At 58.2% G+C, this 92,972-nt stretch carries 94 protein-coding genes, 3 tRNA genes, 1 pseudogene and 1 other annotated feature; of the genes and pseudogenes, 41 read left to right on the top strand and 57 right to left on the bottom strand.

What is annotated here, in order from left to right:
- The first annotated feature begins 98 nt into the window (after window positions 1–98).
- Window positions 99–1,301 carry an ISL3-like element ISAeme19 family transposase gene (locus AB5Y97_RS02815; RefSeq protein WP_368157222.1) on the top strand — a complete coding sequence of 401 codons (1,203 nt, stop codon included), beginning with the start codon at window positions 99–101 and terminating at the stop codon, window positions 1,299–1,301.
- Window positions 1,302–1,318: 17 nt separating this feature from the next.
- On the opposite strand, the gene AB5Y97_RS02820 is transcribed toward AB5Y97_RS02815, so the two are convergent.
- Together AB5Y97_RS02820 and dinB are read right to left on the bottom strand one after the other, a co-directional pair.
- Window positions 1,319–3,460 carry a methyl-accepting chemotaxis protein gene (locus tag AB5Y97_RS02820; protein ID WP_201945710.1) on the bottom strand — a complete coding sequence of 714 codons (2,142 nt, stop codon included), beginning with the start codon at window positions 3,458–3,460 and terminating at the stop codon, window positions 1,319–1,321.
- 66 nt (window positions 3,461–3,526) lie between these two features.
- Entirely contained in the window at window positions 3,527–4,582 is a 1,056-nt protein-coding gene (gene dinB / locus AB5Y97_RS02825; RefSeq protein ID WP_368157242.1) for a DNA polymerase IV, read from the bottom strand.
- Between the two features lie 131 nt (window positions 4,583–4,713).
- Between dinB and AB5Y97_RS02830 the strand changes: the two genes are divergently transcribed.
- Window positions 4,714–4,920 (top strand): hypothetical protein, encoded by a 207-nt coding sequence (locus AB5Y97_RS02830; RefSeq protein ID WP_019445898.1) that lies wholly within the window; start codon window positions 4,714–4,716, stop codon window positions 4,918–4,920.
- A gap of 111 nt (window positions 4,921–5,031) precedes the next feature.
- Here AB5Y97_RS02830 and AB5Y97_RS02835 read toward each other — a convergent pair whose 3' ends face one another.
- Together AB5Y97_RS02835 and AB5Y97_RS02840 are read right to left on the bottom strand one after the other, a co-directional pair.
- On the bottom strand, window positions 5,032–5,592 hold the full coding sequence (locus tag AB5Y97_RS02835; protein WP_335820495.1) for a DJ-1 family glyoxalase III: 561 nt from the start codon (window positions 5,590–5,592) through the stop codon (window positions 5,032–5,034).
- A gap of 37 nt (window positions 5,593–5,629) precedes the next feature.
- Window positions 5,630–6,583 (bottom strand): ketopantoate reductase family protein, encoded by a 954-nt coding sequence (locus AB5Y97_RS02840; RefSeq protein WP_159163042.1) that lies wholly within the window; start codon window positions 6,581–6,583, stop codon window positions 5,630–5,632.
- 200 nt (window positions 6,584–6,783) lie between these two features.
- On the opposite strand from AB5Y97_RS02840, the gene AB5Y97_RS02845 reads away from it, so the two are divergent.
- The gene (locus AB5Y97_RS02845) at window positions 6,784–7,266 is read left to right on the top strand and encodes a YajQ family cyclic di-GMP-binding protein (RefSeq protein ID WP_005338634.1); all 483 of its coding nucleotides are present in this window, start codon (window positions 6,784–6,786) and stop codon (window positions 7,264–7,266) included.
- Window positions 7,267–7,373: 107 nt separating this feature from the next.
- Here AB5Y97_RS02845 and AB5Y97_RS02850 read toward each other — a convergent pair whose 3' ends face one another.
- The 5 genes from AB5Y97_RS02850 to AB5Y97_RS02870 all read right to left on the bottom strand — a co-directional run bounded on the left by AB5Y97_RS02850 (window position 7,374) and on the right by AB5Y97_RS02870 (window position 12,232).
- On the bottom strand, window positions 7,374–8,198 hold the full coding sequence (locus tag AB5Y97_RS02850; RefSeq protein ID WP_040068509.1) for an outer membrane protein OmpK: 825 nt from the start codon (window positions 8,196–8,198) through the stop codon (window positions 7,374–7,376).
- 156 nt (window positions 8,199–8,354) lie between these two features.
- Window positions 8,355–9,734 carry an MFS transporter gene (locus AB5Y97_RS02855; RefSeq protein WP_201945713.1) on the bottom strand — a complete coding sequence of 460 codons (1,380 nt, stop codon included), beginning with the start codon at window positions 9,732–9,734 and terminating at the stop codon, window positions 8,355–8,357.
- Window positions 9,735–9,906: 172 nt separating this feature from the next.
- Window positions 9,907–10,494, bottom strand: a complete 588-nt coding sequence (locus AB5Y97_RS02860; protein ID WP_042053243.1) for a peptidylprolyl isomerase — start codon at window positions 10,492–10,494, stop codon at window positions 9,907–9,909.
- Window positions 10,495–10,496: 2 nt separating this feature from the next.
- A complete protein-coding gene (locus tag AB5Y97_RS02865) occupies window positions 10,497–11,081 on the bottom strand; it encodes a YajG family lipoprotein (protein ID WP_005349692.1) in 585 nt (194 codons plus the stop codon).
- A gap of 17 nt (window positions 11,082–11,098) precedes the next feature.
- Entirely contained in the window at window positions 11,099–12,232 is a 1,134-nt protein-coding gene (locus tag AB5Y97_RS02870; RefSeq protein WP_201945715.1) for a methyltransferase, read from the bottom strand.
- Window positions 12,233–12,436: 204 nt separating this feature from the next.
- Between AB5Y97_RS02870 and AB5Y97_RS02875 the strand changes: the two genes are divergently transcribed.
- The 9 genes from AB5Y97_RS02875 (at window position 12,437) to nqrM (ending at window position 20,296) form a co-directional block, all read left to right on the top strand.
- Complete coding sequence (locus tag AB5Y97_RS02875; RefSeq protein ID WP_201945716.1) at window positions 12,437–12,751, top strand: BolA family transcriptional regulator; 315 nt, start codon at window positions 12,437–12,439, stop codon at window positions 12,749–12,751.
- Window positions 12,752–13,185: 434 nt separating this feature from the next.
- Window positions 13,186–14,529: a Na(+)-translocating NADH-quinone reductase subunit A gene (locus AB5Y97_RS02880; protein WP_005349684.1), complete on the top strand. Its 1,344-nt coding sequence runs from the start codon at window positions 13,186–13,188 to the stop codon at window positions 14,527–14,529.
- 3 nt (window positions 14,530–14,532) lie between these two features.
- Complete coding sequence (locus AB5Y97_RS02885) at window positions 14,533–15,762, top strand: NADH:ubiquinone reductase (Na(+)-transporting) subunit B (protein WP_005338642.1); 1,230 nt, start codon at window positions 14,533–14,535, stop codon at window positions 15,760–15,762.
- Window positions 15,752–16,540: a Na(+)-translocating NADH-quinone reductase subunit C gene (locus AB5Y97_RS02890; RefSeq protein ID WP_005338643.1), complete on the top strand. Its 789-nt coding sequence runs from the start codon at window positions 15,752–15,754 to the stop codon at window positions 16,538–16,540. Before AB5Y97_RS02885 ends, AB5Y97_RS02890 begins: the two co-directional genes overlap by 11 nt.
- The gene (locus AB5Y97_RS02895) at window positions 16,533–17,165 is read left to right on the top strand and encodes an NADH:ubiquinone reductase (Na(+)-transporting) subunit D (RefSeq protein ID WP_005338644.1); all 633 of its coding nucleotides are present in this window, start codon (window positions 16,533–16,535) and stop codon (window positions 17,163–17,165) included. The genes AB5Y97_RS02890 and AB5Y97_RS02895 overlap by 8 nt, the downstream gene beginning before the upstream one ends.
- A gap of 3 nt (window positions 17,166–17,168) precedes the next feature.
- The gene (gene nqrE / locus AB5Y97_RS02900; protein WP_005338645.1) at window positions 17,169–17,765 is read left to right on the top strand and encodes an NADH:ubiquinone reductase (Na(+)-transporting) subunit E; all 597 of its coding nucleotides are present in this window, start codon (window positions 17,169–17,171) and stop codon (window positions 17,763–17,765) included.
- A 32-nt stretch (window positions 17,766–17,797) separates the two neighbouring features.
- Window positions 17,798–19,021, top strand: coding sequence for an NADH:ubiquinone reductase (Na(+)-transporting) subunit F (gene nqrF / locus AB5Y97_RS02905; protein WP_005338656.1), 1,224 nt, complete (start codon window positions 17,798–17,800; stop codon window positions 19,019–19,021).
- 3 nt (window positions 19,022–19,024) lie between these two features.
- The gene (locus tag AB5Y97_RS02910) at window positions 19,025–20,062 is read left to right on the top strand and encodes an FAD:protein FMN transferase ApbE (protein ID WP_005338666.1); all 1,038 of its coding nucleotides are present in this window, start codon (window positions 19,025–19,027) and stop codon (window positions 20,060–20,062) included.
- A gap of 9 nt (window positions 20,063–20,071) precedes the next feature.
- Window positions 20,072–20,296, top strand: coding sequence for a (Na+)-NQR maturation NqrM (gene nqrM, locus AB5Y97_RS02915; protein WP_005338668.1), 225 nt, complete (start codon window positions 20,072–20,074; stop codon window positions 20,294–20,296).
- Between the two features lie 73 nt (window positions 20,297–20,369).
- On the opposite strand, the gene AB5Y97_RS02920 is transcribed toward nqrM, so the two are convergent.
- The 17 genes and pseudogenes from AB5Y97_RS02920 to AB5Y97_RS03000 all read right to left on the bottom strand — a co-directional run bounded on the left by AB5Y97_RS02920 (window position 20,370) and on the right by AB5Y97_RS03000 (window position 33,398).
- Window positions 20,370–20,909 (bottom strand): DUF3833 domain-containing protein, encoded by a 540-nt coding sequence (locus AB5Y97_RS02920; protein WP_368157226.1) that lies wholly within the window; start codon window positions 20,907–20,909, stop codon window positions 20,370–20,372.
- A 14-nt stretch (window positions 20,910–20,923) separates the two neighbouring features.
- The gene (locus AB5Y97_RS02925; RefSeq protein ID WP_368157227.1) at window positions 20,924–21,466 is read right to left on the bottom strand and encodes a chalcone isomerase family protein; all 543 of its coding nucleotides are present in this window, start codon (window positions 21,464–21,466) and stop codon (window positions 20,924–20,926) included.
- Window positions 21,423–21,644, bottom strand: a complete 222-nt coding sequence (locus AB5Y97_RS02930; protein WP_019445887.1) for a TIGR02450 family Trp-rich protein — start codon at window positions 21,642–21,644, stop codon at window positions 21,423–21,425. Before AB5Y97_RS02930 ends, AB5Y97_RS02925 begins: the two co-directional genes overlap by 44 nt.
- Window positions 21,641–22,117 (bottom strand): DUF2878 domain-containing protein, encoded by a 477-nt coding sequence (locus tag AB5Y97_RS02935; RefSeq protein ID WP_368157228.1) that lies wholly within the window; start codon window positions 22,115–22,117, stop codon window positions 21,641–21,643. Before AB5Y97_RS02935 ends, AB5Y97_RS02930 begins: the two co-directional genes overlap by 4 nt.
- A 2-nt stretch (window positions 22,118–22,119) precedes the next feature.
- Window positions 22,120–23,376 carry a class I SAM-dependent methyltransferase gene (locus tag AB5Y97_RS02940; protein ID WP_368157229.1) on the bottom strand — a complete coding sequence of 419 codons (1,257 nt, stop codon included), beginning with the start codon at window positions 23,374–23,376 and terminating at the stop codon, window positions 22,120–22,122.
- Window positions 23,376–24,113 (bottom strand): DUF1365 domain-containing protein, encoded by a 738-nt coding sequence (locus AB5Y97_RS02945; protein ID WP_368157243.1) that lies wholly within the window; start codon window positions 24,111–24,113, stop codon window positions 23,376–23,378. The genes AB5Y97_RS02940 and AB5Y97_RS02945 overlap by 1 nt, the downstream gene beginning before the upstream one ends.
- Before the next feature lie 39 nt (window positions 24,114–24,152).
- Window positions 24,153–25,403, bottom strand: a pseudogene (locus AB5Y97_RS02950) (NAD(P)/FAD-dependent oxidoreductase); the annotation flags it as partial.
- On the bottom strand, window positions 25,400–26,134 hold the full coding sequence (locus AB5Y97_RS02955) for an SDR family NAD(P)-dependent oxidoreductase (RefSeq protein ID WP_368157230.1): 735 nt from the start codon (window positions 26,132–26,134) through the stop codon (window positions 25,400–25,402). The gene AB5Y97_RS02955 and the pseudogene AB5Y97_RS02950, both read right to left, overlap by 4 nt.
- Window positions 26,131–26,559 (bottom strand): nuclear transport factor 2 family protein, encoded by a 429-nt coding sequence (locus AB5Y97_RS02960; RefSeq protein ID WP_139410959.1) that lies wholly within the window; start codon window positions 26,557–26,559, stop codon window positions 26,131–26,133. The genes AB5Y97_RS02955 and AB5Y97_RS02960 overlap by 4 nt, the downstream gene beginning before the upstream one ends.
- A gap of 1 nt (window position 26,560) precedes the next feature.
- Window positions 26,561–27,982 carry a deoxyribodipyrimidine photo-lyase gene (gene phrB / locus AB5Y97_RS02965; RefSeq protein ID WP_201945730.1) on the bottom strand — a complete coding sequence of 474 codons (1,422 nt, stop codon included), beginning with the start codon at window positions 27,980–27,982 and terminating at the stop codon, window positions 26,561–26,563.
- On the bottom strand, window positions 27,979–28,866 hold the full coding sequence (locus tag AB5Y97_RS02970; RefSeq protein WP_201945731.1) for a MerR family transcriptional regulator: 888 nt from the start codon (window positions 28,864–28,866) through the stop codon (window positions 27,979–27,981). Before AB5Y97_RS02970 ends, phrB begins: the two co-directional genes overlap by 4 nt.
- Before the next feature lie 69 nt (window positions 28,867–28,935).
- On the bottom strand, window positions 28,936–29,883 hold the full coding sequence (locus AB5Y97_RS02975) for a DUF523 and DUF1722 domain-containing protein (RefSeq protein ID WP_040096502.1): 948 nt from the start codon (window positions 29,881–29,883) through the stop codon (window positions 28,936–28,938).
- A 180-nt stretch (window positions 29,884–30,063) separates the two neighbouring features.
- Window positions 30,064–30,705, bottom strand: coding sequence for an autotransporter (locus AB5Y97_RS02980; protein ID WP_110303325.1), 642 nt, complete (start codon window positions 30,703–30,705; stop codon window positions 30,064–30,066).
- Window positions 30,706–30,894: 189 nt separating this feature from the next.
- Window positions 30,895–31,467 carry a DUF3157 family protein gene (locus AB5Y97_RS02985; protein WP_107682474.1) on the bottom strand — a complete coding sequence of 191 codons (573 nt, stop codon included), beginning with the start codon at window positions 31,465–31,467 and terminating at the stop codon, window positions 30,895–30,897.
- 106 nt (window positions 31,468–31,573) lie between these two features.
- Entirely contained in the window at window positions 31,574–32,410 is an 837-nt protein-coding gene (locus AB5Y97_RS02990) for a hypothetical protein (RefSeq protein ID WP_201945732.1), read from the bottom strand.
- 79 nt (window positions 32,411–32,489) lie between these two features.
- Complete coding sequence (locus tag AB5Y97_RS02995; RefSeq protein ID WP_005338699.1) at window positions 32,490–32,768, bottom strand: DUF6482 family protein; 279 nt, start codon at window positions 32,766–32,768, stop codon at window positions 32,490–32,492.
- An 18-nt stretch (window positions 32,769–32,786) separates the two neighbouring features.
- Complete coding sequence (locus tag AB5Y97_RS03000) at window positions 32,787–33,398, bottom strand: HAD family phosphatase (protein WP_201945733.1); 612 nt, start codon at window positions 33,396–33,398, stop codon at window positions 32,787–32,789.
- A 170-nt stretch (window positions 33,399–33,568) separates the two neighbouring features.
- Window positions 33,569–33,690 (top strand) — a sequence feature (Phe leader region).
- Window positions 33,691–33,728: 38 nt separating this feature from the next.
- Between AB5Y97_RS03000 and pheA the strand changes: the two genes are divergently transcribed.
- Window positions 33,729–34,901: a prephenate dehydratase gene (gene pheA, locus AB5Y97_RS03005; protein ID WP_005343631.1), complete on the top strand. Its 1,173-nt coding sequence runs from the start codon at window positions 33,729–33,731 to the stop codon at window positions 34,899–34,901.
- 77 nt (window positions 34,902–34,978) lie between these two features.
- Here the strand turns inward: pheA and AB5Y97_RS03010 are convergent, their stop codons facing one another.
- Both AB5Y97_RS03010 and AB5Y97_RS03015 read right to left on the bottom strand, forming a co-directional pair.
- Window positions 34,979–35,404, bottom strand: coding sequence for an LPP20 family lipoprotein (locus AB5Y97_RS03010; protein ID WP_005349622.1), 426 nt, complete (start codon window positions 35,402–35,404; stop codon window positions 34,979–34,981).
- Between the two features lie 10 nt (window positions 35,405–35,414).
- Complete coding sequence (locus tag AB5Y97_RS03015; RefSeq protein WP_201945735.1) at window positions 35,415–36,035, bottom strand: FlgO family outer membrane protein; 621 nt, start codon at window positions 36,033–36,035, stop codon at window positions 35,415–35,417.
- A 218-nt stretch (window positions 36,036–36,253) separates the two neighbouring features.
- Here AB5Y97_RS03015 and AB5Y97_RS03020 point away from each other — a divergent pair, with 218 nt between their 5' ends.
- The 6 genes from AB5Y97_RS03020 to AB5Y97_RS03045 all read left to right on the top strand — a co-directional run bounded on the left by AB5Y97_RS03020 (window position 36,254) and on the right by AB5Y97_RS03045 (window position 43,603).
- Window positions 36,254–37,408 carry a flagella assembly protein FlgT gene (locus tag AB5Y97_RS03020; RefSeq protein WP_201945738.1) on the top strand — a complete coding sequence of 385 codons (1,155 nt, stop codon included), beginning with the start codon at window positions 36,254–36,256 and terminating at the stop codon, window positions 37,406–37,408.
- Between the two features lie 50 nt (window positions 37,409–37,458).
- A tRNA-Arg gene (locus AB5Y97_RS03025) sits at window positions 37,459–37,535 on the top strand.
- 189 nt (window positions 37,536–37,724) lie between these two features.
- Entirely contained in the window at window positions 37,725–38,609 is an 885-nt protein-coding gene (locus AB5Y97_RS03030) for a DMT family transporter (protein WP_201945739.1), read from the top strand.
- A 105-nt stretch (window positions 38,610–38,714) separates the two neighbouring features.
- On the top strand, window positions 38,715–40,652 hold the full coding sequence (locus AB5Y97_RS03035) for a methyl-accepting chemotaxis protein (protein WP_368157231.1): 1,938 nt from the start codon (window positions 38,715–38,717) through the stop codon (window positions 40,650–40,652).
- 501 nt (window positions 40,653–41,153) lie between these two features.
- Window positions 41,154–42,647, top strand: coding sequence for an OprD family outer membrane porin (locus AB5Y97_RS03040; protein ID WP_182962977.1), 1,494 nt, complete (start codon window positions 41,154–41,156; stop codon window positions 42,645–42,647).
- Between the two features lie 128 nt (window positions 42,648–42,775).
- Window positions 42,776–43,603 (top strand): SDR family oxidoreductase, encoded by an 828-nt coding sequence (locus AB5Y97_RS03045; protein WP_368157232.1) that lies wholly within the window; start codon window positions 42,776–42,778, stop codon window positions 43,601–43,603.
- 91 nt (window positions 43,604–43,694) lie between these two features.
- On the opposite strand, the gene AB5Y97_RS03050 is transcribed toward AB5Y97_RS03045, so the two are convergent.
- Entirely contained in the window at window positions 43,695–44,027 is a 333-nt protein-coding gene (locus tag AB5Y97_RS03050; protein WP_159157514.1) for a DUF1904 family protein, read from the bottom strand.
- A gap of 88 nt (window positions 44,028–44,115) precedes the next feature.
- On the opposite strand from AB5Y97_RS03050, the gene AB5Y97_RS03055 reads away from it, so the two are divergent.
- The 4 genes from AB5Y97_RS03055 to AB5Y97_RS03070 all read left to right on the top strand — a co-directional run bounded on the left by AB5Y97_RS03055 (window position 44,116) and on the right by AB5Y97_RS03070 (window position 47,706).
- On the top strand, window positions 44,116–45,018 hold the full coding sequence (locus tag AB5Y97_RS03055) for a TraB/GumN family protein (protein WP_110303364.1): 903 nt from the start codon (window positions 44,116–44,118) through the stop codon (window positions 45,016–45,018).
- Window positions 45,019–45,139: 121 nt separating this feature from the next.
- The gene (locus tag AB5Y97_RS03060) at window positions 45,140–45,319 is read left to right on the top strand and encodes a DUF3149 domain-containing protein (protein WP_005338733.1); all 180 of its coding nucleotides are present in this window, start codon (window positions 45,140–45,142) and stop codon (window positions 45,317–45,319) included.
- A 188-nt stretch (window positions 45,320–45,507) separates the two neighbouring features.
- Complete coding sequence (smrA, locus tag AB5Y97_RS03065; RefSeq protein WP_005338734.1) at window positions 45,508–46,089, top strand: DNA endonuclease SmrA; 582 nt, start codon at window positions 45,508–45,510, stop codon at window positions 46,087–46,089.
- Window positions 46,090–46,227: 138 nt separating this feature from the next.
- Window positions 46,228–47,706: a carboxypeptidase M32 gene (locus tag AB5Y97_RS03070; RefSeq protein WP_368157233.1), complete on the top strand. Its 1,479-nt coding sequence runs from the start codon at window positions 46,228–46,230 to the stop codon at window positions 47,704–47,706.
- Window positions 47,707–47,810: 104 nt separating this feature from the next.
- On the opposite strand, the gene AB5Y97_RS03075 is transcribed toward AB5Y97_RS03070, so the two are convergent.
- The 6 genes from AB5Y97_RS03075 to AB5Y97_RS03100 form a co-directional block, all read right to left on the bottom strand.
- Window positions 47,811–48,212, bottom strand: coding sequence for a VOC family protein (locus tag AB5Y97_RS03075; protein ID WP_005358538.1), 402 nt, complete (start codon window positions 48,210–48,212; stop codon window positions 47,811–47,813).
- A gap of 94 nt (window positions 48,213–48,306) precedes the next feature.
- Window positions 48,307–49,926, bottom strand: coding sequence for a hypothetical protein (locus AB5Y97_RS03080; RefSeq protein WP_368157234.1), 1,620 nt, complete (start codon window positions 49,924–49,926; stop codon window positions 48,307–48,309).
- Entirely contained in the window at window positions 49,923–50,483 is a 561-nt protein-coding gene (locus tag AB5Y97_RS03085) for a PilW family protein (protein WP_064337178.1), read from the bottom strand. Before AB5Y97_RS03085 ends, AB5Y97_RS03080 begins: the two co-directional genes overlap by 4 nt.
- Window positions 50,477–50,869, bottom strand: a complete 393-nt coding sequence (locus AB5Y97_RS03090) for a prepilin-type N-terminal cleavage/methylation domain-containing protein (RefSeq protein WP_005338749.1) — start codon at window positions 50,867–50,869, stop codon at window positions 50,477–50,479. Before AB5Y97_RS03090 ends, AB5Y97_RS03085 begins: the two co-directional genes overlap by 7 nt.
- Window positions 50,866–51,285, bottom strand: coding sequence for a GspH/FimT family pseudopilin (locus AB5Y97_RS03095; RefSeq protein ID WP_005349592.1), 420 nt, complete (start codon window positions 51,283–51,285; stop codon window positions 50,866–50,868). Before AB5Y97_RS03095 ends, AB5Y97_RS03090 begins: the two co-directional genes overlap by 4 nt.
- Window position 51,286: 1 nt before the next feature.
- Window positions 51,287–51,676, bottom strand: a complete 390-nt coding sequence (locus AB5Y97_RS03100) for a type IV pilin protein (protein WP_335813015.1) — start codon at window positions 51,674–51,676, stop codon at window positions 51,287–51,289.
- 411 nt (window positions 51,677–52,087) lie between these two features.
- Between AB5Y97_RS03100 and AB5Y97_RS03105 the strand changes: the two genes are divergently transcribed.
- Window positions 52,088–53,632, top strand: coding sequence for an AlkA N-terminal domain-containing protein (locus AB5Y97_RS03105; protein ID WP_335813014.1), 1,545 nt, complete (start codon window positions 52,088–52,090; stop codon window positions 53,630–53,632).
- The gene (locus AB5Y97_RS03110; RefSeq protein WP_368157235.1) at window positions 53,629–54,102 is read left to right on the top strand and encodes a methylated-DNA--[protein]-cysteine S-methyltransferase; all 474 of its coding nucleotides are present in this window, start codon (window positions 53,629–53,631) and stop codon (window positions 54,100–54,102) included. The genes AB5Y97_RS03105 and AB5Y97_RS03110 overlap by 4 nt, the downstream gene beginning before the upstream one ends.
- 67 nt (window positions 54,103–54,169) lie before the next feature.
- Here the strand turns inward: AB5Y97_RS03110 and AB5Y97_RS03115 are convergent, their stop codons facing one another.
- From AB5Y97_RS03115 to AB5Y97_RS03125, 3 genes are all read right to left on the bottom strand, one after another.
- Window positions 54,170–56,029 (bottom strand): U32 family peptidase, encoded by a 1,860-nt coding sequence (locus AB5Y97_RS03115; protein ID WP_368157236.1) that lies wholly within the window; start codon window positions 56,027–56,029, stop codon window positions 54,170–54,172.
- Between the two features lie 97 nt (window positions 56,030–56,126).
- A complete protein-coding gene (locus tag AB5Y97_RS03120) occupies window positions 56,127–56,735 on the bottom strand; it encodes a LysE family translocator (RefSeq protein WP_041207998.1) in 609 nt (202 codons plus the stop codon).
- A gap of 128 nt (window positions 56,736–56,863) precedes the next feature.
- Window positions 56,864–57,805: a LysR family transcriptional regulator gene (locus tag AB5Y97_RS03125; protein WP_368157237.1), complete on the bottom strand. Its 942-nt coding sequence runs from the start codon at window positions 57,803–57,805 to the stop codon at window positions 56,864–56,866.
- A gap of 226 nt (window positions 57,806–58,031) precedes the next feature.
- Here AB5Y97_RS03125 and AB5Y97_RS03130 point away from each other — a divergent pair, with 226 nt between their 5' ends.
- The 11 genes from AB5Y97_RS03130 to AB5Y97_RS03180 all read left to right on the top strand — a co-directional run bounded on the left by AB5Y97_RS03130 (window position 58,032) and on the right by AB5Y97_RS03180 (window position 70,266).
- Complete coding sequence (locus tag AB5Y97_RS03130) at window positions 58,032–59,120, top strand: ketoacyl-ACP synthase III (RefSeq protein ID WP_021230362.1); 1,089 nt, start codon at window positions 58,032–58,034, stop codon at window positions 59,118–59,120.
- A gap of 784 nt (window positions 59,121–59,904) precedes the next feature.
- Window positions 59,905–60,588 carry a methyl-accepting chemotaxis protein gene (locus tag AB5Y97_RS03135; RefSeq protein WP_224970223.1) on the top strand — a complete coding sequence of 228 codons (684 nt, stop codon included), beginning with the start codon at window positions 59,905–59,907 and terminating at the stop codon, window positions 60,586–60,588.
- Window positions 60,589–60,597: 9 nt separating this feature from the next.
- On the top strand, window positions 60,598–60,966 hold the full coding sequence (locus AB5Y97_RS03140) for a response regulator (RefSeq protein ID WP_005338778.1): 369 nt from the start codon (window positions 60,598–60,600) through the stop codon (window positions 60,964–60,966).
- A 13-nt stretch (window positions 60,967–60,979) separates the two neighbouring features.
- Window positions 60,980–61,306 (top strand): STAS domain-containing protein, encoded by a 327-nt coding sequence (locus AB5Y97_RS03145; RefSeq protein WP_201945753.1) that lies wholly within the window; start codon window positions 60,980–60,982, stop codon window positions 61,304–61,306.
- A gap of 22 nt (window positions 61,307–61,328) precedes the next feature.
- Window positions 61,329–63,539, top strand: coding sequence for a chemotaxis protein CheA (locus tag AB5Y97_RS03150; RefSeq protein WP_368157238.1), 2,211 nt, complete (start codon window positions 61,329–61,331; stop codon window positions 63,537–63,539).
- A gap of 10 nt (window positions 63,540–63,549) precedes the next feature.
- The gene (locus AB5Y97_RS03155) at window positions 63,550–65,475 is read left to right on the top strand and encodes a methyl-accepting chemotaxis protein (RefSeq protein ID WP_058057307.1); all 1,926 of its coding nucleotides are present in this window, start codon (window positions 63,550–63,552) and stop codon (window positions 65,473–65,475) included.
- Between the two features lie 12 nt (window positions 65,476–65,487).
- Window positions 65,488–66,057, top strand: a complete 570-nt coding sequence (locus tag AB5Y97_RS03160) for a chemotaxis protein CheW (protein WP_043822812.1) — start codon at window positions 65,488–65,490, stop codon at window positions 66,055–66,057.
- A gap of 43 nt (window positions 66,058–66,100) precedes the next feature.
- Window positions 66,101–67,855, top strand: coding sequence for a methyl-accepting chemotaxis protein (locus AB5Y97_RS03165; protein ID WP_139461886.1), 1,755 nt, complete (start codon window positions 66,101–66,103; stop codon window positions 67,853–67,855).
- Between the two features lie 57 nt (window positions 67,856–67,912).
- On the top strand, window positions 67,913–68,716 hold the full coding sequence (locus AB5Y97_RS03170) for a protein-glutamate O-methyltransferase CheR (RefSeq protein WP_040068586.1): 804 nt from the start codon (window positions 67,913–67,915) through the stop codon (window positions 68,714–68,716).
- A 3-nt stretch (window positions 68,717–68,719) separates the two neighbouring features.
- Window positions 68,720–69,211 (top strand): chemoreceptor glutamine deamidase CheD, encoded by a 492-nt coding sequence (cheD, locus tag AB5Y97_RS03175; RefSeq protein WP_005349556.1) that lies wholly within the window; start codon window positions 68,720–68,722, stop codon window positions 69,209–69,211.
- On the top strand, window positions 69,208–70,266 hold the full coding sequence (locus tag AB5Y97_RS03180) for a chemotaxis response regulator protein-glutamate methylesterase (RefSeq protein WP_005349555.1): 1,059 nt from the start codon (window positions 69,208–69,210) through the stop codon (window positions 70,264–70,266). Before cheD ends, AB5Y97_RS03180 begins: the two co-directional genes overlap by 4 nt.
- Window positions 70,267–70,364: 98 nt before the next feature.
- On the opposite strand, the gene pnp is transcribed toward AB5Y97_RS03180, so the two are convergent.
- The 15 genes from pnp to rlmE all read right to left on the bottom strand — a co-directional run bounded on the left by pnp (window position 70,365) and on the right by rlmE (window position 85,755).
- Window positions 70,365–72,512, bottom strand: coding sequence for a polyribonucleotide nucleotidyltransferase (pnp, locus tag AB5Y97_RS03185; RefSeq protein ID WP_005338796.1), 2,148 nt, complete (start codon window positions 72,510–72,512; stop codon window positions 70,365–70,367).
- 167 nt (window positions 72,513–72,679) lie between these two features.
- Window positions 72,680–72,949, bottom strand: a complete 270-nt coding sequence (gene rpsO / locus AB5Y97_RS03190) for a 30S ribosomal protein S15 (protein ID WP_005338797.1) — start codon at window positions 72,947–72,949, stop codon at window positions 72,680–72,682.
- A 144-nt stretch (window positions 72,950–73,093) separates the two neighbouring features.
- Complete coding sequence (gene truB / locus AB5Y97_RS03195) at window positions 73,094–74,044, bottom strand: tRNA pseudouridine(55) synthase TruB (protein ID WP_005338798.1); 951 nt, start codon at window positions 74,042–74,044, stop codon at window positions 73,094–73,096.
- Between the two features lies 1 nt (window position 74,045).
- Window positions 74,046–74,483 carry a 30S ribosome-binding factor RbfA gene (gene rbfA, locus AB5Y97_RS03200; RefSeq protein ID WP_005338799.1) on the bottom strand — a complete coding sequence of 146 codons (438 nt, stop codon included), beginning with the start codon at window positions 74,481–74,483 and terminating at the stop codon, window positions 74,046–74,048.
- A gap of 55 nt (window positions 74,484–74,538) precedes the next feature.
- Window positions 74,539–77,232 (bottom strand): translation initiation factor IF-2, encoded by a 2,694-nt coding sequence (infB, locus tag AB5Y97_RS03205; protein ID WP_005338806.1) that lies wholly within the window; start codon window positions 77,230–77,232, stop codon window positions 74,539–74,541.
- 20 nt (window positions 77,233–77,252) lie between these two features.
- Window positions 77,253–78,755 (bottom strand): transcription termination factor NusA, encoded by a 1,503-nt coding sequence (nusA, locus tag AB5Y97_RS03210; RefSeq protein WP_115544343.1) that lies wholly within the window; start codon window positions 78,753–78,755, stop codon window positions 77,253–77,255.
- Window positions 78,756–78,769: 14 nt separating this feature from the next.
- Complete coding sequence (gene rimP, locus AB5Y97_RS03215) at window positions 78,770–79,228, bottom strand: ribosome maturation factor RimP (RefSeq protein WP_005338809.1); 459 nt, start codon at window positions 79,226–79,228, stop codon at window positions 78,770–78,772.
- Window positions 79,229–79,394: 166 nt separating this feature from the next.
- A tRNA-Met gene (locus tag AB5Y97_RS03220) sits at window positions 79,395–79,471 on the bottom strand.
- A gap of 92 nt (window positions 79,472–79,563) precedes the next feature.
- Window positions 79,564–79,648 (bottom strand) — tRNA-Leu (locus AB5Y97_RS03225).
- A 7-nt stretch (window positions 79,649–79,655) separates the two neighbouring features.
- Entirely contained in the window at window positions 79,656–79,982 is a 327-nt protein-coding gene (secG, locus tag AB5Y97_RS03230) for a preprotein translocase subunit SecG (protein ID WP_201945758.1), read from the bottom strand.
- Window positions 79,983–80,747 (bottom strand): triose-phosphate isomerase, encoded by a 765-nt coding sequence (gene tpiA, locus AB5Y97_RS03235; RefSeq protein ID WP_201945759.1) that lies wholly within the window; start codon window positions 80,745–80,747, stop codon window positions 79,983–79,985.
- Between the two features lie 131 nt (window positions 80,748–80,878).
- Window positions 80,879–82,213 carry a phosphoglucosamine mutase gene (gene glmM, locus AB5Y97_RS03240; protein WP_005338823.1) on the bottom strand — a complete coding sequence of 445 codons (1,335 nt, stop codon included), beginning with the start codon at window positions 82,211–82,213 and terminating at the stop codon, window positions 80,879–80,881.
- Window positions 82,214–82,228: 15 nt separating this feature from the next.
- Complete coding sequence (gene folP / locus AB5Y97_RS03245; RefSeq protein WP_201945760.1) at window positions 82,229–83,074, bottom strand: dihydropteroate synthase; 846 nt, start codon at window positions 83,072–83,074, stop codon at window positions 82,229–82,231.
- Between the two features lie 59 nt (window positions 83,075–83,133).
- Window positions 83,134–85,080 (bottom strand): ATP-dependent zinc metalloprotease FtsH, encoded by a 1,947-nt coding sequence (gene ftsH, locus AB5Y97_RS03250; RefSeq protein ID WP_005343537.1) that lies wholly within the window; start codon window positions 85,078–85,080, stop codon window positions 83,134–83,136.
- Between the two features lie 45 nt (window positions 85,081–85,125).
- Window positions 85,126–85,755, bottom strand: a complete 630-nt coding sequence (rlmE, locus tag AB5Y97_RS03255) for a 23S rRNA (uridine(2552)-2'-O)-methyltransferase RlmE (RefSeq protein WP_201945761.1) — start codon at window positions 85,753–85,755, stop codon at window positions 85,126–85,128.
- A gap of 97 nt (window positions 85,756–85,852) precedes the next feature.
- Here rlmE and yhbY point away from each other — a divergent pair, with 97 nt between their 5' ends.
- Both yhbY and AB5Y97_RS03265 read left to right on the top strand, forming a co-directional pair.
- Window positions 85,853–86,149 carry a ribosome assembly RNA-binding protein YhbY gene (gene yhbY / locus AB5Y97_RS03260; RefSeq protein ID WP_005338829.1) on the top strand — a complete coding sequence of 99 codons (297 nt, stop codon included), beginning with the start codon at window positions 85,853–85,855 and terminating at the stop codon, window positions 86,147–86,149.
- A gap of 103 nt (window positions 86,150–86,252) precedes the next feature.
- Entirely contained in the window at window positions 86,253–86,834 is a 582-nt protein-coding gene (locus tag AB5Y97_RS03265; RefSeq protein ID WP_201945762.1) for a PilZ domain-containing protein, read from the top strand.
- A gap of 76 nt (window positions 86,835–86,910) precedes the next feature.
- Here the strand turns inward: AB5Y97_RS03265 and greA are convergent, their stop codons facing one another.
- The 3 genes from greA to pomA form a co-directional block, all read right to left on the bottom strand.
- On the bottom strand, window positions 86,911–87,387 hold the full coding sequence (gene greA / locus AB5Y97_RS03270) for a transcription elongation factor GreA (protein WP_005338833.1): 477 nt from the start codon (window positions 87,385–87,387) through the stop codon (window positions 86,911–86,913).
- A 155-nt stretch (window positions 87,388–87,542) separates the two neighbouring features.
- Window positions 87,543–88,436 (bottom strand): flagellar motor protein MotB, encoded by an 894-nt coding sequence (locus tag AB5Y97_RS03275; RefSeq protein WP_031227624.1) that lies wholly within the window; start codon window positions 88,434–88,436, stop codon window positions 87,543–87,545.
- A gap of 5 nt (window positions 88,437–88,441) precedes the next feature.
- A complete protein-coding gene (gene pomA, locus AB5Y97_RS03280; RefSeq protein ID WP_005338837.1) occupies window positions 88,442–89,200 on the bottom strand; it encodes a flagellar motor protein PomA in 759 nt (252 codons plus the stop codon).
- A gap of 211 nt (window positions 89,201–89,411) precedes the next feature.
- Here pomA and xseB point away from each other — a divergent pair, with 211 nt between their 5' ends.
- Genes xseB through dxs form a run of 3 tightly spaced genes read left to right on the top strand, consistent with a single transcriptional unit; the run spans window position 89,412 to window position 92,444 of the window.
- Complete coding sequence (gene xseB, locus AB5Y97_RS03285; RefSeq protein WP_005338838.1) at window positions 89,412–89,663, top strand: exodeoxyribonuclease VII small subunit; 252 nt, start codon at window positions 89,412–89,414, stop codon at window positions 89,661–89,663.
- Window positions 89,664–90,554, top strand: a complete 891-nt coding sequence (gene ispA, locus AB5Y97_RS03290; protein ID WP_368157239.1) for a (2E,6E)-farnesyl diphosphate synthase — start codon at window positions 89,664–89,666, stop codon at window positions 90,552–90,554.
- Between the two features lie 21 nt (window positions 90,555–90,575).
- A complete protein-coding gene (gene dxs / locus AB5Y97_RS03295; RefSeq protein ID WP_368157240.1) occupies window positions 90,576–92,444 on the top strand; it encodes a 1-deoxy-D-xylulose-5-phosphate synthase in 1,869 nt (622 codons plus the stop codon).
- A 95-nt stretch (window positions 92,445–92,539) separates the two neighbouring features.
- Here dxs and AB5Y97_RS03300 read toward each other — a convergent pair.
- Window positions 92,540–92,972: IS1 family transposase (locus tag AB5Y97_RS03300; RefSeq protein WP_368157241.1), on the bottom strand; the 433-nt coding region annotated here is incomplete at its 5' end.

The raw sequence follows: 92,972 nt of genomic DNA on the forward strand, positions 1-92,972 counted from the left end.
GGTTCTTCGCGGGATCTTGGGGAAGTGGAAGTTGACAGACAGGGTGCTGGTAAACTGGCTGTCTCCAAACACACCACCACCATCACCCTGCTGTCGCCGTGCATCATATTGATATTGCCTCCTTCTGGCCAGGTTATACCGTCATCGCCCAAGCGCTTTCTGCCAACCATCACACCCTGTTTACCCTTGAGCCTCGCGCCGACCTGTTGCCCCGTTGTCGCCGATGCCTGCAACCCACGCCATTGATCCACGACCAACGTATCCGCCGGGTGCGTGAGCGAGACCTATTTGACCGACAAGTCTGGTTACAACTGCCTGTTCGCCGCGTCGACTGTCTGCGCTGTGGTCGCGTCAGTGAACATATCGACTGGCTCCCCTCTGGCTCCCGCCTCACCCGGCGCATGCAGTGCTGGATTGAAGCGCTCGTTCAGTACCTCCCCATCCGCCATGTCAGCCAGCTCACCGGGGTCGGTTGGCACACCATCAAGGAGATCGACAAGCGCCGTTTGCAGACCAGTGTGGGCACCATCGAACTTGGGGAGGTGCGGCGGCTGGTGATGGATGAGTTTGCCCTGCACAAGGGACACCGCTATGCCACCGTGATCATGGATGCCGAGCGAATCCGCGTCCTGTGGGTGGGGCACGGCAACAGCCGGGCCGCTATCCGTCCCTTCTTCGAGCAGCTCGGCGAGCGATGCCAGCAGATTGAAGCGGTGGCGATGGACATGAACACGGCGTTCGACCTGGAGGTGAAGCAACACTGCCCGCAGGCGGAGGTGGTCTACGACCTGTTCCACGTGGTGGCTCGCTATGGCCGAGAGGTGGTGGACCGGGTGCGAGTGGAGCAGGCGAATGCACTGAAAAGCGATAAACCGGCGCGAAAAGTGGTCAAAAGTGCGCGTTGGTTGCTGCTACGTAATCGGGCGAAGTTGAGTGAAAAACAGGATGTGAAGTTGCAGGAGCTGTTGGCGGCGAATCAACCGCTGGCGATGGTGTACGTGCTGAAAGAGGGGTTGAAGGGCATCTGGTATGCGCCGAGCGTGTGGGAAGGATGGCGACGATGGCGGAGCTGGATGCGGCAGGTGAAGGAAAGCGGGCTAGCGCCGCTGCAACGATTTGGTCGAAATTTATCGAAATATATGCGGGGGATCCTGGCGAGTGCAAACTACCCGATGCACACGAGTGTGCTGGAAGGGGTGAACAACAAGATCAAAGTGATAAAGCGCATGGCATATGGATTTAGGGACTCAGAATACTTTTTTCTGAAAATCAAGGCGGCCTTCCCCGGAAAGCCGCGATGAACCTTTTTTCATCCCTTCTATACCTTGAACTGCCCCACCAGCTGCTGCTGTTTATCCGCCAGCGCAGATAGCTCGCGACCATTTTCGGCGGAGGTCGCCGCCTCGGCCCGGATGGTATGGCTCACATCGCGAATGTTGCTGACGTTGCGGTTGATCTCATCCGCCACCCGGCTCTGCTCCTGCGCCGCCCGGGCAATCTGCTCGTTCATCTGATGGATGGTGGAGACCGACTGGATAATCTGCTCCAGCACCTGCACCGAGAGATCCACCTTGGCGAGCGTCTCGTCAGCCTGTCCATGACCATCGCGGATCGCCTTGACCACGGCGCCGGTACCGGATTGCAGTTGGCTGATCAGGGTCTGGATCTCGACGATGGCATTCTGGGTGCGACCGGCCAGATTGCGCACCTCATCGGCCACCACGGCAAAGCCACGGCCCTGCTCACCGGCACGCGCCGCTTCAATAGCCGCATTCAGCGCCAGCAAGTTGGTCTGCTCGGCAATTCCCTGGATCACGGTGAGAATATCGTTGATGTTGTCGCTGTTGGCGGAGAGTCGCTCCACCACCGGCTGGGCATCGTTGATGATGGTCATCAGCTTGCGCATCGCCTCCTGGGTGTCGGCAACGACATATTTGCCCTCTTGCGCCGCGGCATCAGTGGTGTTGGCAGCCGCCACCGCCGAGCCGGCATTACCGGAGACCTGCAACGCCGTGGCGCTCAGCTCTTCAAATGCCGTCGCCACCAGATCGATCTCCTGATACTGGGCCTGCATGCCACTGCTGGTGCGCTCGGCCACCTGCGCGGCTCGCTCGGCACTGTTGCGCGTACCGGAGACGGTATCAATCACCTGACTGATGGTGGATTGCAACTTGTTGAGGAAGCTGTTGAACCACTTGGCCAGCTCGCCGATCTCGTCTTGCCGCTGGATCTCGATACGCTGGGTCAAATCCCCCTCACCACTGGCGATATCCTTGAGGCGGGCAACTACAGCGCGGATGGGCGCCACAATCTGGCGCGCCATCAACCAGATAAAACTCAGGGCCACCAGCGAGATCAGCACCCCGATCGACAGTTGCGAGACCACGCTGCGATTGGCCTCACTGGCCAGCTCATCTTGCAGTTGCTGGGCCGATGCCAGCACTACGGCCCGTGGCAATTCAATGTAGATGCCCCATTTACGGTCGGTGCCACGCATGGATACCGGGACAAAGGTCTGCAACAAGGTGCCATCGCTGCTCCAGCGAGTCAGCTCCTGCCCCTGACTGAGCCAGCCTTTCAGCTCGCTGGCCAGCCCCTGATACTTCTGATCCAACCCGCGCCCCATGGTCACATCGAACTCATCGGCTCCCGCCACGCGCCCCTCGTGGCTAACCAGCAAGATTCTGCCCTTGCCGTCATAGAGCTCTTTGTCCATGGTACTGACCAGACTCTGCAAAGTGGCCAGCGAGATATCGACCCCGACCATCCCCAGCAAGGTCTCCTGCTCCAGTAGTGGGACCGTCACCGAGGTCATCAATATCTGTTTATCGCCCACATCGTCCAGATAGGGCTCCAGCAGGCAGAGGGCACGGGTGCGAATACTGCAGCGATACCACTCGTTTTCGATTCCACCAGCCTCGGTCGGGCTCTCATCGGCCAGTACATCCTCATTCTGCACGTCCGGCTCAATCTTGCCGTTGTCATAGGCCCAGTAACTGGAAAAACGCCCCTTGTCGTTGGAACCCAGCGCCGTTGAGCCCTGATAGTTGCTGTCTTCCCCATCCAGCTGATCAGGCTCGAACACGGCGTAGACACCAAGCAGATTGGTCGATGAGGCAACGGCATCGTGCAGTTGCTGATTGACGGCGCTGCGCAGCGCCTCCGAATGGACAAAGTTCTCGGCCGCATTCTTGCGCTGGAACAACACGCTCTCCGCCAGCAAACTGGCGCGGAAATAGGCCTCATCGAGATAGCTGGTCACCTTGGCCGCCTGCTCCGAGCCCATCGCCTTCATCCAGTTCTCGGCCGACTGCTGCGCCTCATGCATGGTGGCTTGCCGCACCTGCTGTTGCATCTTGTTCGCGTTGTAAATCGAAGAGGCAACCAGAGCGGCGGCTGTCACCAACAGACAGCAACCGGCGATCAGGGTAATCCGACCCTGGACAGAAAGAGCGCTCATGCCAATATTCCTACGTCATACAGATATGGATAGATTATCGACTTTATAAACAAAAAATTAACTCTCTCACAGCAAATCCAGCGAGAGTTGATTAACTTCACCCTCTTTTGGCAAACCCACCACCAAGCCCAGCAGGCGAACCGAACGCCCTTGCGCCCGCTGTAGCCCCTCTTTGAGCAGGGGAACAAACAAGGCTGGCTGATAGCCACCCTGACTGCGATAGACAGTGGTCTGGTGGAAATCGGCAAACTTGAGCTTGATTCCTTGCCCCATCACCTGCTCGGCAGGGCACGCCAGCTGAAATCGCCGCTCAAGCTCCGGCAGCAGTTGCTGCAATACCGTCAAACAGGCGGGTTCGTCACAAACATCGCTCGCCAGGGTGGTCTCCACCCCGATGGTTTTGCGGATCCGGTGCGCCTGCACCGGCTGTTCATCCAGCCCCCAGATCCGGGTCGTCAGCATCTCCCCCAGCTTGCCAAAACGGCTGCACAGCTCTTGTGCCGACAAGGCCCGCGCATCCTCACAGGTGTAGAGCCCCTGAGCCTCCAGCCGCTCGGCAGTCTTGCGCCCCACCCCGGGCAGTTTGCCGAGGGGCAACTGGCAAACAAATTCGGCCACTTCGTCGGGACGAATGACAAACAGACCATCAGGCTTGCGCTGCTCCGAGGCGAGCTTGGCGAGAAACTTGTTGGGTGCCACTCCGGCCGAGGCGGTCAACCCCAGTTCGGTGACAATGGCTTGCCGGATCTCTTGCGCCATCAGGGTGGCGCTACCGCCACAACAGCGACTGTGGGTCACGTCGAGGTAAGCCTCGTCCAGTGACAGCGGTTCAACCTGATCGGTATAGCGCAGGAAAATTGCCCTGAGCTGACGGGAGATATCCTTGTATACCGCCATTCGCCCAGGGATCAGTACCAGCGGCGGGCAGAGTTTTTTCGCCAGTGCGCTCGGCATGGCGGAGCGCACCCCGAACCGGCGCGCCACATAGTTGCAGGTCGAGATGACGCCGCGCCGCTCGGAGGCCCCACCGATGGCGAGCGGCACCTCCCGCAACGCCGGATTGTCCCGCATCTCCACCGCGGCAAAAAAGCAGTCCATGTCGATATGGATGATCTTGCGCATACCACTGTATAAATAAACAGACATGGCATCATCTTACCCCAAGGATAACCGCAGCTCTATCTCTCTCGTTGCGGCTAAAATAGTAGACTCCAAGGAGACCTTTACCACCACAATGACAAGGAGCGTTCGGGATGAAATATCTTTGGCTGGGACTCTGTTTGCTGCCGTTGACCGGCATCGGCAAGAACAACCCGACGGCAGAGTGCCGCTGGTTGTACGACCGGATTGAGATACTGGAACAGGCCATCAAGAAAGGAGACACGCTCGGCACAGAACAAGAGTTGTCACGCTGGCGTGAAGAGTTTCGCAAGAAGAAGTGCAAACAGTACGACTACTGAGCCGGACAAGATGGCGTGACCTACAACGGCAGATAACAAACGGGCCCCGATCAAGATGACCGGGGCCCGTTTTTCAAAGCATGGCCAGCTGGATTGAGCAACAGAGTGCGCTCAAGGCAGCACCATAGGGCCAGCGACAGTGGCCGCCACTTCATCCCCACGCAGCACCCGGACCAGTTCAAGCGCAAACTCGATGGCGCTGCCCGGCCCCTGACTGGTGATAAGGCGATGAGCCTCATCTCTGACTACCCGCTCATGTGACAGCTGCGATGTCGGTAGTCGGGGCTGAAAGCCGGGATGACAGGTGACGATGGCACCATCCAGCAGAGCGTGAGGTTGCAACACCAACACAGGGGCGGCGCAGATGGCAGCGCGCCAGCGGCCAAGAGCGGCCTGCTCTTTGAGCAGATCAATGGCCAGCGGGGTATCGCGGATCACTTCGCTGCCGGGCAAGCCGCCGGGTACCACGATGGCTTCAAAATCCCGACGGGTCAGTTCGTCGATATGACAATCGGCCACCAGCTGTACCCCGCGCGATGCCTTCACCTGCCGGGATCCAGTTGGGCAACAAGAGGCCAGCACCACCTCGATGCTGGCGCGCACCAGGGTATCGACAATGGCGACCGTCTCTATCTCTTCCGACCCGGGGGCCACCAGCACCAGTACACTCACGTTCGCCTCCTTGCTGCTTGCTCTGCCATGTAAAAGATCAGACGGCCTGGCTCTTCTCTTTGATCGCCTGATAGAGACCCTGATTGACCGGTACGGCAATGCCATGCCGGGCAGCCTTGGCCAACAGGAAGCCGGTGATGGCCTCAATCTCGGTCTCGCGTCCCAGCTCCATATCCTGATGCATGGAGGAGTAATTGTCAGCGGTCAGTTCTACCACTGTCATCACCCGACGCTGCAACTCTTCGGCCGTGGTTGCAATCCCTTCGGCACACATCACATCCGCCACTTCCACGCAGATTTGCTGCAGGGCATCGGCAAAACGGGGACCAGCCAGCTCGCCATTTTTCAGCTTGTAGAGAGCCGTCAGGGGATTGATGGCACAGTTGATAGCCAGCTTTTGCCACTGGCGCGTCAATACCTGCTCATCCCAACCAGCCTGACCCAGTGCCAGCGCCAGCTCGTCCGCGAGCGCAGCATGGGCCTTGGCGGCGTCGTTGATCGGGCCAAGCCAGGTTTCACCCTTGCCAGTATGACGGAAGACAAAATGGCCGCACTGCATGGCGCCATGGCTGGTGACACCGGCAATCACCGGATTGTTCGGGAACATCTCGACCACCTGCTCGGCAATGCCCATCCCGTTGTGCAGCAAGACGATCGGCACACCGGCATCCAGCTTACCCACCAGCGGCGTCAGTGCGGCAATCACCTGACTGGCCTTGGTCATCACCAGCAGACGCTGGATCTTGCCGGGTTTGCTGACAAACCCGCGCTCGATATTGAGCAGCTGGACATGCCCCTCCAGCGAGGTGAAATCGATCCCCGGATGGAGCGTGGACTTATGATGTTCACGCAACAAGACACGGGTAGATTGACCACTCTGGGTCAGCAGGGAGGCAAAAACGCCGCCGAGGGCGCCACAACCCAACAGTGACCACTTCGGAGTAACGGGTGGAATAACGGGCTGTCGGGAATTTTTTAATCCGCTTGGCATGGTGTGACTCTGTCAGGGTAAGGGTTGCAATCCTCTCAACCTGTTACCGGGGATAAGTGAAGATGTCGCTGGTGGACACTAACGGGTCCACCCGTCCTGTGCGCAGGGGATTCTAGCAGAGCAACCCCATCAAAATCAGCAAATTTGCCCGTTTTCTGGTAGATTTGCCCCCCGATAACGCAACATGAGGAGCTCCGGCTATGCCGTCATTCGATATTGTCTCTGAAGTCAAAATGAACGAGGTGTTGAACGCAGTCGACAACGCCAATCGTGAACTGGCCACCCGTTTCGATTTTCGTGGGGTAGAAGCCAGCTTCGAGTTGAACAAGGAAGAGGTAAAACTGGAAGCCGATGCCGATTTCCAGCTCAAGCAGATGGTTGAAATTCTGCGCGGCGCCCTGCTCAAGCGCAACATCGAAAACAGCTCCATGGAAGTGGGTGACTCCGTTCACTCCGGCAAGCGTTTCCACCTGACCGTCAAATTCAAGCAGGGGATCGAGAAAGAGATCGCCAAGAAGCTGGTCAAGCTGATCAAGGACTCCAAGATCAAGGTACAGGTCGCCATCCAGGGTGATGAAGTACGTGTCACCGGCAAGAAGCGTGACGATCTGCAAGAGACCATGGCACTGGTCCGTGGCGCCGAACTGGGTCAACCGATGCAGTTCCAGAACTTCCGCGACTGATTTATCCACTCAGCCGTGGCGCACTTGATGACTCGCGCCACGCTATCTAAATCGCGGCCATAAAAAAACCGGAGCAGATGCTCCGGTTTTTTGTACCCCAAGTTTTATTAGAACTTGTAGGAAACAGAGAAGTAGTGACCAAAACCTGTTGATTGGCTCAAGTCGCTATTCTGAATACCATAAATTTCATGGAAATATTTCAGATCATAACCAGCGGCAAAGCGGTCAGAGTGCCAGTGGATACCATTCAGGAAGCCCAGGCCGCTACTTGCACGATCAGCTTGATCATAAGTGTCCATATCAAAGGTGTAATCCAGATAACCTTGATAGGAAATGAAACTACCGTTAGCGAAGGTATAGAACGGTTTGAACCAGTTCATAGAGAACTGATAACCATTCCAAGAGCTCTCTTCTTTCTTGAAATTAGAATTCTCATTAGAATAGCGAGCGTACAAGTTCATCGGCACTTTGCCAAACCAAGGAACCATCACGTCAGTACCAAGACCAATCAGATTCTCCATCTGACCATCGGCAACATGGTTCAAAGAAGCGACATACCACTCTTGAATCGGACCAACAGAAAGATCTTTACCAGTCAATGCATCAAGTGACAAACGAGGCGCAAATTTCATAAAGATATTTTGCTTATCGTGCTTATCACTGTGCTTGGTATCCATGATATCAAACACATCAACATAACCATAAAGATCGAACATACCAGAACGGCCACCGAACTCCATTTCAAAATAGGTGTCGTTATAGTTACCATCAGCTGTGAACGTCGGACGCTGGTCAATGGTATGCATTACGTTGAACTGCATCCATTTGAAATCATTCTTGTGGATATCACCGCTGTAGTCAGCAGCGAAGGCCGGGGTAGCGGCAGCAGCCAGCAGACCGGCAGCGATCAGAGTCTTGGTAAATTTGGCCATTTTATTGGTCTCTTGTGCGTTAGTTGAGGTTTTCCGTAGCCTGCCCACAAGGAGCGAGAGGGATTCTAATCAAATAAAATTGGGGGTGAAACAACTTCTCGGGAACTTTATCCGGAAGTGTGAATCTAATCACCCCCGATTCTACGCAAACGCTTGCTATTTGTCAGCCGTTGAGAGCAACTCACTCCCTTTTCTGGCGACAAGCACAATCAACAACAACACGGGCAAGCCCAATAAACTGGTTCCGACAAAGAAGGCACTGTAGCCAATCTGCTCCACAACCTGCCCGGAAAAACCGGCCAGCAACTTGGGTAGCAGCAACATTACCGAGCTGAACAGGGCGTACTGAGTGGCCGAAAATGCCACATTGGTCAGGCTGGAGAGATAGGTCACGAAGGCTGCGGTAGCGATACCGGCACTGAGGTTATCCAGCGAGATAATCAGGGTCAGCAGTTCCAGGTTGTGACCAACCTGATTGAGCAGGGCAAACAACAGGTTGGTGCTGGCAGTGAGCAGCGCCCCCAAGAACAGGATGCGCAGCGTGCCGAAGCGCATCACCAGCACGCCCCCCAACGCAGCGCCCACCAGCGTCATGATGACGCCAAACACCTTGGTAATGGTGGCAACCTCAGTCTTGCTGAACTGCATATCCACATAGAAGCTGTTGGACATCACCCCCATCACCACATCAGCAACCCGATAGCAGGCGATCAGAGCCAGGATCAGCAGCGCCGAGCTGCCATAGCGACGAAAGAAGTCGGCAAACGGACACCAGACCGCCTCATAGCCCCAGGCCCCCGCACTCGCCAGCAGCGCAGGCCACCCTTTTTCCAGGAGCTGCGCCTTGCGTTCGGCCTGTTGTTTGCCCTGCTCGGCCAGATCGATATCCGGCTCGTGGCAAAACAGCGTGGTGATGACCCCGAGTGACATCAGACCCGCCATCACCAGATAGGTAATCTGCCAGCCACGATAGTCATAGCCACTATTGCTACCAAACCACGCTGCTAGCGCCAGCGCACCGGCGCCCGCCATGATCATCGCCAGTCGGTAACCAGTCATGTAGGAGGCCGCCATCGCCGCCTGTAGCCGCTCGGGGGCGGATTCGATGCGATAGGCGTCGATGACGATATCCTGCGTCGCTGAGGCAAAGGCCACCAGCAGGGCAAACATCGCCAACTCAGCCAGCTCGGTCTTGGGATCGCAGAACGCCATGCCGACCAGCGCGGCGGCAATCAGCAGCTGGGAGAAGAACATCCAGCTACGGCGACGCCCCAGCAGCGTGGAAAGCAACGGCAGCGGCATGCGATCCACCAGCGGCGACCACAACCATTTAAAGCCATAGGCAAGCGCCACCCAGCTCATATAGCCGATATCTGTCAGGCTGACATCGGCCTCGCGCAACCAGAATGAGAGGGTACCGAACACCAGTAGCAGCGGCAGACCCGATGAAAAACCCATGGCAAAGAGAATAAACACCCGAAATTCGAGATAAACGGCGAGGGACTCTCTCCAGCTTGGTTTGCGGATCATGTTCAACTACCTGACGACTTTGGAAAAGTGCGTCATTTTGGCAGGTTGATGGCAGATAGCCAAGGCGAGCAAAGAGATAGGCAAAAGAAGTCCGGATAGAGAAAAGGCCCATCCCGAACGGGATGAGCCTTGTATTGTGACCTGACGAGGCGAGGTGACGAACCGCGTCCGGCGAGGATTACTTGCCCGCTTTCTTGTCGACTTTCTTGTCTGCCGGAGTTTCTGCCAGCAAGACCACCTTCTTCAGAATGATGGGACTGGTCGGCACATCGTTGGCACGCAGAATGGGGCTGTAACCGGTCTGTACCTGAGCCAGTTTGTCCAGCACCTCCATCCCCTGAACCACCTGACCGAACACGGTATAACCCGCAGAGCCACCGGCGTTGAGGTTATTGTTGTCGACCAGATTGAAGTAGAACTGGCGAGTAGCGCTGTCAACTGCCTGAGTACGGGCCATGGCGATGGAGCCACGCTTGTTGGGCAGACCGCCGCGCGACTCGTTGACCACAGGCTCATAGGTTGGCAGTTGCTGGAACTGCTGGTTGTAGCCCCCACCCTGCACCACGAAATCCTGGATCACCCGGTGGAAGATGCTGCCGTCATAGCTGCCATCAGCCACGTAACGCAGGAAGTTCTTCACCGTCTGGGGCGCCTGCTTGGACGCCAGCTCCACCACGATATTGCCGTGGTTGGTCTCCATTCTCACTTTCGGGCCTGCGAACGCCAGCGGGGCGATCAGCATGGCCAGCAACCAGAGTTTTTTCATCATCAGACCCCTGCACCGTTCGGTTGACCTTTCAGGTAACCGCGCAGCGCGTCATCCGCCATGATCTGCTGCAGCACGCTACCCAGTTGCAGGTTCAGTGTAGACTCCAGGTCGGCCATGCTTGGCTCGCTCGGGCTCTCCTTGCTGGAGGACATGTTGAACTGCTTGGTCAGACGGTTGCCCTGGAAATCGGCGATCACCTGCAGGCTGACCCGGGACTTGGTGACATAGGTAAAGGTCTTCTCTTCCACATTGACTGCGGCGTTGGAGATCACCAGCGTCAGGTTGGTGGTGCCACTGTTGCCCACTTCCAGACCCTGGCTGCGCAGCCCTTCGGCCAACCGCTCGGCCATCAGCAGGTTGAGCGGACGCTCACTGTTGACCAGCACGGGGGCTTTCTCTTTATGTTTGATGGAGAAGACGTAGGCAGCCTCACGCTTGTCTACCCCTTCCATGGTGATGCGATTGCCAGAGTAGTATTGCTGGTTGGCGGGGATCACCTGCGGATTGAGCAGCGCCGTCTCCGGCCAATGAGTTGCACACCCGCCCAGCATAAGGGCGGCCAGCAGCAAGAGTGACTTTTTCATCATGGTTTCCTTTGGCTTTAGCGTTTGATGGCTTTCAAAATAACGAATTTGCTGTTCGACGCAACGACTTGAGCGTTGGCAAACAAGCGCTTGAGTTTGTTGTGATAGTCCAGATGACGGTTGCCTACTATCCAGAGTTCACCCCCTTGAGGCAACACCCGGTGCGCATCGCTGAACATCTGCCAGGCGATATGATCGGTGATCGCCTGCAGCTGATGGAAAGGAGGGTTGCAGAGGATCCGATCCGCCGAGCCGACCGCCACCCCGTCGAGACAGTTATTGACCATAAAGCGGGCGCGCGGCAGTGCATCAGGCAGATTGTGCTCGACGTTGAGCTGTGCCGAGGCAACCGCCATATAGGATTCATCGATAAAGGTCACCTCCACCTCGCTGTCTTTGGCGAGCAGCGACAGACCCAGCACCCCGTTACCACAGCCCAGATCGATCACCTTGCGGGCACTGTGGATGGGCAGGTTGTCCAGCATAAAGCGGGCACCGATATCGAGACTGGTACGCGAGAAGACGTTGGCATGGTTGTGGATGAGCATGCCACTCCCCTCCAGCGGCCAGACAGTCGGGAAGGGGTTGGCCAGCGCGGGACGTTCTGCCTGCGGCTCGCAGTGAATGAGGCGCGCCTTCTTCCAGGCCAGCGAGGTACGGGTAGGCCCCAGATACGTCTCGAACAACTTGAGGGTGGAGGTATGAATATCCTTCGCCTTGCCGGCAGCGATAACGCGGGTTGCCGGTGTCACTACCTCCCGCAGCGCCAGCAGTTGCTGCTCCAGCAGTGCCTGATATTTGGAGACCTTGATCACCACCAGCGCAGGGGCATCGGGCAGCGGCACCAGCGCATCCTGCAAGCGGATACCACCCGCATCCAGTCCGTTTTCGGCCAGATTGGCCTGGGTCGCCCGCTCACTGATGTAGGAGTCGGTGACGCAGCAGGGGGAGTGCGGATGCAGATAGGCGGCCAGCGCGCCAAAGCCATCATTCATGATGATGACGGGGCCCGCCTGCTCGAGGGGAGACTCCGCCAGGGTATTGATCAGATATTCGTCAGCCGCATCCCAGGCTTGCAGGGTCTCCTGACTCTGGCGCGGATAGCGGTAGAGCGTGAGCTGGCAATGGGGAGTGTCGAGAAGGGTTTGCATAGGAAGAGTCCAACCTCGGCTTGATTCGTGTATACAGGCGCCAGGGGCGACGCAAAGTGGCGCTATTCTAGCGAGGAGCAGGAATTTCACCAGTTCGATGCGCATCAAGGGGGCAACTGACGGGTGATTTCCCTCTTACGGGGGCTTATTCCATCCCGCGACTGCCGATAGAATGGCTCGACATTCACTCTGGAAGCCGATCCGATGACCATCCAACAACTGATTGAAACCAAGCTGACCGCCGCCCTCTCCCCCTCCGTGCTGGAGGTGATCAACGAGAGCCACATGCACCGTGTGGAACCGGGATCTGAGAGCCACTTCAAGGTGGTGATCGTCAGCGAGCAATTTGCAGGGCAGCGGCTGCTGGCACGCCATCGTCAGGTCAATTCGGTGCTGGCCGACGAGCTGGCCGGTGCCGTTCATGCACTGGCACTGCATACCTACACAGAGACCGAGTGGCAGGAAAAAGGCCACGCCCCGCGCACCCCGAGCTGCGTTGGCAAACCGTCGCTCTCCTGAAACCGGTTGTACCACAGGATTTCCCTCGAGAACCTGCCAACAAAAATTAAACATATTTCCCCCATTGGCCCCGAAAAGGCTACATCCAAGGGAGTATATTTCGGCATCAAGGCTTTTTGTTGATAGTGGAGACAACGGTAAATACCCCTATCGAGGTATCGAAATAAAAAAACCTTTAAAACCACTACTTACAAGGTGTCGGGGACTTATTCATTGCAGGTTAATTTTGTGATGGCACGGGGATTTTGCCCATTTGGCATGGCAGAAAATGCACCTTAAGTGGTAAACTCAAGCGCTTTTGAGTGAGCCTGCATGTTGAATAATTGTTGAGCCTGCCCACCTGGCACAACCACAACATCGACTCATTCAACCACCCGTCGTGATGTATTTCTCGGCGCTAACCAACCTCTCCCGTAACGGTAGTGCAAGTAAGTATGATTACAATCAAAAGAGGACTGGACATCCCCGTGCTGGGTGCGCCAGAGCAAGTAATCTACGATGGCCCCGCCATCACCCGTGTTGCGACACTGGGCGAGGAGTTTGTGGGGATGCGACCTACTATGTTCGTCAAAGTAGGTGATCGCGTCATCAAAGGTCAGGATCTTTTTGAAGACAAGAAGAATCCGGGCGTTAAATTCACAGCTCCTGCCACCGGTGTGGTTTCAGAGATCAACCGTGGTGCCAAACGTGTTCTCCAGTCTGTGGTCATCGACCTCGACGGTTCCGATGAACAGGTGACGTTTGAGCATTTTGCCTCTGCCGAGCTGGCCAAGCTCGAGCGCAGCAAGGTGCAAGAGATCCTGGTCGCATCAGGTCAGTGGACTGCGTTGCGTACCCGTCCGTTCAGCAAAGTCCCCGCGGTAGCGTCTGCCCCGCGCGCCATCTTTGTGACTGCAATGGACACCAACCCGCTGGCAGCCGATGCCGAGCTGATTATCAAGGAACAGCCGCAGGCCTTCCTCGATGGTCTGGCCGTATTGACCCGCCTGACCGACGGCGCCGTCTACGTCTGTAAAGGCGAAGGCAGTCTGCCCCACTCTCCGCTGGCTCAGGTCAAGGAAGAGATCTTCGTTGGTCCGCACCCTGCCGGTCTGCCGGGTACCCATATCCACTTCCTGGATCCGGTCAGCAGCACCAAGGTGCAATGGCACATCAACTATCAGGATGTGATTGCATTCGGCAAGCTGTTCACCACCGGTCAGATCTTCACTGACAAGGTGATCGCGCTGGCTGGCCCGAACGTGCTCAAGCCGCGTCTGCTGCGTACCCGTCTGGGCGCCTGCATCAGCCAGCTCACCAACAATGAGCTGCGTGCCGACGAAAACCGTATCATCTCTGGTTCTATCCTGAGTGGTGCCAAAGCCGAAGGTGTTCACGACTACCTGGGCCGCTACCACAATCAGGTTTGCGTGCTGGGTGAAGGTCGCGAGAAAGAGTTCCTGGGCTGGATCAACCCCAGCGCCAACAAGTTCTCTATCACCCGTACCACCCTCTCTCATCTGATGAAGGGCAAGCTGATCAACTTCACCACCACTACCAACGGTAGTGACCGTTCCATGGTGCCTATCGGCAACTATGAGCGGGTGATGCCACTCGACATCCTGCCAACCCTGCTGCTGCGGGACATGGTCTCCGGCGATACCGACGGTGCGCAAGCACTGGGCTGCCTGGAGCTGGATGAGGAAGATTTGGCGCTCTGTACCTTTGTCTGCCCCGGCAAGACAGAGTACGGCCCGATCTTGCGTGAGTGCCTGACCAAGATTGAACTGGAAGGTTAAGCGATGAGTTTCAAGCAACTTCTTGAAAATATGGAACACCACTTCGAACCGGGTGGAAAGTACGCCAAGTACTATGCCCTGTTCGAAGCGGCGTACACCCTGTTCTACACCCCGGGTAGCGTTACCCGCAACGCCTCCCACGTTCGTGATGCGCTCGATCTGAAGCGCATGATGATCATGGTGTGGCTGGCCGTGTTCCCGGCCATGTTCTGGGGCATGTACAACGTTGGTAACCAGGCGATTGCCGCCATTGCCCACATGGGCTCGGCTGCTGGTGCCAGCAGCTGGCAATATGCCCTGGCTACCATGCTGGGCGCCTCCCTCGATCCGGCTGTTGCCGGTATCGGCAGCAAGATGCTGATTGGCGCCACCCACTTCTTCCCGATCTACATCACCGTCTTCTTTGTCGGTGGTTTCTGGGAAGTGCTGTTCGCCATGGTGCGCAAACACGAGATCAACGAAGGCTTCTTCGTGACCTCCATCCTGTTTGCCCTGATCGTGCCGCCCGAGCTGCCCCTGTGGCAAGCTGCGCTGGGTATCACCTTCGGTGTGGTGATGGCCAAAGAGGTGTTCGGTGGTACCGGCAAGAACTTCCTGAACCCGGCGCTGGCTGGTCGTGCGTTCCTGTTCTTCGCCTACCCGGGCCAGATCTCCGGTGACGCCGTATGGGTTGCCGTTGACGGCTTCTCCGGCGCGACTGCCCTGAGCCAGTGGGCCCAAGGCGGCCAGATGGCGCTGATCAACGGTGCTACCGGCCAGGCTATCAGCTGGATGGACGCTTTCCTGGGTAACCTGCCGGGTTCCATCGGTGAAGTCTCTACCCTGATGATCCTGCTGGGTGCCGCCATGATCGTCTACATGCGCATCGCCTCCTGGCGCATCATCGCCGGCGTGATGATCGGTATGATCGCCACCTCCCTGCTGTTCAACGTCATCGGTTCCGATACCAACCCCATGTTCAACATGCCGTGGCACTGGCATCTGGTACTGGGTGGCTTCGCCTTCGGTATGGCCTTCATGGCGACCGACCCTGTCTCCGCCGCCTTTACCAACAAAGGCAAGTGGTGGTATGGCGCCCTGATCGGCGTAATGGTCGTGCTGGTTCGCGTGGTCAACCCTGCGTTCCCGGAAGGCATGATGCTGGCCATTCTGTTTGCGAACCTGTTTGCTCCCCTGTTTGACCACTTCGTCGCTCAGGCAAACATCAAGCGGAGGATTGCTCGTGGCGTTTAATAAAGATTCAACCCTCGGCACCGTCAGCGTGGTCACCGGCCTCTGTCTGGCCTGTTCCATCGTGGTATCCGTTGCCGCTGTGGGCCTGCGTTCTACCCAGCAGGAAAACAAGGCGCTGGACAAGCAGAGCAACATTCTCGCCGTAGCCGGTGTGGATGTGAGCGAAGTGGCCAAGCGCGACCTGGCCAAACTGTACGGCGAGAAGATCGAAGCGCGTCTGGTGGATCTGGCGACCGGTGACTTTGTTGACGGCGATGCCGACAACTTCGACACCAAGCAGGCAGCCAAAGATCCGGCCCGCAGCATCCGTCTTGCCGCCGCTGACGACAAGGCCAGCCTGCGTCAGATCTCCAAGCAGATCCCGGTATTCTTCGCCAAGGATGCCGAAGGCAAGATCGACAGCATCATCCTGCCCATCTACGGTCAGGGTCTGTGGTCGACCATGTATGCCTTCGTCGCCGTTGCTGCTGATGGCCAGACCATCAAGGGCATCACCTACTATGACCACGGTGAAACCCCGGGTCTGGGTGGCGAGATCGAAAACCCGGCCTGGCAGGCGCTGTTCAAGGACAAGAAACTGTTCGACCAGAATGGCATGCCGGCGCTGCGCGTCATCAAGGGCCATGCTCCGGCGGGCTCCGAGCACGAGATCGATGGTCTCTCCGGTGCCACCCTGACCGGTAACGGCGTACAGCATACCTTCGACTTCTGGATGGGTCCCAAGGGCTTCGGTCCTTTCCTGGCCAAGGTTCGTGCAGGAGAAATCAACAATGGCTGACAAGAGCGAAATGAAGAAGTTGCTGTTGACGCCTGTGCTGGGCAACAACCCCATCGCCTTGCAGGTGCTGGGTGTCTGTTCTGCACTGGCGGTTACCAGCCAGATGAAAACTGCGTTTGTAATGACCCTCGCGGTCATGGCGGTCACCGCCTTCTCAAACCTGTTCATCTCCCTGATCCGCAACCAGATCCCGAACAGCGTCCGGATCATCGTACAGATGGCGATCATCGCCTCACTGGTTATCGTGGTTGACCAGGTGCTCAAGGCTTACGCCTATGACATCTCCAAGCAACTGTCGGTCTTCGTGGGTCTGATCATCACCAACTGTATCGTAATGGGCCGCGCTGAAGCGTACGCCATGAAGAGTGCCCCGCTGCCCTCCTTCCTGGATGGTATCGGCAACGGTCTGGGCTATGGTGCCATTCTGCTGAGTGTCGCGACCGTGCGTGAACTGCTGGGCTCCGGCACCTGGTTCGGCATCGAGCTGCTGCCGCTGGTGAACAACGGTGGCTGGTATGTGCCCAACGGCCTGCTGCTGCTGCCGCCGAGTGCATTCTTCATCATTGGTCTGATCATTTGGGGCGTTCGCACCAAGGATCCCAAGCAGGTGGAGGCGAAGGATTAAGGTATGGAACACTATCTGAGTCTGTTGATTAAATCGATCTTCATCGAAAACCTGGCACTCTCCTTCTTCCTGGGGATGTGTACCTTCCTGGCGGTGTCCAAGAAGGTAAAGACCTCCATGGGTCTGGGTATTGCCGTTATTGTGGTGCAGACCATCGCGGTTCCTGCCAACAACCTGATCTACAACTACGTGCTTAAAGATGGCGCTCTGGTATCCGGTCTGGATCTGAGCTTCCTGAGCTTCATCACCTTCATCGGTGTGATTGCAGCACTGGTACAGATCCTGGAGATGGCGCTGGACAAGTACTTCCCGGCACTCTACAACGCGCTGGGTATCTTCCTGCCGCTCATCACCGTGAACTGCGCCATCTTCGGTGGCGTCTCCTTCATGGTGCAGCGTGACTACAACTTCATGGAGTCTGTGGTCTACGGTGTGGGTTCAGGGGCAGGCTGGATGCTGGCGATCGTTGCGCTGGCAGGTATCCGCGAGAAGATGAAGTATTCCGATGTTCCGGAAGGCCTGCGCGGTCTGGGCATCACCTTCATCACCGCCGGTCTGATGGCGCTGGGCTTCATGTCCTTCTCTGGTATCTCCCTGTAATCGGCTTTCCTGCAATCAGAAAGGAACGATAGATGGAAATTATTTTGGGTGTGGTCATGTTTACCGTGATCCTGCTGGCACTGGTGGCAGTCATTCTGTTCGCCAAGTCCAAGCTGGTGACCGCGGGCGACGTGACAATCAGCATCAATGGTGACCCGGCCAAGGCTGTGACCAGCCCGGCCGGTGGCAAGCTGCTCGGCGTGCTGGCTGGCAGCGGTATCTTCGTCTCCTCCGCCTGTGGCGGCGGTGGCTCCTGTGGCCAGTGCAAGGTACGGGTGAAATCCGGTGGCGGCGACATTCTGCCGACCGAACTGGATCACATCAGCAAGGGCGAAGCCCGTCATGGCGAGCGTCTGGCCTGTCAGGTTACCGTTCGCTCCGACATGGATATCGAACTGCCGGAAGAGATCTTCGGGGTCAAGAAGTGGGAATGTACTGTTATCTCCAACGATAACAAGGCCACCTTCATCAAGGAGCTCAAGCTGCAGATCCCCGATGGCGAGAGCGTGCCGTTCCGCGCCGGTGGTTATATCCAGATTGAAGCCCCGGCTCACCACGTGCACTACAAGAACTTCGATATTCCCGAGGAGTATCGCGGTGACTGGGATCGCTTCAAGATCTTTGAGCTGGAGTCCAAGGTCGATGAGCCAATCATCCGTGCCTACTCCATGGCCAACTATCCGGAAGAGTTCGGCATCATCATGCTGAACGTGCGTATCGCGACCCCGCCGCCCAGCAACTGGACTGCCCCTCCGGGACAGATGTCCTCCTACATCTTCAGCCTGAAGGCTGGCGACAAGGTGACTATCTCCGGTCCGTTCGGTGAGTTCTTCGCCAAGGATACCGATGCCGAAATGGTATTCATCGGTGGTGGTGCGGGTATGGCGCCGATGCGCTCCCACATCTTCGACCAGCTGCGTCGCCTGAAGTCCAAGCGCAAGATGAGCTTCTGGTACGGTGCCCGTTCCAAGCGCGAAATGTTCTATGTCGAAGACTTTGACATGCTCGCCGCCGAGAACGAGAACTTCACCTGGAACGTCGCCCTGTCTGATCCGCAACCGGAAGACAACTGGGACGGCTACACCGGCTTCATCCACAACGTGCTCTACGAGAACTATCTCAAGAACCACGAAGCACCGGAAGATTGCGAGTTCTACATGTGTGGACCTCCGGTGATGAACGCTGCCGTCATCAACATGCTCAAAGACTTGGGCGTTGAAGACGAAAACATCCTGTTGGATGACTTTGGTGGTTAATCCATGCACAGTGTTGTAAAGACCTGGCTAGCCTTCGGGCTAGCCTTTTTCTTGACTGGGTGCGGTCAGGAGACGGTCCAATCCAAACCGGAGATCCACATCACCGGCAGCACCATGGGCACTTACTACTCCATCAAGGTGGCGGACAGCGCCATCAGCGATCCGGCCAAGCTTCAAGCTGAGGTGGATGTGTTGCTGGAGCGGGTCAACGATCAGATGTCGACCTATCGCCCCGATTCCGAACTGTCGCGCTTCAACCAGAGCCGTGACAACAAACCGGTAGTGGTCTCCCGCGATACCGCACGGGTCGTCACAGAGGCCATTCACATTGGCCGTGAGAGCCAGGGGGCGCTGGACGTCACCGTTGGCCCCTTGGTCAATCTGTGGGGCTTTGGCCCGGACAAGAAGCCGACCAAGGTCCCCTCAGACGAGCTGATCACCCAGACTCGCCAGAAGACCGGTCTGGGCAACCTGCACGTCATCACTTCGGTGGATGCCGATACCCTGCAAAAAGATATTCCGGACCTCTACGTCGATCTCTCCGCCATCGCCAAGGGCTTTGGTGTGGACAAGGTAGCCGAGTATCTTGAGTCACTGGGTGCGCGCAACTATCTGGTAGAGATTGGCGGCGAGCTGCGGATCAATGGCGTCAACGGCAAGGGTCACCCCTGGCGCGTGGCTATCGAGAAGCCCACCGCAGGCACCGGCACGGTGCAAGAGGTGATCGTGCCCGGTGACAACGGGGTGGCCACCTCCGGCGATTACCGCAACTACTATGAACTGGATGGTCAGCGCTTCTCCCACACCATAGATCCGCGCAGCGGCAAGCCGATCCAGCACCGTCTGGTGTCGGTCACCGTGATCCACCCCTCCTGCATGACCGCAGACGGGCTGGCCACCGTGTTTATGGTGATGGGGACCGAGAAGAGCCTGGCCTATGCCAACGAGCGCGGCCTGGCGATCTTCGTGATCACCAAGACGGACAACGGCTTTGAAGAGGCTTACTCCGATGCCTTCAAGCCCTATCTGGTCAAGAAGTAAGAGGTAGAGATGCAGATTTTTCTGATCACCTTCGGGGTATTCATGTTGGTGATAGCCGCCATGGCTATCGGTTACATCTTCCAGAAGAAGACCATCTCCGGCTCCTGTGGCGGTCTGGGTAGCGTCGGCATCGAGAAAGAGTGCGATTGCCCGGAACCCTGTGACAACCGCAAGAAGAAGATGGCCAAGGAAGAGGCCCGTCGCAAGATGCTGGAAGAGAACCGCATCATCTGATGACTCTGGTTTTTCGGTAAACAAAAGCGCGCCATCGGCGCGCTTTTTACTGGGCGTTATCTTGCGTTAACGGTCAGGGCTGACGTTCGATATAGAGGATCACCTCGCCAAGATGGATACCGAACTTGCTGATCTCGGCACGATTGATCAGACGCTCTTCGTCCAGCAGGTACATCCAATCATCGAAGCTCACCCGCACCACCTCGCCATCCGGCAGCGCCAGATCGAGCTGATAACGCCAGTTGAGGGCAAACCCTTGGCTTTTACCCACCGCCTCCCCCACCACATCGGAAGCAGTACCTCGCCAGTGACCGTCAACCCCCTTGCTCAGATACCAGGTACGGGTCTGCTGGCGGCCATCATCAAAGTAGAACTGCTCGAACAGCTCTCCCTTGCCATCCTTCCAACGACCCACCATATCGACACGAAAGCGACTGGTCACTTCGCCGCTGCGGTCGGTTACCAGGCCGTGAGCCACCAATTTGCCGTTGAAGAAACGGGCGAGATCCCAGTTTGGCCCCTGCCCACGATAGTCATCGAGACTGGCACCACAGCCACTCAGCAGCAAAAAGGGGAGCAACAGCAACCAGCGGTATGCACGATAAAAAAACATTGGAAACTCCATGTTCAGGGTTGGCCACGCAGGCGGCGGGTCAGTGCAGGATCGCGGCTATTGTCAGCCAGCCAGATGGCGAGAAAAGCGGCCGAAAAATGTGGATCGGCCAGAGTGCCGAGGGGTTTTTCCTGCCACCAGAAGTGGCCTGCACCGCCCTTGTCGACATAAAAGGTGAGCTTGTCGCCCGCCTGCACATCAGGCCAGAGTGCAGCGAGCTGGCCGAGCCAGCGCTGACGCTCGGCGTCAGTACCAAGACCTAGCCGCTGCCACTCGGCGGCGGTGGCGCTCAGCAGATCTTCCCGCTCGATGGGTCTGGCATAGGTGAGAGTCAGAGCCTGTGGATAGTGACCGGGCTGATAGCGCCCGCTCACGCTGTAGAGGGTGGCATCATAGAGCTTGAACCATAGCCAGTTCATCTCCCCCTGCCCGACCGGGCGCAGCTGCTGCCAGGGGGCGGCAGAAGCCTGCACAACGGTTGCAGCAAAGAGCGCAAACGCCAGCAGTAGCGGGTTAATTCCACCCCATATGCCAGTGGTTGGGGTCTTCCAGTTCATGCCAGTCCATCTCCTGTTCCTGCAGGGTGTTGATATCCTGCATCACCACCTGCACCAACCGACCTTGCGCATCCCGCTGGCAGGCAACCACCAGATAGAAGCGATCAGTCAGTTCATGCTGGCTCTCTTTGGTCCATTTGGAAAAAAGCAACGAGTCGGTCGAAAAGGTGTTTGTCATGACTCACCCTCCAGCTTGACCATTACCCACAGGAGTACGGGTAACCACCACATCCAGATCACTGCCAGCAACGCCGTGCTGATCCAGATGCCCCAGGGTAAGTGTACTGCCCCCATGGCGGCCCCCGCCACATAGGAGGAAGTACCGCCAACCATGCCAAACAGCGCCTGCTGCCAGCGGGGCAAACGCAGCAGCCAGCGCATACCGTGGGCCAGCGTCAGGGCAAAACCGAGCCAGAGCAGTACCAGCCAGAGGGGAAAACCGGACGGGAACCGGAACAGGCCGAGCTGCCAGAGCAGGGCATCCAGCAGACAGCCGGCCACCGCGATGGGAAGCAGCCGCCAGTCACGCTGGCGGCTGGGTGAGAAGAGAAAGTGCAGCAGCAACATTGCCAGCAGCGGGCCCGGCTGCTGCCACTTCACCGCCAGCAACCAGTAGAGGTTGAACCCCAGCAGGTGAGCCCACTGCCACATGGTCAGTGACCGCTTACTGGCACATCACCCGACCAGCCAGCGGGCCCCGGCTTGGCGGCCTCCAGCTGCACCAGACTGATGGTGCGCTCCCAGAATCCCCCCTCGCAATAGGCAAAGTAGAAGTGCCACAGCCGGATGAAATCCTGGCTGTAACCGAGCTTGGGCAGCTCGGGCGCCAACGCCAGAAAGCGATCGCACCAGTGAGCCAGGGTGCGGGCATAGTGATGGCCGTGATCGTGCAGCCGCACCAGTTGCATGTCGGTCTCCCGCGCCAGCAACCCTGCCATCTGGGAGACGCTCGGCAGGCAGCCACCGGGGAAGATGTACCGCTGGATAAAATCGACCCCGCGCAGATACTGGGCATGGCGCTGATCGGCGATGGTGATGGCCTGAATGAGCAGACGGCCACCGGGCTTGAGCAGCCGTGACAACTGGCGGAAATAGTCGGGCAGGAAGGCGTGGCCTACCGCCTCGATCATCTCGATGGAGACCAGCTTGTCATAGGTGCCCTCCAGCTTGCGGTAATCCTCCAGCAGCAAGGTGATGCGATCCCCCAGCCCCTCCCGCGCAATCCACTCCTTGGCGTAGTCATGCTGGGCCCGGGAGATGGTCGTGGTGGTCACCCGGCAGCCATAGTGGCGGGCGGCATAGACGGCGAGGCCACCCCAGCCGGTGCCGATCTCCAGCAGATGATCATCAGGCCCCAGCCCCAGCCGCTCGCAGATGGTGCGCAACTTGGCCTGCTGCCCCTCTTCCAAAGTGGCCTCGGCGCTCGGATAGATGGCGCTCGAGTACTGCATATGGCTGTCGAGAAACCCCTGATAGAGGGTATTGCCGAGATCGTAGTGGGCGGCGATGTTGGAGCGCGAACCGGTCAAGGTATTGCGGTTGAGCCAGTGGCGCACCTTGTTGAAGGGGAAACTGAGCCAGCCGAGGCGCCGCTCGAGGGAGTCAAGCAGGGTCAGGTTGCGGGCCAGCAGCCGCACCAGCGCCACCGGATCCGGGCTGGTCCAGAGCCCCTCCACCCAGGTTTCCCCGGCGGCAATGCTGCCCCCCAGCAACAGGCGACGATAGAAGGCAGGATCTTGCACCACCAGTTCGGCATGCAGATCGGTACCCGCGACGCCAAAGCTGTGGCGCTCACCGCCATCCCGCAACAGCAGCTGGCCATGTTCGAGGCGACCCAGCAGATTGAGCAGCAGTTGTCTTGCCCCCTTGTCGATGAAAGAGGCAGAGAGGGTTGATTGAGCAAGTTCCATTAGCGGCTCTCCGGATGGGTAAATATCGGGGTTCGTTTGATAAAAAGACGCAGGGCCTGCCAGTAGATCCCGAGCAGCACCTTCATGGTCATCCATGGCCAGCGGGCCAGCAGGGCCACCAGCCCCTTGCGCGACAAGGGTTCGCGAGTGAGCGCCAGGGTGGCGTCAAACAGCTTGGCTTCACCGGATACGGGATGACTCTCGATATGGATCAGAGTCTCCTGCGCGGGCGGTCTGATGCGCCAGTGATAACGCATCGCCAGCCCCATAAAGGGGGAGACGTGAAAATCCTTGTCATGGGGTGCCAGCGCCGCCAAATCCAGCAGGTAGTAGTGACGCTCGTTCCAGGGGGTGTTGGAGACCTCTGCCAGCAGATAGCGCGCCTCGCCCTGCCGGTAGCAGAAGTAGAAGTTGACCGGGCTGAAGTAGAACCCCAGACAGCGCACATTGCCGAGCAGCAGTACCCGCCCCTCGGGCTCGGCATCGCCACCCAGCTCGCTCACCTTCTGCCACACCGCCTGCTTGAGGCTTCCCTCACTCCCCTTGAGATAGTCATGGCGGTGAAACGAGAGCAGCCCAGCCCGCTCAACCCCGAACCAGCGCCCCTGATCGAGCTGCGGCAGCTCGTCGAGATCCAGTCCCAGCATAAAGAGGCTGTAGGAGAAGGCGTGAGCCCGCGGCGCAAAACGGCGATGGCGCACCGAGCCCTGCCAGATGGCGCTGGTGACGCCAGCCAGTTCGTCGGCACGCCCATGTTCGGTGGCAACGGTGGCGCCGGCTCCGAAGCGCCTGGCGACATCCAGCGCGCTGCGCACCCCATCCTCATGGAAGCCGTTGTACCAGTAGGCACCACAGAAGTGGGTGTGTTGCTGGCCGCAGATCTCCGCGCGGCGCTGCTGGGCAGCGATGGAGGCCTGATTGAACACCGGATGGTGATAGACGAAGCGGCGCAGCACCTTGCTCTCATCGACCTTGCCCCTGGGGTTGAGACTGACGCAGAAGGGCTCCGGCGAGTTCACCCCCTGCAGGATGTTCATGTTGTAGCTCACCAGCGGCCGTGCCTCGTCGTCGCCATCGAGTTGATAGTTCCAGCTGGCCCATGCCTTGCGACGGGTAGGCAGGCAGCGCGCATCGGTATGGAGCCAGACATCGTTGGCCTGATAGGGCATGTCGCCGAGAATGGCCAGCTCCCGCTCGCCGGGATCCGCCAGCAGTGCCAGCGCCTGATCGCTATGGCAGGCGAAGATCACCTCGTCAAACCGCTCCTCGCCGTAACTGCTCAGGATCACTACGCCATCCGCTTCCCGCCGCACGCTCTGCACCGGACAGGCGAGGCGGATCTGCGACTGCCAGCCTGCCGTAAGGGGGCCGATATATTCCCGCGAGCCGCCCGGGATCACGTACCACTGGGGGCGATTGGCCACATCCAGCAGGCCGTGGTTGGCAAAAAAGCGCAGAAAGAAGCCAAGGGGGAAGGCGCGCATATCAGCCAGGGTCGATGACCAGATCGCCGCCCCCATCGGCAAGATGTAGTGGCGGGCGAAGTAGTCGCTAAACTCCCCCGCCAGCAGAAAGTCTCCCAGGGTCAGCTCGGGGCCAGCCCCTTGATGTTGCCCATCCGCCAGCCAGGCCCGCGCCTCCCGGTTGAACCGCAAAATCTCGGCGACAAAACCGTAGAAACGGGGACTCAGCAGATTGCTGCGCTGGGCAAACAGGGTGTCGAGGTTGTGGCCGTTATACTCCAGCCCCTCCGGGCTCTTCACCGAGAAGCTCATCTCGGCCGGTTGCCGCGCCATGCCGATCCGCGCCAGCAACTTCAAGAAGTTGGGGTAGGTGCGATCGTTGAAGACGATAAAGCCGGTGTCGATGGCATAGCTGCGGCCAGCCTGATTCACATCGACAGTGGCTGTGTGCCCCCCCAAAGTCGGCGCCGCCTCAAACAGGGTAATGTCATGGAGTTTGTGGAGCAGAAAACCGGCGGTGAGCCCCGAGATCCCTGAACCGACGATGGCGATCTTTTTCTTCATGAATGGCTTCCTTTCGATACGAGTGCGCGGCCAAGGCGCAGCCAGAGCCCCACCGGCAGCGCACCAAGCAGGCGCAGCAACCAGATGAAACGGCGGGGAAAGTGGATCTGGTGACGACCAGCGGTCAGCCCGTCCATGATGGCGCGGGAGGCCTGCTCCACCGTCACCAGACAGGGCATGGGAAAATCATTTTTGGCGGTGAGCGGCGTCTGGACAAAGCCGGGGCGGATCAGGGTCACCCCGATCCCTTTGCTGGCCAAATCGAGGCGCAAGGTATCCGCCAGATAGTCGAGGGCCGCCTTGGAGGCGCCATAGGCCTCGGCTCGTGGCAGCGGCAGCCAGCTCACCGACGAACTGACGATGGCCAGCCGTGACCCAGCCCCTAGCAACGGCAAGAAGGCGGCCAGCGCATGGCCGGTAGCGGTCAGATTGGTGTCGATGACACGGGCAAACAGCTCGCTGTCAAACCCCTCGCCGACATCCATGTACTCGCAGTTGCCTGCGTTGAGGATTAGCAGATCGAGGGATGGCAGCGTAGCGGCTATCCCGCTCATTGAGGCCAGATCACGGGCATCGAACTGCAGCGGAGTGACGCCATCCAGCCCCAGCGCCTGCAGCCGTTCACCATCGCGGCCACAACCCCACACCTGCCAGCCGGCGCGCCGGTAATCCAGCGCCAACTGGCGACCTATGCCGGAGGTCGCGCCTGTGATAAGCACCCGGCCGCTCATGCGCCAAGCCTCATCTTGATGGTGCGAACCACTGGCCCGAGCAACGGCAACTGCTCGTAGAGCATGGCGCCCAGGTCAAAATAGTCCCTGTGCTGGCACACCTTGCCCGCCTCGTCGAATTCGAGGCGGGTGGCCCCCTCCACCGTCACCGGCTCACCACCACGCAATCTGGGGTGAGAGAAGGTCATGGTCCAGCCGAGCCAGGCCTGTGGCCCTTGCTGCTGCTGACTGGTGATGACGAAACGGCAGTAGGCGAGACGCTGATAGAGGGCGGCAAAATAGTCGCCAAGGGCCGCCAGCCCCTCGATACGGTGAGCCGGATCGATAAAGACCACCTGTTCGGCATAGACCTCGGGCAAGCGATGCAACTGCTGTTTGTCCAGTTGCTGATAGAGGCCAATAAAGCGGGCCAGCGGCTCGTTCATCCTATTTCTCCAGAGAGCGAAACATCTCGATGGCTCTCACCCGGGCAACGGCGTGATCCACCATGGGTGCCGGATAATCCTGTCGCCCCTTGAGTCGCAGCCAGTCGTGGGGCTGATGCACATAAGCGGCAGGAATATCGGCCAGTTCAGTTACCCAAGTACGGATAAACTCCCCTTGTGGATCAAATCGTTGCCCCTGAGTGGTGGGGTTGAAGACCCGAAAGTAGGGGGCCGCATCGGCACCGGTGCCTGCAGCCCACTGCCAGCCGCCATTGTTGGCTGCCAGATCCCCGTCGATGAGTCGACTCATGAAGTAATCCTCCCCGAGCCGCCAGTGGATATGGAGATCCTTGGTGAGAAAGCTCGCCACTATCATTCGCAGCCGGTTGTGCATCCAGCCGGTGGCGTTGAGACAACGCATCGCCGCATCGACGATGGGGTAGCCGGTGCGCCCCTCGCACCAGGCGGCGAAGGCATCCGGCTCCCAACTCCACGGCAAGTCCGCCGTCTCGGGCTTGAAGGGGCGATTCATGGAGAGGGTCGGGACCAGTACCAGCAGGTGGCGATAGAACTCGCGCCAGATGAGCTCATTGAGCCAGACAAAGCCGGGCTGGGCCTTGGACTGGGGTCGATAGCCCAGCCGCTGCTGGAGCGCCGCCACGCACTGACGCGGGCTGATGATGCCCGCCGCCAGATAGGGGGAGAGCACGGACGTGCCTGCGATGGCAGGAAAATCCCGGGTCTCGCCATAGTCGAGCACTGCCTGCTCCAGAAAAATGTTCAAACGACGCAGAGCTTCCACCTCCCCCACTGGCCAGCGGGGATCAGCCGTCAGCTCGCCGAGCGCCTCATCAACCCACGCCCGCTCGGCCAGCGGCTGCCACGGCTGTGGCTCGCCCCGTGTTGCAGGAGCGCGATGAATGACAAACCCCTCCTCGTCGAGGGCCTTGAGCCAGGCGCGGCTGAAGGGGGTGAACACCTTGAACATCTCACCCGAGCCGGTCAGCACCCGCCCCGGCGGCAATACGCAGCAGCCGTTGAGCCAGTGACAGCTCACCGCCTGCTCTGCCAGCGCGGCAGTAACGGCGTGGTCGCGGCGCTGCTCATCGATCTCGATAGCCTGATTGGCGTAGAGCTGGGTCACCCCCAGCTCGCGGCAGAGGTTTGCCAGCGCAGCGGGCGCCTCGGCAAAAGTCTCCACTCGCAGCAGATGGAGCGGGATGCCAAGCGCCGCCAGCTCGCGGCCCAACTCATCCACCTGCGCCAACATAAAGCGCTGACGGATGGGGGCCATTTTGTGCTGCCGCCACTGGGTAGGAGAGATGATAAAGAGCGCGGCGACCGGTCCATCACCGGCGCAGGCATACCGCAGCGCCGGGTTGTCGGCAAGGCGCAGATCGTTGCGAAACCAGACCAGTTTCATGACTTTTTCCTCCCGCGTCCGCTGGTGCCAGCAGCATCTGGGGCATCCGCCATCAGCTCGGCAAGGCTCGCCTGCCAGCCATAGGCTTTAAGCCACTCATCGTCGTAGAGGCGCCCCAGCTCACCAAACAGGCGCGTGCCTACGGGCCACCCGGCGGCCAGCTCCTGTTTGCCAAGCCCGGCCCCCAGCAGCACCAGCCAGGGAGTGGCTGCACGTCCTTCCAGCAGGCTGGCATGGCGCGGCTCCACCGCCCCCAGCAGTTGCACCTCATAGCCCTGACCGATCAGCTCGTAGGCGGCCCAGACCAGATCGAGGGGGCCAACCTGTCCCCAGCTCGCCAGCGTGATCGGCACGCCCTTCTCCTGCTCGATCAGGCGGCGGGCGAAGCGGGTATGGAGCCAGCCCAGCCACACCTGTTGCAGCAGCTCGCCATCGGGCCGCTCGCGCCACAGCCCCAGCAGCCGCTCCACCAGCGGTTGCAGTATCCGGCTGCGCACCAGCTCGAACGGGTAGCTCGCCAGCAGATCGTTGAGTTCAGCCTCCGCCTTGCGCTGGTTGAAGGCGAGCAGCGCCTGACTGAACTGCTCCAGGGTTTGCTGCCAGTGATCGCTCACTGGCTCGGAATGGGGTTCGCTCAAGAGCCCCTTCACCTGCCCGATACCCACTCCCCGCTCCAGCCAGCTCAGGATCTCGCCGATTTGGCGGATATCCTGCTCGCTGTAGAGGCGGTGGCCCTTTTCGGTGCGGGCCGGTTGCACCAGACCGTAGCGGCGCTGCCAGGCGCGCAGGGTCACGGCGTTGACGCCGGTGAGACGGGAGACCTCGCGAATGGGGTAGATCCCCTCATCAGCCAGAGGAGCAACTTCTTGCGGTAAATCAGACATGACAACGTCCATCAAACAAAGGAGTAAGGCTACCCGGCGCAAACCATGCGCCGGGGCAACAGAACGGATTCAGAGCCCGTAACGCAATTTCAGCGTATCGGGGTGCGGATTGAGATAAACCTGCTCGGCGAGATAGGGGTTGGGGTACTCGCGCAGGTAGTGGCGGATCAGGGTGAGCGGCACCAGCAAGGGGAAGATGCCGGTGCGGTACTTGTCGATGGTATCGGCAAGCTCCTGCTTCTGGGCCGGGGTCAGCACTCGCTTGAAGTAGCCCTGCAGGTGCATCAGCACATTGGTGTGGCTGCGGCGGTTGGCTCGCAGGGTCAGCGCCGTCATCAATCCCTTGATGTAGTTGTCGGCCACCTCCTGCAAATTGGTGGACTTGCCCAGATTGCCGAGCAGCTTGCCGAGGATGCGGTAGTGGGTGGTGGCGTGGGAGAGCACCAGATACTTGTAACGGGAGTGGAAGCGGATCAGCGCAGAGGCGGTAATGCCGCGGGCGCAGAGTTGCTGCCAGTCGTGGTAAGCGAAGACCCGCAGCACAAAGTTCTCCCGCAGGATGGGATCACAGAGCCGACCATCCTCTTCCACCGGCAGCAGGGGGTTGGCCTCCATCAACGCCTTGGCAAACAGGCCAATCCCCTCCTTGGCGCTCCCCTCGTTGTTGGCGCCATAGACTTTGACCCGCTCCATGCCGCAGCTGGGGGATTTGGCGCAGAGGATATAACCGGAGATAAAGTCGAGCTGACGTGCCTTCTGCTCGCTGAAGGCGATCAGCTTTTCGGTGACATCGAAGCTGCCGTTGCTCGCCTCGGCGCGGATCTCGCCGTGACGCTTGACCAACCGGATGGCGGCGCGAGGCGCCCCTAGACCAATGGCCATCTCGGGACAAACGGGGTGATAGTCAAAGTGAGCGCCAAGATCCCGTTCGCAGAAGCTGGAGCGCTTGTGGCCCCCATCGAAACGTACCTCTTGTCCCAGCAGGCAGGCACTGATACCGACTTTAATCTTGTACATGATGACGCTCCTTGTATAAGCATTGATTCAGTTATAGCAGTTATACAAAAAAATGAAAGTTGTATAACTATTTGCGACTGATACGACACAAGGAGAAAAAAGGGATCACCGGAAAAAGAAAAAACCCATGGCGAACGCCATGGGTAAAAAACAAGACACTACGGACTACGGGAAGGGGGATTAGAAGCTGTACTTCACACCCAGGCTGGAGATGGAACCTTTTTGCAGATCCCAGTTGCGATAGGTGTAATCGGCAGTCAGCGCCCAGTTCTGGTTGAGCTTGTAAGCACCGCCCACCTTGAAGTCGTGCATATCGTCGGTCATGTTGGCGTAGCGGTAGGCAGTGGAGAGCTCGACATTGCCGATGTCGTAGCGCAGACCCACTTCACCGTACATGCTACCGCTATCTTTGCGAGCAACAGCATCCCACCCTTTGTTAGCGATGTCGCTGGCAAGTTCACGCTCCAGCATGTAGCCGGTCACACCGGTTTCACCGTAGAGGTTCAGACCCGTGCTCAGCGGAGTAAAGACACCGACACCGATGCTGGAGATCGACATGCTGTCGTTGCCGTTGCTGCGAGAGGTGTATTCAGTGCTGCCGCGACCATAGAAATTGGAGCCGAAGCTCTTGGAGAGATCCAGGCTCAGACCGCCAAAATCACGGGTTCCTTTGCTGTCATTGCTGAAGGTACCGCTGAGATAGTCGGATTTGGTGTGCGCCCAGGTAGCCGCGCCCTTGGCGTAGCTGAAGGCATCCTGCGCCATGACGGAAGTAGAGGCAAACCCGGCCAGAACCAGAAGAGAGACAGTTGCTTTTTTCATGATGATAACTCCATGTGATTGGGCCCGTTGCTAGCGAGCTGGTATGGAGTCATTGTGCGATCAGGTTCCCGACTTGCCGAGCTGCAAGCTGTTGCAGAACCATGTCAGATGTAAGCAGATATTGCAGGGGGTGTCAGCGGCAACAAGTTGCCGGCCCACACGGTTTGCATGGGCCGGAACAACGCCAAATCAGCGGAAGACCACCTCGTCAATTTCGACCCGCACCAGCGGTTGACCGGTCAATCCGGCAGGACGGGGGATCTCGAGGGCCAGCGACGGACGGGCTTGCCCCTTGCGCAGATAGGTCTCCGGCAGGCGGTTCTCGGCAACCCAGAAGCGGGCCTCATGACGGCTCAGCTGCACCCCGTCAGCACTGAACAGGGTCACCATGCCACGCACCCCGACTACATTGCGGGTACCGGTATTGCTCACCATAAAGGTCAGCACCAGCGGGTCAGATCCCTCGATCTTGTCCAGCTTGACCACCACACCGTCACGCGCCATCTGGGCAAGCAGGTCCGGATTGGCCTTGGCCTGATCGGTCAACACCGGGGCCGCGACGGCCACCACGGCCCCAGCCTTCCCATCGGCAGCCACGCCCTGCACAGGCTCGGCCGGTTTGACCACCAGATACTCCCAGGTGAAGTCGTCGTTGAGCTGAACCTGCCGGCCATCGGGCAGCGTCACCTGAGAAAGAGGGGCAGCCTGCGCCAATACGGGGGAGAGGCACAGGGCAATCAGCAGACGGGAGAAGGGTTTCATAGGGCGAAGCTCGGTAACGGGTGAAAGGGCGACAGTATAAACAGTCCCGTCGCCCCTTGCCTATGACAGCACTCACGTTCTGGCACCCGCATCGCTTGCCCGCAGGCTAGATGGCGAGATCGTGCCGCTCTTTCTGTGCCATATCCAGGGTCACCAGATCGAACTTGCTCCCCTTGAGGGCAGACAAAATATCCGATTGCATATCAAATGCCTGTGCACGCTGATGCTCGGGCAGACGCACCCGGGCCAGGGTGGTGGAGCAGTCACACAGGGTATGGAAAAAGACCTGTGCCTCGTCCAGCCCCATGTCGGCCAGCATCTGCTCTGCCTGATCCACCATTCGCAGATAACGCTGCTCAAGCTGCCGTGGATTGGTGAAGCGATTGCTGAGGCAACCGTTGCTCCCCTTGCCCCAACGACCGAGCTGACGCTTGTTGAAGCCGTAACGATAATCGCGACGCATCAATCCATTGTCGGCAAAAAACCAGATTGAGTTGGCAGGCAGAGACCCGAACTGGGCAAGATAATCATCACGCTCCTCCACCGCTGCCGGAACCAGCAACGGCAGATGAGTCCATTCCGGACGAGTCTGCACATACTCACCAATGCGGCGAACCGGGTCGATCAGCCCTTCAATATTTGGCAGGCGATCGCAAAAGACGATCTCGTCACTCTTGATGACCCAGTGATCGATGCCATAACGCTGGCAATAACGGCGGGCTCGGGCCACTTCGCTGCGACTGCGGGTCGGATTATCGAGGGTAATTGCGTGGATTTTCACACCGGCAGCGCGGCACAGCTCGATGCTGTAGCAGGATTCCAACCGTCCCGAAAAAGAGACAACCAGCTCGTCAAAACTTGCCAGTCGCTCAATCAGCAGCTGTTCCCTGGCTTTAAAAGAGTGATCATATCCCTGATTCAGTACAACTACATTGGCACCCATTAAACAGCTCCGGATGATGAACAGGTGCAGTATTGTGCGGCAAACAAACTGAATAGACCCTTAAAGAGTCTGGTTAAAATTAAAACTTGATGATTATTTCCTGTGATTCTGCTGCTAAATCTTCATTTTGGGCGTCATAAATCCGTAATCTTGCTTGGTGAACCCGATGGGCTCGCAAGAAACCCTGCGCCTGATCCAACGAGGTGAAGGTCAAGCGCCCTCCCTCGCTGTCGGTCAGGCAGAGGCACTCCCCTTCTGCCTCAACACAGAGCTGATAACCGCTGCCATCCTTGCAGGCGATGATCAGGGTCGCCTCGGGATAATGACTGAGCCAATTGCGAAACCGGCCATGCTCCATAGTGCTCCTAGAGGGGCATCACCCCCTGCCGATGGCGGGCAAACAGCCCAGCTCACCCAGTTGCTGGCGGCAACTCGCCGCGTCGGTAAAGACGATTCCCCTGATACCGAGGGCCTCGGCGGCCGCAATGTTGGCGGGACTGTCATCGATGAAGAGACACTCTGCCGGTTTCAGATCGAACGACACCAGCAGATAGCGATAGATATCCGGCTCCGGCTTCATCATCCGCACCCGCGCCGAGACCACCTTGCCGCTAAAGAAGCGCCAAAAATCCTGATGCTGCTCCAGCCAGTCGATGCTGGCATGACCCATGTTGGAGAGGGCATACAGGGTGTACCCCGCCCCGTGAAGCTCGGCTATCAGGGTTAGCATAGCGGGATCTGGCTGCAGGGAGGCGGGAACGGCCTGTAAAATGGCCAGATTCTGTGCCACAGAGAGGCCGGTGCGCGCTTGCGCTTCCCGGGCCATGGTGTGGAGCGACATGGTGCCTCTGTCTACCTCCAGCCAATCCGGGTGGTTAAAGAGCTGCTCGGCCAACTGTTCGGCCCCTTGCGGACCACGCACCGAACGCACTATGCCTACCGGATCCCAGCTCACCACCACCCGTCCCAGATCGAAAATAATCGCCATCGTCTTTACCTCCCACACTGGGTTTCAGTCATAAAAACAGAGTCAATAGAACATCGCTCATATGCCATTTTCTTAACCGGATACCCTGCCCCCATCCCCGCCCGCGGGCAAGTTTTACTTGCATCAGACCGGCAAATCCCTTAATGGTTATGACGTTACTTCAAGGACACACCTATGCACGCACCATTCTTCTTTGCTTTCTCGTTTATCCGGCCCGCTTGAGGGAAGGCCTGTCGTCGTGTGAACAGAAAGCAAAGACGAATCGAGCCTCCCCTAGCGGAGGTTTTTTTTTGCATTAATATCAATCGATTACTTGGATAGGGAACAATCATGGCAACGCTCGACGAGATCAGACAAGACATCACCCGGTTGGATCAGGAGCTGCTTGCCCTGCTGGCGAAACGCAAGACCCTCAGCATCGAGGTCGCCCGTGCCAAGCAAGCCAACCCGCGCCCCATTCGTGACCACCAGCGGGAGCAGGAGCTGCTGGTCGCCCTGATCCAGAAAGGGCGCGTGCTTGGGTTGGATGCCCAGTACATCACTCGCATCTATCACACCATCATCGAAGACTCTGTGCTCTCCCAGCAGGCCTATCTGCAGAGCCTGCTCAACCCGGAGCAGCAGGAGCCGATGACCAGCGTCGCCTATCTGGGGCCGCGCGGTTCCTACTCCAGCCTGGCCGCCCGCAAATATCTGGCGCGCTACAAGGATCAGGTGATCGAGGTGAACTGCCAGAACTTCCGTGAAGTGCTGGATGCGGTGGAGTCTGGCCGCGCCGCCTTTGGCGTGCTGCCCATCGAAAACACCAGCTCTGGCTCCATCAACGAAGTCTATGATGTGATGCAGCACACCAGCCTCTCCATCGTCGGCGAGCTAACCTACCCCATCGAGCACTGCATCCTCACCGCCGTACCGACCGAGCTGAGTCGCATCAAAACCTTCTATGCCCACCCGCAGGTGTTCCAGCAGTGCTCCCACTATCTGAGCAAGCTGGAAGGGGCACGCCACGAGATCTGCGACTCCTCCTCCAGCGCCATGATGAAGGTGAAAGAACTGGCCAGCCCGGAGGCCGCCGCCATCGGCAGCGCCGCCGGTGGCGAACTGTATGGTCTGGATGTGCTGGCCGAGCAGCTCGCCAACCAGAAAGAGAACTACAGCCGCTTTATCGTGGTGGCGCGCAAGCCCATCGATGTGGCACCGCAGATCCCGGCCAAGACCACTCTCATCATGTCCACCTCCCAGAAGCCGGGTTCGCTGGTCGAGGCGCTGCTGGTACTACGCAGCCACGAGATCAACATGACCAAACTGGAGTCCCGTCCGGTGCAGGGCAACCCGTGGGAAGAGATGTTCTATCTCGATGTCTCCGCCAACCTGCAGACCCCGGCGATGCAGGCCGCACTGGTGGAGCTGACCAAGATCACCCGCTATATCAAGGTGCTTGGCTGCTACCCGAGCGAGGATGTGAAACCCACCGCAGTGCCGCCGGTGCTGATGGGGAGCTAACCAGCCCACAAGGACAAAAGGCGAGCACCCTGCTCGCCTTTTGTTTTGATGCCGGTTTTCACGGCAAGCCCATCAACTCAGAACTGACCGGCCATCAGCTGGTTGATGTTGTAGAGGGCACGGGTATCGAGCTCCATCTCGGTGGCATAGGTATTGCCACGCGGATAGGAGGCCACCACTCGGGCACCACGCACCACCCCCGCCACAGAAACATCCAGCGAATTGGAGGTCTGGGTCAAGTCGCGGTAGCTGCTCTGGCCGCGCACCTGCTGACCATTGAGCTGCTCTGCCAGCTCGCGATAAGCATCCATCTTGGAAGCGCGAATGGCTTGCAGCATCTTCTCCGACTGGGAGGGGCCGGGCTGGATGTCGATCACCGCATAGCCCACCGCCTTGAGCACCGGAAAATCATCGGGCTTGCCACCCTGGGTGTAATCCACCACCCGGTTGTAGCTGCAACCGGTGAGCAAGAGTGCCAACAGGCAACCAAACAGGATCTTCATGACTCGCTCCTCACGGGGTCAGGTTGACCAGATGACCGCCCGGCCGGGCCTGACTGTCACGCATCAGATAACCGCGATTGATCGATGCCCGACCAAACGAGTTGTTGGCACCGAACAGATATTTTTGCGGGATCAGACTCTGGGCCGTGGTCTCCACCATCTTGGTGCGCATGTCGATAACGCGGGCGTTGACCAGAACCCCCTTGCTGTTGCGACTGAAGGTGCCGACCAGAATGCGCGAGATGGGCAGACGGGGAGATAGCTCCTTGTAGTTGCGGCTCAGCACAAAATCCCCTTGCGGCGTCACCTTGATGCTGCCGGTCAGCTTGAAGTCCACCACCACCTCGCCGCGGCGGTTGAGCTCGTAGATAAAGCTCTCCTCAATCTGCTGCCCCATCCAGTTGGTATCCTGCAGGGTATCGAGATCGACAAAAGAGGCTACCGCGATGGGATCGGTCAGTGTGGAGAGCGATTTGCGCTCCATCAGCTGATCGGTCATGCGTGCCACCAGCCAGTTGAGCTCCATCCCCTGCGCCGCCTGACGCGGATCACCCTGATCCCGATTGATAGGGTCGGAGCCGCAGCCGGCCAATGCCAGAGCGAGCGCCAACGCCGTGATGAATTTGTTCATGGATACCTTTCCTGTATCTGCACCTGATTTGTTATCGGACGCGTCGGCCAAACCTTGAGCCGGGAATGAGGCATGATTCTTGCTGAAACACTCGCTGTTAAGCCAATCTCTGGCGGATGGTCAGAAAAACGCCATCGAACAACTGTTGTGATCCATGTCGGCCCGCCATGCCCTCTTCAAGAGAAGAGGCTGCGAGTCGCCTAATCAAGGTATCTGCTATGAAATTACCGCTGCTGTTGACCCTGCTGCTGGCCAGCCTGAGCGCCCGCGCCGAGCTTATCGAAGCGCAGGGCAGTGCCGCCATTCTGGGGGGGGATGAAGTCTACGCCCGCGAACAGGCGACTCGCGATGCCCTGCGGCAAGCGCTGCTGGCCAGCGGCGCCGCCGTCTCCAGCGTGCAGCGTCTGGAAAATGGCAGCCTGCGATCCGAACAGATCCAGATCCGCTCCGGCGGCGACATTCGCCAGTACCGCCTCAAACGGGAAGAGGTGCGCAACGGCCGCATGTACATCACCCTGGTGGCCGACATTCAGGCCGAACGCCAGATCTGCCAGACCCAGCACTTCGCCAAGGATTTGACACTGGTCAGGCTGCGCCTGCGCTACCCCGATCAGGCCAGCTACGGCGCCATGGACGACATGCCGGAAAACCTCTCGCGCCGGCTGTTCGAAACCCTCGCCAACGCCCAGCAAGGGGTGGCGGTGCGCCAGTGGCTGGACGAAAACCTGCGCATCGACCCGCTTCACCTGCAACAGGGAGATCGCAGCGCCCTCGAGGAGATCAAGGCGCTCAGCCTGCGCACCGACAGCCAGTATCTGGTACTCGGCAGCATCGACGATCTCTCCATCGAACCGCAGGGTAACCAGCTGACCAGCTGGTATCAGGATCCCGTCCGCAACTTTCGCATGCAGCTCTACCTGTTCGACGGCATCAACGGCAGCCTGATCAACCGCAAGGTCTATGAAGGGCGCGCCACCTGGACCTTTGGCAAACGGGATCAGGTGGGCAGCAACAGCGGCCAGTTCTGGCAGTCGAGCTACGGCCAGGAGGTAAACTACCAGCTGCAGCAGGCCGCCCAGGATCTGGTGGCCCAGCTCACCTGTGCCCCGGTCACCGCCCGGGTGGTCGGCCAGAACGAACGTGGCCCCTACATAAATCTGGGGCGGCGCAACGGCGTCAAACTCGGCGATCAGTTCCGCATCCAGCACAACGCCGACTTCATCGACCCCTACGGCAAATCGCGCATGATGCGCAACCCGGCCGACGGCCTGTTCGAAGTGGTGCAGGTATTCGACGATGGAGCCATCATCAGCAGCCAGAACAAATATTCGCCGTTTAACATCCAGAATGGGGATTTGGCAGTATTGGAATAAGAATCAAGGGTTTAAAAGGGAGTTGCTTCTTGTATAATGCCCGCCACACAGCTCCCGTAGCTCAGCAGGATAGAGCGGTCCCCTCCTAAGGGACAGGCCACTGGTTCGACTCCAGTCGGGAGCGCCATATAAAACAAGGGGTTGGCATCATTACGATGCCAACCCCTTGGTCGTTTTTGGCGACAATGAATCCGACCATCCAACCGTAATGGCCCTCTCCTTTCTGCGTTCAGAGCATGTGCTCTCTCTGATAGACTGCTTCTCTTCGGCTTGTCTGTGAGGCCAAGCCCTGTTTCATCTTGCAAAGGAGTGTTGGATGTCCGGATGTTCCTGGTGGGATAGATCCACCGGTTTTGCCTTGCTGACCATTGTGCTGTGGGCTTCACTGGCGGCGCTGACGTCACGGGTCACCAGCGTGTCACCGCTGGTGCTGGTCGGGCTGGTGCTGTTTTTCTGCGGGGTTGGGGCCTTGCCGTTTTGGCGCCAATGGCGCGCTCGCCCTATTACCTGGCTGGTGACGGTTACGGCATTGCTGCTCTACCATCTGCTGCTCTTTATGAGCTTTCGCCATGCCCCGGTGCTGGAGGCCAACCTCATCAACTACCTCTGGCCGCTCTGCATCATTCTGTTCACCCCGCTGTTGTTGCCCGGCCATCCACTCCATGCCCGTCACCTGCTGGCTGGCGCCTTTGGTCTGGCGGGTTCCATGCTGGTGATGGTCAATGGCGAGCTGCAACTGCAGCAGGTCTATCTGCCGGGATACCTGCTGGCACTGGGCGCGGCTGTCGTCTGGGGGGCCTATTCGGTGCTATCACGCCGTCTGCCGCCAGCCCCTGCCGTGGTCACTGCGGCAGCCTGCCTGCCCGCTGGTTTGCTGGCTCTGCTGCTCGCCCGTCTGCTGGAGGGGCCCCTGCCACTCGCGCAGATCCCCACCAGTGACTGGTGGCTGATCATCGGGCTGGCGCTGGGCCCGATGGGGGCGGCCTTTGTGACCTGGTATCTGGCACTGCGAGACGGCGATCCACGCCGGATCGGTGCCCTTGCCTACCTGACACCGCTGCTGAGTACCTTGCTGCTGGTGTTGCTCAATGGAGAAACGCTGACCTCGCGCCATCTGCTGGCCGGTGCACTTATCATGGGCGGCGCCCTGCTCGGTATGCTTGGCCAACGCAACAGCGCACTGGCATCCCCAGCCAGTTAAGTCGGTAAAATAGGGCCACCTGACCATGCTGTCATAAAAACGCCATCATCCCTGTTTAGGCTCGGGCCACGCTCCCCCATAGTCTGTGCCGACAGGAATTACCCCGTGAAAATCGCCCATTACGCCACCCTCTCCTCCCTTGTTTTGTTATTGGTTGCGGGAGGACAGGCGCTGGCCCTCTACCTCGGCTGGCAACAGCTTGCCCGCACCAATCAGGCCCAGCATCAGCACGAGACGCTGCAACAACTGGTGACGGTGAGCCTGCAAAACAGCCTGCGTGACTACCTCAACAGCGGCGATCCACAGCAACTGACAGCAGCGGAGAAGGTCCGTCAGCAAGCGCTTTCCTCGCTGGCCGCTCAGGATGATGCCGTGGCGGCCCCGCTCAGACAGCAACTCGAACAGATGGCGCAGCGCATCGCGCACGACTATCAGGCCGCAGGCAAGCTCTCGGGCAACAGCCAGCTGCTGCTGCAAAACGCTGAGAGTGAGCTGGGCAGCCAGGCCATGGCGCTGATCCGCTATGGGGAGCAAGGCGCCAGCACGGAACAATCTGCCGCGGCACAGCAATATCGCAGCGGCGCAGCCGAGATCCTGGCGGGCCTGCCGCGCCTCGCCCATTTGCGCCAAAGCTATATGGAGCAGGGCAATGAAAAGATGCTCGAAGGGATCCGCTTCGAGCTGGAGGCACTGCAAAAACAGGCGCAAGCGCTGCAAGTCTTGCCGCTGCTCGGCCTGTATGAAGAGGCGCCCGCCGATGAGTTCACGCTGGGGGAGCCGTTGCGCAAGGAGCTGGGAGATCAACCGCGCAGCGAATTACGCTCGCTGCTGGGCCGCTATCCGCAGGAGCTGGCCAACAGCCGCACGGCGCTTCAGCAACAACAGGCTGGCCGCCAGACCGTGCAGCAAGACATCATGGCGATGTTGCAAGCGACCAGACAGATGGGGGAACAACTTGCCCACGAACGGCAAGCCGTCAATCAGGAGCTGGCCACCATCCTCGGCACGCTGGCGCTCTGTCTGGTGATAGTCGCCCTGCTGTTTGCGCTGGTGCAACGACGCTGGCTGCTCACCCCCTTGTTGCGACTGCGCGGAGCCTTTATGCAGCTTGATCAGACGGGGCAGGCCGAGCCGTTGCCTGCCGGGCGCGATCGCAACGAGCTGGCCGATATTGTTGCCAGCTACAATCGGCTGATCGGTCGCCTGCAACTGGACCAACAACAAAAAGAGGGGCAGCTGTCAGCGGTATCCCTCAGCCTGCAAGGGATGGTCAGTCAGGTTGACGAGATCCACCACAGCACCCGCACCACCGTACAGGTGGTCGACGAGAGCGGCCAGATGATGGATGAGCTGAACCAGCTGGCCGGAGAGGTCCATCAGGTCGCCGCCGACATCGCCCAGCATGCCCACCATAACGAACAGGCGATGAGCCAGAGCGAAGATCTGGTGGGGAGCATGCTACACGCCACTCATCAGACCGGACTGGCGATTGACGAGAGCGATGAGGCGCTGCAAGCCCTCACCCGCTCGGTTGCCGATGTGACGGCCATTGTCGATGTGATCGGTCATATCGCTCAGCAGACCAACTTGCTGGCCCTCAACGCCGCCATCGAAGCGGCCCGCGCAGGGGAACAGGGACGCGGTTTTGCGGTGGTCGCCGATGAGGTGCGCCACCTCTCGGCCAATACCCAGCAATCCCTCAACCAGATCACCGATATTCTGGGGCGCCTGACCCAATCCGGCGAACAACTTGGCACTGTACTGAACCGGATCACCAGCGAATCAAGCCGCCAGCGGGCGCAGGCGGAACAACTGCGCCAGACTACCCAGGCTGTGCGGGAGATCGCCCGCAACACCGCAGTGATCGCCCTGCAGGGGGCCGACAACGCCAAAAGTCAGGAACACAAGCTGGCCAGTTTTGCCGATCTGATCGCCCGTATCCATCAGCATGCTCGTCAGGTGAGTCAGCTCTCGGTGCAGGTCTCCTCCCATATTCACCATCAGGCGCAACAGATCCCCCGCATCCTCGGCCAGCAAGGCTGAACCCTATTCGCCCCACATCTTTGCCAGATCACTTTCCCTCGACCAGAGGGAAAGTTTTTTTGTAGCACAAAATTATCTGTTATCGGCAGGTTAACTGACACCTCGTCCCCCGTACCGGATGAAAACCCGCACTGGCGCTGCCCGCAGCCTCAAGAAAACGCTCTCATCACCGTGATACCTGCCATGAGGCTGTTTACGACCTTGCCCATGATTATTTGCACTCGGTCATACTTTTGAAACGTTGAGGGAACTTTTCATTGATATTTCGCACCGCGAACGTACTCTTGGGGTTGTCCGATAGCCAAGAATCGGAACATAAAAAACAACATGTGATGATCAGGACTGCCAACTACAGATGTGCCAAGACATCCGGGTTTGCAGGTAGCCAAGACAAGATTTTTTGCCCTTCGGGGTTTTGATTGCAATGCCAATACCGAGCGGTAGGCCCGATGCCAACTGCCGGAAAAAAAAGCTAAGTCCATAAAATCAGGAGCAATTAAAATGGAAAAAGTGATCTTCAAGCGCGCCGCTTTGAGTGCCGCTGTGGTAGCCGCTCTGGTCGCCCCCGGTATGGCGTTGGCAGCTCAGGACATGATGAGCCCGGAATACGGCCAGTCCTATGAAACCTTCGTTAAAGACTCCAAACTGACCGGCGGTATCTTCTACTTCCAGCGTGACCGTGAGCGTATTGACGGTAATCCCAACATGGGTCAAATCGGTGAACCTGGCGATTCAAACTACAGCCCGTCGCGTCACAAAGGGCAGTACGAGAACAACCTTAATCATGCCACTGCGCAAATTGCCCTTAACTTTAACTCTGGTTACGCATGGGATGTAGTCGGTTTAGATGTTGGCGGCTTTGGTGCTTATGACTTGGCCGTATCAGAAAATCATGCAGTGAACCAAGAAAACGAATTCTCGTTTGCAGGTCGCAACTGGGGCAACAACGCTAAAGATGGCTCTCCGGAGAATGGCTTTAGCCTCTCCAACGCAGCGATGAAGCTGAAGTTCATGGATGGTGGCATCACTGCGAAGGGTGGTTATACCCAGCTGTATGTCCCAGGTCAGATCGGTGTTAACTGGTCCTATCAACCGGGTACCTATCGTGGTGGCCAAGTTGAAGGCAACTTCGGCGGTCTCTATCTGACCTATGCCATAGCAGATGAGTACAAGTCACCTTGGTACAAAGAGACCCAGGTCTTCTCGCGTGGCAAGGCATGGCACGCCCCGTTCTCCGATGCAAACGTTATTGATTATATCCACGGTATCGCAGCCCGTTACACCTTCGAGAACGGCACAGCTGTGACCGGCTCTTTCGGTCAGTCCGAAGGCTATATGGATAGCTACCACGTCAAACTGGCCCACAAGTTTGACGTGCTGGGTGGCCTCTCCACCAGCTACCAATTCTACGGTTCTGAGACGGATACCAAAACAACTCTTAGTGATGGCTCACAACTCGAAACCTATGACGGACTCGCATGGCAGCAGGCTTTGACCGCAGCTTGGAACTACGCCCAGTACGGTTTCCGTCTGGAAGGGCTGTGGACCAAGGCTGAAGGTGCGGAAGGCAACTACCTGCCCCGCCTGACCCGTGGCTACGGCAACTCCCAAGGCGCCAACGAAATTTGGTGGGACTCCCGCTCCGACTGGAACGCCAACAACGAGAAAGCCGTCTTCTTTGGTGTCACCCGTTCGCTGGATGATCTGGTTGGCGCCCCTGGCTGGTCCGTCGGTGTATCCGGTGCCTACGGTTGGGATATCGAGAAAGGCGATGGCACTAAAGCCACCAACGGTGAAGATACCGAGTGGGCAACCAACTTCGATGTCAGCTATACCGTGCAGGATGGCAAGCTGAAAGGCACCCTGTTCAAGCTGCACTACACCGACTATAACAACGATATCACCCAAAAAGGTGGTTGGACCGAGTATCCCAACATCTTCGCCTCCGAAAAAGACGTCAAGTTCCACATCATCATGCCGTTTACCATCATGTAATCAGGCAATACCATGTCAGCAAACCGGGCTACTTGGCCCGGTTTTCTTTTTCCTGATCAGCGGGTTAACATCCACCCTTGGGTTAGGATTCAACACACCTACAGACCTGCCATGACGAGGATGTCACCATGTCGCGATTTGTTCTGATCACCGGTTGTTCCAGCGGTATTGGCCTCGCCGCCGCACAGGCGCTGGGGCAGCACGGTTTTACCGTGATCGCCTCGGCGCGCAAGGCGGAAGATGTGGCCCGTCTGCAGCAACAGGGATTGCTGGCGGTACAGCTGGATCTGGCGGACCCAGCTTCCATCGAACTGGGTGCCAGTGCGGCGCTCCATCTAGCAGGCGGGCGCCTCTATGGCCTGTTCAACAACGGCGCTTATGGCCAACCCGGGGCGCTGGAAGACCTGCCCACCGAAGCGCTCAGGGAGCAGTTCAATACCAACCTGTTTGGCTGGCACCATCTGATCCGACAGGTGCTGCCGCCGATGCTGGAGGCCAAAGAGGGGCGGATAGTGCAGAACAGCTCGGTGCTGGGACTGGTTGCTATGAAGTATCGCGGCGCCTATAACGCCAGCAAATTTGCACTGGAAGGTTATAGCGACACTCTGCGCCTCGAACTGGCGGGTAGCGGGGTACATATCAGCCTGATTGAACCGGGCCCCATCGATACCCGTTTTCGTGCCAATGCCCGCAGCGCCTTCTTGCGGCACATCGATCCGGCCCAGAGCCGTCATCAGTCGGCCTACCGCCAGACCCTGACGCGGCTGGAAAAAGAGGGAGCAACCAGCGGCTTTACCCTGCCGAGCGAAGCCTGCATCCCGCCGCTGCTCCATGCGCTGACCCACGCCCATCCCAAGGCACGCTATCCGGTGACCACTCCGACCCGGCTGTTTGCCTTCTTGCGACGGGTATTGCCCACTCGCTGGCTCGATAAACTGCTGGCAAAATCGGCCTGATCCCGTAATTGACGGTGGGCATCAGGTGGCCCATGTAGAGTTAGCTGCGTAACGGCATCACCCGTCCCGCCGACCTGGTTTGCCCCTCTCTTCAATAGTGCTCGCCATTGCTGTAGTAGGCACTCTTGACCAGAGGGATCACCTGCACCACCACATAGGTCTGCTCCCCCAGCACCCGTTTCAAATGGCGCGTGATAAGGCGCGCGGCGGCGTCCTGCATCTCTTGTGGCCGCTCGAACCAGTGCAGCTCGACAAACGGAAAACCCGTCTCTGGCTCACCGTTGCGTATCCAGCAACTCTCCACCCGCTCCATGGTGACAAACTCCGGCTTGCCGCCGGTCAGCTCGCAAAGCTCGGCCAGCAGCGGGCCGCTCACCTGTTGCAGGGTCTCGAGCGCCACGGCGCGAAAACGAAGATGGGGCATGGCAAACCTCTTGGTTATCTGAAATGAGGACTTATCATAGGAGTTATTGTCAGCAAGAGAAGTCACCCGGCGCATATTAAGGATCCCCATGAGATTTCATCGCACCCTCTTTGCCTTCCTGCTCTGCCTGCTGCTACCGCTGCACGCCTTTGCCGATCCCGCCTTCTATCGGGTGAGCAAGGGCAACCAGCAACACTGGCTGCTGGGCTCCATCCATGCGGGCAAACCAGCCCTCTATCCTCTGCCCGAGCCGGTCGAGCGTGCCTGGCTGCAGAGTCGCGCACTGGTGATGGAGGTGGACATGAACAGCATCACGCCGGATCAGTGGCAACAGACCGGCTCTCTCACCCGACTGGTGGATGGCAAACCGCTCAAGGATCATCTGCCTGCCGAGCTCTATCAACGCACTCTGATGGCAGGCGCCCGCTATGGCATCGACGAGGCGACCCTCGCCACCCTGCGCCCCTGGTTTGCCGCCATTACCCTGACCCAGGCCGCCATGGCCCGCTCCGACTTCAAGAGTGAACTCGGGATAGATCAGCACTTTGCCACCCGGGCCGCCAAAGAGGGCAAACCGGTGGTGGGCTTTGAAACCCTGCTGGAACAACTCGGTTATCTGGCCAGCGTGGGTGACAACCAGACCCTGATGCTCGCCAGCACCCTGGATGAGCTACCAATGCTGGAGAGTGGTTTCGCCGCCGTGATGAAGGCGTGGCAGCAGGGAGATGAGGCGACACTGATCAATCTGCTCAAGGAGGAGATGGCCCCGCCTGCGCTACAAAGCTGGATGGAGCAGACCCTGCTGGCCGAGCGCAATCACAACTGGCTGAAGAAATGGTCCACCCTGCCCAACGAGAGCTTTATCGTGGTAGGCGCCCTGCACCTTTACGGCGAACAGGGGTTGCTGGCGTTGCTGGAACGGCAAGGATGGCGCATTACCCCGCTCACCACACCGGGCCCTGTGCAGGCTCGGTCGCAAGGAGTCCAGTGAGAACGATCACAGATTGCACTGGTTATTAAACAACCTGCAAGGGAGTTGATCGGGATCATCCCGGACGGGGCAAAGAGGTATTTATCATGCCTGTCATCAACCGGGTGACAGGAGCAATAAAATGGATTTTTGGCTGGACCTGATGTTTGGCAACAGCGTGGGATTGATGTCGATGCTGGTGATTATCGGCACCTTCTTGCTCATCAGCTCTTACGCGGCCTACTTCATCTACAAGGTGATGCACTCGCAACCGCCTCATTCACAGCAACCCCATTCTCAACAACCCAAAGAGGGAAAATAATCCTCTGACCACAGGCGGCAGTTCACACTGACCGCCTGTGCTGTTTTATGGTTCGCGACTGTGATTCCCGAGCCAAGCTGCACTGGTATCCATGCTGGGCCTCCCTTATCCCCCTCCCCCTTTCCCCGTTTTCTGTGCTGGTTGCGACCGTTATAATGGCCCCCACTTTTTCTTATGGGGAGCCTGCCGTGTCTCATAACGACGAACTCTCGCTATTTATGAATGAAGTGGCCGACGTGCGGCCCATTCGCAGCGACAACATCCATCCCCATGCGGCCAAATCCGCCCCGACCGAGGCGCAGCTCGCTCGCCGTCAGGCTGCCACCGCCGAGCAACTCGCCCTCGACCACCTCACCATGGAGGCCATCGAGATGCGCGATCCGCACGAAATCGTCGGTTTCAAGCGCGATGGGGTGCAGGAGGGGGTCTACAAGAAGCTGCGGCTCGGCAAATACGAGCTGCAGGCCAGCCTGGACTTGCACCAGAAAACCCTCAACGAAGCGCGCCAGACGCTGGTGCAGTTCATTGCGGATTGTGAAGTCCGGGATATCCGCTGCCTGCTTATCCTGCACGGCAAGGGGGAGCGCAGCACCCCGCGTGCCCTGCTGAAAAGCTATGTGAGCGCCTGGTTGCCGCAACTGCCCGCCGTCATGGCGATCCACAGCGCCGAGCGTCGCCACGGCGGCAGCGGTGCTCTATACGTGCTGCTGCGCAAAAGCGAACGCAAAAAAGCGGAAAACCGCGAACGGCACCAGAAGCGGCTCGGCTAATCCGCCTCTCGCCACTACGCCTTTGGCCCGCCTGCATGATGGTGGTCAACTATACAGCGGCGGTGTTAGCATCGAACGGCCCCGAGCATGCCAGGTACGGGGCGGCATACCATCAGGGACGATAACAAGGACAATCCCATGTCATATCAAAAGCTTGAACAACATCAGCAACAGATCCACCGCTTTAGCCACCTCGCCGCCATCTGCGGCTGGGATCAGGCGGCCATGATGCCTGAGGGGGGCAACGATGCTCGCGCCGAAGCGATGGCCGAACTCGGTCTGCTGATCCACCAGAAGCGTACCGCTCCCGAGCTGGGTGACTGGATTGCCAGCGCCGAGAGTGAGCCGCTCGATGAAGTGCAACGGGCCAACCTCGGCGAGATCAAGCGCCAGTGGCAAGATGCCAGCCTGCTGCCCGGTGAGCTGGTCGAAGCGCTGTCGCTCGCTGGCAGCAAGTGCGAACACGCCTGGCGCAACCAGCGCAAGAACAACGACTGGGCCGGTTTTGCCCCCAATCTCGAGGAAGTGGTGAAACTCTCCCGTGAAGTGGCGCAACTGCGGGCCGATGCGCTTGGCGTGCGCCCCTACGACGCCATGCTGGCCCTCTATGAGCCGGGCATGACCAGCGCGCGGCTCGATCAGATCTTCGGCGATCTCGCCAGCTGGCTGCCGGCTCTTATCCAGACCGTGAGTGAACAGCAGAAGGGCGATGCCCTGCTGCTGCCGCAAGGCCCCTTCCCCATCCCGACCCAGCAAGCGCTCGGTCAGGAGGTGATGGGACTGCTCGGCTTTGATTTCGCCCACGGCCGGCTCGATGTGAGCAGTCACCCCTTCTGTGGCGGCGTGCCGACCGACGTGCGGATCACTACCCGCTATAACGAGCAGGAGTTTGTCTCCAGCCTGATGGGCATAGTGCACGAGACCGGTCACGCCCGTTACGAGCAGGGGCTGCCGCGCCATCTGCTGGGTCAGCCGGTGGCCGAAGCGCGCTCCATGGCGATCCACGAGAGTCAGAGCCTGTTTTGCGAGATGCAGCTGGGCCATCATCCGGCCTTCCTCGCGCTGCTGGCACCACACATTCGTCACCACTTCGGCGAACAGGCGGCGTTTGCGCCGGACAATCTGGCCAAGCTCTACAGCCGGGTCGAGCCGGGCTTTATCCGGGTCGATGCGGACGAGGTGACCTATCCGGCCCACGTAATCCTGCGCTACGAGCTGGAGCGCGATCTGGTGGAAGGGAAGATCGAGGTGGCCGACATCCCCGAGCTGTGGGATGCCAAGATGCAGCAGTGGCTGGGGCTCTCCACCAAGGGCAACTACCGCAATGGCTGCATGCAGGATATTCACTGGACCGACGGCTCGTTCGGCTACTTCCCGAGTTACACCCTGGGTGCCATGTATGCCGCCCAGCTGCGTTTTGCCCTCGAGAAAGAGCTGGGCAGCATGGGTGAGGTGATCGCGGCGGGCCGCCTGCCGGAGATCTTCGGCTGGCTCGGGCGCAACATCTGGTCACAGGGGAGTCTGCACAGCACCGACGAGCTGGTGCGCCGCGCCACCGGTGAAGCGCTCAACCCGCACTGGCTGCGCCAGCATCTGGAACAGCGTTATCTGAAGTGATGCGTGCTACACGGGTAAAACAAGACGGGGCCATGACAGGCCCCGTTTTTATGGCGGTGCATGGCACAGCAGGCCGCCACCACCATGCTGTAAAAAGAGAAAATTCAGAGAGGATCAGGGGAACCCAGCAACTCGCGCAGTTGCAGGATATTACCCTCAGGGTCGAAGGCGTTGCGCACCACAAAGCCGGGCCCCGTCCACTGCTGTGACAACAAACCGCCGCCGAGATCCGCCGCCTTCGCTTCTGCCCAGGCGAGGCTGGAGACGGTGAAGAACAGCTTGATAGCCCCCTCTTCCCGCAGCTCCGGCGGCCGCTTGATAACGACTTGCCCGGCATAGGGCGCAGGAATGGCGTGGATCAGCAGCTGGATATCGCTGTTTTCCAGCACTACCAACTGCTCATCCTGACTGCAGACCACCATCTGCAGCAATGTACGGTAAAAGTGGGTCAGCAGGCCCGGATCCTTGGCATAGATCAGGGCACCGGCGCGAGCGGGGCCTGGCATGGAGCACTCCTCAACAGTGAACGGCTGGGTGGACAGATCTCCACCATCTCACAGTTGCGCGCCCCGTTCGATCCTTTTTAGCGGCTCGCCAGCCTCACTGCACAAAGTGCCACTGCCGCAGTACCAATGTCGGAGGCGGTTCCTGAGCGTCCCCCAGATCTGCCATGCCCAGCGCCTCGTCGTAGTGCACCCCCCCCGCACCGCTCTCGGTCAGATGCTTGGCCCGCACCGCCCCGTACAAGCCGCCACTTCCGCTGATCTTCATCTCGGTGAGCGGGGCATAGAGGGCGGCATAGAGCGGGGTATTGCCCGACAGCTTGACCCCATCCTTGCCGCTATACGCGGAATAGATGGAGATAGCGGGCATACCGCCAGCGGTCAGCCCCTGTTTGGCTGCCGTGACCTCGGCACCGGCCCCGAGATCAACCTTGCCGCTGACGATCAGGGTCAGGCTGCTCCCCTCGCTCACCGTCAACTTGTTGCTGCCAGTCATGGTGAAATCCTTGTCGATCAGCAGTACCACATCCCCCTTGATGGTGAGGCTGGCATCGGCCCCCATATTGAGGCTGTCGAGCTGGTAAACGGTCTGCTCCTTGCCAAACAGCTCCCCCTTGCCGGGTAGCGGCAGCCCGGGCTTGTGTTGGTTGCTGCTGGTGACCGAGCCGGTGGCGAGATCCGTGGTCAGCACCATCTGCTGGGTGGCACCCAGCGTCAACGGGCCATTCAGCGGCAGATTGGCCAGCTTGGGAGAGTTCGGCAACGCGGCCACATTGAGCGGGTCACACACCTGCCCGGCCACCGGTGGCAACCTGGGATCGTTGCGGTACTCGGGATCCAGATATTTCTGGTTCTCCTGATCTTTAAAAAAACCAGCGCCACCATAATTGAGCTTGCCGCTGTCGATGCTGGTGCCCCAATCCATGGAGACATTACCGTTGACCGCAACCTGACCACCAATGCGCCCCCCTTTCAGGGTCAAACTGCCGCCCCCTTTCACATTGCCGGAGACCCGGACAATCTTGTCAGAAGAGGGGGAGATAATGACGTCACTCCCGGCATTCACGTTGCCGGAGATGGGGGAAGATCCGTTGAGGGTCACGGAGCCCGTCGCCCGTACATCGCCCCAAATTGGCGAATTGCCGTCGAGCACTACATTGGCCTTGTCGCTAACGGTCGCCACCTTGGCATTCTGCTTAATGTTGGTGCCGCCATATTTGCCCTGACGCGAGTCATAGCTGTCGATAAAACCGCTACCGGAGAGGCTGAGCCCTTCGCATACCACCACCGAATCCTGAAAGATGAGATTGCCGGGCTCGCGCTTGAGGGCAAACAGGGCATTGAGGCTGGCATTGCCCTCCAAATAGCGGCCATGGCTCTGCAATGCCAGCTTGCTCCCGGCGGAGGCATCCAGCTGTTCGATGCTAAAGCGGCTACCCGCCATGGCCCCTTCGCCCTTGCTTGGCACCTTCTGCACCAGCTGAGCCCACTCTATCCGCGGTTCGGCGCCAAGGGCCTGATGCAGGGCACGATAACTCTCGTTCATCCCCTGCTCGGCACTGAGCTGCGCATTGATCTTCTTGTGAAAATTGCCGCTCAGGCGAGTTTGCAACTGGTTCTCCTGAATGCTGGTAAACACCAGCAGACTCGACAGCAGGCTCACCACCAGCACCACCAGCAGTACGGCTCCCCGCTGCCCCTGCAATCCCTTGTTCATCCCGCTCCCCCTGCTGTGGCGTTGGCACCGGATGTGGCCAACGCTGCCGCCCAGACCGCCTTGCGGCGGGCCACCTGCACCTCTACTCCCGGTGCCAGATAGCTGGGCAGCCCTTCGGGCAAGATGCGGATATTGACCAGTGCACCCTGCTGGCCGAATTCAAGATCCTGAAGATGGGCCAGCAACAGGCGCGGGCCATCTCCGTCATCGCAACTGAGTACCGGCGGCGTGAAGCGGTACTGCTCGGTAAAATCGGCGGTTTTCTGGTTGCCAAGGCAGGAGAGCACCTGATTGCCCCCCTCTACCTTGAAAGCCAGCGTCAGGCGATCAGGGGTCACGGCTATCAGCTGATCCGCCTGCTTGATGCTGTTGGTAAAGGTGAGAGTGGCAAAGCGCAGCACTTCGTTCGCCTGCTCCAACGCCTTGCTCTGCTCGACCGTGCTCTTGATCGGGGCGTAACCGGCAAAAATCGCCAGCATCAGCATCAGACCGAGCACCATAGAGATCATCAGCTCGACGAGACTGACGCCTCGTTGCCGTGAGGGGACACTCAGCATAAAGGCGGAAATCCTGCGTTCAGCTCCACCCGCTTGGCGCCGGAGACCCGCTCATCCTGCCACTCGATAGCGACCACAAAATTGTCGCTATAACGGTTCGGTAGCACCAACCGGTGGCCATCCTGCAGGGTGAAGCGGGCAAGAAAATCGGCCTGGGTGAACCGCTCGGGCTTGCGCTGCACTTCGCACAGCGAACTCCAGATCTGCTCCACGCTGTTGCTCGCCTCTATGGTGGCCAGGGTGCTCTGCAAGCTGTAATGCGCTTGCTGCAACGAGACCACCTGCCCCTTGGCGAGACCGAGAAACACCATCACCGCCAACACCATGGAAACCATGATCTCCACCAGATTGAAGCCTTGCTGGCGGGCAAGTGCGGCGTATCTCATGAGCAGCTCCCTTGCAGCAGCTGGCCGCTCGGGGCCACGCAAAGGACCCGCTGCTCACCGAGGCGATTGGCCAGAATGATCTCGGCGTGGCTGCTGCTGCCGGTTGGCGCGATCTGGATGGGGTCAAACGGCTTGATCACCACGCCGCCACCGGGAGCCGATGCCTGACGCAACCGCTGGCTGTCGGCCATCACCTCCCAGCCACCGTTCTCGGTGCCCTGCAGTACCACCGGCAGGGTCAGCTTGACCGCTTCGCTGCGGGCAAAGCGGTATGCTGACGCGAGTTCGGTCGCGCTGCGATCGAGCCGTTCGGCCGCGAGGCGCTGACTCATGGAGGGCAACCCGACCAATAGCAAGATGGCGGCTATACCGACCGTGATCATCAACTCAATCAGAGTAAATCCGCGCACATTCATCTTATGATCCCCAGCAGTCATGGCGATTGGCCGCGCGATAACCGGTCTGATCGAGGGTCAGAGTGCCGCACTCATCCTGTTGTCGCGTCGTTGGAATGGCTTTAAGCAGGTAGTCGCCAGCATCTTGCTGGCTGTAGCTGAACTGGTAGAAATCCGTGTTGGAAGGGGTAGCAAACGTGTCTGGATAACGGCCCTGTTGGGTATAGATATGTTCGAGGGCGAGCGCCTGCTCCAGCAATTGCTGCTGCGCTTCGTAACGACGTCCCTGTTGCAGATAACCCTGATACGCTGGCAACGCGATGGCCGCGAGAATGCTGACAACCGTCATGGCGATCAACAACTCGATCAGACTAAACCCCCGGCAATGGGGCCATGCCTTACAGTCGTTCACTTATCATCCTTGGCAAGTGTTGTTGTTATTGGTCGGCCCTGGGCCGCAAACGTGATGACTTAATAATCATCAAAAATTAACTAACTCGATTGAACAACACAAAATCGCCACACTCAATGTAAAAAAGATAGTTATGTGATCTGTTATTAATTTTTAAGCACTTTTCGCCGCCACTAATCTCGCTATGCAAATAAAGCTAAGCCAATCGTGCCTACGAACCGTCCGTTATGCTCCCTTCTGTCGAGCCGAGAGATATGAATAACAGCGTGACGAAGAGTGAAACCCGGCCGTGCAATGAAAGAGCAAAAAAACCTTTGGCCAATTTTTGCTATCCCTGTCCGTTTCTGGCTAGTCACGGCCCCCGAGCCCCCTTACTCTCTTGCCATCTATTCCAGCAAAGCCGCCAACACCATGAATGCAAAGCACAGCCCTGAGTCGTCACCGGATGAGGTAATCAACACCCTCAGCCGCGAACAGTGTCACGCCGCACGGCTCGCGCGCGACGCGCGCTTCGATGGCCGCTTCTATACTGGCGTGCTCTCGACCGGCATCTACTGCCGGCCTGTCTGCCCGGCACGGCCACCGCACGAGCACAATGTGCGCTACTTCCAAAGCGCCGCGGCCGCCGAGCTGTATGGGCTGCGACCCTGCCTGCGCTGCCGCCCTGAGCTGGCCCCCGCAGCCCGTGGCGATCTGCCGGTTGAACTGGCACGTCTGCTGGCGCGCATCGATCGCGGCGAGCTGGCGGAAGGCACGCTCGCCAAACTGGCCACTGAGGCAGGGATCAGCGAACGCACCCTGCGCCGCCAGTTCGAGCAACATCTCGGCGCCTCACCAAAACAGGTGGAGCAGACGCGCCGCCTGCTGCTCGCGAAACGGCTGCTGACTGAAACCGGGCTGCCCATTACCGACATCGCGTTTGCCGCCGGCTTTGCCAGCATCCGCCGCTTCAATGACGCCTGGCTCAACGCCTACGGACTGGCCCCGCGCTCCCTGCGCCAGCAGGAGCAGCACGATGACGCGCCAGAGCACATGAGTGCGCAGCCCCGCGGCGCAACCCTGACACTGCAACTGCCCTACCGCCCCCCATATGACGTGGCGGCCATGCTGGCGTTCTACCGGCTGCGGGCAATCCCGGGGCTGGAGCGGGTAGATGGCGAGGTGTATGAGCGGCGCTATCGGGTCGGCGATCAGGTCGCGCAGGTGCGTATCGCGCAGGGCAAGGGGCATAGCCTGCAACTCACCGTGCATGACCTGCCGCTCGCGGCACTGCCCGATCTACTCTACCGGGTGCGCCGGATGTGGGATCTCGATGCCGATATGCAGCGGATCGGTGATCTGCTCGGTCAGGATCCGCTGCTCGCCCGCTTGCAGGTGCGCTGGCCCGGCGTACGGCTGCCGGGTGGCTGGGACGAATACGAGGTGATGCTGCGCGCCATCGTCGGCCAGCAGGTCTCGGTCAAGGGAGCAATTACCATTCTGGGGCGACTGGTGGCACGCACCGAGGCACAATTCGGGGTGGCGCAATTGCCGACCCCCGCCCAGCTGTGCGAACTCGATCTCGACGGTATCGGCATGCCCGGCAGCCGCATTCGCACCCTGCGCGGAGTGGCACAAGCACTGGCCAGCGGTGAGCTGACCCTCACTACGGCCAGTGACGAGCAGTTGCTGGCGCTACCGGGTATAGGCCCCTGGACTGTCTCTTACTGGCGGCTGCGCTGCGGGCTGGACACCGATGCCTTCCCCGCCTCCGATCTGGTGCTGCAAAAAGCGCTGGGGGGGGGCACCAAGCTGCCGGTGAAGGAGGTGTTGGCGCAAAGCGCCGCCTGGCAGCCGTGGCGCAGCTATGCGGCCAGCTGGCTGTGGCACGCCATGAGTGAAGCGCCCAATTTGCTGCTCCATGCCACCGGCAACGAACAACAGCCAGATACCCAACCACAGGAGATAACCCCATGATCCGCTACGATATCCTGCCGACCCGCTGCGGCGATCTGCTGGTTGCCATCAATGAATCTGGTCTGGTACACGTGGACTTTGTGGCGGGCCTGCGGACACTGCCCGATATGAGTTGCTGGCAGCAAGACCATGGGGCGTTGGCCCCCTTCCTCGCCGAGTTTGACGCCTATTTTGCCGGTCGCTTGCAGCGCTTCTCCCTGCCCCTTGCCGCCCGTGGTACCGCCTTTCAGCAGGCGGTGTGGCAAGCGTTGTGCGACATACCCTACAGCGAGACCCGCAGCTACGGCGATATCGCTCGCGCCATCGGCAAACCCGATGCGGTGCGGGCAGTAGGCGCAGCAAACGGCCGTAATCCGCTCTCGATCATCGTCCCCTGCCATCGGGTGATCGGCCAAAACGGCAGCCTGACCGGCTATGCGGGGGGATTGGAGATTAAAAAAGCACTGCTGGCGCTGGAGAGGGGCAATTAAAGGAGGGTGGGCAGAGAACCTGCGATAAAAAACTGCCCCTTTCCGGACGAAGAAAGGGGCTCATTGCTCAGCGTTTCAGGCTGCCCATCACATGCATTTCGCAGCGATTGCAGTCAAAGCGCAGGCGGAAGGTGTCTTTACCCATCTTGAGCTCCAGCGGCTCAGCCTTGAGACCTGGCACCTCGTTCGGGCAGAGGTTCTGGCTATAGCGGATGCAATGCTTGGTGATCATCAGCACCACTTCCCGCTCCTCCTTGTTCGCTTCATAGGCGGGGGCAATGCGCTCCACACCGTGCTCATGGAAGAACTTTTCAGCCGCGCTGTTAAGCACGTTGCCAAGGTAGGAGAGACGGTGCTGGGGATAGTTGATATCCCGCAGGGCGATCCGTCGCTCGGGGCGCTGGTAGCTGGCCACGCGAGCCGCCTCCAGCGCAGCAATGCCATCCCGGCGCAAACCGTTGAGCTGTGATGCGGCGATAAATAGCGGCCTCGTTACTGCCAACTCAATCTTGCGTGCCACAAACAGGGTATTGCCGAGTTTGCCAAGCTGATCCCGCGCCTGTTGCAGCGCCCGCTCCGGGTTGTCGGCAGGCTGCTTGTCGCAAGGCAGGGTCACCGCAACGCTGATGCCCTGCTCGTCGGTGAGCGTGAGGCTCACTCCCTCATCACACTCAGTCAGCACCATATCGACCCGGATGCGGCGATCCGCGCTCGCCTTCTCCAGCATCTTGCTGAACGCCTGATCGTGGTTGCGGTAGATTTCGGTCCCCACCTTTAGCCCCGGCATGCGTTCTGACAGGAGTAACTGCTTACCTTCGACCTTGTTGAGGCGCATCCCCACCAGCTCGTTGTTCGGCTTGAAGAAGCCCAAACCGTCACCGTTGTTGAGGGTGACCGGTTTGCCGTCAATCTCGATACCGTCACGGGTCACCTTGGTGACACGTCCCAGCGGTTCACCCACATATTTCGGGCTTTTGGTGGAGTCGATACCCTGATGACGGCCATGGAGGAAGTAGTCTGTGCTGCCGCGGTTGAAACTCTTCTTGGGGTCAGGCGTGAAGCTGTAGCGGCAACGACCCGCCGAGGCAGCGACCAGATCGGAGCGGCTATCCAGAATGGCGTCCAGCTTCTGGCGATACCAGGCGGTAACGTTTTTAACGTAGTCGAGCCCCTTGAGTCGCCCCTCGATCTTGAAGGAGCGGATCCCCGCCTCGATCAAGGCCTCCAGGTTGTTGGTCTGATCCATATCCTTGAGGGACAGCAGGTGGCTGTCGGCCACCAGCACTTCACCGTCCGGCTTTTGCAGCGAGCAGGGCAAGCGACAGAGCTGGGCACACTCGCCGCGGTTGGCACTGCGACCGGTACGGGCATGGCTGATGTTGCACTGGCCGCTGTAGGAAACGCAGAGCGCGCCGTGGATAAAGAACTCCAGCTGCACATTGGTCGCTGCGCTGATCTCGCGGATCTGCGCCAACGACAGTTCGCGCGCCAGTACCACCTGAGAGAAACCCACATCCTGCAGAAACTTCACCTTCTCCGGCGTGCGGTTGTCGGTCTGGGTACTGGCATGGAGCGCGATGGGAGGCAAATCCAGCGCCAGCAGCCCCATATCCTGGACGATGAGCGCATCGGCACCAGCTTCATAAATTTGGTAGGTCAGCCGCCGGGCCTGCTCCAGCTCGTGATCGTGCAGCAGGGTGTTGAAGGCGACAAAGACCTGGGCTCCGAAGCGATGGGCGTGGCGCGCCAGCGCTTCGATATCTTCGATGGTGTTGCCCGCCGCACTGCGGGCGCCAAAGGCCGGCCCCCCCATGTAGACGGCATCGGCACCATGGTTGATGGCCTCGATGCCGTAGGCGAGGTTCTTGGCCGGAGCCAGCAGCTCCAACCGGTTGTTGTGGCTTAACGGGTGCTTGTTCTGGTGCATGGTCTCGGGATCAGGGCGGACAGCAAATGGGCGCTACTCTAGCCCATTCACCACCCCCGTGCCTTGATCCCGCTTAAGGTATCCGCAAAATGCAGGATTAGATAACCACCTTGAGTGCCAGTCCAAGCAGCACCAGGCCGCTCACCTTATCGATCACAAAGGATTTGGCTTTAAGCCACGCCAGCACCGGCCCGCGGGAGAGCACCAGCGCCACCAGCACGTACCAGACTGCATCGATCCCGCCCGCGGTCAGCATCATGATGCCCCCCTCGCTCCAGCCGGTATCGGCCCGCACAAACTGGCTGAACAGGGCGATGAAGAAGACCGCCAGCTGGGGATTGAGGAAAGCCACCATAAAACCTTCAAAGGCCCCCTGCCGACCACGCAATTGATGCACCTCTTCACTCGCTTCGCCGCTGGCTGGTTTTGCCAGCAGGGCTTTCACCCCGAGCCAGGCAAGAAATGCGGCGCCGCCGTAGCGGATCAGATCAAACAGGATCGGGGTCTGGGTGATCAAAATGGAGAGGCCAAGCGCCGTGACCAGCGCATAGATACCAACCCCGAGGCCGTGGCCAAGCGCAGTAGCGACGCCGTGCCCCTGCCCGCCCTGCACCGTGTTGCGGATGATCAGCGCCAGACTCGGCCCCGGGCTGATGGCCCCCATCACGCAGATTGCGGCCAGTGCCAGCCAACTCGTCAGTTCCATGCATTTCCTCTTTATATGCTCGATATGATGACCTGCATTCAGGGTACGGGCTGAGCCATTATGCCAGTAGTGAAAGTTATGAATAGATTCCATAACCAATGGCTATGGCACCACACAACTGACTGGGGCTAACCGCCGAGATCGAGCAGCTTGCGACTCTCGCCAACGGTACGTTGCAGGTGATCCCGCAGGAAGGGGTAGGCCAGCTCGCGAAACCAGCGGTGGGCCGGATCCTGATGGTGGCGCTGATGCCACAGCAGATGATACTGCTGGTCGCGGGTAGCAAATGGCAGATCGACAAAGGTGAGCTCATGGCCGCAGGAAAGCTGCCAGGCGATATGAGCCGGAGTGGTCATCAGGCAATCGGTGCGCAGCAACACCTCCACTGCCGCCTGAAAGAAGGGGACTCTGGCAAACCAGCGTCGACTCAGTCCCTGCGGCGCCAATACCTGCTCCACCAGGCTGTCCTTGTCGCCACCGCCACTCACCTGCAGGTGAGGCCAGGCGAGATAGTCATCGAGACTCAGCGCCTTGCCCGCCAACGGGTGATGACGTCCCATCAACACCGCCAGCCGATCTTCCCCCTGATGCAGACCGCGTATCTGCTCCGGTACCTGCTCGGTGATGGTAGAGACCAGATCGAGCTCGGACTGCCACAACTGCGGCAGCTGACGCTTGTCCCACAGGCTGTACTCCAGCGCCGCCAACGGCGCCTCTTTGGCGAGCGCGGCACAGATATCGGGCAGGATATGCTGGGCAACATAATCAGAAGACGCGAGTCGAAATACCCGCTCGCAGCGGCTCGGGTCAAATCCGGGCGCCTCGTAGAGCCGCTCCAGCGCATCGAGAGAATCCGCCAGCAGGGCGGCCAACATTTCGGCCCGTGGCGTCAGCAACCAGCGTTGCCCCTCCCGTACCAGCAACTCGTCATCAAACTCGCTGCGCAACTGGGCAAGCTGCTTGCTGATGGAGGGCTGACTCAGGTGCAGCAGCTCGGCGGCGCGGCTGATATTGCGGGTCTCCAGCAGCACCTTGAGGGTCGGCAACAAGTTGAGATTGGCTCTGAGCAAGGAGATACCCTCATCGGTGGCGAAATGCCTATCTTAGGGCAGAGGAGTCCCGCGCTTTAAGCGAAATTTCCTGCCATGCTCAGCGCGTTGCAGCCCTTTGCGACCAGATGGCGCAGCCGCTCGCCCTGCACATAACCATGACCACAAGATGACAGTGGTTGTCTCGTACGGCATAATTGCACGATTTTCCGCCCGCGGGCGATCCACTTTGAGAAGCGGTAACAAGATGAAATACGCCAATATCACCGGTTGGGGCAAATGCCTGCCTCCCTCCGTGCTGACCAACGATGACCTCAGCACCATCATGGATACGTCAGACGAGTGGATCTATCCGCGCACCGGCATCAAGGCCCGCCGGATCTCCCATGTCAGCACCTCGGATCTCGCCACCCTGGCCGGTCGCCGTGCGCTGGCCTGCGCCGGTCTGGAAGCGAGCGATCTCGATGGCATCATCCTGGCCACCGCCACTCCGGACAACCTGCTGCCAAGCGCCGCCTCTGCGGTGCAAAAGAAGCTTGGCGCCGTTAACGCCGCCGTGTTTGATCTCAACGCCGCCTGCACCGGTTTCGTCTATTCTCTCTCGGTCGCCACCTCGCTGGTGCAGACCGGCATGATGAAGAAGGTGCTGGTGATTGGCGCCGAGCGCCTCACCTACCTGCTGGACTGGGCACGCCGCGATACCGCCGTGCTGTTTGGCGATGGTGCCGGTGCCGTGGTAATCGAGGCGAGCGAGCAGGAGTGTGGCCTGATCGCCAACAAGCTGGGCTGTGACAGCGAAGCGCGTGAGATCCTGCACGTACCAAACTTCGGTACCGATCGGGTACGTTTTGCCGATATCGATGGGCTGTTCACCTTCAACTTCGAAGGGCCGGAGATCTTCAAACGCGCCGTGCGCGGCATGGGGGAAGCCACCAGCACTGTGCTGGCACAGGCCGGTATTGCGCCGGAGCAGGTCGACCTGATCGTTCCCCATCAGGCTAATATCCGCATCATCGAGACCCTCGCCAAACGGATGAATGCGCCGATGGAGAAGGTGATGGTCAACATCGAAAACTATGGCAACACCTCCGCCGCCACTGTGCCCATCGCCCTTTGCGAAGCGCTGGAGCAGGGCCGCGTCAAGCCGAACTCCTATCTGCTGACCGCCGCTTTCGGTGCCGGCCTGACCTGGGGGGCCGCCATCATCAAGTGGGGCGATCGCGTCACCCCTATCAAGGCGTGCGATGCCGAACTGCCCCCGTGTGACAAGAGCGCGCTGGAACTGATTGCCCACGCCGTGGAAGGTTGCCAGAAGGCCCACGCCAACGAGGCTTGATCCTCATCAAGAGCCTGAATCCTCAGGCTCCTTCTCTCCTTTTCATCCCCACCTGGCTCTTCCCCCCATTTCGCAAGCCGCTTGATACGGCAATCGCTGATACAAACAACTCCGATTTGCAGCCAATTAATTTTTTTCCGCTAGCCTTATTGTGCCAACTATAAATAAAGAAAAGAGCGTCAAGGGGCACCATGACTGTTTCGGTCCCGCGCCTTTACCTCTTACCAAATAATTGCACAGGGATAAGCTACGTATGGCACAACACAAAAGTGGCGTGAACACACCGCTTTGGGAACCGGTTTGCTGGATTTGCTGCATCGGGCTTGCTCTGCTCAGCTGCCTGTTGCTGCAGCTCGCCGATGCGCTGTCACCTCTCTACCTGCTGCTCAATGTGCTGGTTGGTATTGCCGCCGCGCTCTGGACATCGAGTCACTTCCACCAGCACACACTCCGACATCGTGCAGGAGAGGAACAAACCATCGCGACCGATCCTCTCGCCCACTCCATCATCGGGCTCGAACAGGTGTGCGAGAAGGCTCTACCTATCTGGTCCCAGCAAATTGAAAGCTCTCGTCAACAAACCGAAGCCGCGATGATTGACCTGACCCAACGCTTCAGCGGCTTGGCCAACAAGCTAGAGGAAGCAGTCAATGCTTCTCATCTGGCAGCCGGAGAACTGGGTGATGCCAATTCCCGTGGCATGGCTGGAGTCTTGAGCGAGAGCCAGCAGCAACTCAATGAGGTAGTGGCCATCCTGCACTCCGCCCAGGCCAATCGGGACGCCATGCTGGGTGAGATAAAAAGCCTGACCACCTACACCATAGAGCTCAACACCATGGCCATGGATGTGGCCAAAATCGCCTCCCAGACCAACCTGCTGGCCCTCAACGCAGCCATTGAAGCGGCTCGTGCAGGGGAAGCAGGCCGTGGCTTTGCTGTGGTCGCTGATGAAGTGCGCAACCTCTCCCGCCTCTCCAGCGAAACCGCCCAGAAGATGACCGACAAGGTAGACACCATCAATACTGCTATCGGCCGCGCATTCCAGATTGCCGAAAATGCTGCCGCACGGGATCACGCCTCGGCGCTCAATTCGGAGCAGACAATCGAACAGGTACTGGCCCGTTTTCGCCATGCCACCGATAGCCTGGCGGAATCCGCCTCCTTGCTGCAAAACGAGAGCACCGATATCCATCGCGAAATCTCCAGCGTCATTGTCTCGCTGCAATTTCAAGACAGGGTCAGCCAGATCCTCAGCCACGTCAGACAAAACATGGAGAGCCTCTCCAGCCACTTGGTGGCTTCCGAGCAGAGCAGCAATGCGACAGGGCCAATCCAGATCGATGCCAATCGCTGGCTGGCAGAGATGGAGCTCTCATACGCCACCGACGAACAGCGCAATATTCACCATGGTCGCACCACCCGTTCTGTCAACGCGCAACCAAGCAGCGCCGACATCACATTTTTCTAGGAGAGAGATATGGGCAAAACGATCCTGATCGTGGATGACTCGGCAACTATTCGCCAAGTCGTGGGCATGACCCTCAAGGGAGCCGGTTATGAGGTCATGGAAGCCTCTGACGGCAAAGATGCGCTCAACAAACTAGATGGCAAGAAGATCAACCTGATCATCAGTGACGTCAACATGCCGAACATGGATGGCATCACCTTCGTCAAAGAGGCCAAAAAGCTGGCCAACTACAAATTTACCCCTGTCATCATGCTGACCACCGAGTCTCAGGACAGCAAGAAGCAGGAGGGACAAGCCGCAGGAGCCAAAGCCTGGGTGGTCAAACCCTTCCAGCCCGAACAGATGCTGGCCGCAGTTGCCAAGCTCATCATGCCGTGATCCGGAGCGCATCATGCAACTACAGAATGAGCTACTCGACAACAAGGTGGTGGTGACCATGCCGGACGAGATCACCATTTATACAGTCAGCGAGCTGAAAGATGCTCTCTCGCCCTTATTGCATCAGGGGAACGAACTGGAGCTGAATCTGGCAGCGGTATCCGAGATAGACAGCGCCGGGCTGCAACTGCTGCTGGCAGCGAAGAAGACCGCTCTGCAGCAGGGCACCTCCCTGGCGCTGGTCTGGCACAGCCATGTTGTGCTTGAACTGCTGGAGCTCTGCCAGCTCTCGGCCTTTTTTGGCGACCCCACCCTCATCACCCATGGCGAACGGCCCTGAGCCACCATGACAAGGAGTCACCGTGAGCATCGATCTTGATCAGGCTTTACAAACCTATATCGCCGAGGCACGCGAGTTGCTTGAAGAGATGGAGTCAGCCCTTTTATCACTGGAATCTGACCCTGACAATAGCGAGCTGATTGGTGCCATCTTCCGTGCTGCTCATACCATCAAGGGGTCAGCTGGCCTGTTTGGTCTGCAACCCATCGTCGGGTTTACCCATATCGTAGAGGATCTGCTCGACCAGATCCGCAATCAGCAGCTCACCGTCACCTCTCCTCTGATCAAGGATCTGCTGGAGAGCTGTGACCACATCCAGACGCTCATCAGTGTCGTTGCAGAACAGGGCAGCACGTTAAGCGATGGCGATGCCAACCAGGATGAACGGCTGAGGCTCACCCTCACCCGTCATCAGTGCGTCCCCCATGCCACGCTGCCAGATACTGTACATACGCCGGAACCCAAGATCGAAAAAGAGGGAGGGATTACCAGCTCCGCCTCCCTGTGGCATATCTCCCTGCGTTTTGGTCCCGATGTGCTGCGCAATGGCATGGATCCGGCCGCATTTCTGCGCTATCTCGGCACTCTCGGAACCATATGCTCGGTGGAGACCATCCATCAGGCGTTACCGGATTGGGAGCAGTTCGATCCGGAGAATTGCTATCTCGGCTACGAGATAGACTTCGACTCGCAGGCAGATAAGGCAGCCATCAGCGATGTCTTTGAATTTGTCAGAGATGACTGCCAGATCACCATCTTGCCGCCCCACAGCAAGATCGCCGAGTTCATCAACCTGATTGAGTCACTGCCGGAAGATAGCGCCATGCTGGGGCAGTTGCTGGTCAACACCGGCGCCCTGACCGCAGAGGAGTTAGCGAGCGGTCTGCAGGCACAACAAGCGACCCCGGCAGAACAAGCGCCCAAACTCGGAGAGATCCTGATTGCGCAGGGTGCCGTCAACGAAGCCGTCGTCGATGCTGCTCTGAAAAAACAGAACCAGACCAAGGAGAGCAAGAGCAAAGAGGGCCGTTACGTCAGGGTGCATGCCGACAAGCTGGACGATCTAATCAATCTGGTCGGGGAGTTGGTAGTCGCCAGTTCAGGAGCCAATCTGCTGGCCCAACGCACCCGCGAAAGCCAACTGCAGGAAGCCACTTCGGTCATTGCCATGCTGGTGGAAGAGATCCGCGACAGTGCACTGCGCCTGCGCATGGTGCCTATCGGCGATACCTTCAACCGCTTCCAGCGGGTGGTGCGCGATGTCAGTCAGGAACTGAACAAGGATATCACTCTGGTGATCTCCGGTGCCGAGACTGAACTGGACAAGTCGGTGGTAGAGAAGATCGGCGATCCGCTGATGCATCTGGTCAGAAACTCGATGGATCATGGCATCGAATCGGCAGAGCAACGGCTGCTGGCAGGCAAACCCCCCCGTGGCACCCTGAATCTCAATGCCTATCACGACTCCAACAGTATCGTCATCGAAATTAGGGATGACGGTGCAGGTCTCAACAAAGCCAGGATCCAGCAAAAAGCCATCGAGCGCGGTCTGATCAGCTCAACCACCACGCTGACGGATCAGGAGATATACAACCTGATCTTCGAGCCGGGGTTCTCTACCGCCGAGGCGATAACCAACCTCTCCGGTCGCGGGGTGGGTATGGATGTCGTCAAACGCAACATCACTGCCCTGCGCGGCACGGTCGATCTGGACAGCATCCCCGGAAAAGGAACCCGTGTGCAGATCCGCCTGCCGCTTACCCTTGCCATCATCGACGGCTTCCTGGTGCGAGTCTGCGACACCCACTACGTCATTCCCCTCGATATGGTGATCGAGTGCGTTGAATTGACCCAGAGTGCACTGGCCGATACCCAGGGTCGCAATTACATCAATTTGCGTGGCGAGGTGCTGCCCTTTATCCGTCTGCAACACTACTTCGATACCAATGGCAGCAAGGGGCGGCGCGAGAACATTGTCGTGGTCAGCCATGCAGGCAAAAAATCCGGACTGGTAGTGGATGAACTGCTGGGAGAATTCCAGACCGTCATCAAACCGTTGGGGAAATTGTTCCAGCGCCTGCAGGGCATTAGTGGTTCAACCATTCTGGGGGGGGGAGAGGTCGCCCTGATCCTCGACATTCCTTCGCTGATCCAGCACGCAATCACTCAGGAATCCTGTCAGCTCAACAGATTGACAGTGTCGCGCAACCTGCCTCAATCCAGCATCAACTGAGGGGACCATCATGTTAAAAAATTCCACCATCAAATTGCGTCTTATTGTACTGCTCTGCATGCTCTGCCTGCTGCTGCTGGCCGTTGGCAGCCTCGGGTTATACAACATGCAGAGCAGCAATACCGGGTTGCAGCGCGTTTACAACGACAGGGTGGTTCCCCTCAAGCAGCTGAAGACTATCTCCGACAGCTATGCCGTCTCGATCATCGACAACCTCAACAAGGCCAATGCGGGGCTGATCCCGGCAGAAGAGGCTTTGAAGCAGATACAACAGGCCCAGCAGACAATCAAAAACGAGTGGCATCACTACCAGTCCACCACTCTCACACCAGATGAACAGCGTTTGTCAGCCGAGGCGACAACCCTGTTCAACGCGGCCGATACCGATATTGGCAAGCTGGAGAAATACCTCGCCACCCAGCACGGCATGATTACTGGCATGCTGAACACTTTTGACGGTGCCCTCTATGGCTCCATCGACCCGATAGGCAACAAAATCACCGAGCTGGTCAACCTGCAGCTCAATGTGGCCAAGTCGGAATATACCGCAGCGCAATCCTGGTATGACGTGATGCTGATAACCATGGCGGTGGTTATCGCGGTCGGCATTGCACTCGCAGCATGGTTTGGCACCCTGCTGATCAAAAGCATCATCACCCCCATCGAACAGGCTCTGCGCGTGGCCAATAGTCTGGCCGATGGCAATCTGGATGTATCGATCCAGATAGACTCCAACGATGAAGCGGGTCAGCTCTTGATGGCGATGGATAACATGGTCAAGAAACTGGGGGCCTTGATCACGGATATCGAGACCTTGGTCACCGCCGCTGTCGAACAGGGCGACTTCAGCCACAAGATTGCGCTGGATGATCGTCAAGGATATATCAAGCGGGTATCCGAGCTGCTGAATCGCCTCTCCCATGTGACAGATACCAGCCTGGAAGATGTGATGCGCATTGCCACCGCGCTCTCCAAGGGTGACCTGACCCAACGGATCGATGAGCCCTATCCAGGAATTTTTGGCCAGACCAAAGACGGCCTAAACCGGACCATCACTGCGCTGACCAATATCATCGAAGAGGTACGCAACGCCGCCGACAACCTGACCAATGCCTCCAATCAGGTGAGCAATACGGCGCAGGCATTGAGCCAGGCCACCAGCGAGCAAGCAGCCAGCGTTGAAGAGACCAGCGCCTCTATCGAGCAGATGAGCGCCAGCATCAATCAGAACACCGAGAACGCCAAGATCACCGACAGCATGGCCAGCAACTCGGTGCTGGAGGCCACAGAAGGGGGCCAATCCGTTCAACAAACGGTGACCGCCATGCAGCAAATCGCCAAGAAAGTCAGCATCATCGACGACATTGCCTACCAGACCAACCTGCTTGCCCTCAACGCCGCCATTGAGGCGGCTCGCGCCGGAGAGCATGGCAAAGGCTTCGCGGTGGTTGCTGCCGAGGTGAGAAAACTGGCAGAACGCAGCCAGATCGCTGCGCAGGAGATTGGCGAGCTCTCCTCCGACAGCGTCAGCAAGGCAGAGCGGGCTGGCAACCTGCTGGAGAGGATCGTCCCCTCCATTCGCAAGACCTCTGACCTGGTACAAGAGATCAATGCCGCCTCAGGTGAACAGGCCAGCGCAGCCAACCAGATCAGTCTGGCCATGAACCAGCTTAATCAGGTGACACAGCAGAATGCGGCCAGCAGCGAGGAGCTGGCGGCCACGGCCGAAGAGATGAGTTCACAAGCCAGCGAACTGCAGCAAACCATGGCCTTTTTTGCTCTGGAACAAAGTGCACAGCTCAACACCAGGCCCCATGAAACCGGCCACAAGGGCATGCCTCCCAGAGGCAGTTTCATCGCCCCCCCACAACGGGCCAGCCAGCCCAATCAACCATCATCCCATTCCATTGATGACGCGGATTTTGTCCGCTTTTAACCGGAGGCGACCATGCATACATCCACCGACATCACGGTGCCATCAGCGGCCGCTGACGAGAGCAGTGGCGATGCCCAGTACCTGACATTTCTGATCAACAACGAGATGTTCGCCATCAATATTCTGGGGGTCAAAGAGATCATCGAATACGGCAATATCACTCCGGTTCCGATGATGCCGGGTTTTATTCGCGGCGTAATCAACCTCAGAGGAGCGGTAGTGTCGGTCGTAGACTTGAATGCCCGTTTTGGCAATGCTCCTTCGGTCATCACTCGCCGCAGTTGCATCGTCATTATTGAGGGGATGGCCCCGCAGGGCGATGAACCTGTAGGTCAGGATATTGGCGTTGTGGTGGATTCCGTATCGGAAGTACTGGGTATCCCACAAGCAGATATCGAGCCCCCACCCAGTTTTGGTGCCCGCATCCGGGCCGATTTCATCAGTGGCATGGGCAAGGTCAACGGCAAATTCGTCATCCTCATCGATACCGGGAAAGTGTTGTCACTCGATGAGATGGCTCAACTCAACGAACTGGCCCAGCCACAGGCAAGGTTGCCACAAGGCAACCTGCAACCCTCCTGAACAGGCCTCCATACTCCACGACATGCAGCATAAGGAAACGCTCATGACCCAATCACTCTTAGGAAAACTCTTCGGAGACAATGCCACCGAAGTGAGGCAGCGGACCCAGTTACTCGACGCAATCGGCCAGCTGCAACACGCAGTCCTGGCAGAGCAGGTTCCAGCACCACTCGATCTTTCCGGTATGGATAGCCCCTTGCGTGAAGTAGGACATGCCATCAACGAGGTGGTCACCTTACTCAGTGACAAGCTGGAACAGAGCCGCAACGACATTAAAAAGAACCAGGTATTGCTCCATGAGAACCAGCTGGTTCGCAAAGCCCTCGATTGCGCCAGCACCAACGTGATGATTGCCGATACCAACCTCGACATTATCTATATGAACGAGGCTGTGACCGGCATGCTCAATCAGGCTGAGACCGACATCAAGAAAGAGCTCTACAGCTTCAACGCCAATCAGCTGATGGGCGCCAACATCGACAGCTTTCATAAAAATCCCGGCCATCAGCGCGCCATGCTGGCCAAACTCAACAGCACCTACCGCACCCAGATCCAGCTGGGGGGGCGCACCTTCTCCCTGATCGCCAATCCGGTCTTCAACGATACCGGAGAACGGTTGGGGTCCGTGGTCGAATGGGCCGACAGAACCAAGGAGGTAATGATAGAGAAAGAGATGTCCGACATTGTGCAGGCCGTGATCAATGGCGAGCTGCACCGCAGGATGGAACTTGCTGGCAAGAGCGGCTTCTTTCAGGCGATGGGAGAAGGGATCAACCAGATTGCCGAAGTGATCGACAGCACCCTCAACGACGTCATCCGGGTCGTGCAATGTCTGGCAAAAGGTGATCTGACTCAACAGATTGAGGCGGACTACCCCGGCGTGTTTGGCACAACCAAGGATGCGCTCAACAAAACTATCGCTTCGCTCACCAACATCGTCACCGAAGTGCGCGGCGCCTCTGACAACCTTTCAAGTGCCGCCGAGCAGGTAAGCGCGACCGCCCAGTCGATCAGCCAATCCAGCAGTGAACAGGCCTCCAGCATGGAGGAGACCAGCGCCTCCATCGAACAGATGAGCGCCAGCATCAACCAGAATACCGACAATGCCCAGGTCACCGATGGCATGGCCAGCAAGGCAGCCAAAGAGGCCGTAGAGGGAGGGGAAGCGGTCAAACTAACAGTGGATGCAATGAAGCAGATCGCCAGACGGATTGGCATCATCGATGACATCGCCTACCAGACCAATCTGTTGGCACTCAACGCAGCTATCGAAGCTGCGCGGGCAGGCGATCACGGCAAAGGCTTTGCCGTAGTGGCGGCGGAGGTGCGCAAACTGGCCGAACGCAGCCAGGTGGCAGCCCAGGAGATTGGCGAGCTGGCCTCCAGTAGTGTCGAGATGGCGGAAAAAGCAGGTCGTTTGCTGGATCAGATGGTTCCTTCAATCAACAAGACCTCGGATCTGGTGCAGGAGATCAGTGCCGCTTCGGTTGAACAATCCACCGGTGTCAGCCAGATCAATCAGGCCATGAACCAGTTGAGTCAGGTTACCCAGCAGAACGCCTCTTGCAGCGAAGAGCTGGCTGCCACGGCAGAAGAGATGAGCAGCCAGGCTGAACAGCTGCAGCTGGCCATGGAGTTCTTTACCCTGGAGGTCCACGCCAAAGAAGGTAAAGCAGCCACCTCGCATCTTCACCCCAATACCCGAGGTCGCTTCATGAACGAGAGCAATGCCAACAGTCGGGAACGAGCTGCCACAGTCCAACGCCCCACGGGCGATGGCGATTTTGTCCGGTTCTAGTCACGGGAGAGGCGTTGCCTCTCCCATCTCCGACCACACAGGTAGAGGGATAGTTTTTTGTATCAAACCCAGCTGCATGATGATGAGTTCTCCCGTTTCCAGCGCTGGCTTCATCAAACGGCGGGGATAGAGCTGTCTCCTGCCAAGAAGGCGCTGGTGGCCAGCCGCCTGGCGAAACGCCTCTGCCACTATGAGCTGGATAGTTATGACGACTATTTCCAGCTCATCATGAACGATCGCAGCAGCGAACTGCAGCTGGCGCTTGATCTCCTTACCACCAACGAAACCTACTTTTTCAGGGAGCCCAAACACTTCGAGTTTCTGACGCGGGAGATAGTCTCAGCGCTCCCGCCCGAGCAACCATTGCGGGTCTGGAGCGCTGCCAGCTCATCCGGCGAGGAGCCCTACAGTCTGGCCATGACCCTCGCGGAAAAACGCAGTACCTTCAACTGGGAGATCCTGGCCTCCGATATCTCGTCCCGGGTGCTGGAACAGGCGATGAGCGGTCGCTACCCCATCGAGCGGGCGCAAAATATTCCACTGCCCTTTTTGATGAAATATTGCCTCAAGGGTGTGGGCCTGCAGGAGGGCATCTTCATCATCGATCGCAAGTTGCGGGACAAGGTGCAGTTCATGCAGATCAACCTCAATCAGGATCTGCCGGACATCGGCATGTTTGACGTCATCTTCATCAGAAACGTGATGATCTACTTCAACAAGGAGACCAAAGGGCAAGTATTGCAGCGGCTGGTACCCAGACTCAAACCCGGTGGCTACCTGCTGGTGAGCCACGCCGAGAGCCTGCATGGCCTGCACCACGGCCTGCAGCTTGTCTCGCCTTCCATCTATCAGAAGAGATAAGTCATGACTCGGGAGGTGATCCTGCAACCGGGAGAGCTCTTTTTTGGCAAGGAGGATGTGGTGGTCAGAACCGTACTGGGCTCCTGTATTGCCATCACCTTGTGGCATCCGGAGCAGAAACAGGGAGGAATGTGTCACTACATGCTGCCAAGTCGGCGCAATCCCTCTACCAAGCTGGATGGGCGCTATGCCGATGAGGCCCTCGCCTTGCTGCTGCAAGCGGCCAGTCACTATCCCGCCCCTATCCATGAATATGAGGCCAAGTTGTTCGGGGGTGGCAACATGTTTACCGAGCCTCAATACGCACAGAGCGACAACAATGTCGCCGCCAAAAATATTCAGGCAGCCTGGCAGCTGACCCGACACCTTGGCCTTGATATCAAGGCTCATCATCTTGGCCATAGCGGCCACCGAAGCTTGCTCTTTGAGCTCAGCAACGGCAGTGTCTGGCTCCGCCATCATCGTCTGCCACATCAACGGGAGTCGCGAGAATGAAGCAGATCCGGGTCATGCTGGTGGATGATTCCGCCGTGGTCAGACAGGTATTGCAAGCGGTGCTGGAGCAGGAGCCTGATATCCGGGTGATAGCCACAGCATCGGATCCCTTGTTTGCCCAGGAAAAACTGAAGAAAGAGTGGCCTGACGTCATCGTGCTCGATGTGGAGATGCCCCGTATGGATGGCATCACCTTTCTCACCAAGATCATGGCAGAGCATCCAACCCCGGTGGTGATCTGCTCCTCCCTCACCGAAAAGGGGGCCGAGACAACCTTGCAGGCAATGGCTGCCGGCGCGGTGGACATCATCACCAAGCCGACCATGGGGATAAAAAGCTTTCTGCAAGAATCTGCCCACGACCTGGCTATGGCAGTACGTGCTGCGGCTCAGGCCAACCTCAAGCGCGTGGGCAAGCCCTCCTCTGTGCCGGTCAGCACCAAACTCAACGCAGATGCCATGCTGCCGCCCAACCAGCACGCCATGGCACAAACCACCGAGCGGCTCATCGCCATCGGCACCTCGACCGGCGGCACCCAGGCGCTGGAAGCCGTGCTGACTGCCTTGCCCCGGGTCAGCCCCGGCATTGTCATCGTGCAGCACATGCCGGAGAAATTTACCGCCATGTTTGCCGAACGCCTGAACGGGGTCTGCCAGATAGAAGTGCGGGAGGCGAGAAACAATGACCGGGTGATCCCGGGGCTGGCGCTGATTGCCCCCGGAGGCAAGCATATGCTGCTCAAGCGCAGCGGTGCCTACTATCACGTCGAGGTGGTCGACGGGCCGCTTATCAACCGCCATCGCCCCTCGGTAGATGTGCTGTTTCGCTCCGTCGCCAAATATGCCGGCAAGAATGCCACCGGCATCATCATGACCGGCATGGGGGATGATGGTGCCCGGGGATTGCGCGAGATGCTGGATGCGGGTGCCAACACCTATGCCCAGGATGAGGCCTCCTGCGTGGTCTTCGGCATGCCCAAAGAGGCGATCAAGCTGGGAGCAGCCCGCCATGTGCTCCCTTTGCAAGAGATGCAGTACGCCATCCTCGGCAAGTAATCCCTTATTGCTCGTTTTGACCATAAAAAAGTCCGGCTCCCATTGGGGAGCCGGACTTTTTACATCAACCGGAACCAATCCGGTATCAGGCGAGCAGATTACTCTGCAGCAGGCGCTTCTTCAGCGGCCGGAGCGGCGTCAGCAGCAGGTGCAGCTGCTTCGGTCGGGGCGTTCGCTTCCTTGATGGAGAGACGCACGCGGCCCTGACGGTCCACTTCCAGTACCTTCACCTTGACCACGTCACCGATGGTCAGGTGGTCAGCCACGTTCTGCACGCGAGCGTCGGTGATCTGGGAGATGTGTACCAGACCATCTTTGCCCGGCAGAATGTTGACGAATGCACCGAAATCGGCCAGACGAACAACTTTACCTTCATAGATGCGGTTCACTTCGATCTCGGCGGTGATGGCCTCGATGCGACGGATCGCTTCCATGGCTGCTTCGTTGGCCACGGCGGAGATACGTACAGTGCCGTCATCATCCAGCTCGATGTTGGTGCCGGTCTCTTCGGTCAGCGCACGGATCACGGAACCACCCTTACCGATCACGTCCTTGATCTTCTCAGGATTGATCTTGATGGTGTGGATACGCGGTGCAAAATCGGAGATCTGGGCACGGGGAGCCTGGATAGCTTCATCCATCACTTTCAGGATGTGCAGACGAGCGCCACGAGCTTGCTTCAGAGCAATCTCCATGATCTCTTTGGTGATGCCTTCGATCTTGATGTCCATCTGCAGCGCGGTCACACCTTCGGTGGTACCGGCTACCTTGAAGTCCATGTCGCCCAAGTGATCTTCGTCACCCAAGATGTCGGACAGCACGACGAAACCTTCTTCTTCCTTCACCAGACCCATGGCGATACCGGCAACGGAGGCCTTGATCGGCACACCGGCATCCATCAGCGCCAGAGAGGAACCACAGACAGACGCCATGGAGGAGGAGCCGTTGGATTCGGTGATTTCAGAGACCACGCGCACCACGTACGGGAACTCGGCGGCGCTCGGCATCACGGCAGCAACGCCGCGCTTGGCCAGACGGCCGTGACCAATTTCACGACGCTTCGGGCTACCCATCATGCCGGTCTCACCGACACAGTATGGCGGGAAGTTGTAGTGCAGCATGAAGCGATCGGCACGGTTGCCGGTCAGCTCGTCGATGTTCTGGGCGTCACGCTCGGTACCCAGAGTGGCCACCACGATGGCCTGCGTTTCACCACGGGTGAACAGGGCAGAACCGTGGGCACGGGGCAGAATACCGGTACCTACGCTCAGGGCGCGGATCATTTCCGGATCGCGACCATCGATACGCGGCTCACCACGTACTACGCGACCACGAACGATGCGGCTTTCCAGGCTGTGGAACTCTTCGCCGATCTTCTTGGCATCTTCTTCCACGCCGGAAGCGATAACTTGCTCAACCACACGACCCTTGATGGCCGCGATGGTTTCGTAACGAACTGCCTTCTCGGTGATGCGGTAGGCTTCACCCAGTTCGGCGCTCGCCAGCTCGGCAACCTTGGCTTTCAGAGCTTCGTTGACGGCAGGCGGAGTCCAGTCCCACGGCTTGGTGCCGACGGCAGCGGCAAACTCGTTGATCGCATTGATCACGGTCTGCATCTGCTCGTGACCGTATACCACGGCGCCCAGCATTACCTCTTCGGAGAGGATGGCCGCTTCGGACTCAACCATCAGCACGGCATTGGCAGTACCGGCAACCACCAGATCCAGATCGCTCTGCGGCAGTTCGGTAGTGGTCGGGTTCAGCACATACTGACCGTTCATGTAACCCACGCGAGCAGCACCGATCGGGCCGCCAAACGGGATACCGGAGATGGCCAGTGCGGCAGAGGCACCGATCATGGCAACGATGTCGGGGGATACGGCCGGATTCACGGACATTACGGTCGCAACGACCTGAACCTCATTGAGGAAGCCTTCCGGGAATAGCGGACGAATAGGACGGTCGATCAGACGGGAGATGAGGGTCTCGCCTTCGCTCGGACGGCCTTCACGACGGAAGAAACCACCCGGGATACGACCAGCAGCATAGGTACGCTCCTGGTAGTTGACGGTCAGCGGGAAGAAATCACGGCCGTGATCGGCCTCTTTCTTGCCGACTACGGTCACAAATACGCAGGTATCGTCCATGCTGACCATAACGGCCGCAGTGGCTTGACGGGCCATCACACCGGTTTCCAGAGTGACGGTGTGTTGACCGTACTGGAATGACTTTACAATAGGATTCACGTGAATTTCCTTTTTACAATTTGGCTCTTTAAATTCGCGCACAAGTATACTTGATTCGATGCAAAAGGTAAGCGGCGACGCAAATTCTGTGAGGCAGGCAACGGCTTGAAGAGCAATAAAAAAGGGGAACCTGACGGTTCCCCTTTTTCGCGAAATCTGAAGGTCGATTAACGACGCAGACCCAGCTTGGCGATCAGAGCAGCATAACGCTCGGAATCTTTACGCTTCAGGTAGTCCAGCAGCTTACGACGCTGGGAAACCATGCGCAGCAGACCGCGACGACCGTGGTGGTCCTTTGAGTGCTCTTTGAAGTGACCTTGCAGATGGTTGATCTGGGCAGTCAGCAGGGCAACTTGCACTTCGGGGGAACCGGTGTCGTTGGCGCAACGAGCGTTGTCAGCAACGATTTGAGCTTTGATCTCAGCATTTAGAGACATGGTAATACTCCAGTAGAGTGTTTAAAGGTTCACAGCCAATCTCTAATTCAGCCGTGAAATGAGGGCGGTATCATAATCGTCCCCGCCCCTTTTCGCAACGATAAAGAGGCGAAACGGGAAAGACGCGCTGATACCGCCTGAGGATCACTCCTCGTCGTGATAACGCACCAGTCGCTTGGGAGCGACGCGGCCATCATCATCAATCTCGCCAACCCCGATGAACTCGCGCTCCGGACCGACAGTCATGCGAACCTGACCGCTTTGCGGCGCACCCGCTACCTGCACGGCCTGGCCCTGATTCACATAGGCAGCCACAACCGCCAGCATGTTCACCTCGGGCAAGCTTGCCACGGCGGTGTCCATCGGCAGCAACAAAGGATCCAGCTGCTCGCGCGGCGGGATGCTCTCGGCCTTGGCCTGCTCGAAGATGCACTCGAGTTGCTCCAGCGTCAGCATCCGCTCGTACGGATAGCTGGCCACCTGGGTACGACGCAACTGGGTCACGTGGGCGCCACAACCCAGCACTTCACCCAGATCATCCACCAGAGAGCGGATGTAGGTGCCTTTGCTGCAGTGCACTTCAAGGCGCACTTCATCACCTTCGAAGCTCAGTAGTTTGAGCTCGAATACGGTGATGGGACGGGCTTCACGCTCAATCTCGATGCCTTCGCGGGCATATTCGTAGAGCGGACGGCCGTTGTGCTTGAGCGCAGAGTACATGGAGGGCACCTGCATGATGGGGCCGCGGAACTGGTCCAGCGCCTCGATCAGGGTACCGACAGCCACGTTCACCGGACGGGTGGATACCACCTCACCATCAGAGTCGCTGGTGTTGGTGCGCTCGCCCAGTTTGGCGGTCACCTCATAGCGTTTGTCCGCTTCCAGCAGATACTGGGAGAACTTGGTGGCCTCGCCGAGGCAGATCGGCAGCATGCCGGTCGCCAGCGGATCCAGTGCGCCGGTGTGACCGGCCTTGGCGGCGTTGTAGATGCGCTTGACCTTCTGCAACACATCATTGGAGGTCAGGCCGGTCGGCTTGTCCAGCAACAGAATGCCGTGCACATCACGGCCCTTGAAACGACGTCTTCGGGTCATCTCAGGCTTTATCCTCAGTCGTGTCATCCGGTGCGGATTCAGCTTCTTCGTCACGGCCGGATTCGGCCATGCGACGCTTGTCTTCACGCACAGTGTTGGTCACCAGGTTGGAGAGACGCATCCCCTCGACCAGGGTCTGGTCGTAGTAGAAACGCAGCTCGGGCACCACGCGCAGACGCATGGCACTGCCCAGCAGACTACGGATATATCCGGCTGCTTCGGTCAGACCCTGCAAGCCTTCCTTGATGCGCTCGGCATCATTTTCCAGTTGCAAGAAGGTGACGTAAATCTTGGCATAGTTGAGGTCACGGGACACTTCCACATCGGAAACGGTCACCATGCCGATGCGCGGGTCTTTCACCTCGCGCTGCAGGATCAGCGCAATTTCACGCTGGATCTGCTGTCCGACCCGACGGGTCCGGCTGAATTCTCTGGCCATATTCTATCCTGCGATAAAAGGGGGCCGCGGCCCCCTATTTTGTCTAACTCTCGGCTTACAAAGTCCGTTGGATTTCAACAGTCTCGTAAACTTCGATCTGGTCGCCTTCGCGCACGTCGTTGTAGTTCTTGACCGCGATACCACACTCGTAGCCGTTGCGAACTTCGTTGACGTCATCCTTGAAGCGGCGCAGGGATTCCAGCTCACCTTCATAGATAACCACGTTGTCACGCAGAACGCGGATACGGTTGGAACGCTTGACCACACCTTCGGTAACCATACAGCCGGCAACGGCGCCGAACTTCGGCGACTTGAAGACGCTACGCACTTCAGCCAGACCGATGATTTCCTGACGATACTCAGGGGCCAGCTTGCCGCTCATAGCCTGCTTCACTTCGTCGATCAGGTCATAGATAACGGAGTAGTAACGCAGATCCAGGCTCTCGGATTCGATGACCTTGCGCGCAGATGCGTCGGCACGGACGTTGAAACCAACCAGAATGGCGCTGGAAGCAGCAGCCAGGGTCGCGTCGGTTTCGGTGATACCACCTACGCCGGAACCCACGATCTTCACCTTCACTTCGTCGGTGGAGAGTTTGACCAGCGCATCGCAGATCGCTTCCACAGAACCTTGTACGTCGGCCTTGATCACCACGTTCACTTCGGACACTTCGCCCTCGGTCATGTTGGCGAACATGTTTTCCAGCTTGGCCTTCTGCTGGCGAGCCAGCTTGACTTCGCGGAACTTGCCCTGACGATAGAGCGCCACTTCACGGGCTTTCTTCTCGTCACGGACAACGGTGGCTTCGTCACCGGCAGAGGGAACGCCGGACAGACCCAGAATTTCCACCGGCAGGGACGGACCCGCTTCCTTGATCTCGCGACCCAGTTCGTCACGCATGGCACGAACACGGCCGTACTCGAGACCACACAGAACGATGTCGCCCTGACGCAGAGTACCTTCTTGTACCAGTACGGTAGCAACCGGACCACGACCTTTATCCAGGAAGGATTCGATCACGACGCCGTTGGCCATGCCGTCAACCACCGCTTTCAGCTCCAGTACTTCAGCCTGGATCAGGATGGCTTCCAGCAGGTCGTCGATGCCTTCGCCAGACTTGGCGGATACGTGCACGAACTGGCAGTCTCCACCCCAATCTTCGGACATGACGTTGTAACGGGCCAGTTCGGTCTTGACGCGATCCGGATCCGCTTCAGGCTTGTCGATCTTGTTGACCGCAACAACCAGCGGTACACCGGCAGCCTTGGCGTGCTGGATAGCTTCGATGGTTTGCGGCATCACGCCGTCGTCAGCTGCAACAACCAGAACAACGATATCGGTCGCCTTGGCACCACGAGCACGCATGGAGGTAAACGCCGCGTGACCCGGAGTATCCAGGAAGGTGATCATGCCACTGTCAGTCTGGACGTGGTAAGCACCGATATGCTGGGTAATACCACCGGCTTCGCCAGCAGCAACCTTGGCTTTACGAATGTAGTCGAGCAGCGAGGTCTTACCGTGGTCAACGTGACCCATGATGGTAACGACCGGTGCGCGCGGCTTGGCTTCGGAGGTCTCGTCACGATCGGACAGTACCGCCTCTTCCAGCTCGTTCTCACGACGCAGCACAACCTTGTGACCCATCTCCTCGGCGACCAGCTGAGCGGTCTCCTGGTCGATCACCTGGTTGATGGTGGCCATGGCACCCATCTTCATCATCACCTTGATGACTTCAACGCCCTTGACGGCCATCTTGTTGGCCAGCTCGGCCACAGTGATGGTCTCGCCGATGACGACGTCGCGGTTCACCACGGCAGCCGGCTTGTTGAAGCCGTGCTTCATGGCGTTCGGCATGGCGACCTTGCCGCGCTTGCCTTTACGGGCACGCGGGTTGCGAGAGTCACGATCATCTTCACGACGACCGGCTTTCTTCGGTGCCTTGGCTGCTGCGGCTGTGCGGCGGCTGGTCTCTTCTTTCCGATCCAACTCGTCTTCTGCGGCTTGCGCATGCTTGTTGGTGGTCAGATGGTAGTCGCTGCTCTCTTTGGCGCGAGCGGCCTCTTCTTCAGCCCAGCGGGCTGCGTTCTGTTCCGCCATGAGACGAGCCTCTTCGGCTTTCTTCGCGGCGAGTTCTTCAGCTTTTTTCAAAGCTGTCTGTTCCTGTTGGCGCTTCAGTTCTTCTGCTTCGCGCTTGGCCATCTTTTCTGCCTCTTGCTGAGCTGTGCTACTGGCTGCTTTGGCGGGCTGTGAAGCCTGTCGAGCCTTTGATTGTGCCTCGATCCGCGCCTTTTCCTCAGCTTCACGACGAGCTTGCTCAGCCTCACGGCGAGCCTTCTCTTCAGCTTCGAGGCGAGCCTTCTCTTCGGCCTCGCGACGAGCTTTTTCTTCTGCTTCCAAACGCGCTGTTTCCTCGGCTTCCGCCTGACGCTGTTCATCTTCCAGCGCCGAGCGTCTTACATAGGTGCGAGACTTGCGCACTTCTACCTGCACTTCCTTGTTCTTGCCGCCAGTACCCTGAACACTGATGGTGCTCTTGGTCTTGCGCTGCAAGGTCATGCGGGCAGGAGCGGCGACCTCGTCACCTCCATGCTGTTTCTTCAGGTGTGCCAGCAGAGCCTGTTTCTCAGACTCGCTGACCATGTCGTCGGCCTTGCTCTTGCTGATACCGGCATCGACAAACTGCTGGAGAAGACGATCAACCGGTGTGTCGATGTCAGTGGCAAGTTGTTTGACTGATACTTCTGCCATTCATTTTCCTCCGTTTGATCTTACTCGGACTGCTCTTCTCCGAACCAACAGATATTGCGAGCAGCCATAATGAGCTCACCTGCCTTCTCGGCAGTCAGCCCTTCAATATCAGCAAGGTCATCGATACCTTGCTCAGCCAAATCTTCCAGGGTGCCCACGCCACGGCCCGCCAGAGCGTAAGCCAGTTCGCGGCTCAGACCGTTCAGATTGAGCAGCTCTTCGGACGGCTCAACGCCATCGAAAGACTCTTCTTTGGCCAGTGCCTTGGTAGTCAGGGCATCTTTCGCGCGCTTGCGCAGCTCTTCGACCATGTCTTCATCCAGACCGTCGATAGCCAGCAGCTCGTTGACCGGTACAAAGGCGATCTCTTCCAGGGTAGAGAAGCCCTCTTCCATCAGCAGACCAGCGAAATCGTCGTCGATGTCCAGAGTGCTGGTGAACAGGTTCATGATGCGGTCGTTTTCAGCCTGGTGCTTGGCACGCATGTCCTCAACGGTCATCACGTTCAGCTCCCAACCGGTCAGCTGGGAGGCCAGACGCACGTTCTGACCATTGCGACCGATGGCCTGCGCCAGGTTGGCAGCTTCCACGGCGATATCCATGGTGTGGTTGTCTTCATCAACGATGATGGAGGCCACATCGGCAGGTGCCATGGCATTGATCACGTACTGGGCCGGGTTGTCATCGTACAGCACGATGTCGGCACGCTCACCGCTCAGCTCGGCGGAGACAGCTTGCACACGGGCACCGCGCATACCGATACAGGCACCGATCGGGTCGATACGACGATCATTGGTCTTCACCGCGATCTTGGCGCGGGAACCCGGATCACGAGCAGCGCCCATGATTTCGATCATCTCTTCACCGATCTCCGGTACTTCGATACGGAACAGCTCTTTCAGGAAGTCCGGGCTGGAACGGCTGACAAACAGCTGGGAACCACGGGCTTCCGGGCGTACTGCGTAGAGCAGGCCACGGACACGGTCGCCCGGGCGGAAGGTTTCACGCGGCAGCATGTCATCACGGAAGATCACGGCTTCAGCATTGCTGCCCAGATCCAGGATGACGTTGTCGCGGTTGCTCTTCTTGACCACACCACTGATGATGGTGCCTTCTTTATCTTTAAACTGATCAACTACTTGTGAACGCTCGGCTTCGCGCACTTTCTGCACGATAACCTGCTTGGCGGTCTGGGTAGTGATACGGTCGAAGGTCACAGAGTCGATCTGGTCTTCAACATACTCACCGATCTGGATATCCGGCTGATCAATTTGTGCCGCTTCCAGGGTGATTTCAGCATAGGGGTTCTCCATCGCGGCTTGATCCGCAATGACTACCCAGCGGCGATAAGTGTCGTAGTCACCGGTCTTGCGATCGATTTCGACCCGAACTTCAATCTCGCCTTCATATTTCTTCTTGGTCGCAGTCGCCAGCGCGGTTTCCAGAGCCTGGAAGATCTTCTCGCGGGGTACCGCTTTCTCGTTGGATACTGCGTCAACGACCAGCAAAATCTCTTTATTCATATCCGATAGCCTCGTTAACCAAAGTTCGGCACTATGTTCGCTTTTTGGATATTGGTGAAAGCCAACACGTCGTCCTTACCATCTACTGTCAGGGTGATCATGTCGCCTTGCACAGCTTTGATTACGCCTTTGAACTTGCGGCGGTTGTTTGTTGCCATCCGAAGCGTTACCGCCGCCTCTTGGCCAACGTATTTTTCGAAATGGGCAACCTTGAACAGGGGACGATCCAGGCCTGGGGAGGATACCTCGAGGTAGTACTCCTCGGTGATGGGATCTTCGACGTCCATGATGGCGCCAACCTGATGGCTGACCTCAGCACAGTTCTCGACAGTCACACCCTGCTCGCCGTCAATATAGACACGCAAGGTGGAGTGTTTACCCGCGCGGATAAACTCAATACCCCAAAGTTCAAAACCCAAGGCAACGACCGGAGCCTCGAGCAGATCGGTCAAACGTTGTTCCAACGTAGCCAAAGTCACCCTCCGAAAAACAAAAAAAGGGCATAAAGCCCAGATAGATATCGATTCAGAGTAAATTGCACATAACAAAAAGCCCCGATGTCAAATCGGGGCTTGGCGCTTTACCCTGATTGTCGCCTCGCAGCGACCGCCTTCCTGAGCGTAGGAAATGCGTGAAATTTGGTTGCGGGGGCCGGATTTGAACCGACGACCTTCGGGTTATGAGCCCGACGAGCTACCATGCTGCTCCACCCCGCGTCCGAAATCGTGCGAGATTATAGCCACTTCATTCTCTCTATACAAGACTGACTGGCTATAATACACTCGGTTTCCCGAGCTCACTGCTTAATTGGTGCCGTGGGCGGGACTCGAACCCGCACACCCTAGAGCACTACCCCCTCAAGATAGCGTGTCTACCAATTCCACCACCACGGCAAAACTCTTACTCGGGAACGTCAGTATCTTTCTTCACTGGCGCTTTGGCCTGCTCAACCTGTTGGGTTTGTTGCAGATTTTCCCACTCACTACCCTGCTTTACCTTATTGCTGGACATAGATCCAAGCACCAAGCTGATAACGAAAAACAGAGTAGCCAAAATTGCTGTTGTTCGGGTCAGGAAACTGCCTGAACCACCGGAGCCGAATACTGTGTTCGATGCTCCTGCGCCGAAGGAGGCGCCCATATCAGCCCCTTTACCTTGCTGAATCATCACCAGACCAATCAGAGCCAGTGAAACCAGCAGATAAACGACTAAAAGAATCTCGTACATTTAACTTGCACCCTTTGCCGCTTCAACAATTCCTAAAAACGCATCGCTATCGAGGCTTGCTCCGCCAATCAGTCCGCCATCAATATCGGGCTGTGCAAACAAATCTCTCGCGTTGCTCGGCGTTACGCTCCCACCATAGATGATTCTAACTTTCTCACCTATTACCGGAGTATCCTCCGCCAAGCGACCACGTATAAAGGAATGAACCTCTTGTGCCTGCTCGGGTGTGGCGCATTTACCTGTACCTACAGCCCAAATCGGCTCGTAGGCGATGATAGCATTATCGAAAGCCATCGCGCCATTTTTCTCTATGACGATATCCAGCTCTTCAGCGATCACCTCGAAGGCTCTTCTCGCCTGCCTCGCCGCACCTGATTCACCTAAACAGAGGATGGGAATCAAGCCTGCCGCTCTGGCTGCCGCAAACTTCTCTGCGACGATAAAACTGGTCTCACCAAAGAGACGCCTGCGCTCGGAGTGCCCTACCAATACGTAACGACACCCTGCCTCAACCAGCATATTACACGAGATTTCTCCAGTGTAAGCGCCAGTAGCGTGCTGACTCACATTCTGAGCCCCCAACTTTATTACCTTCTGCTCATTGAGCAGTGAAGCGCTAAAGTCGAGATGCACATGGGAAGGACAGAGAACCACATCTACTTTTCCGTCAACGCCGTTTAGACACTGACTCGTAAACTGCTCTAACTGCGACTTACTACCGTGCAACTTCCAGTTGGCTGCTACAAACGGCTTGCGATGTCCCATCGGCAACTCCCTTGCGAAAGCGGGGCTGATAATATCCAGAGGATGCTCAGCTGACAAGTGCTATTTTTAAATTTTTGAATCGTTTGAACAAGATACAACCAGGGCGGCTAAAAAGCCGCCCTGGTTGTTCATTAAAACGCCGATTCAACCTGCTTGGCGATGCGCTGAGCCATGTCACGCACCTGCTGTTCATGCTCCCCTTCGACCATGACCCGGATCAGCGGTTCGGTACCTGATTTACGCAACAGTACGCGACCACGACCAGCCAGCTCCTGTTCAACCTTGGCAACCTCAGCCATGACAGCATCCGCGGCCAGCGGATCCTTGCCTTCGGCAAAGCGAACATTCACCAGCACCTGCGGGAACTTGCTCATGCCGGAGCGCAGCTTGGCCAGCGGCATCTCGGCACTGCGCATGGCGGTAAGCACCTGCAAGGCGGCTACGATGCCATCACCCGTAGTGGTCTGATCCAGACAGATAATGTGGCCGGAGTTCTCGCCACCGATGCGCCAGCCCTTCTCTTCCATCATCTCCAGCACATAGCGGTCACCCACCTTGGCACGGGCAAACGGAATGCCCAGGGTTTGCAGCGCCAGCTCCAGACCCATGTTGGCCATCAGGGTGCCGACGACACCGCCTTTGAGGCGACCATTGCGCAAGGCATCGCGCGCGATGATATAGAGCACTTCATCACCGTCGATGAGATAGCCAGTATGGTCAACCATGATCAGACGGTCACCATCACCATCAAAGGCAACCCCCAGATCGGCCTTGCACTCCAGCACCTTGGCAACCAGTGCGTCAGGCGCAGTCGAACCGACACCATCGTTGATGTTGAGACCATCCGGGGCACAGCCCATGGTGATCACTTCAGCACCCAGCTCGCGGAAAACCGAAGGCGCAATGTGATAAGTCGCCCCGTGGCCACAGTCGACCACCATTTTCACCCCATCCAGATTCATGTGGGAGGGGAAGGTGCTCTTGCAGAATTCGATATAGCGACCGGCGGCATCATCAATGCGCACCGCTTTGCCAAGTTCGGCAGACTCGACACACTTGAGCTCGTGATCCAGCTCGGCTTCGATAGCCAGCTCGACATCATCGGGCAGCTTGGTGCCATCGGCGGAGAAGAACTTGATGCCGTTGTCGTAGAAGGGGTTGTGTGAGGCGCTGATAACGATGCCAGCTTCGGCACGGAAAGTGCGAGTCAGGTAGGCAACCGCCGGCGTGGGCATCGGCCCCATCAGAATGGCCTTGAGGCCTGCCGCAGAGAGCCCCGCTTCCAGCGCAGATTCCAGCATGTAACCGGAGATGCGGGTATCTTTGCCAATCAGCACCTTTTTGGTGCCCTTCTTGGAGAGCACCTTGCCGGCAGCCCAACCCAATTTCATTACAAAATCAGGAGTGATCGGGTATTCGCCAACCTTGCCGCGCACACCATCGGTACCGAAATACTTTCTTGCCATTGTCTGTTCTCTTTATTATCTGGAAATAAAATCTTGTCCCGTCATTGCCAGCCAACCGACGCGCAATGCGTCCATGGTCTCCCGTACATCGTGTACCCTGATGATGCGGGCCCCATGCTGCATACCGATAAGGGCGCATGCCAGACTGCCCGCCAGGCGCTCATCCACCGGACGGCACAGCAGGTTGCCTATCATAGACTTTCGCGACATCCCCACCAATAGCGGCAAGCCATAATCAAGCAGTTCCTTTTGAGCCGCCAACAGCTGATAGTTGTGTGCAAGGGTCTTGCCAAAGCCATATCCCGGATCCAGCAACAGCTCTTCACGACGGATCCCGACCGCCAGACAAGCCGCAATACGCTCATCAAAGAAGGCGCGTACCTCCCCGATCAGGTCATCATAGTGCGGCTCGACCTGCATGGTTCGCGGCTGCCCCTGCATATGCATCAGACAGACCGGAACCCGCGCTTCGGCCGCGGCTTGCAGTGCTCCAGGTTCTTGCAGTGCCCGCACATCGTTGATCAGATGGGCACCCGCCTTGCAACCCTCCCGCATCACCGCCGCTTTGGAGGTATCGAGGGAGATAATCACATCCAGCTCACGAACCATGTGCTCCACAACAGGAATGACCCTGTCCAGCTCCTCCTGCTCGTTCACATCGGGCGCACCAGGGCGGGTTGACTCGCCACCGATGTCGATGAGGGTCGCACCGTCAGAGACCATCTGGCGTGCATGGGCCATTGCCCGTTCAAACTGGTTGAAATTACCGCCATCGGAGAAGGAGTCGGGCGTCACATTGAGGATCCCCATCACATGGGGGCGATCGAGGGAGAGGCTGAGCCCCTTGCTGGTTAACTGCATTTTCACGTCCATCTGATAAAGAAAAACCCCGGGCAAGCCCGGGGTTTGGATAGTCACGATTATTTGGCCGGAGCGTCGTTGGCTTTGTCGATAGTGACATCCGCCACCGGTGCAGCCTCATCGGCAGGCTTGGCCTCGGCAGCCACGGTGGAACCGCCTTGCGGGGTATCACCGTGCTCGTCATGCCAGTTGCTCGGAGCACGAACCTCGCGACGTGCCATCAGATCATCGATCTGTTTGGCGTCGATGGTCTCGTACTTCATCAGCGCATCTTTCATGCTGTGCAACACATCCATATTATCCAGCAGGATCTGCTTGGAACGGGCGTAGTTGCGGTCGATGACCTGCTTGACTTCGGCATCGATCACGCGAGCTGTATCGTCGGACATGTGCTTGGCCTTGGCCATGCTGCGACCGAGGAACACTTCACCATCTTCTTCCGCGTAGAGCATCGGGCCGAGACGCTCGGACATACCCCACTGGGTCACCATCTTGCGTGCAATGTCGGTCGCTCGCTCGATGTCGTTGGAAGCACCAGTAGAAACCTTCTCGGCACCGTAGATCAGCTCTTCTGCCAGACGACCGCCATACAGGCTGGAGATCATCGACTCCAGATGCTGCTTGGAGTGGCTCCAGCGATCCTGCTCCGGCAGATACATGGTCACACCCAGCGCACGACCGCGCGGAATGATGGAGACCTTGTAAACCGGGTCATGATCCGGAACCAGACGACCAATGATGGCGTGGCCAGCTTCATGATATGCAGTCATCTCTTTCTCGGACTCTTTCATCACCATGGAGCGGCGTTCCGCACCCATCATGATCTTGTCCTTGGCCTTCTCGAACTCGGCCATGGAGACCACTCGGCGGCTCTCACGAGCAGAGAAGAGGGCGGCCTCGTTGACCAGGTTGGCCAAATCCGCACCGGAGAAACCGGGAGTACCACGGGCAATCAGTGCCGGATTGACGTCATCCGCCAGCGGAACTTTGCGCATGTGCACTTTCAGGATCTGCTCACGACCACGGACATCAGGCAGACCGACCACAACCTGACGGTCGAAACGGCCCGGACGCAGCAGTGCCGGATCCAGTACGTCAGGACGGTTGGTGGCAGCAATGACGATGATGCCTTCATTGCCTTCAAAGCCATCCATCTCGACCAGCATCTGGTTAAGAGTCTGCTCACGTTCATCATGACCACCACCCAGACCGGCACCACGCTGGCGACCGACAGCATCAATTTCATCGATGAAGATGATGCAGGGGGAAGATTTCTTGGCCTGTTCGAACATGTCACGCACCCGGGAGGCACCGACACCGACGAACATCTCCACGAAATCGGAACCAGAGATGGTGAAGAATGGCACCTTGGCCTCGCCCGCAATGGCCTTGGCCAGCAAAGTCTTACCGGTACCGGGAGGACCAACCAGCAGCACACCGGTCGGGATCTTGCCACCCAGTTTCTGGAATTTGCTCGGGTCGCGCAGATAGTCAACCAGCTCCTTCACCTCTTCCTTGGCTTCATCACAACCTGCAACATCAGCAAAGGTGGTCTTGATCTGATCTTCGCTCATCAGGCGAGCCTTGCTCTTGCCAAACGACATGGCACCTTTGCCACCGCCGCCCTGCATCTGACGCATGAAGAAGACCCAGACACCGATCAGCAGCAGCATCGGGAACCAGGAGATGAAGATAGAGGTCAACAGAGACGGCTCTTCCGGCTTCTCGCCCATCACTTTGACATTGTGATTGAGCATGTCGTTGAGCAGCTGGGGATCCGGCGCAGGTATGATGGTGGTGAATCGTTCACCAGTACGCTTGACGCCATTAATGACCTTACCGTCCATCCGCACTTCACGGATCTGCTCTTGGGTCACCTCTTTAACGAAGCTGGAATAGTCCAGCTGGCGACTGGTGGTATCGCTGGGGCTGAAGCTATTGAACACCGACATCAAAACGACGGCGATGACCAGCCACAGGATTAAGTTTTTCGCCATGTCACTCAAATCAGTAACCTCGCAGACTGACAGTTAACGATGAAGGTTAGGGTACTACAGTTTAAAACCGGTAGCCACAATGTAGACTTCCCGTGATCTGGCGCGGGATGAGTCTGGTTTACGAATTTTGACAGCGGAGAAAAGTTTACGAATTTCATTGAGATAGGCATCAAAGCCCTCTCCCTGAAACACCTTCACCACGAAACTGCCGTCACTACGCAATACCTGATTGCACATGTCCAGCGCCAGCTCGACCAGATACATGGCGCGAGCCTGATCCACCTGCTGGGTACCGCTCATGTTGGGCGCCATATCAGACATCACGACATCGACCTTGTCGGGACCCACTCGTTCCAGCAAGGCGCCGAGTACAGTTTCCTCCCGAAAGTCCCCTTGCAGGAAATCGACACCAGCAATGGGATCCATCGGCAAAATGTCACATGCGATGACGCGACCCGAATCACCAACCTGTTCAACCGCGAACTGGGACCAACCACCGGGGGCTGCACCCAAATCCACTACGGTCATGCCTTGTTTCAGCAAGCGATCCTTGCCCTGGATCTCGTCAATCTTGAAAACAGCACGAGAACGCAGGCCCATTTTCTGGGCTTTTTTGACGTATTGATCGTCGAAATGTTCTTTTAACCAGCGAGTTGAACTGGGGGAACGTTTTTTCTGGGTCATGATAATCGACTTTAAAAAACCACAAGGGTTATTAGTATTAAGGGCTAAGTGGGGGTAGAATACGCCCCTTTCAACCCTGACTTATGAAGAAATTGCGATGATTCTCAACAATAAACAGAAACAGTACCTCAAGGGCCTTGCCCATAGCCTCAAGCCTGTCGTCCTGCTGGGTCAGCATGGTCTGACCGAAGGTGTACTGGCCGAGATCGATCTGGCACTGAACCATCACGAGCTGATCAAGGTTAAGGTTGCCTCTGAAGATCGCGAAATGAAACAACTGGTTATGGATGCTATCGTCCGTGAAACCGGTTCAATCAAGGTGCAAAGCATGGGTCATGTGCTGACCATTTATCGTCAAGCCAACGAACCCAAAATCCAGCTGCCCCGCAAGTAAAAGGAAAGAGCATCGCTCTTTCCTTATTCCACTTCTTCCCGAGTCGCTTGCCAAAGTAGTCGCAAAGCCCTTAACCTGCGATGAATACTTCCGGACACGCATTATGGCTCACCATCCTATTCTGACCGACGATGAGCTGGCCATGCTGCGGGACTTGGGGAGCAATCAGGACACCCATGTTCTGAGTGGTCACCTCGATGCCCCCATGCTTGGCTTGCTGCACAAAGCCGAACACCTTGTACTCGAAGCCCGCTTCGCAGGCCATCAGCTGCGTTTTCCCCTGAGCTTTACCCAAGGGGAAGATGGCTTCGTCGAGCCCCGGTTATCTGCACCGGTCATCAGGGAGCTTGGGTTTGCGCAGCCGCGTGCCTGGCGTCTCACCCAAAAAGCCAAGCTTTGCAGCGACCTGGACCTGTTTCAGGTGCTCAGCCTCTCCCTCAACGGCCTCATCGTGGAAAATTTGCCAACCGACATGGTGGCCGATACCCCCATCAACGGCGAGCTCAGCATCGAGCAAGAGGCCCCTCTTCCACTGCAGGGACGACTGGTAAGGCGCATCAAAGCCAATGCCGACCATGCCACTTGGGCACTGAGCTTTCAAATGAGCGAGAGCAACATCGAACGGCTGCGCCATTGGTTGTTTCAGCGTCATCAGGACGCCTTTACCGAGGCGTATCTGTCCTGATTTTTATCAATAATCATATAGATAAAGACAAACAGGGGAGCGCCAGCCCCCCTGTTTCATCGTCTATAGCATTCGCTTAGATATAAGCGACTTCCAGTACTTCGTATTCCACATCACCGCCCGGCGTCTTGACGATTGCAACATCGTCCACTTCCTTGCCAATCAGGGCGCGGGCAATGGGGGAGTTGACAGAGATGAGGTTCTGTTTGATATCAGCCTCATCATCACCCACGATGCGGTAAACCACCTCTTCCTCTGTCTCGCTCTTGAGCAGAGTCACAGTCGCGCCAAAAATCACGCGGCCGTTGTTGGTCATCTTGGTGACATCGATCACCTGGGCATTGGAGAGCTTGGCTTCAATCTCCTGAATGCGGCCTTCACAGAACCCCTGCTGCTCGCGAGCGGCATGGTATTCGGCGTTTTCCTTCAGATCGCCGTGCTCACGGGCATCGGCAATCGCTTCGATAATCTGGGGACGAAGCTCGGTCTTGAGATAATCGAGCTCTTCGCGCAGCTTCTCAGCGCCGCGAACAGTCATCGGAGTATGATTCATAGTCGAAACCTGGGTTGCTTGAAAATAGAAACTGCGGCCATCTGCAAGGAGGCCGCAGCAATCGGTTCGGATGAGGCATCTTAATATGAAGCCAACACAAAATCCACGTCAGCCCCCTGATGCAGATCCCACTTGCGTCATCGACATTCCCCTCACTACTTCCCTTCTGGTACGGAAATGGGGGCCGAAACGGTCGGTTTGCCCTGCATGATGGCGATCTCCACCCGCCGGTTCATCCGACGATTTTCCGGGGTGGTATTGGGCACCAATGGTTGGGAATCAGCCATTCCCTGCACCACAAGTCGCCCCTGATCAAAACCGGGGACCTTCAGCATCTGGTGCGCCACCGCCACCGCCCGTTGCGACGACAACTCCCAGTTGGACTGGAACAGCTCATCTTCGGTCGCCACGTTGTCGGTGTGACCGGAGATGGTGATTTCACCCGGCACATCCTTGAGCAAGGTCGCGACCTTGCGAATGACCGGCCAGAACTGGGGTTGCAGAAATGCCGAACCGGCCGGGAACGACGCTTTTTCCCTGATCCGGATGATGATCTGCTGGCCCAGCGCCTCAATTTCGATGGCACCGTCCTGGATTTGATCTTTCATCTGCTCGGCGAGGGCTTTGGCCAGGGTATTGGATTGTTCTTGCGCCTTCTTCGCATCCTGCGCGGTATCGCCCCCCGTCTGTTTGCCATCACTCTTGTCCTGACCACCGGCCTGATCCGCCTCACCGGGCAGAAACTCCAGTTCGGTCTGAGTCATATCGATGGTCTGCTGCATCACGGTATCAATCGGCGTGGGCTCAGGGCGACCGGGCCTGAACTCCTGGGCAATCACCGAGGTTCCCTTGGGAATATCTTTCACCTCAAGGATGTTCTGCACTCCGAAAGCATTCTTCATAGAGCCCGCGATCTGCTTGAACTTGAGTACATCCATCTCGGCAAAGGAGAGCAGCAGCACGAAGAAGCACATCAGCAGCGACATCAGGTCGGCAAAGGTGCCCATATAGGCAGGAAGACCGGGAGGGGGACATTTGCAATCAGACATGGTGCCTACTCCGCGCCGGTATTGCGTTTGGACTGGCTCAGATAGTTCTGCAGCATGGACTGGATCACCCGCGGGTTCTGGCCATCCTGAATCCCCATAATGGCATCAAGGATCAGGGTACGACTGAGTTTCTCCTCCCCGCTGCGCAGCTCCAGCTTGTCAGCAATAGGAATAGCGATCATGTTGGCCTCTATCGCTCCGTACAGGGTGGTAAGCAAGGCCACCGCCATTGCCGGCCCGATCGACTTGGGGTCACTCATATTTGACAACATGGCCACCAGGCCCACCAACGTACCTATCATCCCCATGGCTGGGCCCAGATCCCCAAGGGTACGGAAAACCTTGATGGCAATGACATGGCGCTCGGCTGTCAGGTCGATATCCTTTTCCATCACGGCACGCACCACTTCGGCATCGTGACCATCCACCAGCATGTCGATCCCTTTCTTCATAAATGCATTGGGGATCTCTGCTGCCTCCAGCGCCAGAAAGCCACCTTTGCGAGCCGCATCAGCCAGTTCAACGGCTTTGGCGATCAGATCGTCGAGCTTGTCGCCCTTGTACATAAAGGCTTTGCCCGCCACCTTGAAAGCCAGAAAAAACTGCCCGATATTGAACTTCATCATGGCGATGAAGATTGAGCCAAGAATAGTGATATAGACCGATGGCATATCGATAAACATGCTCAACGAGCCACCAAGGATCATGCCGTAAATCACGACACCGAATCCTAAAACGATACCTAACAAGCTCCCTAGATCCACGTCCCTACTCCTGTCACCGGTTCTTATGCCTAATTATAGTTTGTTGAATTTTCTGCTATTGCGACCCTAGCGGCAAGCATGCATCCACTGAGAATGATGGCTCATTATCGGCCAGTTTAGCGAGAGTTTGAGAGGGCAATGCTTTTCTGCCTCCCCCCTGTGGACGGTCGATGTTAATATAAGCCGTTTTTTTCAATCCCCGAGGATGGACATGGCCAGTAAAAAAATCGACCGTCTGAGTTTTGATGCCACTCTGGAAGAGCTGGAAACCATCGTTCATCAGCTGGAACAAGGTTCCCTACCCCTGGAAGAGGCACTCAAGCAGTTCGAGCAGGGCGTTCATCTGGTTCGGGCCGGTCAGCAGAAGCTGGAACTGGCCGAACAGAAGATCCAGATCCTGCTCAGTCAAGCCGATGGCAGTGACCAGCTCGCCCCCTTCCAGCCAGAACAAGGAGAGGAGTGAGTGGCGCTGGACCATTTTTCCCGTCTGCATCGTCAGCGTATTGACGACTGTCTGTCAGCACAACTTGAATCCTTGCCCGCCATGGCGCCGCGCCTGCGCGATGCCATGAGTTATGGCTTGCTGCTGGGCGGCAAACGGGTTCGCCCGTTTCTGGTCTACGCAGTCGGCGAGATGCTGGGCGTCAAGAGCGAACTGCTGGATGGCCCCGCGGCTGCCGTGGAGTGCATCCACGCCTACTCCCTGCTGCACGATGACCTGCCCGCCATGGATAACGACGACCTGCGTCGTGGTCAGCCAACCGTTCACAAGGCGTTTGACGAAGGAACCGCCATTCTGGCCGGTGATGCGCTGCAGACCCTGGCGTTCTCCATTCTGGCCGATCACCCCATGCCCGACTCCTTGATGGCCAACCGGGTGCGGATGCTGAGTACCCTCGCCCGCGCCTCCGGCTATCTCGGTATGTGTGGTGGTCAGGCGCTGGATCTGCAGGCCGAAGGGCGCCAGATCTCGCTTGCCGAACTGGAGCAGGTACACCGCCACAAGACCGGCGCGCTGATTGAATGCGCCGTGGCGCTCGGCGCCCTGTGCAAAGCCGATGTCGATGACGCCACGCTGGCTGCACTGCAAACCTATGCCGCCGCGATTGGCCTCGCCTTTCAGGTGCAGGATGACATCCTCGACATCACAGGTGATACCGCCACCCTGGGCAAGCCGCAAGGTTCTGACCTGGCGCTGGAAAAAAGTACCTACCCGGCCCTGCTCGGACTCGAAAATGCCCGTGAGCTGGCTCGCGAACTGCACGGTAAAGCCTTAACAGCCCTGCAATCCTTGCCCTACAATACCGACATTCTGGAAGCGTTTGCCGATTACATCATCGAGCGAGCCCACTAAACGCTGGATAACAGTAACAATATGAGCGTTGATATTAGCAATTTCCCCAACCTGGCCCTCGCGGACACTCCGGTCGAGCTGCGTTCCTTGCCCAAAGATCGGCTGCCGGTGCTGTGCAACGAGCTGCGCGAATATCTGCTGCGCTCTGTCAGCCGCTCCAGCGGACACTTTGCCTCCGGTCTCGGCACGGTCGAACTGACCGTGGCCCTGCACTACGTCTACAACACCCCGTTCGATCGGCTGATCTGGGATGTGGGCCATCAGGCCTATCCCCACAAGATCCTGACCGGGCGCCGTGATCAGATCCACACCATCCGTCAGAAAGACGGTCTGCACCCCTTCCCCTGGCGTGGCGAGAGCGAGTACGACGTGCTCTCCGTTGGCCACTCCAGCACCTCCATCGGTGCCGCCCTTGGCATGGCGGTCGCCGCCGAGAGCGAAGGGCTGGGTCGCAAGGTCGTTGCAGTGATCGGTGATGGTGCCATTACCGCAGGGATGGCCTTCGAAGCGCTCAACCACGCTGGCGATGTGCACAAGGACATGCTGGTGATCCTCAACGACAACGAGATGTCCATCTCCGAGAATGTCGGGGCGCTGAACAACCATCTGGCCCGGGTCATGTCCGGCAAGCTCTACACCACCATCCGCGAAGGCGGCAAGAAGGTGCTGGCGGGTTTGCCACCGGTCAAGGAGCTGGCCAAGCGGGCCGAAGAGCACCTCAAGGGGATGGTGGTACCCGGCACCCTGTTCGAGGAGTTCGGCTTCAACTATATCGGCCCCATCGACGGTCACGATATCGAGGCACTGGTCGAGACCCTGCGCAACATGCGCAACCTCAAGGGCCCGCAACTGCTGCACGTCAAAACCAAGAAGGGCAAGGGTTACGAGCCGGCGGAGAAAGACCCCATCGGTTATCACGCCGTGCCCAAGTTCAATCCTGACGATTGCTCCCTGCCCAAGGCGAGCAGCGCCAAACCCACCTTCTCCGCCATCTTTGGCCAATGGCTGTGCGACATGGCCGCCAAAGACGAAAAGCTGGTCGGCATCACCCCCGCCATGCGCGAAGGCTCGGGGCTGGTAAAATTCAGCCAGCAATATCCGGATCGCTACTTCGATGTGGCCATTGCCGAGCAGCATGCAGTCACTTTCGCCGCGGGTCTTGCCATCGCCGACAAGAAGCCGGTGGTGGCCATCTATTCGAGCTTCCTGCAGCGCGCCTACGATCAGGTGATCCACGACGTAGCGCTGCAAGATCTGCCGGTGCTATTCGCCATCGACCGGGCCGGTCTGGTGGGCGCCGATGGCCCGACACATCAAGGGGCGTTCGACATCAGCTTCCTGCGTACCGTGCCCAACATGGTGGTGATGACGCCATCTGACGAGAGCGAATGCCGCCAGATGCTCTATACCGGCTACCTCCATCAGGGCCCTGCCGCTGTGCGTTACCCGCGCGGCAGCAGCCTGAGCGATGTCCCCATCTCGTCAGAGATGCAGGCGCTGGCGCTCGGCAAGGGACGTATCCTGCGAGAGGGCAAGGGCACTGCCATTCTGGCGTTTGGCACCTTGCTGCACCACGCGAAAGCGGCCGCCGAAGCACTGGATGCCACCCTGGTGGACATGCGCTTTGTCAAACCGATGGATGAGGCGCTGGTGCTGTCGCTGGCGGCCAGCCACGATCACTTCGTCACCATCGAAGACAACGCCATCATGGGCGGCGCCGGTTCGGCGGTGAACGAGCTGCTGATGCGCAGCAAACAGTGCAAGCCGGTGCTCAACCTTGGCTTGCCGGATCGCTTCGTGGAACAGGGTTCCCAGCAGGAGATCTATGCCCTGCTCGGTCTGGACGATGCAGGCATCCAGCGCAGCATCGAAAGCTGGCTGCAAGCCTGATAAATATCTTTATTGCTAATGTGTAATGCCCGTCGAGTCACTACGACGGGCATTTCTACATAGCCCCCACCATCCTCAGAGGGTAATGACTCCAATCAGTTGAAATGGTGTCTTTCTATAAAGGCACCAATCACTTTCTCGTGGAGTTCAACGGAACGAGAGAAGCAGATGGTCTTGCGAGCCAATCGCTTGATGCGCATTCTGAGCGTCAGGTTGTTACGCTCGATACGCTGGGTGAATATCTTCCCGGTCAGATGCATCTCGCTCGGCACCTCTCTGGCATAGCTTCCCCAATCATCACTGGTGATAAAGCCTATCTGGAACGGAGAAAGCAGGCTCAGCAACCGACGGCATGTCTCATCGTTGCGTGGGCCAAAGGTATATGCCACGACTCGTTTTCTCTTGGTATCAAAAGCATACCAAAGCCAATGTCGATGCTGTTTGTTGCCAACATAGGCCCACTGTTCATCAAGTTCACAGATAAGCGCCACGTCATAGAGCACCACCTTTTCGGAGGTTACTTGCCTT

It is taken from the genome of Aeromonas sp. R10-2, from assembly GCF_040908445.1.
Lineage (GTDB): Bacteria > Pseudomonadota > Gammaproteobacteria > Enterobacterales > Aeromonadaceae > Aeromonas > Aeromonas veronii.

What these genes read in the sequence shown, in the direction of transcription:
- AB5Y97_RS02820 (WP_201945710.1), bottom strand. Translation starts at nt 3,460, where the DNA reads ATGAGCGCTCTTTCTGTCCAGGGTCGGATTACCCTGATCGCCGGTTGC.
- dinB (WP_368157242.1), bottom strand. Translation starts at nt 4,582, where the DNA reads ATGCGCAAGATCATCCATATCGACATGGACTGCTTTTTTGCCGCGGTG.
- AB5Y97_RS02830 (WP_019445898.1), top strand. Translation starts at nt 4,714, where the DNA reads ATGAAATATCTTTGGCTGGGACTCTGTTTGCTGCCGTTGACCGGCATC.
- AB5Y97_RS02840 (WP_159163042.1), bottom strand. Translation starts at nt 6,583, where the DNA reads ATGCCAAGCGGATTAAAAAATTCCCGACAGCCCGTTATTCCACCCGTT.
- AB5Y97_RS02845 (WP_005338634.1), top strand. Translation starts at nt 6,784, where the DNA reads ATGCCGTCATTCGATATTGTCTCTGAAGTCAAAATGAACGAGGTGTTG.
- AB5Y97_RS02850 (WP_040068509.1), bottom strand. Translation starts at nt 8,198, where the DNA reads ATGGCCAAATTTACCAAGACTCTGATCGCTGCCGGTCTGCTGGCTGCT.
- AB5Y97_RS02860 (WP_042053243.1), bottom strand. Translation starts at nt 10,494, where the DNA reads ATGAAAAAACTCTGGTTGCTGGCCATGCTGATCGCCCCGCTGGCGTTC.
- AB5Y97_RS02865 (WP_005349692.1), bottom strand. Translation starts at nt 11,081, where the DNA reads ATGAAAAAGTCACTCTTGCTGCTGGCCGCCCTTATGCTGGGCGGGTGT.
- AB5Y97_RS02870 (WP_201945715.1), bottom strand. Translation starts at nt 12,232, where the DNA reads ATGCAAACCCTTCTCGACACTCCCCATTGCCAGCTCACGCTCTACCGC.
- AB5Y97_RS02875 (WP_201945716.1), top strand. Translation starts at nt 12,437, where the DNA reads ATGACCATCCAACAACTGATTGAAACCAAGCTGACCGCCGCCCTCTCC.
- AB5Y97_RS02880 (WP_005349684.1), top strand. Translation starts at nt 13,186, where the DNA reads ATGATTACAATCAAAAGAGGACTGGACATCCCCGTGCTGGGTGCGCCA.
- AB5Y97_RS02885 (WP_005338642.1), top strand. Translation starts at nt 14,533, where the DNA reads ATGAGTTTCAAGCAACTTCTTGAAAATATGGAACACCACTTCGAACCG.
- AB5Y97_RS02895 (WP_005338644.1), top strand. Translation starts at nt 16,533, where the DNA reads ATGGCTGACAAGAGCGAAATGAAGAAGTTGCTGTTGACGCCTGTGCTG.
- nqrE (WP_005338645.1), top strand. Translation starts at nt 17,169, where the DNA reads ATGGAACACTATCTGAGTCTGTTGATTAAATCGATCTTCATCGAAAAC.
- nqrF (WP_005338656.1), top strand. Translation starts at nt 17,798, where the DNA reads ATGGAAATTATTTTGGGTGTGGTCATGTTTACCGTGATCCTGCTGGCA.
- AB5Y97_RS02910 (WP_005338666.1), top strand. Translation starts at nt 19,025, where the DNA reads ATGCACAGTGTTGTAAAGACCTGGCTAGCCTTCGGGCTAGCCTTTTTC.
- nqrM (WP_005338668.1), top strand. Translation starts at nt 20,072, where the DNA reads ATGCAGATTTTTCTGATCACCTTCGGGGTATTCATGTTGGTGATAGCC.
- AB5Y97_RS02920 (WP_368157226.1), bottom strand. Translation starts at nt 20,909, where the DNA reads ATGTTTTTTTATCGTGCATACCGCTGGTTGCTGTTGCTCCCCTTTTTG.
- AB5Y97_RS02925 (WP_368157227.1), bottom strand. Translation starts at nt 21,466, where the DNA reads ATGAACTGGAAGACCCCAACCACTGGCATATGGGGTGGAATTAACCCG.
- AB5Y97_RS02930 (WP_019445887.1), bottom strand. Translation starts at nt 21,644, where the DNA reads ATGACAAACACCTTTTCGACCGACTCGTTGCTTTTTTCCAAATGGACC.
- AB5Y97_RS02935 (WP_368157228.1), bottom strand. Translation starts at nt 22,117, where the DNA reads ATGTGGCAGTGGGCTCACCTGCTGGGGTTCAACCTCTACTGGTTGCTG.
- AB5Y97_RS02940 (WP_368157229.1), bottom strand. Translation starts at nt 23,376, where the DNA reads ATGGAACTTGCTCAATCAACCCTCTCTGCCTCTTTCATCGACAAGGGG.
- AB5Y97_RS02955 (WP_368157230.1), bottom strand. Translation starts at nt 26,134, where the DNA reads ATGAGCGGCCGGGTGCTTATCACAGGCGCGACCTCCGGCATAGGTCGC.
- AB5Y97_RS02960 (WP_139410959.1), bottom strand. Translation starts at nt 26,559, where the DNA reads ATGAACGAGCCGCTGGCCCGCTTTATTGGCCTCTATCAGCAACTGGAC.
- phrB (WP_201945730.1), bottom strand. Translation starts at nt 27,982, where the DNA reads ATGAAACTGGTCTGGTTTCGCAACGATCTGCGCCTTGCCGACAACCCG.
- AB5Y97_RS02970 (WP_201945731.1), bottom strand. Translation starts at nt 28,866, where the DNA reads ATGTCTGATTTACCGCAAGAAGTTGCTCCTCTGGCTGATGAGGGGATC.
- AB5Y97_RS02975 (WP_040096502.1), bottom strand. Translation starts at nt 29,883, where the DNA reads ATGTACAAGATTAAAGTCGGTATCAGTGCCTGCCTGCTGGGACAAGAG.
- AB5Y97_RS02980 (WP_110303325.1), bottom strand. Translation starts at nt 30,705, where the DNA reads ATGAAAAAAGCAACTGTCTCTCTTCTGGTTCTGGCCGGGTTTGCCTCT.
- AB5Y97_RS02985 (WP_107682474.1), bottom strand. Translation starts at nt 31,467, where the DNA reads ATGAAACCCTTCTCCCGTCTGCTGATTGCCCTGTGCCTCTCCCCCGTA.
- AB5Y97_RS02990 (WP_201945732.1), bottom strand. Translation starts at nt 32,410, where the DNA reads ATGGGTGCCAATGTAGTTGTACTGAATCAGGGATATGATCACTCTTTT.
- AB5Y97_RS02995 (WP_005338699.1), bottom strand. Translation starts at nt 32,768, where the DNA reads ATGGAGCATGGCCGGTTTCGCAATTGGCTCAGTCATTATCCCGAGGCG.
- AB5Y97_RS03000 (WP_201945733.1), bottom strand. Translation starts at nt 33,398, where the DNA reads ATGGCGATTATTTTCGATCTGGGACGGGTGGTGGTGAGCTGGGATCCG.
- pheA (WP_005343631.1), top strand. Translation starts at nt 33,729, where the DNA reads ATGGCAACGCTCGACGAGATCAGACAAGACATCACCCGGTTGGATCAG.
- AB5Y97_RS03010 (WP_005349622.1), bottom strand. Translation starts at nt 35,404, where the DNA reads ATGAAGATCCTGTTTGGTTGCCTGTTGGCACTCTTGCTCACCGGTTGC.
- AB5Y97_RS03015 (WP_201945735.1), bottom strand. Translation starts at nt 36,035, where the DNA reads ATGAACAAATTCATCACGGCGTTGGCGCTCGCTCTGGCATTGGCCGGC.
- AB5Y97_RS03020 (WP_201945738.1), top strand. Translation starts at nt 36,254, where the DNA reads ATGAAATTACCGCTGCTGTTGACCCTGCTGCTGGCCAGCCTGAGCGCC.
- AB5Y97_RS03030 (WP_201945739.1), top strand. Translation starts at nt 37,725, where the DNA reads ATGTCCGGATGTTCCTGGTGGGATAGATCCACCGGTTTTGCCTTGCTG.
- AB5Y97_RS03040 (WP_182962977.1), top strand. Translation starts at nt 41,154, where the DNA reads ATGGAAAAAGTGATCTTCAAGCGCGCCGCTTTGAGTGCCGCTGTGGTA.
- AB5Y97_RS03045 (WP_368157232.1), top strand. Translation starts at nt 42,776, where the DNA reads ATGTCGCGATTTGTTCTGATCACCGGTTGTTCCAGCGGTATTGGCCTC.
- AB5Y97_RS03050 (WP_159157514.1), bottom strand. Translation starts at nt 44,027, where the DNA reads ATGCCCCATCTTCGTTTTCGCGCCGTGGCGCTCGAGACCCTGCAACAG.
- AB5Y97_RS03055 (WP_110303364.1), top strand. Translation starts at nt 44,116, where the DNA reads ATGAGATTTCATCGCACCCTCTTTGCCTTCCTGCTCTGCCTGCTGCTA.
- AB5Y97_RS03060 (WP_005338733.1), top strand. Translation starts at nt 45,140, where the DNA reads ATGGATTTTTGGCTGGACCTGATGTTTGGCAACAGCGTGGGATTGATG.
- AB5Y97_RS03070 (WP_368157233.1), top strand. Translation starts at nt 46,228, where the DNA reads ATGTCATATCAAAAGCTTGAACAACATCAGCAACAGATCCACCGCTTT.
- AB5Y97_RS03075 (WP_005358538.1), bottom strand. Translation starts at nt 48,212, where the DNA reads ATGCCAGGCCCCGCTCGCGCCGGTGCCCTGATCTATGCCAAGGATCCG.
- AB5Y97_RS03080 (WP_368157234.1), bottom strand. Translation starts at nt 49,926, where the DNA reads ATGAACAAGGGATTGCAGGGGCAGCGGGGAGCCGTACTGCTGGTGGTG.
- AB5Y97_RS03085 (WP_064337178.1), bottom strand. Translation starts at nt 50,483, where the DNA reads ATGCTGAGTGTCCCCTCACGGCAACGAGGCGTCAGTCTCGTCGAGCTG.
- AB5Y97_RS03090 (WP_005338749.1), bottom strand. Translation starts at nt 50,869, where the DNA reads ATGAGATACGCCGCACTTGCCCGCCAGCAAGGCTTCAATCTGGTGGAG.
- AB5Y97_RS03095 (WP_005349592.1), bottom strand. Translation starts at nt 51,285, where the DNA reads ATGAATGTGCGCGGATTTACTCTGATTGAGTTGATGATCACGGTCGGT.
- AB5Y97_RS03105 (WP_335813014.1), top strand. Translation starts at nt 52,088, where the DNA reads ATGAATGCAAAGCACAGCCCTGAGTCGTCACCGGATGAGGTAATCAAC.
- AB5Y97_RS03110 (WP_368157235.1), top strand. Translation starts at nt 53,629, where the DNA reads ATGATCCGCTACGATATCCTGCCGACCCGCTGCGGCGATCTGCTGGTT.
- AB5Y97_RS03115 (WP_368157236.1), bottom strand. Translation starts at nt 56,029, where the DNA reads ATGCACCAGAACAAGCACCCGTTAAGCCACAACAACCGGTTGGAGCTG.
- AB5Y97_RS03120 (WP_041207998.1), bottom strand. Translation starts at nt 56,735, where the DNA reads ATGGAACTGACGAGTTGGCTGGCACTGGCCGCAATCTGCGTGATGGGG.
- AB5Y97_RS03130 (WP_021230362.1), top strand. Translation starts at nt 58,032, where the DNA reads ATGAAATACGCCAATATCACCGGTTGGGGCAAATGCCTGCCTCCCTCC.
- AB5Y97_RS03135 (WP_224970223.1), top strand. Translation starts at nt 59,905, where the DNA reads ATGCTGGGTGAGATAAAAAGCCTGACCACCTACACCATAGAGCTCAAC.
- AB5Y97_RS03140 (WP_005338778.1), top strand. Translation starts at nt 60,598, where the DNA reads ATGGGCAAAACGATCCTGATCGTGGATGACTCGGCAACTATTCGCCAA.
- AB5Y97_RS03145 (WP_201945753.1), top strand. Translation starts at nt 60,980, where the DNA reads ATGCAACTACAGAATGAGCTACTCGACAACAAGGTGGTGGTGACCATG.
- AB5Y97_RS03155 (WP_058057307.1), top strand. Translation starts at nt 63,550, where the DNA reads ATGTTAAAAAATTCCACCATCAAATTGCGTCTTATTGTACTGCTCTGC.
- AB5Y97_RS03160 (WP_043822812.1), top strand. Translation starts at nt 65,488, where the DNA reads ATGCATACATCCACCGACATCACGGTGCCATCAGCGGCCGCTGACGAG.
- AB5Y97_RS03165 (WP_139461886.1), top strand. Translation starts at nt 66,101, where the DNA reads ATGACCCAATCACTCTTAGGAAAACTCTTCGGAGACAATGCCACCGAA.
- cheD (WP_005349556.1), top strand. Translation starts at nt 68,720, where the DNA reads ATGACTCGGGAGGTGATCCTGCAACCGGGAGAGCTCTTTTTTGGCAAG.
- AB5Y97_RS03180 (WP_005349555.1), top strand. Translation starts at nt 69,208, where the DNA reads ATGAAGCAGATCCGGGTCATGCTGGTGGATGATTCCGCCGTGGTCAGA.
- rpsO (WP_005338797.1), bottom strand. Translation starts at nt 72,949, where the DNA reads ATGTCTCTAAATGCTGAGATCAAAGCTCAAATCGTTGCTGACAACGCT.
- truB (WP_005338798.1), bottom strand. Translation starts at nt 74,044, where the DNA reads ATGACCCGAAGACGTCGTTTCAAGGGCCGTGATGTGCACGGCATTCTG.
- rbfA (WP_005338799.1), bottom strand. Translation starts at nt 74,483, where the DNA reads ATGGCCAGAGAATTCAGCCGGACCCGTCGGGTCGGACAGCAGATCCAG.
- infB (WP_005338806.1), bottom strand. Translation starts at nt 77,232, where the DNA reads ATGGCAGAAGTATCAGTCAAACAACTTGCCACTGACATCGACACACCG.
- nusA (WP_115544343.1), bottom strand. Translation starts at nt 78,755, where the DNA reads ATGAATAAAGAGATTTTGCTGGTCGTTGACGCAGTATCCAACGAGAAA.
- secG (WP_201945758.1), bottom strand. Translation starts at nt 79,982, where the DNA reads ATGTACGAGATTCTTTTAGTCGTTTATCTGCTGGTTTCACTGGCTCTG.
- tpiA (WP_201945759.1), bottom strand. Translation starts at nt 80,747, where the DNA reads ATGGGACATCGCAAGCCGTTTGTAGCAGCCAACTGGAAGTTGCACGGT.
- glmM (WP_005338823.1), bottom strand. Translation starts at nt 82,213, where the DNA reads ATGGCAAGAAAGTATTTCGGTACCGATGGTGTGCGCGGCAAGGTTGGC.
- folP (WP_201945760.1), bottom strand. Translation starts at nt 83,074, where the DNA reads ATGCAGTTAACCAGCAAGGGGCTCAGCCTCTCCCTCGATCGCCCCCAT.
- rlmE (WP_201945761.1), bottom strand. Translation starts at nt 85,755, where the DNA reads ATGACCCAGAAAAAACGTTCCCCCAGTTCAACTCGCTGGTTAAAAGAA.
- yhbY (WP_005338829.1), top strand. Translation starts at nt 85,853, where the DNA reads ATGATTCTCAACAATAAACAGAAACAGTACCTCAAGGGCCTTGCCCAT.
- AB5Y97_RS03265 (WP_201945762.1), top strand. Translation starts at nt 86,253, where the DNA reads ATGGCTCACCATCCTATTCTGACCGACGATGAGCTGGCCATGCTGCGG.
- greA (WP_005338833.1), bottom strand. Translation starts at nt 87,387, where the DNA reads ATGAATCATACTCCGATGACTGTTCGCGGCGCTGAGAAGCTGCGCGAA.
- AB5Y97_RS03275 (WP_031227624.1), bottom strand. Translation starts at nt 88,436, where the DNA reads ATGTCTGATTGCAAATGTCCCCCTCCCGGTCTTCCTGCCTATATGGGC.
- xseB (WP_005338838.1), top strand. Translation starts at nt 89,412, where the DNA reads ATGGCCAGTAAAAAAATCGACCGTCTGAGTTTTGATGCCACTCTGGAA.
- dxs (WP_368157240.1), top strand. Translation starts at nt 90,576, where the DNA reads ATGAGCGTTGATATTAGCAATTTCCCCAACCTGGCCCTCGCGGACACT.